Source organism: Spirochaetia bacterium, from assembly GCA_022482625.1.
Lineage (GTDB): Bacteria > Spirochaetota > Spirochaetia > Sphaerochaetales > Sphaerochaetaceae > Pleomorphochaeta.
On sequence record JAKVOU010000001.1, the window covers coordinates 2,652,381 to 2,767,723 of the forward strand.

A 115,343-nucleotide genomic window follows, 5' to 3' on the forward strand; every position below is an offset into this window, starting at 1 on the left:
GCTTCAGCTGCTCGGCAATATAGTCCTTGATTTGGCTGGTTGCTGCAGCCAGGGGAGGATCAAGATCTAACTGTTCGCATAGTTGTGCTGGTGGAGTATCTGGAAGCTTTAAATATGCTTCAAGCAGTTTTCTTCGTTCAGCTTGCATAACCTGACCTGATCTGTTCCAGCTGAAGCTTGCAGCCTTCAAGCTTTTTGTCTTCTGCTTCGATGGCAGAAGTAAGGTAAGCATAGGATTCTTTGCTGGTAAAGAAGTTCGGTTCCAGTTTGAGTTTGCGACATTGCTGCTGGGCTTCATTCAATGCAGCCTGCAGCGGTCGGTAGAAGCTGGTATCAAGTCTTTCTGTCAATTGCTGTAACTCTGCTTTGTCTGCAAAGAGACTTCGCTTCTTTGCATCCTGATGTAGTTTTTCCTTGGTTGCAACGGTAAACATAGCTGTTGTCCCGTCAGAAAAAACAGCTTTGACGTTTCCACCTATATCATCATACCTAAGCTGTTTTACGTCCATGTAGGTCCTGATACCGTAGGTCACTGAGCTGAGCTTTCGTTTCTTGTGGTCATATGTGCCTGTAGATGAAAGGAAGCTGGCTTTCTTAAGCAGACGATGATCTGTCGTATTGCCGATGATCCTGTAGCAGTCTTCATTTCCTATGCGGACCAGGATTGGATCTTTTCTTGTATCCCCCATGCAAGTTTTCTTTACCTTTGTCTGATAAGTTTCAAGTTCTTCTGCAAACTGTCTGGTGCCGAGCAAGGTTTCTTTGATGCAGGAGGCTACCAAGCTGAAGGACTGTTCCAGTTGTTTTCTGGTTGACCAGATGCAGTACTGGATCAGGAAACAATCCAAGAGGTCAACTTCTTTCCTTCCGTTGAGGAAGGCACTGGTACGTAGCAGATGGATGATCTTCTTCCATCTGCGGTCAGAGACATAGTAATCTGCAGCTTCGCTGTCTTTTTCGCTTTGGATGATCAACTGTTTCCTGATAGCTGTAATAGTATTGCGTACCGGTTGCGGCAAGATGATGCTGTCAGCTTCTTTGTGCCAGGCTTCAAGTTCTTCGACACTGAGTCTTGCTTGTGTGATGATGCAGGTATCAGGGATCATCTGGTCACCTGTCTGGGTAACCAGTGCAAAGAACCCTGTCTCGTCTTCTATCGGCTTGACTTGGAGTCTGACGAGGAACCTGTCCCAGAGTGCTTCCAGTCCTTTTCCTTCTGCAGGAAGTTCGTTGGAGGCAGCAACAATGAAGAGAAGTGGAACCTGCTCAACTTGATTGCCGTTGTTGTACTTTTTTTCGTTGATGATGGAGAGCAGTGTATTCTGGATGGCAGGCCCTGCCTTCCAGATTTCATCAAGGAAGGCTACGGTAGCTGTGGGTAGATAGCCGTCGGTAAGTCTCTTGTACTCATCTCTTTCGAGGCCTTTGAGTGAAATAGGGCCGAAGAGATCCTCTGGGGTACTGAATTGGTTCATCAGATATTCGAAGTAAGCCGTATGGTCTGTAAAGATGGTACTGAGTCTTCTGCTGATCATGCTTTTTGCTGTTCCAGGGGGGCCGTAGAAGAATAGACTTTCTCCTGCTATGGCACAAAGCAAGGAAAGTGTCACAGCTTCTTTTCTTTCTACCAAGCCTTCGTCCAAATATGAAATGAGTGTATGTATCCGCTGGTGCAATTCCATAGTAAATCCCTTTTATGGGCATGGTATCACATCAAGGGAAAAGGAGAAACCTCATGACTGTCTGCAAAGCAAACCGGTACACCATGAAAATGTGTATATAGTTTGTATATATTGTGTATTTTTCTTTGACTTGTCAGAAATTACATAATATAATAAAGTAGTACTTACTTGTATTGGGTAACACATAAAATACATATAAGTTGCTGTACTTTCGTAAAGTAACGTGATACGTTCTGAGTACAGATATATTTTTTTTCTTACACATTTTCCTGGGGGAAAACAGGAGAAGGTAACAGGCACATGGGCAGGTTCATTCCATATGGAGGCTTATGGACATGTCAGCTATATGTGCTTGATTATGTGGTTAGTAAGATCGGAGGCGCAGTATGAACGAAGATGATGCATTGGCTATCGGACTACAGATGAAAAAGATTGTCGTGGAACACGACAAGTATATTGACAGTGGCTTAGCTAGATTCAACTTATCGCATTCTCAGATCCGGGTTCTCGGGTTTGTGTTGCGTTGTGATGAGGAAGGAAAGACTGTCAATCAGAGGACAATTGAGAATGCACTCAATCTCTCAAACCCGACGGTATCCGGTATCCTGACCCGTCTGGAAGACAAGCACTACATCAACAGGACAGAGTGCACTTCCGATGCCAGGGTCAAGCTTATCACACCGACAGGGACCAGTAAGATGCTGAAGAACAGTCTGTTGGATTTCTTTGACAAGGAAAATGACCGTCTGACGAATGGCTTTACTGAGACTGAGTTGGCTGATCTCAAGCGTTTGCTGGATAAGGTTGCTGCAAACCTTGATATCAAGTCAAAGCGGAAGAGTTTGGTTTTCTAGTTCTCTGGACAATGTTCTAAATGGCAAAAAAAACTCAGTAATAGAAAAACTGAGTTTTTTTAGTAGTGAACCGGTTAAATGTTACATAGCAATAATTAGTGTCAAAGGTTTTCCTATGAATTCTGAGGTTTGAACCCAATTTGCTTTAGCCGTGTTTTGTCTTAGGGTATACGTATTTTTACCTTATTGAGACCATTTTTACAGTTTTGTATGAGTTACAAAATACTATGGGAAGCATATTCCATGGTTTTTGGGTTTCAAAGCACGATCAAAGGCAGGTTTGAGCATACCTATTGAAAGATACATCAAGTGCGGCTGTACTATCAGTCTTCCTTTACCAGCCATTTGTCTATGGTCCGTTTCTTTTTGTCGAAGCCCACGCCGACCTGCACGATCTTTCTTCCGTCGCTGCGGTACGGGGCAGCATAGTCCCGTTCCTCCAGCTGCCTCAGGGCATCCTCCGCACTGCCGTCAGCCTTGAACTCGAACACGTAGATGATGTCCTTCGTCCATACCACGCAGTCACTCCTGCCCAGTGCACTGTGTACTTCCGTCTGGGCAAACTGTCCCATCAGCTCGAAGATGAGGAAGCAACCCATCTGGAACGTCTGCTCGTTGGCTTGCCTTGCCTCTCCGTATACCGGGTAGGGTACGCTCGAGAGTATCGAGCCGAGCCTCTCCATGAAGGCGTCCAGGTTGCCGCCACGGATATCCTTGACGAACTGGCCTATGTAGAAGCTTCCTTCTTCCTCACCCAGCGAGGTTTCCTGGGGCAGGAAGAAGCTGAGGAACCCGTACTTCACTTCCTGGTTTGGAAACTTCAGCGTGTAGATGCCGAATTCCCTGTCATAGCCCTTGATCGTCAGGTAGCCGCCCTGGTAGAGCAGCGGTATGGGCGAGAGCCTTTCGAAGCGGTATTCGCAGAAGGCATTTTCCCCGGCTTCGACACCTTCCTCCATCGTCCGCAGGTCAAAGCCTGACCGTTCGATCAACCCCACGAGGAAGGTGGGGGTACCTGTCTGGAACCAGTAGAAGCTGAATTCTCCTTTTGCGAAGGTGCTCAGCAGGCTGAAGGGGTTGTACATGCCTTCTCCCTCAGGATGAAAGTGGTAACCGTCGTAACGTTTCTTCAGCTCTGCCATGCAACAGTCCCTGTCCATGTGCTGTGCATGGGCCAGGTCTTCTATCTCGGGGACGAACATTGTGGTAAGTTCTTCCTCGGTGATGCCGCAGATGCCGGCATAGGCACGTTCCATGCTGATGTCACGCAGCTGGTTGAGGTCGCTGAAGATGCTCATTGGGCTGGATTTCGTCACGCCGGTGAGGAATACGAACTTCAGGTTGGCATCCTCGCTCTTGAGCACGCCGTAGAATGCCTTCATGGTAGCCCTGTAGGCTTCCTGCAGTCTTCTGTTTTCTATGGTCTCCAGCAGTGGCTTGTCGTACTCGTCCACCAGCACCACCACCTGTTTGCCGCTTTGCCTGTGGGCTTCTCTGATGACTTTGATGAAACGCAGTTCTGGCGCTTCAAAATCTTGGCTGATGCTGTAGAGTTTTTCCCATCGGCTCAGATGCAGACTCAATATCTGTTCAAGGGAATTTTCTGTTTTGTAGTTTTCTGCATTGAAGTCCAGATGCAGTACTGGGTAGGTAATCCAGTCCTTTTCCTGGGTCGCAATGGAAAGGCCGTCGAACAGTTCCCTCTTACCTAGGAAGTATGCCTCAAGCGTGGAGAGCAGCAGGCTCTTGCCGAACCTTCTGGGCCGGGAAAGAAAATATGGGTTGTCATCTTGGATAAGTTTCCATATGTAGGAGGTCTTGTCCACATAGACGTAACCGTTTTTAATTAGATCTTCAAAACTCTGTATGCCGACGGGCATTTTCCTTTTTGATTGCATGGTCTGATGGTAACATGTTTGTTAACAACTGTCAGTATAAATGGCAATGGTGAAAGACTGAAATTACTATTGCATACAAAGTGAAAATTTCTCGACTTGCGATGAGTAATAAACGTGAGACAATGATGACAGAATAGCTTTATGTGTCTGTCAAATTACCTTGTACAACAAGGTGTGTTGCTGAGAAAATTGAGAGACTTTGTAACATAATGATTCAGAATACATAAAAAGTATTTTTGAGAGAAAGAAGTCAAAAGGTACTTATTATTGCAAGATTTCGCAAGAATACTTTTCAGCTGAATGTTTATCCATATAGTCCGGCTTGATAGAGATTTAAAATTTTTTTGCAGGTACCTGCAAAAAAAATAGTAGAAATTGAAAAGGTCATATGTGAAGATAAAAATATACTGTGATAGGAAATATATATGATTGGAAGAAATGATTTGGAACTGATGAGTCTTGGTGGAGAAAACTCCTTGGTTGAGTTTATGGAAGAGGCTGTTTGTAACGAAACCATTGCAAAAGAAATAGTTGCCTTTGCCAATAGCTCTGGAGGGCGGATTCTTATTGGTGTTGCTGATAATGGAGACATCAAAGGAGTTGTAGACAAACAACTACAAGAGAAAATTCTGAATATCTGCAGGGATTTTGTTGTCCCGAGCATTATACCTTTGTATGAAGAAGTGCCTATGGATGATGGCAAGCGGGAAGCAGTAATTACAATTTCTCAGGGAATCAACAAACCTTATTTACGAAAGTTCAATGGACGTGAAGAAATTTACATCCGAATGGGAAACCGCTGTGAAATTGCAACTCGTGAGCAGATGGCAAGATTGTTTGCAGTTGGTGGGATGTTACATATGGAAGTTTCTCCTGTTTCAGGAACTTCGATAGATAATTTGGATAAGACACGTCTTTCTTATTATCTAAATACTGTACTGGGTGAAGATATTTCGATTTATTCAGAACTAGATTGGATAAAACGCCTTTCAGGGTTAGGATTTTTGACGAAAAACAGTGTTGGCGATTATGTCTGTACCATTGTAGGTCTTGTATGTTTCTGCAAGACACCACATCGTTTTCTTCCCGCTGCGGGTATCCGGTTCATATCCTATGATTCATTTCAACAGAAATACCATGCTCAGATTGATACGTTGCTTGACAATGCCTTGGTTGGAGATTTCGTAAGCAGTGATACAGGCTCTTATCTATCATCAAGGGGTTTGATTGAAGATTTCCTTCTTGTTGTAAAACCTTTTATTTCAAAGGAATCAGACTCATTGGATGAAAACATGCGGAAAACTACTACCTATTACTATCCAAAGGAAGCCATTCGAGAATCTTTGATCAATGCACTGGTACACCGTGACTGGACGGCAAGTCTTGAAGTCTTGGTAGAAAATTACAATGACAGAATAGAGATTACTAGTCCTGGAAGGATGCAAAATTCCATGACTGTAGAAAAGATGATTGCTGGACAAAGGTCCCCTCGCAACAATTTGATTGTTGACATTATGCGTGATTACAACTATGTAGATGCACGTGGCATGGGTGTCAGGGCAAAGGTCATACCGTCTATGAAGAAATTCAATAATACTGAACCTATCTATGAGGTTTCTGAGGATAATTTCAAGGTTATCTTAAAAAGGTAAAGTAATAGGAATATATCTGTATTCCTGTCAGTGTGTCATCTGTAGCCAATCATACTATCTTGTTGAATCTATGATTGTCAGGATATTGTCCTGCCGGTGATCATGGTATTGAAGTCGGATGACCTGATACCAAGTGTGTAAGCATAAGCTGATGAAGGGGCATAGGCCAGAGATGTGATCTGGAGGCTTCGTAACAAGCCTATTGCTTGTCCTTTGCTTGATATTTCATAGTAACAATATTTGCATCCAAGGTTAAAAATCCTAAAAAGTACTGACTTTTATGGATTTTAATCCTAAAAAGTCAATACTAATATGGATATTTTGTAATAGAGATGATATAATCCTTATGAAATGATCGTAAACAACTATAAAGAATATTTCTTTGAGCATAGAAGGATTGGACCATGATACAGCGAATTTTGGAAGGCAAAATAACAGACCGTATTGCTTCATTCGTACCAGGAAGAGAAGGTAATCACAGAAAAGCCATTATTATTGTCGGAGCACGTCAGACAGGAAAGACATCTTTACTACACATGAAATATCCTGAGAACGATGCACGTGTCTTGTGGCTTAACGGTGATGAATTGGATGTGCAGCGTCTTTTTGAAGATATCACTGCTGATCGCTTACGTAGATACCTAGGCAAAAAAGATATATTGATCATTGATGAAGCTCAGCGTATTCGTGATGTAGGTCTACGTCTGAAACTCATTACGGACAATATGAAAGACATTCAGTTGATTGCCACGGGATCATCTTCTTTTGATTTGGCAAATAAAGTCAATGAACCTCTTACCGGAAGGAAACAGACCTACCAGTTGTTTCCGCTTTCGTTCGAAGAGTTGGTCAATGACCATGGTTTGCTTGAGGAAAAACGGATGATTCCAGAAAGACTGGTATTCGGATCGTATCCGGAAGTCGTAACTTCTCCTGGTCAGGAGAAGACTATACTTCGTGAACTTACAGACAGTTATCTGTACAAGGACATACTTTCTCTTGATGGTATCCAAAAACCGGAAAAACTGACCAAGCTGTTGCAAGCACTTGCACTGCAAGTCGGGGCACAAGTGTCTTTTAATGAACTTGCACAGCTTTGTTCGATGGATCCCAAGACTGTTGAAAGATATATTACAGTTTTGGAACAAGCCTATATTATTTTCCGTCTTTCGTCTTTCAGCCGTAATGCTCGCAATGAATTGAAAAACAGCAGGAAGGTCTATTTCTACGACAATGGAGTTCGTAATGCTATAATTGCAAATTTTTCTTCTGTTGAGTTACGTACTGACATAGGTGCCTTGTGGGAGAACTATCTGGTTTCCGAGCGGATGAAATATCTTGGTTATACGGACAGATGGGTGCATAGCTGGTTTTGGAGGACCAAGACACGGCAAGGAATAGATCTTGTAGAAGAGGAAGAGGGGACGTTACGTTCCTACGAGTTCAAATGGTCAACACACAAAAGGGCCAGGCAACCGACTTCGTTTTCGAATGCGTATCCTGATGTTGCTTTTGCCGTCATAACACCTGACAATGTTGAGGATTTCCTATTACCATAGCATTGATTATGATAACTACGGAGGCTTAGGTTGCTTGTTAAGGTAGTATCTGTAGATATGTTTTGGGCTAATCAGAAGTAATATGCCAATAAGTTATCTTATTTCTGCTATTTATTTTCAACACTATGAGTAATTTAGATAAAATTCATGCAAGAAGTTTGGGTTTGTGCAATGTTTCCTGTAGTTTAATGAAGAAACCAAAAAGCGCTGTTTATTTGATTGCATTTTGTAAAGAAAAGTGTAAAATTAACAAGAGGAGTACCTATGAAAAGCGACCAATTGAAATCAGCGCCATTAAAAACCTGTCTCATACAAGCTATTTTTTCTCCACTGTTGAACATAAAGAGTTTTATTCCAGAAATTCAGGAATCATTGAGGAGGAACGGTTTTCCTCAATTAAAAACTGGGAAAAACAAAACAGTAACTTTTAACAAATCAATTGATGATCCTGTTATCGAAGAGGATGACAACTGGTTTTTCATTTCTTTAGATAATAAAGATATGGTGATAATTAACAAGACACAATTTTCATTTCAAACTAATGCTTATACGACCTTTGAGGCGTTCATTACAAAATACCAGACTCTTCTAAGTATTTTTTTCCCGATAGTTGATGCATCCTCACTGGTTATGCAAAGATTAGGTTTACGCTATATCAACGTACTGAAAGGAGAGGGATGGAAAGACTATTTGAAATCTCCCTATCATGGAGTTTCCATTTCCGATTCATATCGATATCTTGATAAACCTTGGATGATCGGTTCTACGGCCCAGGGAGTCACAAGAATAGATGATTTCGGAAACACAGGATTGATTACTATACGAGTATATCAGAATAACAAGGGCAAAACGGTTCCATTGGATGTTTCTTATCCTGTCCCTCAGCAGTCTTGTGGAAAAGGACTGGTTACCTTTCTTGATATTGATCATATTGTTCAATTCAACAATTCAATGTCCGTCAAACCGGAAGAACTGGGGGCATATGGAAAGAAGCTGAATGATGTGTCAAGCAAGATTTTTTTTGATGCATTGACTGAAAAAGCATTGGAGGAATGGAAATGAATGCAAGTGCGACATTAAGTATACCATCTTTTTCCTCACAGACTTTTAGGAAAGACTTGTCTATATTTTTCTCAAAAGTTTCTTCTCTTTTCAATGATGCAGATACTGGCATGCAATTTGAAGATAGTATGGAATACCAAGAAATGATGTTTACGTTGCATACTGATCATGAAGATGAAATTCTTGATATTCCATTGGATTCCGAGGTACCTGCTATACGCTCTTGTGCTCAGATTCTGCAGGATGCAAGGAAGTACTTGGAATTTTCTGTTACGACATTATCTGCAATTTTGAAAGTAACACGTCCGACAGTCTATAGTTACTTGGAAGGGGGGTATCCTGCAAATACTGCTGTCGAGGATAAAATAAAGAAAATACAGGAAGTGCTTACTATTTTTACTAATCATTTGGGGACAAGATCTACTTATTTTGCACTTACAAGGAAATTTGATTCCCAAGGGAAGACCCTGATTGATTATCTTTCTGAAAACAGGGAAATCACGGAGTTTGCAAATAGACTTTGTGATATGGAATTGCAGAAGTCAAAGATTACTGTTTCGCACAAGCAAAGACAAATGAGCAATGCCTTCTACAGTGTGCCGGTATATTTGGATGAAGATAAGGGCGAATAATGGAACAGGGTGACTTCTTGGAAAAAGATGATGTGCTGTACCTTGTTATTTCACATTCATGTGATGTAGCAAGGCGAAAGGAACTTGAACCCTTTATGAAGTGATACCTTGTGAGCAAATATCAGAACTGAACGGTAACATGTGCTTTGGTAGAAACCCAAGGGAATTGCATATCAGCGTGATACAAGATAGTGAACCGCAATGCATGAATTTTTCGTTGAAAGCTGTTGAAAAAAAACAGATAGCAAAGGAAGAAATCAAGGCTTCATATACTACACGTGATGACTTGACAATGAAAGAACCTATTCGGATATTACAAGATTGGTTGTCTGCGAGATATCGGAGGCAGGCAATTCCTGATGACATTAATTCCTTACTCAAAGATACGTTGAAGTTACAGAGATATATCAAATCGCTCAAACAGGAATTGATTGGCATCTGGTTTGATATTGATGGACCAGAAGGGGAGAAACGTACCCTTACTTTGTATTTCATTGGAAATTCAGCCATCTTTAAGGCCGAAGCAAGGATTGAAGAAAAAATAAAAAAAATTGAAGAGAAAAACAGCAGTTCAAATACAACTGATATAGAAGTACTTTGCCGTTATCGTTCAGACCTTGATATTTCCTTTAATGAAATCAACGCTCTTTCGTGGTTAAACTTTGATTATCTGTGCACATAGAATTGTTGTCATGCATAGGCAGGATTTGATAAATAAAGAATGATGATTGGTGTTTATATTCATGTAAGGATAAAGGTCTGATCTATGATATTTGTCAGTTGTTATGCCATGTGCATCTTGGTTCTTGATGTTTTTATGAGGGCCAGTATCGGTTGGCGATGCTGGCCCCTGAAGAGAAAATAGTTGGTTAGGAGCTATAGTCTATGAAAATTGTAGTGCCTAAGTTCCGGATTGACTTTGATCACTTCCAAAGGAATGTCCTGCGATTCCTTGAACCCGATGAAATCGAAGGCTACGACACCTGCACGTGTCAGTTCGGTATGTTGCCGCAGGTAGTCAAGGACTTTTGGGTTGATGGCCAGGGACCATTGTCGGGGAGTTTTCTTAAAAAGATTCCAAGGTTTATTGACTCCGAAGCGTCCCAATAGCCCTTCTTTGTATGTATTCCGTGCCTGTACTGCTGATACGAACTGATCAAACCTGTCGCTTCCGGTGGCTCCATAAGGTTCTTGGAATGTCTGCGCCATAGTAAGTCCTTTCTCAGCTTTATAGGTTATTTTAGAACCATCACTCCTGTAGCGGATACGCCATGGGTCATTCCCATAACCACCGCTGAGGTTGCCCTTGTCAATAGGATCAGAAACGATGAATATCTTTCCTCTTATCTCTCCAAGAGTAGGGAGAAGGTTCCTATTGCCTCGATCCATGTTTTCCTCACCCCTGTCGATATAGATGTAATCGCGGTATTCCTTCAACATACTGTCGATTTCCTTTCTGTACTTGGAAGTTTGGGATTTGTCCAGGTCCTGTTCGACGGAGAGGATCATGATGATGAATTCGGTAGGATGTTGCTTCAGCTTGAGTACCAGACGGTTGAAGGCGTCTTTGAACAAGATGTTGCTGTAGGCCCCAATATATGAAGCTCCTACCTTCGTGCTGTGGGCCAGTGCCGTGGCATCCAGTGAATTTGACCAGTATACCCGAAGATCGAAGCTACGGACTCCGGCGTCAAACTGATTTTCCAGGTTCAGGTACTGTGTCTGTGCAGTACTGTCAGCGTCGTTGAAGGTAGTTTCCATGTTTGTGAGCCACATAGCCGAATCGTGTGTGCCTGGGATGCTGATATCAGCGATGGGCCTGTTGTCGCTGATCTGTCCCATCCAATCCCTCAGGTCGGTAGGCGGAAGCTTCTGATAATACTTGTAGCAAAGGTAGATGTACTCACCACCGGCGCCGCGGTTCAGATCCACCGACAGCCTGTCGTATCCTGCAGGGGCAAAGGCGTTCTGTCCGGTTACGAGTGTGATATCGGTTATACCATCGGTATCATATTCCCATTTCGTATCTTTTTTGTAAAAGAGATAGATATAATCTCCACCGGCTCCGGTATTCAAGTCTACGTTGATTTTTGTATAACCGAATTCTGTTGCAAAATCCTTGGTAAAGATGGTGGAAGCGGTTGCAATCTTCAGGTCGACGATCCTTCTTGGTCCAGGTCCTTTTTTATAGCAGATGTAGATATACCTTCCACCTGCCCCTTTGTTCACGTCAAGGGGGAGCTTGACATATCCCTGCGGTACGGGGACGTTTGCATGCCTTCCTTCGATTATCTTGATGTCGGTGATGTAGTCCATGATGTTTTCTCCCGTTTTCGGTGCTGGTTGCCCTGAAACCTTCGCCGTTACCCATGACTGATATAGGTTGGATGTTGCATCGGTGGCGGTACGTCATGGTTTCCATGGTGTGCAGGACTGATGTAGGGCAACGTTCTACCCTATGACTGACGGAATAGCACGTGTATCAGCGTACATATGATACACGTAGGTACAATGGTGATTAATTACATAGCTAATTATATATTAGCATAAGGGCTATGTCAATTAAAAACCTAGGTATGAATCAGGCAGAAAGGAAGGAGAGAATCCAGCATTTTGTGTACTTGGGACTGCGTTTCTTGATAACTTGCTCGTCCCGTTCCATGATGACAGCATTGAGTCTCTTGGCCTGCATCCAGGGACTATTGGCGTGTATGGATTTGATCCAAAAGACGTGCGTATGCTTTGTGTTACAAATCTTAGGAACCATCGGTAACAAGACATAGCATCATCTGCATCCAGAAGGAAGGAGGGCAGTCAAAAGAAACTGTCAGTCGGACGAAGTATCTTTGGCGGTATTCCAAAGGCTTTCCATCTCTGAGGCAATGGCATTGTTTTCAAATCTCATGCAGCAATCGTCTTCAGTCCAAGGACCTAGGATATTCGTGCTGCCATACCAGACGATGTGAGTATCTATGACGGCACACCGTTGGGAAAGACCCACGATTTGTCGTACTACTATTCCTGTTGAGCTAAGTCTGTCAACGAGAGCTTTCTTATGAGCGGGTATCTGGAGTTTGTCCGGATAACCGTAGGTAAGGACGAATATCCTGATGCCTTTTTCCATCAAAGGCATAGCTGATGTTATGAAACGTGTTACAGCTGTAGTGTCTAACTTTGGACTTGAAATGATAAGCTGGTTCTTTACCGTTTCCAGGTCTTCTTCAAAGTTTTTGACATACTGGTTACCCATGAACCACCTGGTATCAGAAGTACTTTCTGAAGTAGTACTGTCATGTGAAGATGAAATGGAATATCCCATTTGGACGTAACCCTTCAGACGCCTTTGATACATCCTCTCCAGTAGTGGAACATGGAAGTCTACGTAATCATAGATGCTGACTTCCTTTTTATGTTCAGAAGTACGATGCAGACGTCCGCAGTACTGGAACAGTACCCCCTTCCATGAAATCGGCATCGTAAGGAACAAGGTATCGAGCCGAGGACCATCAAAGCCTTCTCCGATGTATCTTCCTGTAGCAAGGACGATAAGCGAATGGCTAGGTGGAACTGATTCAAGACGTTCCAAAGCCATACGCTTTTCTTTTGCCGATCCTTTTCCTGTGATGCTGATGACAGCATCAGCATCATCCTTAAGCTGTTCAGCAAGCCATGAGATATGGGCAACCCGTTCTGACAGGACCAGCGGGGTCCTTCCCTGGGAAACCGCAAGCCTGACATCCTTCAGGATCAAATCATTGCGGTAGGTATGTACCGCCAGCTTTTGATAATATTCAGTAATGCTTGGCTGATGGTCAGGATGCTCTTCCAAGACATTGAACGACGTAAACCGAGGTACAAGATACCGGGTCAGGCCTTGCATATCTGCAAGTTTCTTTGCGTCAAACTGGTACCGTAGCGGGCCACATTCCATGAACAGGATGGGTTGGTGTCCATCCCTACGAATAGGAGTTGCCGTAAGACCGTAGATATAGCGGGCAGGAAGGGCCTTGATCAGGAGCTCAAAGCTGAAGGCTGATACATGGTGGCATTCATCTACCAGTACCATGCCATACTTTCTGACTAGATTTTTCGCTATTACTACATCTTCAGCATCCTTTTCGAGCAAAGACTGCCTGATAGCGATATCGATGAGTCCTTTGGAAGTGTCTTTGCCACCTCCAATCATTCCTGGTTTCAGGTTAAGAAAACGTTGTATTGCTTTTTCCCATTGCAGAAGCAAGGCCATGGTAGGTACGATGATAAGCGTGTTGACTTTTCGTTTTGCAATGAGAGCTGTAGCTGTTACTGTTTTCCCAAAGCCTGTACCAGCAGATAGTATCCCGTTTTCGAATGGAAGAAGGGCTTCTAAGGCCTCTTTCTGTTCTGGATGTAGATTTCCTGTGAAGTGGACATTGACCGTATGTCCAACTTGACGCTTGTCATCAATGTGATAAGGAACTTCTTTCTCTGTAAGATAGTCGGTAACCTTTCCCATGCATCCCCTGGGAAGCAGGAGCTCATCATCTGTTTCTTCAGAGCAATCAATGAAACGTGGTTTGTTCCGTACCGACATTCTCATCCTTTCTGCTCGATAGAATTCCGGGTTGGAGAACACTGCCGTACGTCTCAGCATGCTCAAGGCCCTTTCACTGATGCCGGACTTCGGAATATGGATTACGTTTGAAAATATCAAAGTGACTGATGAAGGAAAATCGGAAACAGGACAAGTATATTGTCCTGAGGCCTTTGGAGTAGAAGTTTGGAGCTTCTTTGGCATGGGATCGGTTTTTTCGATGCAGGTCTGTGTTGCTTGTTCGATTTTTTCAGCTGTTGATCTCTGTAAAGATGAAAGGAAGACCCATTGGTCTGGATAAGGAGTGAACGATGCATCTACGAATACGGAATGCCCTTGCTTGACTGCCTGTCCTTGCAGAGGTAGGGCAATCAGATTGCCATACCCGCCTTTGGGAACAGTGTTTTGGTTCGGGAACATGCGGTCAAAGGAAGCAAAGGAGATGGAATGATGCTGGCTCATGGCATAGCGAAGCAATGCCGAGCCAAAGCTCCTTGCTTTTTCAGCAGGAATTGGTTTATCAAAGAAGAACCAGATGTGGACACCGTTTCCGGAACGTGAGATTTCAAAACCTGCAGGAATATGCAGATCTTTACAGATGTTTCTTAGTATGGTACACGTATCTTTCCAGTCTTTTTCATCAAAGTCCAGTGCAAGGAACCAACAGGAAGCATCAGGAAGAAGTGGATAGAGACCGACGACATCACGGCAGAGAGGATCATCTCCTCGTAGATGATGATAGATGGAAAGATTATCCAATGGTACAGGCTCATGGTGAAGACATTTTGAGCATGGAACATGCTTCATATCGCATAGGCCAAAGGCCCATTTGTTCTTGCAGACAGGTGAGTAACCGCTTTTTCCAGACTTGTCATTTTTCCATTTGAGGGCAAATACGTCATTCCTACCACGGAATAGGGACTTATATAAGGCTATCTTACTTGCTGTGGAACTGGAATGGCACACGGCCTTTTCAGATACTTTTCCTTTCTCATGAAACTGTATATTATTGAGTGACACTTTGGATATTTGAGGCTGTATGATGGCTCTAAGCTTACTATGATATTGCTCATTGCTGAAGAGTTCATTTTCAATGAATTCGATGAGCCTTTTGTCTTGAATTGGCTTGAGTAACCTATGCAATTTCTGTTTTTCATCTTCAGAGAGCATTGGATCTTACTATTTCTTCCTTTCTGTATGTAGTGTGACATTGAACTGCAAGTATGACAAGCCTTAGAGAAAAAACGGTAATCATAATTGGCAAGTAATGAGAATGTATGGAAAAGAACACATGAGCAGTGAGGAATCGATTACTACATGTCTAGGGACAAGAGAAGTCGGAAATGCCTGTTTGTTGCATCGTTTCCTATGATTCTTATGCATTGCACAATGTTTTAAGGTCATTTCTTGCCTATACGTCAATGGACTGACGGGGCAACACAATTACCTGTTTTAACCTAAGGCTACGTCCAAGACCATCATCAGCGTAAAGCCTATGGCAAGTCCTATGGTGCCTACATCGCTGTTATCATCAGTCTGTGCTTCAGGTATAAGTTCTTCTGAAACGACGTAGATCATGGCTCCTGCTGCAAAGGCAAGCAGGTAGGGTAGCAGACCTGAGATGAGGTTTGTCAAGGCAATGGTAATCAGTCCTGCAATGGGCTCGACAATGCCTGAGAGCGTGCCATAAAGGAATGCCTTACCCCGAGAGGCGCCTTCGCCTCTCAGTGGCATGGAGATGATGGCACCTTCTGGGAAGTTCTGAATGGCAATACCGAGGGAAAGTACCATGGCAGCACTTGCGGTGACCAATGGGTTCTGGAGCATCAATCCTGCATAGACGACGCCTACGGCCATTCCTTCAGGGATATTATGCAAGGTGACGGCCAGTACCAGCATCGTAGTATGTTTCAGTTTGGTATGTGGGCCTTCAGGGCTTTCTTTGTCTGGATGTAGGTGTGGGATGATGTGGTCAAGCAGAAGCAGGAACCCTGTTCCAAGGAGAAAGCCGATGGCTGCTGGTAACCATGTCATGGAATAGCCTTGGTTTTCTGCCATGGAGAGGGCTGGTTCAAGCAATGACCAGATGGAGGCTGCGATCATAACGCCGGAGGCAAAGCCCAGCAGGGCTTTTGTAAGGCGGGTGGGAATGGTATCTTTTACCAGCAGTACCATGGCTGCTCCTAAGGTAGTTCCCAAGAACGGTATGAAAAGTCCAGCAAGTACGGTTTGGTTTAACATTCTGTTTTCTCCTGTTGATGGGAATATGATAGTATACCTTTGGAATACAGGCAAGAAGTATTATTCTGTTACCTTTTTGTTGGTTTCTTGTTATACTGCTAATGAGGTGCATATCGGACACCGATAAGTATGCAAAAAGATGCGTCTGTATGTCAAATATGTTGGCTGTTTCAACTTTACTTTTTGTCTGTTGGCTGGTATACTCCCACTTAGACAAAAAACTAGAGCTGTAATGTGTTATTATACATATGAAAGTGATAGTATGGAATGTGTAAAGTATTTGGGGAAAAACAGACTATACCTATTGTTTTGCCATGAAGGTCTGTTTATGCATGGGGGAGGAAGTATACGTTGATAGTATCATCAAGGGATATATTTTTCTTTTTTCTGCTTTACTCCATTTCCAGTACAGGTGATTTCATGATGCATCAGACAGTGTCTGTTTGCGGTAAGTGGCCTTCGATGGCCTGACAGGACCCCGGACAGACAGTACGTTGATTCGTCGCGGCTGGGTATGGATGGGAGACAGGTAGATAGCTGTAATTCAAGCAGGTGCTTGAAATGGTCTGTTATCCTGTACTCTTTTTCAATGCTGGGAAATATGACATATTTAATGTTTTGTCCATTATAGCCTTACGTATATAATGATATTTTTATATCTATTTTAGCTGATAGTATATCCTCGTCTGCAAAGGCGAGGATATATTATGTCAGTGATTCTTAATATGGAGTGCACCGTACATGAAGCAATCACAGTCAAACAAGGATTGTGCTGACAAAGTAGTACATAGACACCAGTCCCGAAGAGGGCGTATTGTCATTTTGATGCTGTTGGATATTGCGGTGTTCCTGTTTGTCTGGATAGCATCACAGTTTCTGGTATATGGGAATTTGGGTAAGATTACTGCAGGTTGTTGCTTGGTTATTGTACTGCAGATGCTTGCACAAGTGATATTCGGCCTGTATCGGGTACGGCTTATTGACAGTTCACTGGAACTTGCTGTACGGGCTCTTGGGCTTATGCTAGCTTCTTGTATTGGCTTTATCATTGCATTTTGGGGTCAACTGTTTGAACTGGCGAATTTCCGTTTGTTCGCTTGTTATACCATACTTTCTTATAGCGGTACGCTTGGTTACAGGGTGTTATATCGCTACTTGGTGTATCGTGTTCGCCAGAGAAACTGTGAAGGTTCTGGATTTGGTGATGAAGAAGGTGACCATCGAAGGCGTGTTGCGCTTGTCTATGGTGCTGGTGAAATTGGTAAGATGCTTGCTTCCCAAGCTACAAAGGGCAAGCTTAATTATAATATTGTCGGATTCATTGACGATGATGAGGTCAAAAGCCGTACATTGATTCTCAATCGTCCTGTACTTGGTACAGTTGACCAGATTGAAGACATCTTGGTCAGACGTAAGATAGATACCCTGATCATAGCTATTACTGAGCTTTCTGCAGAGCATCTGCAGCAGGCTGTAGCTGCTGCAAATGCGACAGGGGCTGAGGTCAAGATTGTACCAAGTCTCTTCGAGCTGGAAAACAACCAGAAACAAAAAAGTGTTGATCTCAGGACGATCAACTACCAGGATCTGTTGGGCAGGAAGCTGATTGAGATTGATAGGAAGCCGATCAGGGAGATGATCGAAGGCAAGGTGGTTCTGGTAACCGGTGCCTGTGGTTCCATTGGTTCCGAGATCTGCCGTCAGGTGAAGAGCTATGGTCCCAAGCAACTGCTATTGCTTGATATTGATGAGTCTGGACTTCATGACAGTGTATTGAGACTTTTGGATTACAAGCATGAATGGTCTGATGAAGTGTTTCCGATCCTGTGTGATATCAAGAACGGGGCGAAGGTACAGGCTATCATGGCCAAGTACCATCCTGATATTGTATTCCATGCTGCAGCTTACAAGCATGTACCGATGGTACAGCTCTACCCTGAGGAGGGTATCAGAACAAACATCGGAGGTTCCTACAATGTGCTGAAGGCTGCCAAGGACAACAGGGTCAAGAAGGTCGTAGTGATCAGTACGGACAAGGCTGTCAATCCTACGAATGTCATGGGAGCTACCAAAAGGGTGGTTGAGCTTGAGGCTGCCATGCTGAGTTCTCCTGAGACAGAGATGGTCTGTGTAAGATTTGGCAATGTCATTGGAAGCCGAGGTAGCATGTTGCCTCTTTTCCTTGAGGAGATTCGTGCTGGAGTGCCCATTACCGTAACAGATAAGAAGATTATCAGATACTTCATGGCCATTCCTGAAGCTGTAAGTCTTGTGTTCCTTGCTGGCTCTTTAGGTAAAGGTGGAGAGGTCATGGTCTTGGATATGGGGCAGCCTGTCAACATCTATGAATTTGCCAAGCGTCTGATTGCGATGTATGGTAATCCACAGGAAGACAAGATAGTCATTACAGGCCTCAGGCCTGGAGAAAAGATGTATGAGGAACTTCTGGCAAATAAAGACAATACTATTCCAACCCAGAACAAACTTATATTCAAAGCAAAAGTAAGTGGTAGCCTGAGCAAAGAAACCTTTATGGACAGACTCCATAAAATAGAAACCACAGATTCAGAAACTCTTAAGACTTGGGTGAAAGAAACAGTGCCGGAGTTTAGGGAAGGATAAGGTTGATCCAAGTTAGGGTTAGAATAATTCTGATTAGTTTTTAATTTTAATATATATATGTATATATTAGTGACAAAATATTTTTCTGTTTTTTTGATAGCAAGTTATGCCATTAAAAGGATTTTATATATAGTGTTAGAAGATTTGTATGAATAAAAATTAAATAATTTAGAGGAAAAAATTGAATTTAGGAATTGTTAATAAGTCAGTACTAATTGTTGGAGCAAGTAAAGGGATTGGTAGGGAAATTGCACTTGCTTTTGCAAAAGAAGGATGTAAAAAGCTTGTGGTATTGGCTCGGACAGAAAACTTATTAAAGACATTAGTAACTGAATGTTCTGAATTTCATCAGGATGCTTCTTTTTTTGCTGTTGACTTAATGAAAGAAGATTCTATCAAGATTGCTTCTAAACTAATTGATGACTACGGCGTTTTTGATATCATAATCCAAAATATTGGATCATCATTAACACCAACTCGAAATCCATTATCTCCTTTTTCTGATTGGAATTTTGCACTTAGATTAAATGCTGGAATTGCCATAGATTTAAATAGTGTTTTTATTCCACTGATGGTTAATAAAAACTGGGGTAGAATAATCCATGTTTCATCAATTTCTGCAAAAATGTTGAGAGGAAATCCCTTGTATGCATCAGCTAAATCCTTTCTAAATTCATATGTAATAACAACAGGAAGGTTTTTAGCATCTTCTGGAGTTGTGCTTTCTGCCGTCGAACCGGGGGCTATTTCTTTTCCTGATAGTTATTGGGATAAGGCAATGAAACAAAATGACCCAAAATGTAATGATTTCCTTCGTCATCATCAAGCTATAAATCGTTTTGGTACATGTAGTGAAATTGCTGATGTTGTTTTATTTATGTCATCTGCACAAAGTTCATTTATGCCTGGCGCTATAGTTCCTGTTGATGGCGCAAATATGTAGTGCCCTATGGTAAAAAGATTATTTGATATTATTTTGAGTGGAATAGGCCTTATTATACTTTCTCCTTTCTTGTTAGTTATTGCCTGCATTATAACTATAACTTCCCCTGGTGGTGTTTTTTTTCGAGGAGTTAGAGTTGGAAAGAATGGCAGATTGTTTCGAATTTTTAAATTTCGTTCTATGATACCTGATTGTGAAGGAAAAGGAAGATGGAATGTTGGGGATAAGGATCCTCGAATAACAAAAATTGGTCATTTTCTTCGAAAATCAAAATTAGATGAACTTCCTCAACTTATAAATGTTTTTATCGGTGATATGAGTTTAGTCGGGCCAAGGCCAGAATTGCAATACTATGTTGATATGTACACTGAAAAAGAAAAACGAATTTTATGTAGACGTCCTGGTATTACTGATTGGGCTTCTCTTGTAAATATTTCACAATATAAGGCATTTACTGAAGTTAATGATCCAGATAAATATTACTTAAATTATATTCGTCCAATAAAACTTAAGCTTCAACTTTATTATGTGGATCATCATTCCTTGTATGAAGATTTGGAAATTCTTATTTTAACTGTATGGAATATTATTTCACATTCACATAAATGTCCAAAACGGATTATCAATTTAGTTGATTCTGTGGCACAAGGAAAGAATAATGAATAGTAAAGACTTAGCATGGCTTATTAGGCGTCATGGCATTGAAATGACGCATCTTTCTAGAGGATCTCATATCGGTGCAATACTTTCAGTAGCTGATATTATTGCAGTATTATATGCCGATGTCGCACATGTTGATGCCAAAAATCCAAAATGGCCAGAACGTGACCGTATTATCTTGGGGAAAGGGCATGCCGGTGCGGCGATTTATGCTGCCTTAGCTGAATGTGGTTTTTTCCCTGTTGAAGAACTAAAAACTCATTATGCAAATGGTAGTCGCCTTTCTGGACATGTCTCTAGTGCTGTTCCTGGGGTAGAATTATCGACAGGGTCTCTTGGACATGGACTATCTGTTGGTGTGGGTATGGCTATGGCAGCAAAAATGGATCATAAGAAGCATAAAGTGTATGTTATCTGTGGTGATGGAGAATGTGATGAAGGTGCGATTTGGGAAGCTGCACTTGTAGCCAATCAATATAAACTCAGTGGCTTGATCGGAATCATTGACCATAATCGAATGCAGAGTCTTGATTTTTGTGAAAATACTTTATCTTTGGAATCTTTGGAAGCAAAATGGAGTTCGTTTGGTTGGAATGTTTTATCAATAGATGGTCATGACCATGACCAGTTGCATATGGCATTTTCTGAAATAGAGCGCTTTGATACTGGAAAGCCTTCAATGATTATTGCAAATACGGTGAAAGGTAAAGGTATTTCCTTTATGGAAAATGATATTCTTTGGCATTATAGGTTTCCTCATGAGGGATGGGAATATGACCAGGCAGTAAATGAATTACATTTAATAAAACCTGAAGGAGTAATTGATCCTTATACCCCCAATGGAATTGCTAATCCTCAACAACCAGATGAAACTGCTGAGTTTGGTAACAATCATGTTACAAGTAACGGTTGGCATCCGACTTGGGTAAATAATGTGGAGGAATTGGAGAAATAGTCTATGCGTGACACTTTTGTTAAAACTTTAATTGAGATTGCAAAGAAAGATAAAAATGTTATATTAATTACTGGTGATTTAGGTTTTGGTGTTTTAAAACCCTTTTGGGAACAACTACCAGATCAATTTATAAATGCTGGTATTGCTGAGCAGAACATGACTAGCATGGCGGCTGGTTTGGCACTTGAAGGAAAAATTGTTTTCACTTATTCAATTGGGAATTTTCCAACACTTCGTTGTCTTGAACAAATAAGAAATGATTGTGCATACCATAATGCAAATGTGAAAATCATTTGTGTTGGTGGTGGTTTTGCATATGGGTCGCTTGGAATGAGTCATCATGCTACGGAAGATATTGCTATTATGAGAGCATTGCCGAATGTTTCTGTGTTTTGTCCTGGTGATTTAGTTGAAGCGAGAGAAGCAACAAAAGCAATTTATAAACATTCTGGCACTTGCTATTTGCGACTAGGACGAGGAGGTGAAAGGCAGATACATCCAGATAATTTAAAAACTAAGGATAATAAGGCAATTTTAATAAGAGAATCAATGTTTGGAAAGGGAAAAATTGCAGTTTTTTCAACAGGAGCAATTCTTGCTGAGGCAACAGATGCTTGTGATGAACTTGAAAAACAAGGTATATCGCTTATGCAGTATAGTTTTCCTACAGTAAAGCCGATTGACAAAGACGTTATCAATAAATGTGCACAAAGTTGTAAATATATTGTTACAATTGAGGATCATAATATTGTTGGGGGTTTTGGATCTGCTGTTCTAGAAGTTCTTGCACCGATTAAAGATAAGATAAGATTAATGAGAATTGGCCTAGATGATGAATATTGTTACCAGGTAGGGACTCAAAAGTACTTACAAGAACAATATGGTATAAGTAAATACAATATTATTACTAAAATTAAAAGTGTTATTTTAGATTAAAAATCTTTTAAATAAATTGAGTTTTTTATGAATAAAAAAAATTATGTTGATGGATTAGTATCTGTCATAATTCCAGTTTATAAAAGTGAAAAATTTCTTAAACAAACTATTCAATCTGTACAATTGCAGTCTTATCAATATTTTGAAATTATTTTAATTGATGATTGTTCTCCAGATCAATCATTTGAAATTATATCTGAAATGAGACAATGTGATGATAGAATTTGTTTTATTAGAAATTCCAAAAATCTTGGTGCTGCAATTTCACGTAATAAAGCTTTAAATGAGGCAAGAGGTAGGTACATTGCTTTTTTAGATAGCGATGATTTATGGGTTTCTAATAAGCTTCAATTTCAACTAGATTTGTTAAAGAAAACAGATAGTTTTTTTATTTATGGAGCGATTGAGATAATTGATGAAAAAGGAAAAATGATAAAAAATTGTCGACATGTTCCAAAACATATTAACTATAATGAGTTACTTAGAAATACAGCAATTGCAACATCAACTGTTTTAATTGATAGAGACAGAATTGGTGATTTCCGAATGCCTTTAATTCGATCAGGCGAAGATTATGCAACATGGTTAATGCTTTTACACGGAAATAAAGTAGCTTATGGTGTACAAGAAACTGTTGTAAAATATAGAAAAACTAGGGGTTCTCTTTCTTCTAAAAAGGCTAGCAATTGGAAAAAAGTTTATAATATTCAAGTTAATAATGAACATATTAATCCTTTTTTTGCATTGATTAACTGTCTATTTTACATATGGCATGCAATTCTAAAATATTATTTTAAATAACTAATTTAAAATAAAATTGGTATGTGCTCACCCATAGGAGTTGATATAATGTTATTTTCTAATCCTATTAGTGTTGATATCCAGAAAGAGGGGGGACATAGAAAAAAACAAGCACCATCCTAGAACCGGAAACTAAGATGGACTAGATTGTCAAGACACTTTTCTCTTGGGGAATAAGCTTTTGCCTCCTTATGCAATCTGTATCTTCACTGGCCTGTCAGGCCAGTAATAGGCCTTCGGGCTCTTGTAGCCCAATGATTGGTGCGGCCTCTCATCATTGTAGTAGGCGATATACTTCCGCAGAGCCTTTCTCAAGTCCAGGGGACTTGCATAGGCATTGAAGTAAATCTCCTCATACTTTAGCATCCTGAAGAAACGTTCCACGAAGATGTTGTCCAGCGTCCTGCGCCTGCCGCCCATGCTGATCCTAATGCCGTTGCCTTCCAGCCGTGTTACTGAAAAAACTCCTTACTATGAACCGATAAAAACATCATACTGCGCACAAGCTTCCCGGAAACATCCCCGACTCCAGGACGCTGAGGCTATTGCTGGAGGAACTCAAGAGTGCGGGATTCAGTGACTACGGCCTCATCCTGGACAGGGCGTATCTCAGCAAGGAAAACCTGGATCTCCTCGTGCCGGAGGGGATCAGGGCCATATTCATGGCGAAAACCGGTGACGCCAAGGTCATGAAATGCATCGGAGAGGCCCTTTCCGAAAGCGGGAGCATCACGGCCAGGGGGGTGTTCCTCAGGGACCACGACTGCTATGCCAAGGATTACGAGTACCCCTATTGCTACAGGGAAACCGAAGGGAAGGGCCATGGGACATCGGTTCCGCAGAGGCTCTGCCTCTTCTTCGATCCCGAGGCCAGAGGCGCAGAGGACAAGGCGCTCACCGTGGAGCTGCTTGACGAGGAGGAGAGCCTCCTCGGTCACCTGAAGGGCGGCGGGGCGCCGGATGAAAGGCTCCTGAAGAAATTCCGCAGGCACTTTGCCGTCGAGACCGATGGTGACGGGACGGTCATCTCCTGCTCGAGGGACGAGGAGAAGATTGCGGGATGCAGGAAACGCTGCGGGTTCTTCGCAATCGTCTGCACGAACATGGATGCACGGGAGTATCCGCTTGACTGGATCCTCTCCAAATACCGGATGCGGGATTCCTAGGAAAAGGCCTTCATGTATCTGAAGGGCTGGCAGGGAGGAAGGAGGCTCCGGACCTGGACGGAGCCCAGTACCGACGGAAGGGTCTTCTTCCAGTTCGTCGCACTCATCCTCAACTGTTACCTCCATGCCCGCTATTTCTCCACGGGCGATGGTTTCAGGAAGCGATTCGCGACTCCGTGGGACGTACTTGACGAGATGCGGTCGGTCAGGTTTGTCCAGCTCAGGGGCAGGTCCCCGAAGGTCTCGGAGTTCGTCGGGAAGCAGGTGGACATCTTCGACGAGTTCGGGCTGGAGATTCCCAAGGGTTCAAGGCCTGGTTCCAGGAAGAAGCCGAAAAACGGTGGCAAAAAGAAGGCTTAGGGGATTTGTACTAAACCTGCATTGCAAAACTCTGATTTGTAGTGATAGCTAGATTTATTGTATTTGTTTTACCTCCTTGGGCTGGTAAAATGCTTAATAAATTTTTGGATTGGTTTATTTATATTATTATTAGTAAAGAAATGAAAAAAAATAGTTTAAAAAGAAAAATTTTATATATAGGGCCATTTGCGAAAAAGAGTATTATTGCAATTGGTGGTACCGTAAAAACAAATGAAATTTATAATGCGCTTCTATTTAATGTCACAACTCGAAGAAGACTTCGATATTTGGATGTTTTTCAATGGCGGCGACATAAAATTTTAATTTTTTTCAGGCTTTTATTGGGAGTTCTTTTTTATAAAAATTTTATTTTAGTAATTAGTTATAGCGCTCTAAAAAAATTATTTAACTTACCGATGCTATTTTCTAAAAATATTTTATTTATTCCCATTGGAAATATTTGCTGTAATGATTTAACTAATAAAGAAATTCAAAAAATAAATAATTGCATAAATGTTTTATTTGTTCAAACTGAGTCTTTAAAAGCCGATTTAATATGTAACAATATTAAATCAAAAATAATAGTAATGCACAATTTTAAAATTTACTCAAATTTTGTTTTTCACCATGAATATTTTCCTCTGAATGCAAATCTTTTTCGATTTTGTTTTTTGTCACGAGTAACTGAAACAAAAGGAATTTTTGATGCAATAGAGATAGTTGAAAAGTACAATTATAAGAATGACTTAAATAAAATTGAACTAGATATTTTTGGAATAATTGATCCAATTTACTCTAATGAATTTAATATTTTGCTTGAAACGAAGGATTTTATTAGGTATTGTGGAATAATTCCTTACAAAGATGTTCCTAAAGTAATTACAAAATATTTTATGCTTCTTTTTCCAACAAAATTCGATGGTGAAGGTTTTCCTGGTGCTATTTTAGATTCATTAGCAGCTGGACTTCCTGTTCTGTCATCAAATTTTAAATACTATCAAGATATATTAATTGATAATTATACTGGTTTATCCTTTAAGATTAATGACTTTGATGAATTTTATTCTAAAATTTGCTATGCAGTAGAAAATTATCATCTAATAAATACTTATCGTGAGAATTGTTTACAGCAATATCGCAAATATTCTTTTGAAAAAGAGATTGTAAAGTTACAAGATGAAATAATGCTAATTTAACCTGTAATTTTTGAAATGAGTAAAAGAAGCAAGGTTATTTATAATGTATTGGAAAAATGAGACAGATTCCCTGTGAGAAATAAGCTATACTGGAACCATGGAAAAACGAAACAGGTACACTTCGGAATTCAGGGCCAAGGTCGTGATGGAAGTGTTCAGGGAAGCCGAGACCGTCAACCAGATTGCGGCCCGCTACCAGCTCAACCCGCAGATGGTGAGCCTGTGGAAGCGAGAGTTCGTCAGTCATGCCCCTGACCTCTTCGGCCGCCGCAAGGACGGTGAAGCGAAGCTGAGGAAAGAGCTGCAGGAGAAGGAAGACCGGTACCAGAAGATCATCGGCCAACTCAACTACGAGCTGAACCCTCTGGGGGAAAAATCTGACTTCGGGAAGCAACACTGAGAAACGGCTGGCCCTGTATGATCCGGATGAAAAGAGAATTGTGCGCGGTATGATTTTTTATCGGTTGCCCTGATCCCCGGAACTTGGAGTAAAATAGAGTTTATGGAGGTAACAGATGAAATCCACAGAATTCAGGCTCAGGTGCATCAGACGGGTATTGGACAAGCATGAGGACCCCTGCCATGGTAGCCTTTTCGGAAGGCTGCTGTACACGGTCCATCAAGCTTTGGCTGAGGCAATATGAGGAGCATGGAGCCGGAGGACTGAAGCCTAAACTTAGGGAAGGCGCCCATGACAGGCAGTTCAAGACCGATGCCGTACGCCAGGCATGGGATGGTAAGCATACCATCAACGGTACGGCCCGCCAGCTTGGCATCAGCAAGCCCATGCTGTATACATCTCAAATTCCCGGTGCGTTTATATCTATGAATCGAACAACTCTATAAAATAGTTACAAATATCCGTGTTTATGAGGTAACAAAGCCAATATAACTAGATATAATTGTATCTATGAAAGATACAGGTCACAAGAAACCGAAGGTCATCCGTGTCACCAACAAGAAGAACGGCGTCACCTACCTCTATGAGGATTATGCCTTCTGGAACAAGGAGAAAAAGCGCGGGGAGCACAAGAGGAGATGCATCGGACACATCGGGGACGACGGCACGGTGCACTACAACGAGTATTACCGTGCCAGACGACGGGAAGCCGTATCTCCGTCCGTTTCCAAGACGACCCTGATGGGCCAGGACCTCATCCTCAATAAGATGATCGGGAATGTCGGCATCAAGGCCGTACTGGACAAGGCCCTGGGGGCCGATGACGCTGCGAAGGTCCTCCAGCTCGCCATGTACAGCATCTGCGAGGGCAAGGCCCTCAGCCGTGCTTGCGATTGGCTCGACGACAGGGGATACGACGGTGCCTCGCTTGGTTCCCAGAGGATCAGCGACCTGCTGGCCTCCCTTTCGGACGACCGTCGCAATGCCTTCTTCAGGCTCTGGCTTGCCAGGCAAACCGGGAAGAAGGCGCTGCTGTTCGACATAACCAGCACATCCAGCTATGCGAAGCACAACCCCTATGTGGAACGGGGCTACAACCGGGACCATGGGAAGCTGCCCCAGATAAACCTCGGGCTGTTGACCACCCATTCGTCGAACATCCCCCTATGGTATGCGGATCTGCCGGGGAGCATGGCCGACTCCGTTGTCCTGGATCATGTGCTGGACAGTCTGGGAAAACTGGGGGTCTCCGACATCAACCTGGTCGGCGACCGTGGCTTCTACAGCGAGCCAACCTCATGCATATCGTGGCCAAGGGACAGAAGTTCACCGTTCCGGTCCCTTCCGGCATCAGATGGCAGAAAGAACTGATCGACAAAGCGAGGTTCTCCATCCGCCGGCCGGGGAACATCATCCGCAATCCCGATGACGACAAGTCCTACATCTACGGACTCACCGACTACCGGATGGGGCCCTACGGGCGAACCTGGAGGGATGTCTATTTCGATCCGGCCAAGAGGGAGTGTGCGCGGTATGATGTTTTTATCGGTAAGGAATTTTTTCTCTCTGAAAAATCTTCTTGACATTCACAGAGGGAGCGAGACATCGCGTCGCTGATACTCACGCTGCGCACCTGCGAGGAAGAACTGTCCGACGGGAAGCCGGACGAGCGGCACCGGCGGCTCTACGATACCTATTTCACGGTACGGGAGACACCCAAGCGGGGCAGGAAGGTCATCCTTGACGAAGGGATGCATACATCAACTGCTACAGCGGCTTCTGGGTCATCCTCACCAATGCGGAGAAGGATGCATCCAAGGCTTTCTGCCACTACAGCCGCAGATGCGACATAGAGCTCCACTTCGACGACATGAAGAACCTGCTGGACTGCAACCGCCTCAACGTACATGGGCAGAAGACCATGAAGGGAAGGCTCTTCGTCGACTTCATCGCCCTGATCATCCTGAACGAGTTGCGGAGCCGGGTTTCGGCAATCAAGCCGAAGGAGCGGAATTACTGGGACCTTCTGTATTTTGTCAACAACTTATCCAATTCTCACGTGGAATTCCAAGAATTTCCAATTTGATGATTCTCGGATTTCATCCTGAGAATTCTTGGAAAACAACTTGATGATCATTGGAAATCATCATGGTTATTCTTGGAATTTCTGTTGATATTCTCTAGCAGCCTCCTTTCCGATGGACGGGAACGGCGGCCATGCAACGCATTACGGCAACCCGGTTCATCGGGCACCATCCTTCTCCACGAACAGCGTGTTGTCCTTCATGAGGGAATGCTCGAGACGCCAGTCCCTGTCCCCCGTGACGATCAGGTGGCCGTGGTGGACGATCCTGTCGATGATGGCGGCCGCCAGCTGCTCGTCGGTGAACAGGCGGCCCCATTGGCTGAACGGCAGGTTCGTGGTGATGATGACCGCCTTGCGTTCATAGCTCTCCGAGATGACCCTGAAGAGGAGCTGTGCACTCTCCCGGTCGACGGGAAGATAGCACAGTTCATCCAGCAGGAGCAGCTCGTCCCTCTCGATGTCCCGGAACAGCTTCTCCAGGCTTCCGTCAAGCTTTGCCTCTGCAAGCCTGGTCAGGAGCTTTGACACGGTGGTGAAGCGGGTCCTGTAGCCGCTGTTGCAGGCGAGGATGCCCAGCGCCGTCATGGCATGGGTCTTCCCGCTGCCGCACCCGCCATAGAACACGAGCGTCTTCTTCTCGGCGATGAAGTCCAGGCTGAGCATCTGTTCCCTGGTGAAGTTGCCGGGGAACTTGATCCCGGTGAAGTCATAGCCCTCGAAGGTCTTCACCACGGGAAAGGCGGCATGCTTCATCAGGCGCGCCTTCCTCGATGTCTCCCGGGTTGCCAGCTCCCTGGAGATGACGCCGTCCAGGAATGACAGCTGCCCGTAGGTTGCAGACCCGAGCACATAGTCTATCGTGCTCCTGCTGAGCATTATCTTCCTGCAGCCTTCGCAGAGGCTGGTGCGCAGTTCTTTCTTCCTGAGGAAGTCGCTTGTGCCGTTCGTGGGCGAGGTACGCATCATCTGGCCTCCTTTGCGTTGACGAGCATGTCATATTTGCTCAGGTCGACCCCTGTGGCATTCTCCGATTCCCCGAGGCCGAACGTGCTGATCCTCCTGGCGACGACCCTGACGTCCTCAGGGGACGGGGCCGCATTCTTGAGGAGGCATTGCTCGAAGGCGCTGAGGGCGACGGGATACGAGAACTGCCTGGCCGTGGTGCAGAGGGCCCTGAGGGTTTCCGAGACCTTCTTCCTCGATGCAAGGCCGTCGATGTAGCCACGTACGCTGTTGCTGGGCATCTGTTCGCGGAGTATGCTGTTCGGCCATGCCCCCGGCTTGGACTGGAGGCTCTGGAGCATGGTGAGGGCGTCGTAGGTGGAGGTCCTCTGGCTGCCGTATTCCCTCCGGAACGCATGGATGGGCCTGCCGGTCACGGTGTACACCTTGATTTCCCAGGCGGTCCTGTCGACGATGACGGTGGCGTGCCTGTATTTCGGCCCCAGCTTGTAGGTATGCTTCCCGTTGTCCAGGCTGAGGTTCCCATACGAGTCAGCCTCATGGGTATCCCTTGATGCTGCATAGAACGCCGACTGCGGGAGGGGGAGCAGGGCTTCCCTGTCCTCCACGAACATGCCGTCGACCGGCAGCCCGGCCTTGTAGCGGTCCTCCCCTTTCCTGATGTCGAAGCTGATGGAGAACATCCGGCTCCTGTTGAAGGCGGCGATGTCCCCGCCGGGGATCTCAAGCGGAGGTACGAAGGCATTCCTCCTTATGTAGCCGACGTTTGCCTCGACGTTCCCCTTCTCGTTCCCGGACCTCGGGTTGCAGAACCTCATGCGGAACCTGAAGTGCAGGCTGAAGTTCGTGAACAGCTTCGAGAGCTGCAGCACGTCGCCGATCCTCCTGCCGATGCCTGTGGCGTTGTCGAACACGATGAGCACCGGGACCCCGCCGATCCTGCCGAAGATGTCCATCAGTCCCTGGCAGACGCATTCGGCCGTCTCGCCCTTGAACAGCTGCACGAAGGGCTTGTTGCTGTAGGGGAACGAGAGCACGAGGTACTTGAGGATTACGATCCGGCCATCGATGAAGAAACCGGCCTCGCCGAAGTCACACTGGGCTTCCCCCTTGTGCCAGACGAGTTCCTCGAAGCCCCTGAGCTTCATCCCCGCGACCTCGGCCTTGTAGGAACGGACGAACCGGCACACGGTGTTGTACGAACAGGGGAAGGCTGCATGCTTCCCCCTGAGGATGACGAGGATCCTCTTGGCGGTGTATCTCTGCTTCTTGGGCCACTTCATGGATTGGTCGACCATCCTGCGGATTTCCTCCTTGTAGGGGTCGAGTACCGACGGCCTTTCCCTGCATATGGGTTCCGCCGGGATGCTGAAGTCTTCCTTCTCCACGTACTTCTTCGCCGTCTTGTAGTCGATTGACAGGGCCCTCGCGATTTCCGGGATGCTCTTTCCCTTGGCATCCATATCTTTTATTATTGCTGCTTGGGACACTTTTAACATCTCCTTGATGCCTCCTTGTTGTTGTTCAGTTTCTTACGCTGTTTTTCAACCAAGGTAGGTCTGGTAGGGACCTGTTTCAAGTGTCCCTATCTCATTTGATAATTCTTGGAATTCCAAATGATAATTGGAGTTTTAGACAATATGAAGTGACCTCCTAAGTTTGCAAAGACGTGAATTCTGCTGCATACTTAGGAAAAATCAATTTTACAGTATGGAGCGTGAGCACATACAAATTGGAGGTCACGATGGAAAGTATAATTTATGTAGGGGTGGATGTCCACAAGGCTACCAACAGCGTCTGCATGTTCGACAGGGAGCACAACCGCTACCTGGGAGAAGCCGCAAGGATGGAAGCAGGGGCACAGTTCCTCACGAAGTTCCTGAGGAAGGCGCGCAAGGATTTCGCCCTTGCCCCGTCAGTACGGTTCCTCATCGGCTATGAGGCCGGTCCCACGGGATTCGGGCTGTGCAGGGATGCACCTGCGTGATCATGGCGCCGACCACCATAGCGCGGGCATCGGGGCAGAAGGTGAAGACCGACAGGCGCGACGCGATGCTGCTTGCGGTGACGCTTGCCAACGGCACCTACAGGAAGGTGGTCCTCCCCGACAGCGAGGATGAGGCGGCGAAGGAATACACGAGGATGCGCAATACCTTTGCAAGGCATCTGAAGAAGGCGAAGCAGAACCTTCTCTCCTTCCTGCTGAGGGCCGGCTACTCCTATCCGTTCCCCGGTTCCTACTGGACCGGGAAGTTCACGCAGTGGCTGAAGTCCATACGGTTCGGGAACGGGCTGCTCCAGCTGGCGTTCGAGCAGTACCTGCAGGAGACGGAGGACCTCAGGGCCAAGCTGGAGCTCATAGACGCCAGGATAGAGGAGCTGGCGGATTCGGAGCGCTACAGGGAAAAGGTGGGCAGGCTCGTCTGCTTCACCGGCATACAGACGCACCTGGCCCTCTCGTTCTGCTGCGAGGTCGGCGACTTCAGCCGCTTCCCCGATGCACGGCGGTTCGCAAGCTTCCTGGGCATATGCCCGGGACAGGAATCGAGCGGGCAGAAGGTGAGGTACAACACGATAACGAAATGCGGCAACACCAGGCTCCGGCTGTTGCTGGTGGAAGCGGCGAAGGGCATCAAGAGGAGCAGCCCGTACGGCAAGTCGAAGCGGATACTCGCAAGGCAGCAGGGGCAGTGCCCGTCGGTCATAGCCTATGCGGACAGGGGTTCCAGGCGGGTGAGAGGCAAGATCGCACAGCTGGAGAAGAAGGGCAAGAACTGCAACGTGGCGACGGTGGCTGGGGCACGGGAGCTGGCCTGCTTCATCTGGGGCATGATGACCGACAACATCGGCTAGCACAGGCCTGGACAGGGCAAGGACGGAGGAGCATTTGCCATGGACAGGGACAAGGGAAAGGAGCAGTACATGATCCAGCCATCTTCGACTAAACTATGAGACTGAAACAGACTCTCGCTTGTAGACTGAAAGGGCTTTCGACGAACCATTGACCTGTAGGTACCCAATCCACGTATATCAGAATGGCCAAGTGTCGAAAAGACTGTAGCCTTTTCCTTATCCACGTCCATGACATCTGCAGAAACGGCTCAACCGATGAAAAAGGAGTAAAGATTGTTACAATAGTGCTTGACAAACGGTCACATCATATCAGTTTAGCATAGACAACCTTCGGGACATGCTCAACAAGGTGGCGACCTATGCAAGGATCCATTTCACCGGCACCAACAAAGACCTGTGGACCGTTCCCACCAAGGCCCAGAGGACGATCTTCGACCTCCTCGGGATCGAGTATTTCTGGAAGGGGAAGAGCTTCAACGAACAGGAGTCTGATATGCCCGAATGGGACATGTCCCCCGGTGTACAGCAGACCTAGTTATAATTGTGTTGGGAATTTGAGTATACATGGAGACAGGAACTGCATGAAGAAGGTACCAGGCAGGCCTCAGTTTCCATGGATTCAGCCGAGATGAAGCAACTGAGGAAGCTAAGAAAACTGGAAAGGGAGAACGAATTGTTGAGGACGGAGCTTGCCGTGCTAAAAAAAACTCAGCGCCTCAGTCCCCGAGAAAAAGTAACCCTACCCCCTGGCTGGTGCAGATTGTCACGGAACAGAGGCCTTTGTACAGGCTCGCAGACCTTCTCCGTCTTACGGGCTGAGTCCAAGCACCTACTACTATGACCTTGCCTGCCAGGACAGGCCTGACAGGGACAGGGTACTCAAGAATGAGATAAAGGCCTACCATGAGAACAACGGCCTGTATAGCTACAGAAGGATTCATCTCCAGCTGTGCAACAACGGATGGAGGGTAGACAGGAAGGTTATTATTGGCTCTGAGTTTGCTGACAATTTGCATTCCTATGCAAATAATACATATTTATAAATTAGGATAGACATTTTGGAATTAATTGTTTGGTTTTATTGTTTCTGTCTTTCAAGAGATTTAGAAAAATATCTTTTAGTTGGTTACGTAATAAAATTTAAGTAAAACATGTTTATATTAAAAATATTATGTTGTTTTTTAAGTTTACTGATTTTTATTTATCAAATAAAACAACTTAGAAAAATTAATGATTTTATACCCTTAGCCTTTGCTATTATATATATTTTTTCTTTTACTATTATTCCTCTTTATGGATTTTTTCCAAACTTAATCTTTACTTACAAATATATTAAATATTCATATTTTATCTATGATGATATTTTGTGGATGAAACTTTTCTTGTTTATTTTTTTATCTCATTGTTTTCTTTACTTATTTTGTAAGCATTTTATAGCAAGTTTTAAATATGAGAATAAAATAATAATAGTAAGGAAAACTACTCCTACTTCATTATTTTTTCATTTTTTATTTTACCTTTTTCTAGGTCTATTAATATTTATTGATATATATCTTTTTGTAATTAATTTTCATAAAATAAATTACTATTCAAAGAACAATGCTACTTTTTTACAACAAAATTCTTCAATTGCATTATGTTTATTCTTGTTTAAATACAGTGAAAATTTTCTTTTACTTTTTTTTGCATTAACTTTAAAAAATAAAAGAGTATTTATTAAATTTGTGTTCTTGGTTTTGCTGGTATTGGAACTGATTTTTATTTTTCTTTCTGGTGACCGATCAGGTTTTGTTGATATATTATTAGGAGTTTTTGGGATTTTATTTTATAAGAGAAAATTTTCTTATCGAAATATTTTCAAAATAGTTATTGTTGGAGTAATTGCAATAGGTGCATTATTATATATATCAAAATTAACTCGTAAAAATGTGGAAGATATGGGATTGTTTTCTTTGATAAAAGCTATTTCTAGTGGCCAATTGATTAATATTGCAGTGATAAAATTGAATTATATAAAACCTTTGGAATTTCTTAAATGTAATTTTATAAAAAGTTTTCCATTTACAAAATATCATTATCTTTATGCGCCTATAGAAGGAATTTTTAGTACTTCAGTGATTGATAATATTCATAGTTTTGGAACTTCCCTTTATTATGAAGGCTTTGTGTTTTGTGGTTTATTTGGCGTTTTTTTTAACGGTTTTTATTATTTTATATTACTTAAGATTTGGAATTATTTCATTCAGTTTAGGAATTCTGATGTTAATCGGCTTATGAACGGATTGTTGCTCTATAATATCTTTGCTGTTGCTAGGGGTACTGGAAGTGTATTAATGATTAGAACAATTTGGTTGGTGTTTATTCCAATTTTATTTTTTTATTTGGTTTTGACTAACCAGACAATTGAATTTAGAAATGCAAAAAAAAACAAATAAGTTGTTTTTGATTTTACCATTACTTGTTATAAGTGGTAAGCTGTTAGGTTTTGCTAAACAAATTGTACTTGCGAATTATCTCGGAACAAACCTTTTAGCTGATATTTATCAAATACTTGAAAATATTTATTCATTAATTTCTAATTCATATTCTATTGGATTTTCAACGATTTTACTTTCGTCTTATGTTTTTTATAAAAATAAAGAAAAGCATGAGGATTTAGAGTATATTTCTTGTTTTAATTCTGTTGGATTGATTATTTCTTTTGTGTTGTCTGGTATTTTCTTTTTTATCGCAATTTTTTTAAAACTGCATTTTGATTCATCTGAACAATTAAGATATTTTTTGTTTTATTCACTATTGTGTTATTCTGGTTGTTTTTTGATAACTTACTTAGCACGGATGGGGTATGGAGTATTAGAGATTAATAATGATTTTACTACAGAAAAGCTATCTGGAATTTTTGTAAGTTTATTTGTAATATTTTTTACTGTAGTATTTTTTAAGAAATTTGAAATTTTATCAATAATTTTCGGAGAATTATTTGCTTGGAGTGCATATTTTATATTTATTTTAGTCAGATTAAAAAATAATAGATATTTGTTAAGGTTTATTCAACCAAAGATTTCTATAAAGGTGCGGAAATCTATAAAGAATACACTGCCTTTAATTTTTTCCTATGCACTAAATAGTATAAATAATTTAATTGACAAGCTCTTTGCTGGACAAATTACAGTAGGTGGTCCTGCTGCAATTCAATATGCACATGTAGTATGTTTTGATTTAGTCCTTAATGTTTTTATTTCTTCTTTTGACTCCTTGTTTATTTCAGACTTTTCTCAGTGTTTTGCAGAATTAGATGGTGAAGAACAGGTGCAGAAAAAGTTATGTTTTCGAATTACTCTATTGACATGTATAATTATACCTCTTTCCATTTTTTATATGCTTTATTCTAAGCAAATTATTGGCTTATTACTTGGCCGAGGGGCATTTGACACAAATTCTATAAATTTGACTTCTAAGCTAGTTAGTGGTTATGCCCTTGGTATACTTTTTTTACCTCTTCAGCGATTACTTATGTTAGTTTTTTATGCAAAACAAGATACCCAACGTGTGACTATAAATAGTGTGATTGGAGTTTGTGCAAATATTGTTTTTAATTTTATTTTCTATAGGCGTTTGGGTTTGTTTGGTCTCGCAGTGGGAACCACATTATCAATTATAATTGTTGCATGGTTACATTTAATCTTTCTCAATAGAACTTATTTTAATTTTACTTTTATTTCTGTACTATTTAAATCTTCTTATTTAAAATTTTTTTTCTGTGGCCTTATTACCTTCGTAATAAATAAATTTTTTGTTTCCTTTTTTCTTTCATATGGTAGTTTGCTAGGAATGGTTTTTGGAATGATTTTAATCATTTGTTTATATAGCGGATGTTGTATTCTTTTTAAATGTAAGTTTTCTCAAAAAAATATAACATTAGCTTGTGTGTTAAAAAGAATAAAAAGTTTCTTACCTTTTTAAGTTTTATGCATTATGTCTTGACTGTAATATGTATCCATAGAAGTCGATATGATTCCCTAATGTGGACTGGATTGTCAAGACACTTTTCTTTTAGGAAATAAGCCTTTGTCTCCTTATGCAATCTGTATCTTCACTAGCCTGTCAGACCGATAATAGGCCTTCGGGCTCTTGTAGCCCAATGATTGGTGCGGTTTCTCATTATCGTAGTAGGCGATGTACTTCCGCAAAGCTTTCTTCAGGTCCCGGGGACCTGCATAGGCATTGAAGTAGATGGAATCGTTCACCATCTTACCGATGTAGTTCTGTTTGTGTTCGCCCCGGCTCTTCCCTGCATTCCAGAATACCTTGTCCTCATACACATATGTTGTGCCGTTGATTATCTGACTGCCCTTCGTTGCCATATCTGACTCTCTATAGATATAATTTATATCTATATCTTCTGCATGGTAATACTCGGACAGGCAAGACAGGCTGTTATTTCAACATCTTTATGGACTAGATATAAATTTTTGGGACTTCAGGTTGAAAACAATATTTTCTAATAAATATAGGATATAGAGAAAAATGATAATTATAAAACTATGGGGTGGATTAGGCAATCAATTCTTTCAATATGCATATGGCTATCAATTAGCCCAACGAACTCATGAGCCAATCATACTTGATATATCTTGGTTTTGTAAAAAACCAAATAAAAAGAATCATGTATATCGTATTCCGAAAATCCTTAAATATAAAATTGAGTATTATTCTATAATAGATTATAAATGCCAACCATTTCGCTTTAAATTGATGAATATGAAAATAGTAAATAAGATAGTAAGGATTCCATCATTTACTTTATATCATCTTGGAAAGATTGACTATTTAAAGGAAACAAGAGGTATTTATAGTTCAAAAATTGAATCTTTTTATTCACACAATTGTTATCTTGATGGTTATTGGCAATGTCCAAAATATTTTTCAAATTATCGGAATCAGATAAAGAACCTTTTTCAGATGAAGCAACCATATTCAGAAACTGTTATAAAACTTAAGCGTCTTATTGATCATACTAACGCAGTAGCAATACATATTCGTAGAACAGATTATGTAATAAATTACAAACACCGATTAATGTCCAAGTTATCAGGGGTTTTAGATTTTAGTTATTATGAGAAATGTATACAAGTTTTAATAAGTACTCAGCCTAAGTTTTTTATTTTTTCTGATGATCCTCAATGGTGTGAAGATAAATTTTCAAAATTAAATTTGGATTATTTGATTGTATCTAATGAAAAATTTTCTGATACAGATGAATTATATCTGATGTCACAGTTCAAAACTATGATAATAGCTAATAGTACTTTTAGTTGGTGGGGGGCATATTTAAACAATAATGAAAATTGTAAGATTTTTACTCCTAATAAAGGATTTGGAAATACTGATATTTTACCAAAAGAATGGATAGTAATCTCTTACTAATTTGTTGTTATAGTAAACATTATATTTTTTAAAATAAAATTCCCATTAGTAGAAAAAATTATATATATAAAAGGAGATAAGCAAATGCCAAATAGTCAAGAAACTTTTTTAGCCCAAACCTATAGTGATGCATGGTCAGATTATTTGTTTTCTCTCGAAAAAAAAACTTTTCCAACTTGGAATTGGATTATCATTACAGCAGCTAATAATAGACAAGCAGAATCGTATCGTATTCAAATGAACTATAATGAAGCTACAGGGTGTCTTCCAAAATCGGTGAAATGGGCTATTGTTCCCGATGTTAATGGCGAGCGCATTGGTTCTGGTGGTGCGACATTAAATGTGTTTAAGTATATTATTGAACACGATAATATCGATTCTTTATTAAAAGGAAAAATTTTAATTATTCACTCTGGGGGAGATAGTAAACGTATTCCCCAATATTCTGCATGTGGTAAATTGTTTGCTCCGGTTCCTCGAAAGTTACCTAATAACAAGCGTGCAACAATTTTTGATGAATTACTAATTGCCGTATCAGGTGTCCCTTCTAGAATGATTTCAGGAGTTTTAGTATTACCAGGTGACACTGATTTGCTTTTTAATCCTCTCCAACTTGATTTGCATGATTGTGATGCAGCAGCTTTCTCAATGAAAGCCAGCGTTGCTGAGGGAACAGAGCATGGTGTTTTTGTAAATGGCAAGAATGGCAATGTATTCAGTTTTCTGCATAAGCAGTCAGAAGAAATTTTAAAGGCAGAAGGTGCGGTGGATACATATAATCAAGTTGATATAGATACTGGTTGTATTTGGATGGGAAATAATTTGGTGAGAGCTCTTTTAGCATTAATTACTAAGAACAACAAAATTGATGATTATTTGTTTTCTACTTTTGTGAATTCTAAAGTTGTATTAAGTTATTATGCAGATTTCCTGTACCCTTTAGCGGAAAAGGCTACTCTATCTGCATATTACAAAGAAACCCCAGAAGGAATCTTTTGCGAAGAATTGCAGAAATGTCGTACTATAATTTGGAATATTTTGCATAAAAAATGCTTTTTAAAATTAATTCGATTAAATCCAGCAGGTTATATTCATTTTGGCATAACTCAAGAGATGTTTGATTTGTTTGTGAATAACATTAATCAATATAAGTTTCTTGGTTGGCAAAAACAAGTTATTTGTAATTTGCATTCTAATGCTATCGGTGCTGCAAATAATAGTTATATTGATCCTCTTGCTTGCATATCCTCAAATTCATATATTGAGGATTCAGTTATTGGTAAACAATGTATAATCGAAAATGGTAGTATAATTTCATGCCTCAAATTGGAAAATCAACACATACCAAGTAATATAGTGTTGCATTGTCTGAAATTAAAAAATGGAAAATTTGTATGCCGAATTTATGGTAGAGAGGATAATCCCAAAAGTTCTATGAGTGGAGTTTTTCTTGGACAATCGTTGCAGTCAATAATACATCAATATGCTCTACAACCTCAAGACATATGGAATGATGCTGTTCCCTCTATTTGGAATGCTTTACTTTATCCAGAAGCGGATAGCTCCAGAGAGGCTCTTTCATTATCACTGTTGCTTTATCATATGGCAAAGGGAACTGCTACATTTGAGGAAGTTGCTGTATGGAAAAAAAGGACTAGATATTCTTTAAAAACTAGTTTTGTTCAAGCTGATGTTGCAGCTATTTTGGGATGGAGGCGGAAAGTTGAAAATTATGTTCGTGCAACAGAATGTATCCAAGATATTTTGGTGGGTAAACAACAAAAAGATTGTATTAAATTTTTAAGTCAAGATGTTAGATTAAAAGAGCAAATTCTTATTCTGAAAAACCATGCAAAAATATCTCCTTTTCCATTGAATATGCGTCTTTATTTGGCAATATCTGAACTTGATAAAATGAAATTGAATTACATCGATGATGACTTTACAACGGAAGATTATGAAACTAAAGCATATGAGTGTATTAAAAAGGTTATTATACAAGATATAACTACTCGTTATCCCTTCATTTTCAAAAGAGAGAAACTAAGAAAGAAAGTAACCATTGAACTTCCTGTTAGGTTAAATTTTTGTGGTAGCCCAACTGATGCGGCTCCATATTGCCTTGAACATGGAGGAACAATGCTTGATAGTGCGATGCTTGTAAAAGGGAAAAAGCCAATAAAGGCAGTTGCTAGAATTACTAATGAAAAAGCTATTACATTCAAAAGCTTTGATCTTGGATTAGAGGAAGATTATACTAATATTGAAGAAATAAGAAATTGTGGTGATCCTTCTGATCCATTTGCTTTGCATAAAGCTGTGCTTATTTCAAGTGGTGTTATTTCTAAGGATTTCAATGATATTAATGACTTATACGAGCAATATGGCGGTGGAATATATTTATCTACATCGGCAAATCTTCCAAAAGGTTCAGGGTTGGGAACAAGCAGTATTCTTGCAGCGGCGGGGATAAAAGCAGTTCATCAGTTACTTAATCAAGATGATAGCAATGATTCTGTTTTTGCGCAGGTTTTTGCTGCTGAACAACTGATGGCGACTGGTGGTGGTTGGCAAGATCAAGCGGGCGGTGTAATTCCAGGTATTAAACTTATTCGCTCGTTGCCTGGTATAAACCAGAAGTTGTTTATTAATCCGGTGGTTTTGCCGAAATCTACAGTTCAGGATTTACAAGAGAGACTTGTTTTGATTTTTTCTGGGCAGCGACGTCTAGCAAGGAACGTTTTAAGAGAAGAAATGAATCAAACAATTAGGAATGACAAAAAATCATTACAGATTTTAGAAAAATTACAAGATATTTGTGCTTTGATGAAATTGCAACTTGAGCGTGGAAATGTAACAAGATTTGCACATTACCTAACAGAACAATTTAAATTAGTGAAAAAATTAGACAAAGGAGCATCAAATACTTGTATTGAATATATTTTTGCTGTATGTGATGACCTAATTGATGGAAAATCAATTTGTGGTGCTGGTGGTGGAGGGTTTTTAATGGTTATATTAAAAAATAAAATTACTAAAAAGGAAATAGAGAAGCGTATTAAAGATAATTTTCGAGATTGTGGTGTTGAAGTTTGGGACTGTTCGCTTTATTTTGGAGAAGAAGACCAATAAATTATGGATTCAAAAGAACTAACTATAGCTAAACAAGTATTCTCTACTGAAATAGCTGGGCTAAAGAAAATTAGAGACAATTTAGGTACTAGTTTTCTTGCTATTATCACTTTAATTTTAAACTGTCAAGGAAAGATAATTCTCATTGGAATGGGAAAAAGTGGGCATGTAGCCCGAAAAATAGCAGCAACGATGTCAAGTCTTGGAAGCTGTGCTATTAGTTTACATCCAGGGGAATGTATGCATGGCGATTTGGGGATGATTCAGAAGCAAGATTTAATCATTCTTATCAGTTATAGTGGCGAAAGCGAGGAAATAATACGTATTATACCTAATATTCGAATGATTGGATCAACAATAATTGGTATTACTAGTAATAAAAATTCTACTGTTGCCCAAAAGGTAGATGTTGTTCAAATATTTGAAGATGTTCATGAAGCTTGCCATTTAGGTCTTGCGCCGACAACAAGTACGACAATAGCAATGGTATATGGTGATGCATTGGCTGTGACAGTTTCTATTTTAAAGGGGTTTGATAAAAAAGATTTTGGACTTTTACACCCAGCTGGTTCTTTAGGAAAACGTTTAACAATTCGTGCTGTTGATTTAATGCATGCAGTACCTACTCAACAAATATTACATATGGATTCGTTCCTTTCTGATGCTTTGATGGTAATGATAGAAAGCGGAATGGAAATAATAACTATTTCCGATGAAAAAGAAAAAATAATTGGAATAATAGATGAAAAAACAATCAAGAGTGCTCTTATTTCAGGAATTGATATTTATTCACAAACAGTAAGTTGCTATATTAGGAAATTTCCTATTTTTATGGATGTTTCGGCAATGGCGATAGATGCTTTAACTATAATGAATGAAAACGACCTTACTTCGATACCTATTGTTAATGAAGAACGAGTAATAGGCATAATTAAAAAAACAGATATTTTAAAAGTTGGGATATGTCAATGATAAATAGCTTTAGATTATTAGCATTGGACTTAGATGGAACGTTAACGAACTCAGAAAAGCAAATAACTGCAAAAACATTTGAGGTCGTTACAAAAGTTCTACAATTGGGAGTTAATATTGTTCTTGCTTCTGGTAGACCTGTTTTAGGAATTAATCCTATAGCGAAACAATTACAATTATATCGTTTAGGTGGTTTTATTCTTGCTAATAATGGTGGATACGTACTCGATTGTAAAAAAAGGAAAATAGTATCAGAACAATTAATTTCTCAAATATATTATTCTGAAATATGCTCTATGGCAAGAGCTTATAATATTCAGCCTTTAACTTATAATGAAAAAGGTGTACTTGCTGAGTCCTTAGTTGATCCTTATATTCAAAAAGAAGCTTTTAACAATGGAACAATTATTCAAAAAGTAGATTGTCTTGAAAATTCTATTTCAAAAGAAGTTCCTAAATTTATGATTGTTGGAAACCCTAGATTAATAGAAAAAGCGCTGAATCCTATCAAAAAGCATTTTTCAGGTGTTTTAAATGTGTTTTTATCTGAGCCTTATTTCATTGAGATTGTACCTTTAGGTGTTGAAAAAGCTCATTCATTACATAAGTTATTAATTTATCTTGGCTTGAGAAGAGAAAATCTTATAGCAATCGGCGATGGTTTAAATGATTTACCTATGTTAAAATATGCAGGTTTTTCAATTGCTATGGGAAATGCTTGCGATACGGTAAAAGAGAATGTGAATGCTGTTACTCGTTCTAATGATGAAGATGGTGTTGCTTTTGCATTAGAGAAATTTATTTTATAAACCTTTCTTATTTTATAACTGTACTATATTAATTAATGGTTTCCCAAATCTCAACACTATATAGTGCCTCAGACAGGGAAACCGTCATAGTCTATTGGACTGGCGACGTAAGGTGGACTGGATTGTCAAGACACTTTTCTCTTGGGAAATAAGCTTTTGCCTCCTTATGCAATCTGTATCTTCACTAGCCTGTCAGGCCGGTAATAGGCCTTCGGGCTCTTGTAGCCCAGTGATTGGTGCGGCCTCTCATCGTTGTAGTAGGCGATGTACTTCCTCAGTGCCTTCCTCAGGTCCCTGGGACCTGCATAGGCATTGAGGTATATCTCCTCATACTTCAGCGTCCTGAAGAACCGTTCCACGAAGATGTTGTCCAGCGCCCTGCGCCTGCCGTCCATGCTGATCCTGATGCCGTTGCCTTCCAGCAGCGCGGTATAGTCGGCATTGGTGAAATGGGCACCCTGGTCGCTGTTCTGTATCTCTGGCACCCTCACCGCGTAGGCCCGTTCCAGGCAGGCCAGCACGAATTCCTTCTCCAGCGTGCTGGAGAGCTCCCAGCCGACCACATACCTGCTGTAGACGTCGATGATCACGAACAGGTACATGTAGCCCCTGCTCATGCGGATGTAGGTGATGTCCACCGCCCATACCTGGTCTGGCCTGGTCACCGCAAGCCCCTTCAGCAGGTAGGGCCGGGTATATTGCCGCTGGTACAGCCTGCTCAGGTTCCGTCCCGGGCAGACGGCACGTATGCCCATCCTGTGCATCAGGTGCAGCACATGCTCCCTGCCTATGGCAAAGCCTTCCGCTTTCAGCACGGCATGTATCCTGCGGCAGCCATAGTACGGATGGGCCGTGTAGATTTCGTCCATCCGGTTCATGGCTTCTATCTCCCGCAACTCACGCCTGCCTGGTTCCTTTGCCTTGCCTGTCCGATAAAGGCTTGTCCTGTTCACTTCCAGTAGTTGTGCCTGCCTGGAAACCGATATTCTTTTCTCATCCGGATCGTACAGGGCCAGCCGTTCCTCAGTGTTGCTTCCCGAGGCCAGATTTTCCCCCCAGAGGGTTCAGCTCGTAGTTGAGCCCTCCGATGATCTTCTGGTACCGGTCTTCCTTTTCCTGCAGCTCCTTCCTCAGCTTTGCCTCGCCGTCCTTGCGGCGGCCGAAGAGGTCAGGGGCATGCCTGGCGAACTCTCGCTTCCACAGGCTCACCATCTGCGGGTTGAGCTGGTAGCGGGCCGCAATCTGGTTGACGGTCTCGGTTTCCCTGAGCACTTCCATCACGATCTTGGCCTTGAATTCCGGAGTGTACCTGTTTCGTCTTTCCATGGTTTCAGTATAACTTATTTCTCACTGGAAATCTGTCTCATTTTCCCAGTACATTATACTTTTAGTTGGAATGATTAGGAAGAATGTCTGATAGATATAGTTATGTATGAATGATTTCTATTTTATTAGTTTGCGAATTTGTAGGAACATATGATGACAGAATCTTCAAACGTAAAAGATACATATACGATCGTAGTAGCCGGTATCGGCTACGTAGGACTGGCCAACGCCATACTGCTCAGCCAGCACAACAAGGTCTTTGCAGTGGATATCGTCCAGAAGAAGGTGGACATGATCAACAGGGGAGAAAGCCCCCTGGTCGATACTGAGATCATCGAGTACCTGCAGCACAAGAAGGAACATCGGCTTGATCTGAGTGCTACCACGGACGGTGCTTCTGTCTATCCCAAGGCAGATTTTGTCATGATATCAACACCGACCAACTATGATCCTGAGAGAAACTATTTCGATACCAGTTCCATTGATGCCGTGATGGAACTGATCATTTCATCCTGTGCACCGGACCGGCTTCCCGTGGTCGTCATCAAGTCTACGGTACCTGTAGGCTATACCAAGGAACTGCGGAAGAAGTACCGGTATGGGAAGATCATCTTCAGCCCTGAATTCCTGAGGGAATCGAAGGCCCTCTATGACGACCTGTATCCCAGCAGGATCATCGTGGGTGGGACAGAAGGACTGAGGGAAGAAGCTGCCGAGTTTGCCCGGTTGCTGAAAGAGGGTTCGCACAAGAGGGGAACCGGCTTCATTGATCCTGTGACAGGAAAACCAGAGGAAGATGCAGCTGTCCTGCTGATGAATTCGACTGAGGCCGAGGCCGTGAAGCTGTTTGCCAATACCTACCTTGCCCTGCGTGTCTCGTTCATGAACGAACTGGATACCTATGCGGAGGTGAGGGGACTGGATACGAAGTCGATCCTGGACGGAGTCTGCCTAGACCCGAGGATCGGCGGGCACTACAACAACCCGTCGTTCGGCTACGGCGGCTACTGTCTGCCCAAGGACAGCAAGCAGCTGCTTGCGAACTATGACAATGTGCCGCAGAACATCATGACGGCCATCGTCGATGCCAACCGTACGCGCAAGGACTTTGTCAGTGCTTCGATACTCAGGCTTGCCGGCAGGCTTTCCGGACATGATGTGCTGAACGGTGATGCAGATGCCGTGACGGTCGGCATATACCGGCTTACAATGAAGAGCAATTCGGACAACTTCAGGCATTCCTCCATCCAGGGAGTGATGAAGCGCATCAAGGCCAAGGGCGTGAAGGTAATCGTCTGGGAGCCGACCATGCATGACGGTCCGTTTTTCGGAAGCGAAGTGTATGATGGGGAAGACGGACATACGCTGGAAGCCTTCAAGCAGGCATGTACGGTGATCGTAGCCAACCGCTGGGATGACGAACTGAAGGACTGCAGTGACAAGGTCTACTGCAGGGATATCTTCAGGAGGGATTGAATGCTGGCTGTTGCCAGCCAGGCCTTGGCATGGTATCGTAAGCAGACGCATCGGCATGCCTGCCGGATTGCCAGAAGAGAACAAGAAGAATGAACAGGACTATACTTATCACCGGCGCTGCCGGTTTTATCGGATTCCATGTTGCAAAAGCATTGCTGGAACAAGACAAGGACATTGCTGTCATCGGTTATGACAACGTAAATGATTATTATGACCCGTCCCTGAAGGAAGACCGTCTCAGATTATTGGCACCTTATGCCAATTTTACCTTCATACGTGCAGACCTGGCTGACAAGGACAAGGTTGACGAGACGTTCAAGACTTATAGGCCTTCGATCGTATTGAACCTGGCAGCCCAGGCAGGTGTCAGGTATTCCATTACGAATCCTGATGCCTACATACAGTCGAACATCATCGGATTTTACAATATCCTGGAGGCCTGCAGGCATTCCCTGAAGGGTGAAGTGCCGGTAGAGCATCTCGTCTATGCCTCCAGCTCTTCTGTCTATGGGCTCAACAGCAAGGTGCCTTTCAGTACCGAGGATAAAGTCGACCAGCCTGTATCCTTATATGCTGCAACAAAGAAATCGAACGAACTGCTTGCCCATGCCTATACCCATCTCTATCACTTTCCGACTACCGGCCTGAGGTTCTTCACTGTCTATGGGCCATGGGGCAGGCCTGACATGGCTTACTTCAAGTTCACCAACAGGATTGTAAAAGGTGAACCTGTACAGATATACAACTATGGGGACATGTGGCGCGACTTTACCTACATAGATGACATCGTGAAGGGTATACTGTCCATCCTACCGCATCCGCCTGTTGCAAACAGCAACGGAGGCAGGTACAAGGTCTATAACATCGGCAACAACAAACCTGAGAAGATCATGGATTACTTCAAGGTGCTGGAGGATTCCCTGGAAATGAAGATGAAAGTCGAATTCCTGCCGATGCAGCCTGGGGATGTCTACAAGACCTATGCAGACGTGGATGACCTTATCAAGGATTTCGGTTTCAAGCCGAGTACTACCATTGAGGAAGGTCTTGCAAAGTTTGTGGCTTGGTACAAGGAATATTATCATTATCCTTGTAAATAGTGAAAATAGATAAATTGGTGTTTATATATACCGAATAGAAACCTATAAATGAAACTTTTTTCAAAGAACAGTTTCTAATACTTGATGCTTTGAGAACAAGTTAAAACTGATTTCAACAGAGAGTTTTCTTTTTTAACTGTTTCTACTGGAATTTTTGCTATAGATTTTGTTTTTCAAAAGAAAAATATCTTTCTGCTTTTAGTGTTAGTAGATTTTCAATAGAATGACATGGTTAGCTTATCTTTTAATTCGATAATGGGTTTTTGTCTAATATCACGAGGATTGACGCTATTTAATTGTATTTGAATACATATATTCTTACTATTTTGATTGCAAGGGTAGTAGAAAATGGAATCACCAGCACTTGACGAACTGAAACTGATCAGGAAGTCTCTTCATCATATTTCTGTGATTATTTTCTTAGGATTTCTACTTTTTATAGGACTAATCTTATACATGGTGTATGAGCAGGTTGAAACTAAGAAACAGGAAGTAGTAGAGTCAATTCCTAGCTCTGTTGACGTACAGATTACTGATGCCAAGAATACAACCTATCAGAATGGTTTGATATCTGTCATGGTCAACTCAGTTGATCCTTCAGCTACATGGGAGTTCTTCCCATCTGATAATGGGAGAGCTGTTGTTGAAGTAAATGGGAAATTTCCCACTACCAATGTAACTGAAGTCTTGGAAATTCTTTCTGATGAATTGCTCTTACGTACTGATGATAAATTAGCTGGCAAATTACAAAATGATGATACCGGAAAATGGGATGCTAAGAATGTAGGATCCATATCATTCAAAATGCAATTTGTCAAAGACTATGAACATGAACACAAAACAGCATATAACCGGTATGTTCTCAGTTATTCTGAAATCGTAATCCTACTTAATGACGGTACCACCCTTACATTGCCGACTTTGACAAAAATGCCTGCTGTACTGGATGACTACATCAGAAAGTGCATCTGGAAAACTACGTAAGTAACAGTGCCTACGGAGAGGACAAGTAGGAATATCTCTTTTGATTTGTATCTATTGTAAAAAGACAAGTCTATCAAAGAGTTTGTTTATAACAGGTAGCAAAAACAGGAAGGGGTATAAGAAACAAAGGAAAGCACCTTATCTGAGCAGGTGTTCCTCAGCCATGTGCGCACAGACCGTAAAGGTGGCATGATGCGACCGTTTTTCTTTCTCTTGCAACTATGCATCAATTATGAATATTCATTCAGGCAGCCGTGAGGTTTGCAAAAAACTCTTTAATATCAAGAATAAACATGTTTTTAGGTTGACAAATGCGTATTTTCTGAAGAATAATTGTTTGTATCCATATTTTTTATATTTATATACAATATTATGTGAGCTTTTTTTTCCCCGAAAGAAACTTTTCCAATAAAGCTGGAAAAATAGGAAAAAGCAAGTGGGATTTTTAGTTGCTGGTTGAACAGTCAATAAAAAAAGTCAAATACAAAAGGGGGAGCAATAAAAAGTAAATAGTTGATGATTACCTAGCTGATGGTGGCTTACCGGAAGATGAAAGCGACGAAAAGAATGGATAAGTCCATCATAGCTATGACATGCAAGCTGACGACGGTTATCTTTGCAATCTTGAACAGCAGGCGCCCATTCGATGAATCCCTAATGGTAAGGAAAGTCGAAAGATCACTGATACGGAGGAGGTCATAGGAACCCGAAAGTGGAGTACTCCTATGCAGGGAAAACAAGCAGAGTTTGATAGTTTCCGTAGAAACTATTGACTTTTTATAGGGGGAACAAAATGAATAAGAAATTGGTAGGTATCGGGCTGTTGCTTATCACTTTGACAGTCTTTATGAGTTGCGACTTATTTTTTGATTCTACTCGTCCTAAATCAGTAGTATCAATTAGCATAAAAAAACTTCCTGATAAAATTGAATACTTATCTTCAGAAAAATTTGGGGTCATGCATAAAGTTTGGGGGATTTTGAATAGCGTTTGGTATCCTTCCTGCTCGCATCCATGATCTTGAGGAAGAAGTACTCGTCATCCCTGTAGCCGTAGGCCTTCCTCCTTACTGTCTTGATCAGGTTGTTGGTACCTTCGACCTTCCCTGTCGAAATCCTGAAGGTCGCATGGGCGATGATGCCCTCGAAGTGGTTCGACAGCAGCCTCGAGAACCAGCGGAAATGCCTGTTGCCGGTAGCATCGCACAGGTCCATGATTTCCCACATCTCCCTTGCCATCAGGGCCTCGTCCGTAAGCGTATAGGCATGGGCAAGCTTCTCCTTGACGATGTCGGCGGTGAGCAGGAGCGCGTTGCTTTCCAGCAGCTGCCTGTATTTCTCCTGCCTGCCCCCCGCCAGCTTCACCCCGGTGCCGCCGAACAAGGTACCTGCCTTGCCCCGCATCTTGCCTTCCGCGGCCTCCCTGTCGCGCTTCTCCAGCGTGGCCCTTGATGCGGTAAGGATATATCTGGTCTTCTTGAGCATCCTCGCGCCTTCCTTGTCACCTTCGGCAAGCAGCCTCCGCTGCTCGTCCTTCCTGACCGCCGAGATGAGCTTGTCGGAAAGGTTCCTGCGGATGTGGAAATGGTCGAACACGACCTGTATGTGCCTGCATCTTTCCTCGAACACCTCCTGGAAGTCGGAGTTCATGTCGCATGCCACCGCCTCTACGCCGTCCATCCACTCCTCCCCGACGAAGTCGATGAAGTCATGCACCGTCTGCTTCTTCCTTCCCCTTGCGATGAAGAGCACATGCCCCGTGTCCAGGTCGATGAAGATGACCGCATACCGGTGCCCCGCATGGAGGAGGAACTCATCCACCCCCACATGCCGCGCCTGCCTTCCCGGCTTCCTGAGGCGGGTTCCCCCTTGGGTGTAGCGGTCCCTGAGGCGCTGCAGGTCTATGTCCTTGACCGTGTTGCGCCCGAGCCCGGTGAGCATGGCAACCTCGGTGTTCGTGAGGCCATGGGCAAGCAGGTCCCGCGCATACTGCTCCAGGGCCCTCGTCATCCGGTGCCGCTCCGACTTGAACGGGACCTGCTGCATGCTGTATGCATGGCATGCCGGACAGACATAGCGACGGCGGACGAAGCTGAGGGCGGTAAGGCTCCGCCCGAAGGCAAGGTGCCTGAGCCTCGTGGCATAGGCATCGTGGACATGCAGCCGTGCCCCGCATCGGGGGCATGCCGGGCTTTCCTCCCTGGCAAGGGTCCCCTCGATGAGGTACATGGGGCGGCCTGTGGCTGTCTGGACGGCTTTTGTCCCGGTATTGGAAAACCCTTCCAGTCCGGAAGGTATTCTGATATAGTCATTCATGAGAGGGTTCCTTTTCTTGTGGTTGTAGATAACCGAACAATACAAGGAATTCCTCTCATTTTTCAATTCCCTGTATGCTTATCCCCCAAAAAAAGTGAATGAGCCAAAATTTGACTCAAGTGGAATGGCAGTATTACTTACTTATTCAGATAATTCAACGGAAGTGTCCGACTCATTCATAACCAGTCCTGCTGATAATTCATCATTGAGTTCATATGATGATGGAGTCGTACCTATAAAGGTTTACACGCCTGATATGAAAGTGTCTACTTCATTTAATATTCTGATTACCGATACCACGTCATATGATAGTGAAAATTTACTTTATGCCACAGCAGTTGAGAACACAGACTATAAAAAAAGCATGATATCTGGTGGCGATAACAGATTTTCATACTACATATTCAAGATTGGGAGCATAAAAAACTTATTGCTTGATGATCCCCAATTTTTTTATCACGGAGGAGGCTCACAGTCTCTGACCGATATATCAAGCATTACATCTTCAGAGGCCATTGAAACAACCACCGAGCAAGCTATCCAAAAGACATTGTCCTGGGAAAATGAAAGTTCACATTCAGTTTCACTTGATACAAAAATCAAGTATCCGGAGGTTGCTGAAATTGGAATTGATTTGTGTTGGGAGAATTCTCAGAAAACAGGAGTAGAAAAAGTAACGTCTTGGAGTGAATCATTTACAAGTAGTTATGAATACTCCGTTACAAAATCACAATCTAAAACAAACGGCTTCACTGACTCATCGGCGACAGGATGGTGGCTTGTGGGCTTTAGAGGAAATGTAGATGTATATGCAGTCGTTGTCATGGATAATGAAACTGAAGAAAAATATGTATCAACTTACTCTGCTGTTAAAGACACTTTCTATACTCAGGAATTCTTAGGTGATAAAACTGATGTTCTGATATCTGACAATTTTGATACAGATACAAGTCTATCATTTGATTTGAGCATACTGGACTCGCTGAAGCCGATAGACTCTGATCCTACATCAATCGGATCTGATATTATCGTTTTCTATGAAGATACGGGAGCTCTGGTCGTAGATTTATCAGAGACAGGATCTGATTTGGATGAGCTTGATTCTAATGAATTTAAAGATGGTGTCCTTTCTATCAATCCTGACTATTGGGGACTGGATTGTCATTCTATTGAAATAATTGGCAACAACACGACTGAAAATCAGTCAACACTAAGTGATTTGGCTATTCAATTTGCTGGAGAATGGGATTCTGGTATCAAGATTATCTTAACTGATTTCGCAGCTACAGCTCCTGATGGGAAATCAGAATTTGATTTTTCAAAGTTGACAAATTGTACAGATCCCATAGATATCTATACGTATAGCGAAGTTTATCTTGGAGGAGGAGATGGAAATAGTTCTCAATTTCCTGGAAAGGGAATAAATGCCGAAGGAAAAGATGTTGTATTGATTGCAACAGGAGAAAATGATTCTCTTACCCTACAAGGGGGGAATGGATTGGATGGTTCTATAGACTCCGACGGTCAAGATGGTCAAATCTCAATTGTTGCTGACTCACTGACCTTGGAAGGTAGTATATCTCTATATGGTGGCGATGGCGGCAATGGAGGTAATGGAGCAAATGGGAAAAAGGGAGTTTCTTCTCCGGATAACGGCACAAGGACAGATGGAAAACATGGTCATGATGGAGGGGACGGAGGAGCCGGTGCCCGTCCTGTGAACATTGAAAATACTTATCTGGACAATGCCAGTTTGATTTTGAAATCAGGCGATGGCGGTACCGGCGGCAATGGCGGTACCGGTGGTGCTGGTGGCGATAATTCTTGGTCTTTTGCTTTTGCTTTGGGATCAAGTGGCGGCAATGGAGGCGATGGCGGTAACGGTGGTGATACCTATTTTGCTGATTCTGGTTTGAACATTACACAGAAAATCAGTAGTACTATTACCCGTAACAATGGTAAAGTTGGCAATGGTGGTACTGGTGGCGCTGGTGGGACGAAAGGTAAGGTAAGTGCTCCTGTTGTAACAAATAATCCTCATAATGGTGCATCGGGAAAGGCCGGAACATCAGAAGTGATTTTAAGAAAATAAGATACAAATATTTGATTTGCTGCATACTATCTCTGGCCGTCAATTCTGGCTAGGGACAGTATCGTATAAAAAAGAAAAGACAATTTCAGAGGACAACAGAAGTCATGCATTGGACAACATATCGAGCGATTTTTTCGATTGATCAAGTATGAAGAGACATACTCCAATACATATTCGAGGCAAAAATTTGAAACAAAACTCTGACGAAGTATATCAAGTTTTATGGCACAAGAGATTTCAGATCTAAGAATACAAAGCATCTGCTGTTTCCTTTGATTGTAGCAAGAGCAGATGCCAATAGGGACACTGCCCTCCAGCAGAGGAGAAAGCGATGACTTGCGCTTTTCAAGAATGTGGCTTGATGGCTGAATTCCTTATACCTTCCTTCTCTACCTTCCCAGAATTATAGCGTACCGGCTATCCATCAAAGACAGGGGAATGTAATAAAAGCGTGTATCAGAAAGTAAAATAGTTACAACTAAAAATTAGTACAGAATGACACCAGTGTTTTCAGTGAAAACACCAATGCCATTTTTAACTGCAGTAATATCAATATGAGTTTATTCTCAGTTAGCCATTACTTATTATGTTTTCTCAATGAGCACTGACGTTGATTAGAGTTATTCCTAGCTACACTTCTGAGGCTCATTGCATGGAATATTCAAGAACCCTCTGTTTTGTTTATTACTCAGAAAGCATTACGCTTTGCTATTTCACCCAAATGGTAAGCACTTTTCTTCGGCGTCCGTACAAAAGTCTTCCTATTTACGGCAACAAGGCCAAAACGCATACGATAGCCACTGTTCCATTCAAAGTTGTCAATCAGACTCCAGTGGATATATCCCCTCAAGTCAATGCCGTCCTTGATGCAAGAAGCAAGCCCACTGACAACTTCATCAATAAATTCTATCCGTTCACTGTCATCAAAAGTACCGACTCCATTCTCAGTGACAATGACAGGAAGTCCGGTCTTGCTGACGGTTCTTCTTACACAATCTGCTACAGCAAACGGAGCAAACTCATATCCCATAGCAGTCAGCTTCTTGCCAGGAGGACAAGGGAAATCATGCTTGCTGACCGGTGCATCAGGATTATGTCCGGCAGGAATATAATTGGTCGTATACGCCTGTACACCTACGTAATCATCACCCTTTGTCAATGCAAAGTAATGCCCTTCACAATTCTTTACGATACGTTGCTGGCATAGTTCTTCTTCAGTTCCATCAAATACCCAGTCAGTGACAGCGAGGCCAAGTCCGACCTTTACGTCCGGAATATTTTTTCTGATTGCTTCCCTTGCAAGTATATGAGCCTGGGACATGTGGGGCTCGACAATAGCTGCCACTTTGTCAGGTTCCATTGTCTTGATCGCCATGAAACCAGGATAGGTACGTCCATAACGATAACCAAGATTTGTATCCAGATCCGGCTGGTTGATCGTCATGGCATATGGGATAAGATCACCCAGTTCTGCTGTAACCAGATCACAATACTGACTGAACCGCTTAGGTGCATCTTTCCAAATCCAACCACCCTTACGGCTTACCCAGATAGGAAGCGTATGATGGCAGAATGTTACGATCGGCGTGACATTGTTGGCCTTGCAACATTCAAGCACCCTTCTGTAATGCTGTAGTTCTGCATAGCTGATCTCCCCGTCTTCCGGTTCAATGCGTGCCCATTCGATACCGAAACGGAACGTGTTGAGCCCAAAAGAGGCGAGCATGGCAATATCTGCTGCATATCGATGATAATGATCAGTGGAATCTCCACACTTATCTTCACATGGGCTATCATAACGACGTTCAAATTCCCACCAGTCAGAAAAACGGTTACCTCCTTCTACTTGATATGCAGAGGTGGCAGCACCCCAAAGAAAACCTTTTGGAAAGTCCATGTTATACTCCTGTATTATTTTTCAGCCTTTGACAGCACCGGCAATGGCGCCGCTTTCAAAAGCTCTTTGAGTGCATAAGAAAAAAATCAACGGAGGCAGCAACAGCAACATTGCTCCTGCAGCCTGCACCGTGATATGCTCACCATAGCCGCCTCCGGCATTTGCAAGAACAGCCGTAAGGGGACGGTATTGTGAATCCGGGATGACGATAAGTGCTCTGAGCAGATCGTTCCAGACCCAAAGAAAATCGAATATTGCAAGCGAGACCATACTTGAGGCAGACAGAGGAAGTACAATCCTCAGATAAGTCTTGAATATACCAGCTCCATCAATCTTTGCAGCATATATCAATTCCTTGGGAATGCTTGACATGAAAGCACCTAGCAGGAAAATTCCGAACGGGAGTGTAGCTGCAGTATGACTCATCCATATCCCTGGAAAGGTATTTTGTAAATGTACGCTTTTCAGAATGATGAGCGTCGGTGCAAGCGTAATCTCTGCAGGTATGATGATCAGGGCAGCAATGTATTCATATAGTTTCTTCCTATGTGGTACGGAAGTGAAGAACAGTGCATATGCAGCAATGGAAGAAAAGAAGAGCACAAAGAAAACAGTCGGGAAGGTGATGAAAACGCTGTTCTTGAAACCTTGCAGGAATTTTCTTTGGCTGACCATTGCCCTATAGTTATCCATGGTGAATTTGTGCTCTGACAATGCATGCCACCAACCGGAACTGGCTGCATTGCTGAAAGGACGGAATGAATTCACAAATACTCCGCAGAGAGGAAGTACCCAGATCAGAATGAGCGAAACAATGACTACTGCCTTAACTATAGCAGAAACAGAGTATTTCTTATCCATTATGCTTCCTCTCTTGTGGCGACTCGGCTGATGTAGTAAATCATCACGATGAAAAAAGCCATAATGGAAACAACTGCAGCTCCGTAATGCGGAGACGAGAAAATAAACGTCTGTTTGTAGAAAAGCAATGCCAGTGTCTGGCTTTTATTGGCCGGCCCTCCATCTGTGAGTACGAAGACGATATCAAAAACCTTCAGGACCTGTACCAGTTCAGTCACGACAAGAAATGAAAACTGCGGCCTTATGGCAGGAAGTGTGATATGCCAGAAACTCTGTCTGTTGTTGGCACCATCTATGCTTGCTGCTTCCAGAAGTTCTGTGGGGACATGTTCCAACGCTGCTGCCAGAATAATGAGCGCCATGCCCATTTGGCTCCATATCCAGATGAAAACCAAAGCGATATTGACAGTCTTGGGGTTCCCCAACCATGAAACGGATGCGTGCAACAGGGCGGCAAGCAATCCTACGTTCGGGTTCGGAGTAAACACAAACATCCAGATGATTGCAGTAGAAGTACCTGAAATGACAAGAGGAATAAAGAAAATGCCTCTAAACAACTTCCGGTGCTTGTACTGTTGTGTAAGGAGGGCTACACAGAATCCTAGGCAGATAACTACAGGAACACCAAGTAGCAGCCATTGTAACGATGTAATGATTGCTCCCTCACTTGAAAACCCTTTCCATGAGAAGAAGTTTTTATCATGGAAAAGCCTGCTATAGTTTGCAAGTCCGACAAAAGAGCCTATGTTGAATCCCTTCCCGTCACTCAGACTCAATATGATGGTCATGCATGCGGGAAGGAGGAGAAAGAAAAAAATAAGCAGAAGAGCAGGTAGCAGCAAGAGCAAGCCCGATATGCTTTCGTTCTGTCTGTGATGATGCCGAATCTGTCTGCTTTTCATGCTTATACCTTCTTTCAATTTTTTCCGAAATTTTTCTGCATATCATCAAGCAGGGAAGGAATATCTTCCGGGTTGAGAATTGCAGCCTGCAAGGCACTTACCAAAGCAGCATTTTCTTCATTGCCGATAGATGCAGTAATAGCAGGTATGATGGCTGAAGAAGCAAGCATGTCCATGGTTTTCTTTGTCAGAAAAGCACTGTACAGGTCACTGCTTACATGTCTGTTCGGTACCACATATCCTGACGGTGCAAACTGAGCTTGCCCGTCCTCACTGGCTAGGAATGAAATCAGCTGCAGTGTTTCTGCATCATCTGTCAAAGCGAGTGCCACATCGGCATTTGCAATGGCAAGACCTTTTCCTGCATCGGTACCTGGGAACAAGGTGTAGTCTATATCCTTACCCTCGACAAGGCTGTCATTTACAGCGCTTTCTGCAATCCCTGCTACCCAGCTGCCGCTTGAAATAACAGTTGCTGATGCATTTGTTCCGAATACGTTGGCAATTCCGTCGACGAGATCGGTTCCGAGACCTGCCATTTTTCCGCCGGCAATATAGTTGTCACCGTAGAAAACAGCAACTTTCCGGAATGCGTCCACAACCGTAGGATCGTTCCATGCAATATCCTTTGCAAGGAAACCAAGATACTTGTCATGCCCGTTGGTTGCTGCATAGATAGAAGTGAAAAGTTGAGGAATGGTCCATGAAGCTTTGCCTATCGCACTTACGATATAATTTTTCTTTGCAGCTTCGCTGTCGGCATAGGAAATGAAAGAGTCCCATGAAGAGAAGTCACTTTCTTGTGCCTTTTTAGGATTGAACCAGAGCAGATTGAGTACGTTTGTCCTGACAGGAACTGCATAAATATTGCCATTTGAACTGAACTGACTTGTCCAATCAGTTCCAAAATCAGTTTCAAGCTCGTCTCCAATTGAATTAAGGCTTACTGCATTACCTTCCTTGACTAGGTCTGTATACCCAGTTGCACCTCCGAGAATGACAATGTTCGGTGGATCTCCTGCAGCTAACCTCGGTCCAAGGATAGGCATCGGGTCCGCAACACCTTCGTAAAGAACTTCAATACCTGTAGTTGTCCTGAACTTGTCAAGCACTTTCTCAAATGCCTGTTCCTCACTGGCACTCCAAGGTCCGAGAATCTTGAGAGTTTTTGTCTCTGTGGCATCTTCGGTCGTACCATTGGCAAAGACCATACCACAGTTCAGCATAACAAGCATGGCACATATTGCAACCATTTTTGTCTTGTATCCCTTCATTTCTTTCGTAGCCTCCATGATGCAAGTATTTATAAAGATAATCTTTATATAGCTTTTGAACTTCCTCTTATAACCAATCTTGTGGGTAAGATGACGTGGGGTTGGTCAAGTGCTGTGTTTTCAACACGTTTTACCAGCATTTCAACAGCTTTCGTTGCTATTTCATCTATGGGCTGATGAACTGTCGTCAGCGGAGGAATGATCATGGATGCGGCATGGTTGTCATCAAATCCGATAACCGAAATATCATCAGGTACTCTGAATCCCAATTGCAGGAGTGCATTGATGGTGCCGAGGGCAGTTTCATCACTTTCACAGAAAAAAGCGGTAAGCTTTTTATTTTTCTTCAAGATTTCTTTTGTGTTCTTGTATCCTGAAAAAAAGGCACTTTCTCCTTCCTGCATGGAAAATAATCCAGACTGTACTTCAAGATTTGCTTCCTGCAGGGCAGTCTTATAACCATTGAATCGATCTATACCTTCCTGATAGGTATTGCCGATGATACATCCGATCTTTTTGTGTCCAAGCGATATAAGGTATGAGACAGCTGTCTTTGCACCTTGAAAATCATCAATAGTAACATAGTCATGATTGGCATGGGCTGTGAGATCGTGAGGATGTACGATGACAAATGGAGTTTCATGTTTTGTAAGTTTTTCGATAAATTTGCTGTTTATGCCAGATATCGTATCAAGTACCAAGCCATTGATGATGCCTCCGGCACAAGCTGTCAGTATACGGTTCTGGGCTTCTGTGGCGTCAGTAGCAGTTGAGAACACATTCAGGTTGTAGCCACGCATGGTACAAGCCTTGAACGTTTCGTTTATCAGCTGGGATGTGTAGAATGAATCGATTGGCCATCCTACCACAATGCCAAGGTTCATTATACGTTTGCTGTTCAGTGAACGTGCAATGAGATTAGGGGTAAAGTGAAGTTTCTCGATTGCCTTTTCAACTTTTTCACGGGTCCCTGCAGAAACATTTGGTTCGTCATTGATTACCCGGGACACTGTCTTGAATGCGACGCCGGCTTCTTTTGCGACATCTCTCATGGTTGTACTCATAGGAAGACTCCTTATCCACATATGACACCGTTGTCAATCTGACAATTTGCATATTATTATAAAATGACACCGTTGTCAATAGGATTTTATGCATAAATTCCTACAGATAGTAATGGATGATGATTTATGAACCTTCAGACGAAAAGCTTCATTTATTTGTAGTATGATGAGGATTGACACTATTTCTATTTCTGCTATGATACCTTCATGAATGAAAAGATAGATGAAGATTTGCTCTCTGCCGTATGCAAATCATACCGCAATACAGCATCTCTTACAGAAACAGGAAGGCAATTGGGACTATCCTATGTAAAAGTAAGGAAGATTCTCATTACAGCAGGTGTATACCATTCTGACACCTGTGATGCCGTACTACGACTGTATGAAGAAGGCATACCACCTTCTCAGATTGCTTTTGCACTTTCTATGACAATGAAGCAGGTAAATGCCTTTATTCCATATGAAAGAACTGCGTATAATAGAAACACAGCAAGCAAGGACGCAAGTAAATGTGAGCTCTACAGGAAGAGGATCAAACAGGCCAAGGAACAAAGCATAGGAAAGAAGAAAGGAGGAAGAAAAGTGACCAAGCTTACCAGTACATTTGATAATAGTGAGTTTGAACCAGTACGATTACATCTTGAACTCTCAAACAGGATGACAGCCGATGAAATCGGCATCTTGCACCAGTATGGCAATGTAAAACATGGCAAAACCATTTCCAGGGATATCCTAGTCCCCTCTGATATCACCCTGCATGCCTTACATTTCATAATACAGAAACTCTTTGGTTGGCAGAATTCTCATCTACGGGAATTTTCTCTTCCCGATAAACTGTATGATTCCTTGACCAAGGGAACCATGGAAGGCTTTACCAGATACGCAGGAATTCTATTCCAATACTTTGCTGATGTCGATAGACCGAACCAATACTGGGATGATATCTTCGATGAAAGGACCAGTTACCAGACATGGCTCAGAAGAAAGTATCGGGGACCATATACTTGGTACTGTGATGAAGAACGATACGATACTGTTCAAAAAGCTTTGCAGGAACTTTTTGACAAATTTCTCTCTGCCAACGTAAGGGAATCCTGGAGTTCCGATAAGATCGTAAAGACTTCGCTACTTAAAAAACTGACTATAAAAGAAGCTGGGAAAAGCATTGCATTCTATACTGATTTCAAAGGCTTGCTGGAACGCCTTGAAGTATGTGCTCTTCTGACTTCTCCGACAGAAAAGCTCCATGACATAGAAGCCTGCCGGGGCCGCTATGACAGGAAAGGGGATCCAATCGTATGCCCATGTACCAGAAAATTGGACTATGCCTACGATTTCGGAGATGATTGGCATGTAGCCATCACCAGACCTGATGACTACAGTGATTTGCTCAAGGCAGGTATAGTTACCGAAGAAGCCATACAGGAAGCAACAGATACGGTCCGTACCAAGCATCTTCCAGTCTGCATAGCCTATGACGGCTATCGTCTTGTCGATGATGTTGGCGGTATAGGTGGTTTCTTGGATCTTCTGCAGCAGAATGTCTTTTTGCATGGTACACCTTATAGTGATGACCCTGACGAAGACCTGCGAGGCTGGGCAAGGGATATGGGGTGGTCTACCCGTATGGGAAAAGCAAAGAACCTGCTCTAACAACTTGTTTATTTCTTAAGTACTATATTCCTTGGATAGCCACATGAAGTGTCTTATCTCTTAGGCTCTTCATGTGGCTATCCAGTTTCTGGTGTTTTTATCTGATTTTTCCTACTTGTTCTATCCTTCCTGCATTTTTCCCTGATAATTGCTGCTACAGCTTCTACTGTGTATCTATCGCAGATAGCATTGATCCACTTGTTCTTTTCATCTTCATCATCCATAAAGGACTTGATCGGTTTCGGTATTATTTCCAACCCTTTGAGCGATATCACAGGGACTCCTCTTTGCTTACCTTCTTCTTTGACCATGAAGTCCTGTTCCATGCAGTTTGTTCCGTTGATCCAGACCCAACGCGTCTTTGGATTTTCTCTGAGTGTCATATCAAGGAATACGATATTTCTTTGCACAATATCTTCATGGGCGTAACCCTTGCCTGTAATGACTAGAAGAAGTTTTTCTTTGTTTTCTTGTAAAAGGATGCTTTTCCCTTTGAGAAACAAACTGCAGTACTCAGGAGTCGAGTAAATCCCTTCGGGAGTAACATCACGATAGTCTTTGTTTTTGAACAGCCGATGGATTTCGTTCATCATCCTGCTGGTGTAATCCTTGTCAATCTGTCGGACTGTAATGATCATACTACCGGCAGATGCCTTTTCCTGTCTTGGTACAGGAGTTACCTGTAATTGTTCAAGTTTCATATTTGCTACCTTTGCCTATAGGTGTTTCCTTCTTTGTCTGATGTGCTTTTATCTCTTTTCCCTTTATGGTCGAATAGCATGCCGAAAGAATTTTTTCTCTTTCAGCATGCTGTTCTCATGCAATCAAATAACCTTCCTGCCGTTATTCTTCAGCTGACTTGGCAAACTGGGTAAAGGTTTGACTCCCTAAAGCAGTGGCTTTGAGGTGGTTGGTTGCCTCATCGTAGGCGAGGGTAAAGGAAGCATCACTTTCACTGGTTCCTTGGTAGTACAGACTACCGGAAACAACAGTCAGGTCATACGTACTGTCCAAGATCACTCCACCGGCATCGTTATATGCATACATCAGCCAACTGTCATCGGTACAAGTAAGCACAATCCTTCCAAAACCATCTAGGATACCTCCATCCTGTGTACCAGTTTGCAACCAAGTCCCGACATATAGGCTCTGAGCTCTGGCCTGTTCTGCTTCTTGGTCGACCAGCGAATCAATGTTATCCGGTAGTTTGATCTCTGGATCATCCAGACATCCTTGATTCAACACACAGCATGCCAGCAATACTGCACACACTCCGATACCATGTCTTAACTTCATGGTAGACCTCCTTATATTGTTCACTTGCTTTGATTTTTCGGGATATAGAACACTCTGAGGTTATCTTTTCCGACGAGAGACAATGTTTCACTCAGGCCGTTCCTACTTGCAGCATGAAGCAGCTTCATCTTGTTGCCATTGGGTAAGTAGGCAACAAGGCACTTGGTTTCCTTGTCGTAAGTAGCAGATCCAGCAAAAGGCAAGGCAAGCGTATCGTCTATGAGATAAAAGTACAGTGGAAACAGCCTGAGGCCTTGGACTTCTCCATGCTTGTCTGGCAGGCCGGAGAATACCAATCGCTGGAACTCAATCCCTTCAAATTCAGCAGGTAGTTCAGCACCTGCCATCCTGTCATATTCCCAACTGCTTCCTAAGAAAGAGAGCAACAATGTCGTAGCTTCATCTTCTTCAATTTCCGGAACCGGACTCTTCCGTACACTGCAGAACAGGACATAGACGAGAAGTGTGAGAGCAGCAAGGAACAGTATGCACATGGCTATCCGCCCACGGGTCCAGAACTCCTTCTTTGAAGGGGTATTTGACCCTTCATCTTCTGTTTGTTTCATTATCAGTTACCTCTGTTGTTATCAGCTTGCACTGGATTTGCGAAGAAATCCATCTACTTTGGCCGAAGTAGAAAAATGGCAATTAGAGTACTCTATTTGCTATTTTTTCATGCCCAGCTGGATAAAACGCCTTTTCTCGAAGTAACTGATAAGGCAAAAAAAAACTCATAGTACGGATGTTTTCTAATCCGAAGTAACAGAACAAAAGCAACGGGAGGTTACTGTCCCTTATGCTGTAACAAGTGTGAGCGAAGTACCCAATGTGTACGATTCATACTTCAAGCAGAATTCCTCAATGGAAGTATCCAAGGCTGTGACCCATAGGATGAGGGTGATCATGGGAAGTTCATCTATGGAATCACGTTGTTCGTTGCGATAGATTGTCTGTGGGCTCAGACAGGCTTTCTTAGCAAGGGCAGATTGGGACAATCCTTTCTTTTTCCTTTGTTGCCGGACAAAGGTTCCGAACCTGTGTATTTCGGGATTTTTCTGGGCAAGATACTGTAACCGTTCCTGTTCCAGATTTACTGCCTTGCCGCCGGCCAGTGCGAAGAATGCATGTGGCAGTATCTGGACAGCTCGGCAGAGCTTGCGGATTGTCAGGAACTTTGGGTTCCAATTGTCTTCTGCGTAGAGAAGCGTCGTCTGTCCGATTTTTGCAAGGGCTGCAAGGTTACTGGGAGACATGGATGCAAAAGTAGACAATTCTTCGATTGCCTTGGCATAGGAAAGGGTGCCATTTTCTTGATGATGCATGATAGTTCCTTTTTGAGCTAGTAAGCTATATAGCAAACTATTGTAATATGGAATTTCTATTTACGCAATAACTTTTTACCATGTCACAAATTAATGACATTGCTACACATATGTAATGTTATTTTTATATCTAAAAATGGCTTTTATTTGTTGCTATCAGATGTCAGAAGTATATATCTTTTTCACTATAGGTTCGGATTTACATTATTGAAAATACGATAATTTATGTGTTATATATCAATCTATTTCTTTACTATTATTGAAGAAAAGTCCTCTGTAACTTGACTTGGCAATACTTACAGACAGGAGACATGGCAAGAATCTTTTTGCTTTTGCAGAGACCTTTTTTTCGGGATTACCATATTTCAAAAATGAGTTTTTCTTTGAACAAGTTCCGAGGTATCAGTTGATACTTTTTCATAGCGTCAAGAAGGATTACACATACTTACTGTGTGTTGTTACAGCTTGCAATATAGACAACAAGAAGTAAGGATACTGTACTTCATCACAATTGCCTTGTAAGGGAATGCAACGGTTTTCTGAACATCGGTATGGGCCATATGTAAGGCTAAGAGAATATTCAATATCGGGAGGTGCGTATGGAAACATACGGCGTGTTTGCATTGTTGCCGCCACTTGTAGCTCTGTTGCTTTGCTTCTTGACGAAGGAAGTCATTGCATCATTGTTCTGCGGTGTACTTGTGGGAGGTCTGATGATCTGCCATGGGAACATTTTTGCTGCGGTAGCTCAGAGCTGGGATTGGTCTTCCCAGCAGTTGATGGACAAGTGGCAGGCAGAGTACTTTCTGTTCTTGTTTGTCATCGGCGGCGCTATCGGCATCATGTACAAGCTTGGCGGTGGCTATGCGCTGGTCAAGAAACTTGAGAAGCATATCAATACCAGCAAAAGGTCTGAATTCCTCATAGCTATCCTTGGCATAGTCATATTTTTTAACGAATATGCCAATACTGCCATCGTCGGTACGGCGACCAAGTCACTTTCCGATGGAAAGCGTCTGTCCCGTGAGAAATTTGCCTACCTGCTTGATTCCACTGCTGCTCCGGTATCGGGACTGTCCCCGATTTCTGACTGGGCTGGGTTCCAGACAAATACCATTGCAGTTTCTTTGGCTGGTATTGGTACGATCGGAGCAAGTGCGTATGCCATCTGGTTGCGTTCCATTCCGTATATGTACTATTGCTGGTTTGCCATTGCCTTGGTATTTATCATTGCGCTTACCCAGAGGAACTTCGGTCCGATGCATCTGGCTGAGTACCGTGCAAGGACAACAGGCCAGTTGCTTCGTGATGGTGCCGAACCTGCCGGAAATGTCGAGGCTGAGGTAGGCGAGATAAAAACTGACCATCTTTCAATTTGGACTTTCATCCTGCCGATAGTCGTGTTGGTTTTTCTTGCACTTTTCGGTATGTGGTGGACAGGTGGCGGTCCCAAGGCTGATTCCTTCTCTGTTGCCCTGGGAGACTCCGATACTGCCTGCGCCCTGCTGTGGGGTGCCTTCGGTATGGTTATCGTCAGTATGATCATGGGGCTTGTGCTGAAGATCATGAGCTTCAAGGAGATCATGGATACCTTCATGAGCGGAGCCAAGACAATGTTCGTCGCATTCCTGCTGATGGTATTTGCATGGGCCCTGAAGGCTTCCTGTGATGCCGTAGGAACTGCAGACTTCTGTATCAAGACCATTCTGCCTTTGGTGGATAATCTTCCTGCCATTCTTCCTGTTGCCGTCTTCATCGTCTGCATGATCCTGTCCTTCGGACTGGGTACTTCTTGGGGAACGATGGCAATCATCACACCTATTGCCCTTCCTCTTGCTCTCGCTGCTACCGGCAACCAGCTCAACTGGATTGTCTATGCGACCGTAGGTTCTGTACTCAGCGGTTCGATATTCGGTGACCATTGTTCTCCGATATCGGATACTACGATCATATCCTCTACCTTTGCAGGCTCTGACCATATGGACCACGTAACCACACAGATTCCATATGCTTTGTTTGCTGCAGTTATTGCAATCATAGGCTACTTCCTGATGCTCATCGGACTACATTGGGCTATCATCCTGCCGCTTGGCATCGTAGCCTTGTATTTTGGTACTATCTGGTTCAACAAGAGATCTGCCAAGAAGTATGGGATACCTGAAATCATGCCGGATTTCAAGGAATGACAACGTCTTTTGCCATTTGATTGGTGTTTGTTTTGCTATGTGCAGTGGCATCGGAAGAGTCCGGTGCCACTGTCGCTTTATGTCATTTTTTTCTTTGATGCTAAGACTTCTGCTTATGAATGAAAATTAGAGTTGCCACTCTGAAGGCAAAGGTTCCTGCCTAGCTTGCCGTGCTTGATGGCAGTTCGATACCAGGTACATTCAGTGACGATTTTTCCCATTGTAAGCGAAGCGGAAGGTGTCGTTCATATGCTCTTTTCTTCACCAGTCTTGAGGCTTTCAGGAAGAAATTCACGGTAGCCTATGGAAAAACAACAAGAATAAGGGATATTTTTTTCAGCATCCTCCATCCTTGTTGATAGTTCTCAATCCGAAAAACCGTTCTGTCAAGAATCCAATTTCCGGCAGGAGGCCCTTTCCACAAGCTTGACAGGCAGAATCTTATTATCTATAGGCTTTCCCTGCAGCTGATTGATGACTATCTGTGCGGCACAGCGTCCCATCGTAGAGAAATCCTGTACGACGGACGTAATGGGGACCCGTTGATACTGGGAAAAGGGTAAACCATCAAAACCGATGAGGGAAAAGTCTCCGGGGATGTGATAACCGAGCAAGCCACAGGCCCGCAGTATGAATGAGGCCACGATATCATTGATTGCAAATATTGCCGAGACCCCCTGTTCATGAAGATTGGAGATCAACCCACTGTAATAGGCTTCATCATAGCTCCGCATGCTTTCCCTTCCACCCTTCTTGAAACTGACATATCGGGGGCAGTACGGCAAGTTGTATTTCTTGAGTGCCTGGCAGTATCCAAGGTAACGGTCTCGGATCGAGGATGCATCCTCGAGAGGCAGATCCGAGATGAAAGCTACCTTTCGGTGACCCAACTCGAGAAGATAGGAGGTAGCCAAGTATCCCCCGTAATGGTTGTCGCTGCAGACATATGGTACATTTAGTGCAAAGAGATACTTATCGAACGTGGCAAACGGAATCCCGTCATAGAGGAACCTATTGACTATCTCATAATCGAAGCTCCCTGAACGGGGATAGTAGATGATTCCTTTCGTTCCATCTTCTTTGAGTGAAACCAGCAGTTCCTCGACGGCTTCCGTAGTATCGAACCGCGTATAGAGATGAGTTACCAAGCCATTTTCTTCGATTACCGAGGATGCTCCGTCAAGAGAAGCAGCAAAACCACCGAAATCCGAATCAGAGGGATAAATCAAGGCTATGGCATTCGTAAGCCCATCGGTGACATGGAGGGTGCTTTCCTGCCGAAGGAAAGTTCCCTTGCCCCTGACCCTTTCGACATAGCCTTGTTTTTCCAATTCCTCCAAAGCCCGTTTGGAGGTAATGCGACTGACATGGTACTGTGCTGACAGTTCCTTTTCCGTAGGCAGTCGGTCTCCGACCTTATATATGCTGTAGTTGATCTTCTGCAGCAATTCATTGTAAATCATCTTGTATAGCGTTGCCATTGATGTGGGTCCCTCTTCCTTCTTCAAATTGTATGGGATAAACAAGGCAGATGCAATAGAAGCCACAGCAATCGCCCTTGAGGACATCGTTTGTTTCCCGAAGGTTCCGGCCAGCCTGAAAAAAAAGGAGGGGCAATTCCGATCCCCTCCTCTTTCAAATTGGACTATCGGCACAGCCGGCATGCTAAGTGAACTGTACCCGGAATGTCTTGATTTCATAAGGCAGTATGGTGAAGCTTGCGCTCGTCTCCGACAAAAGGGAAACCGGTTCAAAGCCTTGTTCAATCATGTTGCATTCTACAATCGATGCAATCGGACAAGCGAAATTCAATGTGACTGGACAACGTCTGTTGTAGCATTCGTACAGCCGGATGATCATTCCCTTGCCATCTTCCGCTTCCTTGACTACTTCAATCACGACATTCTCACAGTCAACTGAAACGAAGGACAATGACAGGGGGAGCTTGCCACCGACTGTCTGCTTCATCCTGACTTCCAGGGGATTGTTCAGCCCATAGGCCTGACCGACCGTGTCGGCATCCCTCCAGTTCCCGACATGGGGATAGATTGCATAGGTGAACTCATGCAGTTCCTTGTCAGCTTCCGGATTGGGGTAGATTGCCGACTTGAGCATCGACAATCCGACCTTGCCATCCTTGACGCTGCATCCATACTTGCAGTCATTGAGGAAGCTGACACCGAATCCATCCTCGCTAATGTCCAGCCACTTGTGGACACAGACTTCGAACTTGGCGAAGTCCCATGAGGTATTGCTGTGGGTTGTCCGTCTGACGTTCCCATACTGTATGTCAAAGGTTGCTTCCTGTGCATGCACATCGACAGGGAACCAATCCTTAAGGAATATCTGATGTTCCTTCCAATTGATGACGTTCCTTATGTCAATCCTGTCCAATCCGGCATATATGTAGATATACTGGGTAATGGTGGAATCCAGATACTTCCGTTCGATCCTGATGCATGCCCTGACCGGGCCTTCCTCCACCACATCCCAGCCTGAGACGTCATCAACCTCCCATGACTTCTCAGTATAGTAGTTGTTTACATCCCAGGCATCGAAGTTATGGGGACGGTCCTCATAGCTGACGATCCTGTTTGCACAGCTGCCTTCAGGAACGATTTCCCGTGAAGCCCGTTTGTCATAGATACTCCGGAGCTGGCCCTTGGCATTGAAGTCCAATGAAAAAAAGTTGTTTTCCAGATGGTCTTTCTTTACGATCAGCTTTGAAGAAGCCGTCCATTTCTGTTCCGTTTCCGTTTCGAGGGTAAGGTAACCCTTGGACGGAATCTTCGGAGCAAGGCAAATCAGTGTCCCGTCGGCAAGCCTCTGCACCGGCAGATGGTCGGTACCATCGGTCAAACCCTTGACCTCATTCCCGGCAGTGAAGGCAAAGCATTCACGTGTGCTCTTGCTGTTGGGGTTGAACAGGATCAGCGAACCTTTCTGGGCCCCGATTGCATCTGTAAGCTGGGAAAGCGAAACATTCCTGAGCTTTTGACTTTTCATGGAAAGGTACTCGTAGTCGGCCGTGGAATCATCATAGACTTCTTTGATCGAAGATCCGGGAAGAATGTCATGGAACTGGTTGCTCAGGATGAGTTCCCATGCCTGATACAATTCCTTTCCTGGATAGGCACAGCCCAGCAGTTCGGTGGAAAGAGTTGCATAACATTCATTGTTCTCATAGGCAAATTCACTCTTTCGGTTGTACTTTTTGTTTTTGGCCATACTGGTGTAGGTCCCACGATGGTACTCAAGATAGAGTTCACCGACCCATTTCGGTAGATACTTGCTGCCCTTGACTTCAGCTTCAAGCTTACGGAAGAAATCTCCCGCACGGCTCATCACCGTCTGGGGGCAGCCAGGAATACCTTGGGCCAGCCTCCGTTGATTCTCGAGCATGTCTCTCGTCGGTCCACCGCCGCCGTCTCCATAGCCGAAGCAGCAGAGAGTCTCATTGTTCAGGTCTTTCTGGCTGTAGCGTTCCCAGCTGCCCTTCATCTGGCTCGGGTTGATGTAGCCGTTGTAGGACGTGAAGTGTTCGGTTTCGACGCTACCTTCCACCGCGGCCCGGTGATAGTCCCGCGTTGGAATGAAGTGCGTCAGGACCTTCGATCCGTCGATGCCCTCCCATTCGAAGGTGTCATAGGGCATCTTGTTGAATTCATTCCAGCTGATCTTGGTCGTCATGAAGTAAGAAAGCCCGCATTTCTTCATGATTTGGGGCAGTGCGGCAGAATAGCCGAAGACATCAGGAAGCCAGAGGATACTGTTGTCCTTGCCGAATTCTTCCTTGAAGAAGGAGAGCCCATGCTGGAATTGCCTGACCAAGGATTCTCCGCTGGCAAGGTTGCAATCTGCTTCGACGTACATGCCGCCTTCGACTTCCCACCGGCCTTCCTTGACCCGTTGCTTGATCTGTGCATATATATCGGGTGCATTCTTCTTGACATACTGGTAGAGCAGAGGCTGGCTTGACATGAACACGTACTCGGGATATTCCCTCATCAGTTCCAGTACCGTTGAGAAACTTCTGACAGCCTTGTCTTGTGTAACCCGATGTGTCCACAGCCATGCACAGTCAATGTGGGTATGTCCGATACAATACACCTTGACCGGCCGGGGACCGCAGAGATTCCCGTAGAGCGTCTGCTTGAGATAGGCATGGGCACGGCCCAGGCTTTCCCTGAATGCAGGAGAATCTTCCTTCCTCATATCCAGCAGGTTGAGGGATTCATTGAGTGCCTTGATGATGGCAATATAATCCGTGTCATCGGATGGCAACAGCCTGGCGACATCGTAGGGAACCTTCAGGTCATACCAATAGAGGTCGACTTCCTTGTCCAAGGGTTTGATGGACCCGTCAAGCTTCAGGGAGAAATTCTGGTCTCCGGTGAAGGCTGAAAGCGTAATGCGGTACGAAGTACCCGGCACGGCGTCTTTGCACAGTAGGGCAAGGCGATGGTTGACATCCATCCCTTGGGTGAGCTTTCCGTCAACATAGAAGGAAAACTGCGGATTCGTCGCATCCCACTGGTTTTCCTTTCCCGTACGTAGTTCGAAGAACACCGGCATCCCTGCAAAATCCTCCGGAATGACTACGGAGGTATCGAACCAGTAGTAGACCCTGTGACCTCCCCATATCTGGGAATGGTCGAACTCCTTCCACGTCGAAGTGTCCAGCTTAGCGACATCCGTAAATCTTTCGTTGCTTTGAAGCATCCTGTAGTGTTCTATCGGCTGAGTCATTGGGTATCTGAGCTTTCCCAGATATTCGATCAGCTTCCCTATTCTTTCTTTGATCAAGACCATTTGATTTGTCTCCCAATCGGATTATATCGATGCAGCAAAGCTGCAAGTATGTCATATCAGCCCTTTGAGGCTCCTGCGAGAGTGAAGCCTTTGGACATGTAGTTCTGTGAGAGTATGTACAGCAGGATCGACGGCAGGGCATAGATGATTGAGAATGCTGCCAATGGTCCGTAGGCAATGGTGCCATGCTGACCGAAGTATTGGTACAGCAACACCGATGCGGGTAGCTTGTCCTGCGAACTGAGCAGGATATAGGGAACGAAGAAGTTTCCCCAGCTGCCTGAGAACGTGTAGATGAAGGTGACGCAGATTCCGGGGAACATCAGCGGAGCTATGACATCCTTCAGTGTGGCCAAGGTCCCCGCTCCTTCTATCTTGGCGGCTTCTTCGAGTTCAAAGGGTACGCCGTCCATGAAGTTCTTCATCAGCCATATACCGTAGGGCAGTGAAGACGCAGACAGGTAGAGGATTACTCCCGTGATGCTGTCCAGCAGATGGACGCTCAGGAACATCTTGTATACCGGGACAATGACGGCGATCATCGGCAGGGCCGTCATGAACAGGATCGAGTACATGAAGGTCTTCTTGTAGCTAAGGTGGTAGCGGGACAGGGGATAGGCCGCCAACCCTGACACTACGACTACGATAGAAGACTGAACCAGCGATATCACCAGTCCTACTCCGAAGCCTGAAAGGTTGCGGGCATTGGAAAGTACGTCGGTAAAGTTGCCGAGCGTCCAATGCCGTGGCAAGTGGAGCGCTTGGCTTGCATTGGTATCCAAGGAAGCCAACACCAGCCAGACATGCGGCATGAGAAAGGCTAGGGCGATGATTGTCAGGACCACATACTGTGTTGCATTTACTTTTCGTTCACTCATACTATCCTCCGCTTTCCTAGTCTTCGTTCTTGAGTATCATCGTATAGACGATGCTGCAGAGAGTACCGACGAACAGCAACACCATGCCGATTGCAGTTCCCTGCCCCAGCTGGAAGTTCTTCAACCCCTGATAATACATGTAGATCGGGAGCGTCGTCGTTGCATTCCCAGGTCCGCCTCCAGTCATTGCCCAGATGAGACCGAACACACCGAGTGTCGAAAGCGTGTTGAGCATGGTGTTGGTACCGATGGTATCCTTGATGCAGGGCAGGATGATCCTGAACAGCGTCTGGAGCCTTGTTGCTCCGTCCACTCGGGCTGCTTCCTCAATCGAGGACGAGACATTGCCGAGTGCCGACTGATAGTTCAGCATGGAAAAGGCTGTGCCATGCCAGATGTTTGCAAGGATGATGGTAAGCATCGGATGTCCGTAGATCCATTTGACGCCGGGAAGGTGGAGGGCCCTGAGCAAGGTGTTCATTGTTCCTGAGGTGTCGAAGAATGCAAAGCAGCATAAGGCAACGACGATTTCCGGCATGACCCATCCGGCCAGGATGCACGGTCCGACAAAGCTTCTGAATGCCTGGTTCTTCCGTTGCATGAGATAGGCTACGAGGAAACCGATCACGGATTGTCCGACCAGGCTCCCCACAAGGAACAGCAACGTGACGCGGATACTGGCCCACATCCTGGGATCGGTGAACATCGTCGTATAGTTTTCGAAACCGATGAAATGAAAGTTCTTGGCATTCGATCCTGTCAACGCCAGATTGGTAAATGAATAGTATACGGTAAGCAGGATCGGGATGATAAAGAATGCCACCATCAGTACAATTGCAGGAATCAGCAATACTGATTTCTTCAGGTCATACCTTATCTTGGCTTTTCTGTCTATGCTGTCAGCAGCCATGTTTCCTCCAATTGCATCGGGACGGCCATTGCATGGCAGCAGCCGCACCGATTGAATCCAGATATTCGTGTATCTACAGTTCTATGACATTTTCCTTGCCGACGGTCCGTGTGACGTCCTTCCCGTACTGGGAGATGGCATCGTCGATGGATGTCCCGCTCACGACTGATTCGACCATTGTCTGGATACAGGTCGACACTGCTGAATACTGGTCGTTCTGCGGACGGAAGTCAGCAGTCTGCAACAGATCTGTGGCCTGTCTGAAGAACGGCTGGTCAGCATAGGCCTTGACCGTGCTTACGTCAGTCCGTGTGCAGATGTTGCCTTGTTCGATGATTGAAGCCGTGTAGCATGGCTCCGGATCCATCAGATGCTTGATGAAGTCGAACGTCAATTCCTTCGCATCGGAATTCTCAGGAATGGAGAACGCCCAGCCTCCGGAAAGCGTGATTGTCTTGGGAGCTTGTCCGTGATCGGTCGGCATGGCCGCCAATCCGAACTTGGTGGCATAGTCTGAAACTGGGGAAGGTCCCGTTTCCTTCCAGTTGCCCGTGATCCAGATGCCGTCAAGCGTCATGGCAAGCTTGTCATTGGGGAAATATTCCCGTGCCGAGGTATTGGAGGCCTGACCGTTGAGTACGAGGTCCAATGACGGCCCATACCCCTTCGTATAGATGTCCTGGAGGAACTTGAGGGACTTTTCGATTCCCTGGCTCTTGATGACCCATTTGCCGTCTGGCGTGATGAGCCTGTCACCGGTTCCGTAAAGCAGCATCTCATAGGTCTGCATTGAAGTGGCTTCGCCGGTAGCTACGCCGGAATTGCACCAGAAGGGAATCACACCTGGGCAGTTTGCCTTGACCTTGGCACAGAGGCATCCATGATGTCATCCCATGTAGCAGGCTTCCAGTCTTCACCTTCGGTGATGACTCCGGCTTTTGTCAGCAGGGCCCTGTTGTACCATAGTCCCCTGGTGTCGGTACAGTACGGGATGCCATAGACGGAACCGGAGGCATCACTCACAGCTTTCTTCATGGCACCATAGTATTGTCCGTCGTTCCAGGCCTTGTAATTTTTCACAAAGGGATCGAGATTCGTCAGGTAACCGGCACTGACATCATTTGGAAGCTGAAAGGTATCTTCCGTTACCAAGTCAGGACAGGTCGAAGGGTCGGACAACTGAAGGGCTATCTTGGTGAAGTAGTCACCTTCGGAAGCTGTGATGGGAGCAATCTTCAGATTGACTTGATCTTTCTTGTCCCAAGTATTATAACCTTTGGAAATCCACTGCCAAAGCTGTTGGTTCTCTCCTCTGCCGTCGTCGCGGAAGCAATAGGTGATCATAGGTTTCCCGTTGTCCGTCGTTTCCTTGTTCCCCTGTGCAAATGTTGCTCCTGTCGTTATCATGGACAGGATAGACAGCACTACCATGATTTTTTTCATACGCTTCTCCTTTTTTAGTTTTTTTGAATATGCATATATCATTTATGGTATTTTCGTTAAATTATAATGCATATACAGGCTAAATTTGATATAATTCTAAGTCTGTTTATATCATATGTCAACTAAAAAAATAATGAAACATTTAACAGTCTTTGTTATAATAATACTTATTGCCTTGAAATAAGTAATTATGGTAACTGATTAACACGTTTTTGTACAAAACTTGGATAGCAGTTGTATATATCATTTAATGAATTAGAATGATATAGATTTCTCGGTGGGGTCACTGAGAGAAATGCCGCTTTTCTTCTCTGAGGGACTCTTTTGAATCCGAAGTCAAGCTGGTTCCGTGTTCAAGACCACCGATAGCTTCCCTAATTATTTGTCGGACAATGGAACGATACGTTGGCGTCTTTCACTGAGATTTTCAGCAGACGATTTTCTTTTACCAGACAATCAGACAGAAGGTTCAGTTGTCAGTCTGTCGATACCAAGTCAGACATCCGGGTCTTGTTCCATAGCAGATCTACAGGCTTGTCCTTTCTTATCAAACACCATCACAGATGCTGCAGATCAGTCTTGAAAGCCTCCAGTCTGTATAAGATATCCGCTGGAATGCAGTTTTCAGCAAGATCGTAGTATTTTTACGTTTCTTTCTTATGATAGGTTGTTAACGTGTATATGATAACCGCTTGATCAATTCCTTCGGGAAGACCGGTTCCGGCATCAGCAGATACAGATGCCGGGGAAAATGCGGCAGGATGTTTACACTTCTCTTCAATACTATGTTTGACCGCAGGAAGATTCCATTGTCGCAATGGCTCGACTTTCTCCTTTTACTTTTCAGACTGATACATCTGGTTGAGTACCATGTAAGAACGACAAGGAAGTTGTTTCGTGACAGTACCGAACCTGCCGTCAAGTCGAGGCCGAAGTAGGTGAGATGAAAATTGGTCGTCTTTCAAGCTGAATTTTCATTCTGCCACTTTGCAAAGATTTGGGTGGACTTTGTATCTATGTGTAGGCTTTTGTAATGTTTTTTCCCTATGATTATTTTTCCAAGGTTGTCTTCGTCATCGATTGCCCATTGGATTTTTTTCTTATTCCTCATCTATGGGATTTGTTTGTTGCCATACGAATTGTTCAACCTATTGTGTTGGGAAATATGAGGGACAAAAGCTATTGCTTGGAGTGGGATCTGCTTTGAGGTATTACAGACTCTCCCTTTACCCTGGTCGTGTTGATTACCAATTGGATTGAAGAGGATTTTTCGCCTTGGATCCGTCTCATCAGTATTTCTACGGCAAATTCACATATCTTTTTCTTGTTTGAATTAATCGAATCCATTGAAAAAGGAATAGCAATTCGGCTTTGGATGTTATCAAAACCAATTATGGAAATATCATGTGGAATCTTTTTACCACTGTTCTTCAGGTATCGCCATGCATTCCATGCCAGCACATCATTGAAAGCAAACAAAGCCGTAAAGTCCTTTTTTGTAATTGATGAAAGAATTTCATTGAAGTCACTGTCCTTGACCAAGGGGACTTCAACAATCAAGTCCTTGTCTATTGGCAAGTTTGCTTCCTTGACAGCTTTCAGATAACCATTTTTCCTTTCGATTGCGCTGGAAATGTAATGGGGACCATTCAACAGCAATATTCGTCTGTGGTTATTCTCAATCAAGTACTTTGTAGCCTGGTAACCCCCAAGTTCATCACTGCAGATAACATAGTCGGTATCAAGTTGATAGAATCTCCTTCCAAGTAATACGAAAGGAATGTCCGTAGTTTTCAGGTATTCAATGTTTCTGGTGGTTTTTTGTGTCGGACATATGATAATTCCTTCAACCCTGTTGTTTATAGCTGATTGGATAGCAGCAAATTCACAGTTTTCATCTTCATTGGTATTAAGGAGAAAAGAACTGAACCCGTTTTTTGAAGCAGCATATTCGATTTCCTTCATCTGTATGGCAAACAGGGGATTTGACACATCACCTAGAATTACTGCAATTGTCTTGGTCGAACCTGTGCGTAATGAAGAAGCAATATTATTGCCGATCAATCCCATTCTCTGTGCTGTTTTCTGTATCTTCTTCCTTGTCTGGACTGCAATATCATCCTTTTCCCGTAATGCCCGGGAAACAGTGTTGATGCTATAACCGGTCTCTTGAGCAATATCCTTTAAGGTAACCCTTTTTTTCATTATGCAGAATTTTCCTCATTGCATTTCACTTCTGTACATTATAAACAACATTAACGAAAATAGCAATAATCATACGTAATATTCATGACAATGACAGATATGCCGGATTATGAATATCCGTATTATTTTATGATGTTGTTTAGAAAAACAATTGCTTAAGGAAATGACGGCCCAATTGTCGGCAATCACTTGAAATCAAGGGTTGCTTGATTCTGTTCTGTGGTTTGCCGGTTATATTTTCCCTTGAAATTTAATGTTATCCTTGTATTATGTCGATAATTCAATACGTTGGATTATATGGTCTTGGTAGCACTTGTCCAATTCTACGAAATAGCCGCTCCATCCCCATACACGTACAATGAGGTTGCGATATTTCTCAGGATGTTTCTGTGCATCAAGAAGCGTATCTCTGTCAACGGCATTCAGCTGTAGTTGATGTCCCCCGAGGTCAAAGAAAGATTTTACGAATGTAGCAACTTTTTCGATGCTTTCGGAATTACGGAACATCGTATCATGCAGTTCCAATGTCAGCGGACCACCGTTGACGCATTTTGAAAGATCACTTTTTGTAAAACTTTTTATGATTGACACAGGCCCGATATTCTTGCAGAACAGTGACGGTGAATAATTTGCAGGAATTCCTTCTCCTTTGTGCCTGCCGTCAGCAGTGGCCATAAGGTCTTTTGAATGCCAGATATAGTACATGGCAGAACCTGTTCCTGCCCGGAAGATACCTCCACGGTCATTTCTATGTCCTTTCAATGCATTGCTGAAAGTATCCAGCAGATGAGCGGCTATGGCATCCACTTCGTCATCATTGTTTCCCATTTTCTCAGATTCATAACGAAAGATATTGCATATTCTGTTTTCATTCTTGAAATCATCATTCAGGGTCATCAGCAATGCTTCCTTCGTCATTGTTTTCTGTTCATAGATGTATTTTCTGATGTTTATCAGTGAATCGGCTGCTGTAGCAAGTCCTGTCCCATGGAAACCATAGTTATTGTATATACAACCTAAAGAAACATCTTTTCCTTTTTCGACACAACCATCCATCATCAACGACAGAAAAGGGGCGGGAAACAGAAATACGTTCTTTGTGCTGTCCATCAGGTCATTGCATGCTCCCCGGATATTTGCATCTATGGCATCTTGGAAATCCTGATACGTTTCGCACTCAAGAAGATGTGCCGTCGTGGCATCTGCAACTGCCCCTGCGAAGGACAAAGCTCCGATATTCGGGATATCCATTCCCTTTCCCGGTACAATGAATTCCCAGCAGGCAGCGACGACATAGTTATATGCATCTTCCTTACTATATCCTAACTTGATCAGGCCTGGGATGATGATGTCATCACTGCTATATTGGGGAAAACCAAGACCCTTTTTTGTGAGGTTCGTTCCAAGGATATATGTAGAAAGGGGCGTGTGCCTGTGTACCCGTACGTTGATCTTCGGATCGATGACATGAAGGTCATAGGCAGCTTTCAGACAAAGTTCTGAAAGGCTGTTGAACTGATCATGTCCTTCTTCATCCATGCCTCCCAGCACCATGCTTTGTCCGTTGTCACCTTGCTGCATTCCCGGATACATGTCACTGTCACGGTTGAACGTAAGGAAAAATTCCTCAATAAGTTCCAGTGCAGTCTCTTCTGTATATATGCCGTTGTCCATATCTTTTTTGAAATATGGATACATGAACTGGTCAAAACGGCCGATGGTATTATGATAATTCCTGCCACACCACATGCAGAAATGAATGATCCGGAACATCTGCAGTGCTTCGAGAAAATTCCTTGGAGCAGCTTGCGGTACCTGTGACAATGTCCGTGCAAGAAATGGATTTTTGTTTTCTTTTGCAGCTTCCTTATATTTTTCTGCCAGAGCCTCAATTCCATTTAGGATCCGGATTTGCTGTTTTTCAAGATGGGCTTCGTCGAGGCATCCTCTTTTTTCGAAATCAACGATATTCTTTTCCAATTCAGTTTTTTTTGCCTCAAAGCCGACTGACAGCAGTTTTGCATAGTCAACATTGATATTGCATACATCGCCTTTTTCATGGATATGATAGTTATTGGAGAGTTTGGTCATTTCAGAGTCAGTGTAGATCTCGGGGATGACTGGTATCGTCCTTGTAAAACCGATACGTTCATTTTGGAAAACAACGGCTTTTTCATGCGCAAGTACGTAGAGCAGCCTTTCAGTGGCACGGTCCAGGGGAGAGGTATCATTTTCCTGGAATTGTTCGGCTAGAATAAAAGGATTCACAGGAGATTGTCTGAAGGCTTTTTGTCCTTTTTCTTCTATGAAGAATTTCCTTAGTTTCTTTATATGGTCTGTCATCATAGTATCTTGCTCCTTATTCCATATTTGGAAAATATCTTTGTATCGAGAAACACTTTTTGGTTTTCATCGAACGGCGGCATATATTTTTCCCCTATCATCTGGTACTTGGCGCCGGCAGCTTTCTGATAGGGGAGTAATTCTACTTCCTGCAGGTTCTTGGCGCCGCTGAGAAAACGCGCAGTTTCCTCAAAATTTCCCTGATTGTCATTTATACCCGGTATGCAGGGAATACGGATGGTGAAAGGTTTGTTACCTTCGAGAAGGAACGAAGCATTTTTCAGAATGGACATGTTGCTTTTTCCGGTGTATTTCCGGTGCAGTGCATCGTCCATCATCTTGATATCCATGATGATGAAGTCAACGTTCCTATAAATTTCCCTGAACAGGTTTTCGTTTGCATAGCCACTTGTTTCGATGGCTCTGTGGTATTGCTTGATCTGGCTGAGGACATCCAGGAGGAATTCGCCTTGTAGCAACGGTTCCCCGCCGCTGAAAGTGATTCCTCCTCCATACCTTGCATAGTAATCGGCATCTTTGCCTAAGCGTTTTGCCAATGCTGTACTTGAAATGACTTCACCGCAGATATGACGGAGATGCAAGGGACATTCATCGATACACTTGCCGCAAAGAATACAATTTTCGGGGGAAGGACAGGCTGCATGGCATTTACCGCAATGAGTACAGGAAGCGACGCTTACCATCAGTTGTGGCTTAGGAGAAATGCCCTCGGGGTTATGGCACCATAGGCAGTGAAGGGGACAGCCTTTCAGAAAAACTGTCTGCCGGATTCCTGGTCCGTCGAAAATGGCCAATTGCTTGATATCAAAAATAATTCCGCTGAACATGATACTGTCCTTATGATTTGAGTAGTTTATTGTACATGGATAGGCAAGAATACATTATCGATAATGTACAAAACGTAGCAAACAGATCTATGCTGAAGGCTGTAGTATCTCTTATCCGACCCTTGTGAAAAACAAAGGGTCGGACAAAGATTCATCAAGACATTCTGAAAGCAAAAAAGTTGTTTTTTGCTTTCAGGGAGTTGCCTATTTCAGTTCCTCATCAAAACAGACGGCTACCTTCCCGCAGTTCCCGCTTGCCATCAGCTGATAAGCATCTGAAGCTTTCTGCAGGGGGAAACGGTCAGTAATGAGGGTATCCGGATGGATATGCCACCGGACAAGGTGTTCTACAAGGTCTTCCATTTTCCAAATGGAAGTGACCCAGCTTCCGATCAGGGTCTTCTGTCCATGCAGCATGTCGGGCGATGGATTGAAATGAAGGCTCTTACCTTCCCCGATCATGACGATTTTTCCCCAGTTTCTCGTTGCCCTTATTGCCGTTTGCCTTCCAGGATCCGAGGCTGAGCAATCAAAAGCTCGCTCTGCACCATGGCCTCCTGTACATTTACGTATGTCTTCGACAGTAGTTTCGCAGGGGGTAAATACCTCATCTACCAACCCGAGTGATTTTGCTACGGCAATCCTTTCCTGATTCATTTCCACCCCGATTAGTTTGTTTGCACCTAAGGCCTTGCATAGCATCAGGCAGGCAAGACCGACAGGTCCCAATCCCACCACAAGTACTGCATCGTCACCGGATACACCGGCTTTTTCTATTCCTTCGTAGACAGTACCGAAACCGCAGGCTACTTGTGCTCCGTCCGCATAACTCAATGCATCAGGCAGGGCAATAAGATCCTTTTCGTCTGCAAGGAGATATTCTGCCATTCCTCCGTCACGTTGCCATCCGTAGGCGGCCCGTCTTGGTGAAGTACAGCTTACCATATATCCCATTCTGCAATCATGGCAGACTCCGCAGCCTGAGATATGATAGACGATGACCCTGTCACCTTTCTTGAATCTCTTCAGTCCAGGACCTTCTTCGACGATCAGGCCACACGGTTCATGTCCGGCAATGACACCTTGATATCTTTCCGGACCGATACCTATGTGTTCGCGGTAAATGCAGCGTATATCGCTTCCGCAGATCGTAGAACACTTCATTTTGAGCAGGACCTGCCCAAAACCAGGGGTAGGAATATCGTATTCACGCAGTTCCACCGTACTGTTTCCAGGCAATACGGCACCAATCATTTTTCCTTTCATGACAAACTCCTTAAGTTATCCTTTTACGGCTCCGAAACTTAATCCCCTGACTAGGGATTTTTGAATGAAAACAAACATAATTATCAACGGAATTACCAGGATGGTACCGGCAGCTGCCATACAGTTCCATTCAATACCGGTATCGGTGACAAATGATGAAATAGCTACAGGAAGTGTCTTTGTATGCATGCTGGTGAGGATAAGAGCAAAGATGAATTCACTCCATGAGAGGATGAAGATGAATATACCTGTGGCGATGATACCCGGTTTTGCAATTGGATAGATTATCTTTGTCAGTATCTGCAGCTTGTTGCAGCCATCCAACATGGCAGATTCATCTTCTTCAACCGGAACATCATCAATGAAGCTTTTGATCATCCAGACTGAGTAGGGAAGATTGACGACTGTATAGATAAGGATTATGCCTGTATATGTATCAAGCAGACGGATTTTTGACAGTATCAGGTATATGGGAATCAGGATGGCAATCGGGGGCAGCATCTTTTGGCTCAATATCCAGAATGCAAGATTGTCGGTGAAGTCATTTTTGATTCTTGAAAGTACATAGGAGGCCAAAGAGGCAACTATGACTGAAAAGACAGTAGAAATAACACAGATGATCAAGCTGTTTTTGAAGTATCTGAAATAACTCAATGTTGAAAATACCTGGATATAATTTTCAAATGTAGGATGCAGGAACGAATAGAAGAAGGATTTGTTTCCTTCTATGTAGTTTTTTGATTGGAATGATACTGAGACAAAGTATAGGAACGGAACCAGCACAAACAGAAGTGCTGCAATCAGGATTATCCTTCGCAGAAGAGTACCTGCAAATCTTTCAATTTTGATTTTTTTTACCATGATATGCTATGTCCTTTCAATCATTTTTTTTGTATTTGTTTATTGCAATCTGTGAAATCAGGATCGTAAATACCAGTAGCAGCAGGGATGTCGCGCATGCATAGGAAGTATCAAATAGTTCAAATCCTTGCCGATAGATGAAGTAGCTTACGGTTTCCGTATTCGTACCTGGTCCACCGTGTGTCATTGTGAAGATCTTATCGTATTCACGGATAGCATCCATTCCGCGGATCAGCATGGTAATGAAGATGGTCTTCTTCAGTGATGGCAAGGTGATATACCATAGGATCTGATGAGATTTTGCTCCGTCAATTTTTGCAGCTTCAAAGAATTCCACGGGCAGTGCCTGCAGGCCGCTGTAGAGAAAGAGAATGACGAAAGGTGTCCATTGCCAGATATCCGTTACTATGATTGACGGCAGTGCAGATTCTTTTCTGCCAAGGAACGGATATCGGTTTAATCCCATTCTTTCAAATAAGTTGTTGAGCATTCCTATGTCGTAGTTGTACATGAAACGCCATAATAAACCGACGATGATAGGTGTCAGCATCATCGGAAGAAGGAAGAAAACCAACAATCGTCTTCCGAATACTTCTTCCTTGTTCAGAAGCAGGGAAAGAAAGAGACCAAGGCCTAATTCAAACAAAAGACTGAAAAATACAAAAATGATGGTCCTGGAAAATGACAGCAGGAAGCTTTTTTCCATAAAAGCCTTTTTGTAGTTTGCAAACCCTACGAACGTGGTTTTGTTGAATGGTCTTGCCAGTGAAAAGTTTGTACAGCTGACAACTACGGAATAAATCAAGGGGTAAATGTTGATCAATAAAAAAAGTACAATAGTCGGAAGCAGCAATGTATAGCAGGATCTGTCTTGTTTTTCTTTTATGTCAAGCTTGTTTCTTTTAAATTCCATGATGTGTTCCCTCTGGCTTTTCATACCCAAGGATATCTTGGGTATGAAAGGTCGTAAGACAATTTCAGATTCTACTTTTTTGTTAATGGCAAGATATCTTCTTCTGCTTTTTCCAAAGCTGCCTTAGGTGACAATTCACCTGAGATTGCCTGTGCTATCCTTACGTTCAACAGTTCATTGATTTGAGCTCCGCTGATTCCATGGTAGAAAATCACCGATTTTTCAAGGATGTCTACGATTGTCTTTACATGTGGGTTTACAGCGAGCAGTTCTGGATTACTTGCTTGGGATAACCTGGCTGCATGCTGGCGTCCATGGATTTCCATGTCAGTTGAGTTTGCTTTGTCTGTCAACCATAGTACCGTGTACGCAGCGGCGGCCTTATGCTTTGAATAACTTGAGACTCCCAGAGCCCATCCTCCAAGGCAAGCTCTGTATTTTACTGTAGTATTTTCGGATTGTACCGGAAATACAGTACATGAAATCTTGCCCTTGACCGGGACATCAGAGCTTTCTACTTCAGGTGTAATTGCAGAAGCACTGACCCCCATGGCAATTGATCCCTCTTTTGCACTTTTGTTCAGCTCATATTCACCGTAGGTGTCAATGTCGGGTGGACAATATTTCTTCAGTTCCCTCAAGAGATTGATTGCATCTATTCCTGCCTGACTGTTGAATGCCGGCTGATTGTCTTCATCAAACAGTTCACCGCCCGCACTGAACAGGAACGGTACCCATGCCAGTGTCAGGTTGTTTCCTCTTCTGGCGGGGAATCCGAAGCCATATTGATCGATTTTGCCATCATTGTCAGTATCTTTTGTGAGTGCCTTTGCCACACTTAGCAGCTCATTCCATGTCTTTGGTGCCTCAAGTCCTGCTTGCTTAAGCAGATCTTTCCTGTAGAAGAAGACCCTGGTATCAGGCTGATATGGGAACCAATATGTGTTCTTGCTGCCATTGAATTCTTTCCAGACATAAGGGATGATGTCGTCAATTTCCGGATCAGGGTAGTCGGCTTTACCGATATACTGGTTGAGAGGTTCTGCAAACTGAGCATATTCAAAGGACCACTCGGTACAGGGATTTATTATGTCATATCGCTTTGCACCGGTAACATCTGCCAATTGCTTGGCCCGGATGTTGTCGTAGGGAACTTGGTCTATCTGTAGATTTATACCAGTTTCTTCCTTCAGCTTGGGGGCAAGCACATTGATCATGTAGTCAGTGTCACTTGAAGTAAAAATCAACGCATTGACTGTTTCCCCTTCAAACATCTTCTTGTTGCCGCTGTCGTCTTCTTGAGCTCCATTGGCAAAGACAGCCAATGAGGCAAAAAACAGGACGGCAAAACCTGCCATAACCTTCTTTTTCATAAAATACCTCCTTTGTATCGTTACGAAAACATTAACGTTAACATTATTAATATCACTGATATCTGTATCCGTCAAGAAAAAAATGTTCTCAGACAAGGGTTATATGATGAGAAAGTATCAGGGAAAAAGAAAATTGGAGATGTCGAAACAGGATTCTTTTTTCCTTGTAAGCGGATAATAAGTGACATAGAGTTGAAATACGCGGAAAAGGCTGATGTTCATTTCGTAGAATAATCATAGATAGTCGTATATCCAAGGATGTGGGTGGATTACCATAGAAAATACTGCATGGGAAAACAAGAGAAAATACGTATGGATGCTATCAGGTTGTCATCGGTGGTCCATGGGAAGGCCAGAAGATACTCTCTGCAAGACTAGGCAGGAGATTGAAGAGTACTTCAAGCACTAGACATCCTCGGGCTTGATGCAAGCCACATACAGGATGCCGACGCCTTACTGCAGCTGCTCTACGGAGCACTTGCCCACATCGCCCAAAATAATCTCACCGGCAGATACTCGTTCAGGGATGTCATGCATACCCTTGGAAACATACAGGACAACAGAGGCAAGGAGACATAATACCACATGTGTTGTTTACCCGCAGAATACGGGGAAGTGCTATCAGAACCTGGGAATCAGGATAGATGATTCCCTGAAAGCATAGGGAAAACTAAAACTGAAGGCTACAGCCTGCTACTATTGAATATGACTATTGTTTCCTTCCTTTACATATGTATCATAGTAATCAAGATATTTGCTATAATGTTTCATATATAGATCATGATGAGAGGTGATTGGATAGACCGCTTTTCTATCTTGTTGTATATATTCTTTTTCTTGTATGTCAAGTATATCCATTGACAAAGCAATTCCACCGACCAATGATCCATGCGTGCTACGATCAATTTCAATAGGACGGTTGAATATATCGGTACACATCTGTACCCAGCTTGGGGAATGCAGGATACCACCTGAAAGCTGTATTGAATGAGGTTCGTAATTGATGGAGACCAATGAGTTATAACATTGATAGATATTGAAAAGGATACCTTCTTGGATTGCTGTATACAAATCGTATATGGATGTATCCGGCTTAAGATTCATGAATATGCCGGAAGCAGTATCCTGCCAGCCCGGGCAACGTTCACCAAATATAAAGGGAAGAAAAACGGGTATGTCGGTCTTTACAGTATATGGTAACTCAAATTCACTGTATTTCCAATTGGCCATAGGGCTTAGTAGATTCTTATACCAGTCAATGCAGTTGCAGGCTCCTGAGGTTGCAGCTCCAGATAACCATGTTTTGGGAGAGTAATAGCACCATGTACTGTGACTTTTTGATAATGCAGGCTTATCTACCGACAGACGGATTGCAGCACTTGTCCCGATTGAAAAGGTCATTGTGCCTTTTCCAAGGGCATCGGTTCCTATTTGGTTGAGTCCACCATCGGAATTGGTTAAGATTACCGGAGTACCCGACTGTATGCCCAAATAACTGGCAATTTCTTTAAGTAACCCTCTTGTTTCAGTGGATTTGATGATTTCGGGCAAAGGACCTTCGTCGATTTTTGATTCCTCCAGTAACATAGGATGATATGTCAGTTTCCGTATATCGAGGAATCCGCTTCCTGATGCTTCACATTCTGTTACGGCATACCGGCCGGTGAAACGGTAATTATTATAAGTTCCTTGTCCTCCGATACGGCAGTTGCTCAGGTCTTTGATTTGTTTCTTTTTGTTTGCCAATTTTAATTTGAAGAAAGGATAGCTGGCATTTACCATACAACCGGTCATGTTGTAGTAATTATCTGTATATGCTTTGTCTTTCCGTAATTGCAGGCATAGGTCGGATGCCCAGGTACAGTTCCATGGCATCATAGGAATAAGAGGATGCATCTTTTTGTCAAATATACCAAAAGAATGCCACGTTCCACCCAATGATATCATATCAATTCGGGACTCGGTATCAAGGACAGTCCTTGCGACGTCCAACATTGTTTTGAATATGGTTTCTGCATCTTGTAATGTAATATCGTCATACATATGGGGAAAAGCTTTTGTTTCCAAAAGGGTCTTCCTTGCAGCTGTATCGAAAAGCATGGCTTTTGCTGCCGATGTAGAAGATTCAAGTGCTAGGATTTTCATGATATTTCCTTGATTTATGATTTATTTCCAAGTTGCGGCTTGATTGGGGAAAATACAAACGATTTCTATTGCTCGGTTTCTGTGGGTTTGTCTCCATATCAGAAATAACTGTCCTTTCCTAAAAACACAAACTTAACTCCAGAACAGATATCCATCAGCTTTAGGAACTGTGCCGGTTGTATCCTGCTATCCGATCAATTAATGTTTCATTGAAAATGACATTGTTTCATTTCTTGCTCATGCCTCTACATGTTGTCAGCAGTTATGTATGCCTCGTAAAATTTGCGTTATGCTTTTTTATGCTTCAGCATGACAAAAATGATACTGGCAATTGATGCCAAAATGAAAAAGAGCGAAATCGGAGAAGTAAAAAAAGGAATCAGACTATTGTCACTGTATGAAAGACCCCGTCGCAGATACAATTCTGCCAAAGGTCCGATAATATACCCGATAATAAAAGGCTGGGTACTAAAATGCCATTTCTTCATAAAAAATCCTAAGATTCCAAACAAAAATATTGTAAATACATCAAAAATCCTATAATTCAAACCATAGGCACCGATGATACATAATAAGCTGATAAAAGGTAACAATATATGTTTTGGCAATGAAAGTACGTGTACGAATCCTCTGATTGCAAAAAATTCTACGACAATCATAAAAATATTTGCAGTTATCAAAATTGCGAATATCAGATAAATCAACGAAGTGTTGTTTCGGAAAAGCAAAGGTCCCGGTGTCAGTCCTTGCATAGTCATTGCACCAAGTAATAAGGCTGTAACAGCATCTCCAGGGATTCCCAAGGACAAAAGGGGAATCATTGCTCCTCCTATTGCTGCGTTGTTTGCGGTTTCAGAGGCAACAATGCCCTGATTACATCCTGTACCGAAAATTTCTGGAGTCTTTGAACTTCTTCTGGCAATATCATAGGACATCATGCTGGCAAGTGCTCCTCCGATTCCAGGAAGAATACCTATCAAAACTCCTATAGCCGATGAACGGAAGATGTTTCCTGTTTCTTGTTTCCATTCCTTGAAAGAAAAACCAAATCCTTTGAAAGATAACTTTTTTACTATCTTTTTGACCAGATGTTCACTTTTTTCATCTACATAGAGGAAAAGTTCGGATACTGCAAAGATACCGATCAAGACTGCAACAAGATTGAAACCATTTGAGAGAGAAGTAATGCCGAATGTCAGTCGTGGAATTCCATCAATCGGAGCACCCCCGATCATGGCAAGCAATATACCTAGGAAACCCGATATGATTCCTCGGATGATGTTCTTGGATGACATGGTAATTATCATTGTCAGGGCAAACAGCATCAATGAGAAATATTCAAAGCTACCGAATCTGATGGCAATTTTTGCCAAGGCAGGCGAAATGAAAATCAAGGCACAGATGCTCAGCATGCCTCCTACGAATGACGAACAGATACCTAATCCAAGAGCCTTGCCAGCATATCCTTTCTTTGCCATCGGATAGCCATCGATCGTCGTAGCTATGGAAGCCGCTGTACCGGGTACATTCAATAATATTGCGGCAACAAGACCTCCTGAAAAACCACCGATATATAACCCCAGCAGCAATGATATGCCCATATTGGTATTCATTGAGAATGTCAAAGGTAAGCAAAGGGCAATTGCCATGGTTGTTGAAAGTCCTGGGATTGCACCAAAGAAGATCCCGATACCGACTCCGAGCAATACCAAGAACAGTATACTAGGATGCAATACCGTCGAAAAGGCACTTAGAAAAAGATGTAGCATCCTTACCTCCTAACGTAGGAATAAAATTCCAATAGGGACATTTATCTTGAAAAGGAAATCAAAGATAAAATATACACAGACTGTAAAAATCACCGAAAGCATCAGGTAACGTAGTATTTTATTTTTTGTTACTGCTTCTTGATCCAGCAAGCACATTTCTCCGAATAAAAAGAAACTACCACAGAGAATCAAACCAAAGATTTGAAGACCCAGACCACAACAACCGAACAAAACGACGGATAGGATGATTTTTTTACTGATGGAAATCTTTTCCTCTCCTGGTTTCTTCGTTTTGACATAAAGCACTTGATTGACAATAGCCAAGGAGAACAGTACCAAGATTACGAAACGAGGTAATGCTGCAGGTCCTACTGAAAGCATCTTATTCCTTTTTACAATGTAAAAAGAATCAATAAAGAAAGATAATGATAAAATTATAAGAAAAAGTGAAGAAGGCAATATACAAGATTTTTTTCTCACCGTATTCCTCTCTGTAATTTCATATCCCGTCCACGGAACAATTTGTTGTTGTCTTTTAGTGAAGATATGAATTGATAGTCTTTGCTTGGCAAGCCGACGAATTTTCCATTCTTGATCCAATCAGAATCTTTTCCATGTAACTTAGCTTTTAATTGGTCCTTTAATTCCAGAATTATCTGTCGGTAGGCTGGTTCTGCGATAAGGTCGTGCATTTCATTCGGGTCATTGATCCTATCAAAGAATTGGAATTGGTTTCCGACAGCATAATAAATCAATTTGTACTTTTGGGTAAGTATCATCCTTGTTGCTCTGTCATCTTCCCATAGTTCACAATAACTATAAGTCCTCTTTTTCTGATCCAACATTGAAATACCATCAACATCATCAGGAATTTCCAATCCAGTCAATTTCAGTAGGGTTGGCATGATGTCCTTGAGTTCAACAAGTCTGTCATCCACAACGCCGCATTGGCAGTCCGAATCATAGGTCGGAATCAGAATCATCGGAATGTTTACAGAGTTTTCATACATGAGGAACTTGCCCCATAGGTTATGGTTACCGAGCATTTCTCCATGATCAGCGGTAAACAATAGTATGGTATCTTCCAGGATTCCTTCTTCCCGCAATGTACCTATTACTAGTCTGATCTGATGATCAATATGGGTGCAAGTGGCATAATAGGCTTTTTTGGCATTCGCCAATTTTCGTTTGGTATCGATATGATACATTTTGGAATAGTACTGGTAGGCAAATGGCAAAGTATCTGTTTTCATTACCCAATCTCCGATATAGGGTTCACGGAATTCTATATCTTCATACATATCCATATAGTCCTTCGGTGGTACTAGCGGCGGATGAGGTGCACTATAGGAAAGGTACCAAAACGCAGGTCTTGTCGGATCTCTTCTTTTGATTGTTTCACACATGTCCCTGGTTGCCCATGTGGTTGGATGAAAAGCTTCATCCAGGTGAAAAGGGCGTGCGAAGTAATCATTATTGCACATACCATGGGCAAATTCCAATCCTGGAAAGCCATTTTTCATCAAGAACCTTTCATAATCATCTTGCTGAAGTCCTTCAAAATGTCTTCCTTCTTCACAGAGATGCACATCATCGAATCCTATTCTGTTCCGTTGCGGAAATACATGTAGCTTACCCGTTGCATAGGCTTGGTATCCATTGTTCCGAAATACTTGGGCCAACGTTGGCAAAGTGGAAGGCATTTCAAGCTTGGTGTTGAAAATCCTATCGCCATGCTTGACATCGCCGACACCAAGCATCAGCTCCCTTCTGGCAGGGATACTGACAGGTGTCGTTGAAATAGCGTTGGTATATCGGATGCCATAATTTGCCAGTTCATCCAAAGATGGCGTAAGGATTTCATTTTCTCCTGCACAGCCCAAATACTTGCCTGACCATTGGTCGACAGTAATCAATAGTACATTTTTCCGTTTCATTTTAAAGCCCATGTGTCCTTCTAAAACTGATTTTTATTTATGATAAATGAATAAAAGACTTGTTATTTCAGTTTGAAATTTCTTGGCCCAAGATACTGGTTGATATGATTATGTTTTCTCTGCATTATATGGATTCTTATGCTTGTAAGTGGCATAGGACCCGTTCATTGCACAGTTGTATGATTTTTCCAATTACTTTCCTACTTCCATAGTTTTTGATTATGGAAGTAGAAAATAAAACGCTTAAATCAACTTGTCTGCATAGCGTTGATAAAGTTGTTCTTTTTGCTGGATTATATCCAAAGCTTCTGATGGAGTCGTATAGTTGACAATGACTTTGAACTTGCTTATTGCATTCAGCATATCCTTGTTGTCACATGTCTTTTTCAATGCTTCACTTAATTTATTGACTACAGTGTCCGGTGTCTTCGGAGGAAGTGCAATATAGAAGATCTTTGGGATGACAATATCATATCCCTGTTCTTTCAATGTCGGCACGTCAGAAAAAGCTGGGTTCCGTTTGTCTGCCATAATTCCTAAGGAAACAAAATCACCATTTTGTACATACTGTTGCATTATTCCATATTGTGAAAAGAATAGATCAATCCTTCCGGCCAGCATATCTGCAATTCTATCAGAAGCACTTGTTGAATCGACATATTTGAAATTTGCATGTAGCTTTTCCTGAAGAATGACAGGACATAGCTGTGCAAGCGAACCAGCTGCTGCACTCACGATGACCTGTTCACCTGAAGATGCCCGTGTGAAAAAGTCCTTTGCATTTTTATATTTCTTTGCGTTTACTACAAATGTTGAATTCGGATCTTGGATGCAGACACTGACGATTTTGTAATCAGACAATTTGATGTCAGTCAATCCACAAATTTGTGCAATTACTGCAGCATCATGAAAAAATAAGAGGGTATATCCGTCAGGTCTTGCATTGTAAACTTGTCTGCCTCCGATTGTTCCAGTTGCTCCATCAATATTTTCGACCGCTATGTTGGTATCAAGTTCTTGTCCCATATATTGGGCAAGTATACGTCCATAGGTATCAGTGTCACCGCCAGCTTTGACAGGAATGACCATGGTAATATCCCTATTAGGATATTCTTCTTCCTGAGTACCATTGGCCATTGCAAAGCCAGTACATAACAATAGCAGGACTCCACAAATAAAAATTTTTTTCATATAGGTTTCTCCTTTTGCAATTTATGATAAGGCTGTATATTGCTATTCGCAATGGAAACTTTGAACTCAGTTTTTTGAATAAATTCGAACTTTTCTTAATTTGCTTCATTACAGATGCTAAGGTGTTTTTACGGGGATATCTGTTCTTTCTATATGGAAGAATGATTCTGTCTACTGTAAATGGATAGCTTGGAGTTCTTTGTAAATACCTTGACAGTTTAGTTTGCTTTTGAAAAAAATACTTTATAGACAAAATAGTTATTTCTTTTATTAAAAAGAAATCGGAGGGAGAAAAATGATTATCAGTTGTTTGAAGAAGGTTGAGGACAGTGGTCCGACTTGCAGCTATTCAGAACGTTTGATTCAGAAATATATATTGGAAAATTCAAAAAGTGTCATAGAAATGTCAGTGTATGAATTGAGTAGGGTGGTAAAAGTTGCTCCTTCAACAATTGTACGTTATATGAAAAAAATGGGATTTTCTGGTTATCGGGATTTCAGGATAAGCTTGCATTCTGAATATCTTTCTACTTCGCAGCAAAAATGGAATATGATGCCGGTTACCAGCAATGTTTTTCAGAATGTTGTAGAGACCAATTGCAAGTCTTTAGGAAATGCATTCAAGGAAACTGATATACGTTGCCTGGATGCTGCGGCTTCTCTTTTGGTTTCTGCTAGGCGAATAGTATTTTTTGGAATCGGTACCTCAGCAATAATTGCGAGCGATGCCCACGATTTATTACTGAAGTTAGGTTTGAATTGTTCAATAGATAACAATTTGCATCACCAACTCTTGACAGCAGCCTTGATGGACAAGGATGATGTTGCATTTATTATTTCACAGTCCGGTGTAAACAAGACTATCTTGAAAATTGCTGAAATATTGATAACGAGAAAAATCAATTCTGTCGGAATCTGTAATTATGAAAAAACACCCTTTCCCAAAATGGTAACCATACCTATTTGTCCATTTGTACAGGAAGAAGATTCGTTTCCCAGTAGGTATCTTTTCCAAATTCCAATTCTGTGCATCATAGAAACCTTATACTATATGGTCGAAGAACGTTTGGGTACAACTGTAAATGAAGTGTTGGGAAAAACCCGGCAGATCATAGAATCCGAATCAATTTAGGATGTGCATCATTTTGATTGCCTACGACATGTAGTACGATTCTGCTACTGGAGTTAGGATATTTATATTCAATCGGCTCTTTTGCGGGACAAGACCCTTTTCTTGCTGATAAGTCCGGTAGGGGGTCTAAGACATATGAAAACCTTGAAGGAAAATTACACTGGGAATTAACAAAAGGACCTATGGAACTGAAGTCTTGCAGATAGAATTGCAGGTTTTTGTTCCAAGCCTTCGATTCCATCTGCAAAACTTCGGTTCTGAAAAGATCTTATGCAAGCCGTTTGACAGATGTCTAGACATTTGTGAAATAAAAGAAGGAAGACATGATTTCTGGGCAGAGAACCAAATGGCCGAGAAATCATGTGTATTTTTATGTCCAGAGCAATAGGACCATGGCTCTGGTTACTGTACCTAGAGTTTGTAAGAAACAGAACATAGTGATTACTTGTACTTGATCAGTACATCAAATCATATTCATCTTAGGCATTATAAGTACTTGATGTAGTCGTTCCTCCGTGTCCTGTCCAATTTGTATGGAAAAATTGTCCGCGTTGCCTGTCTGTCCGTTCATATGTATGGGCACCAAAATAATCCCGTTGGGCCTGCAATAGATTGATTGGCAATGTTACGCACCGGTAACTATCAAACCAAGAAAGCGCTGCACTGAAGGCAGGGAGAGGGATTCCTGACATAGCTGCCTGTGCAACTATATGTCGTAACCCTTTTTGTTTTTGTTCTATTGCCTGCTGGAAAAAAGGATCGAAGATCAAATTCGTCAATTTGTCATTCTTTTCAAAAGCCTGCGCTATTTTTCCTAAGAACACTGAACGAATAATACATCCTCCACGCCAAATAAGCGCAATAGACTCTGGTTGCAGGCTCCAGTTATATTTTTCCTTTGCTTTTTGGATTAAATCAAATCCCTGGGCATATGAAATGATTCTCGCAACATACAGGGCATCCTTAAGATCTTTGATGGAATCTTCTGTATTTTCTTTACAAGGCATTTCATCATAAGGAAAAATTTTGTTTGCCTGTTCTCTTTCTTCGCGCAAATCACTTAGGTAACGCATAAATACAGCAGAAGCAATCAAATCCAATGGAACACCTTGCTGAAGTGCTTCAATGACGGTCCATTTCCCTGTTCCCTTTTGGCCTGCAACATCAAGGATTTTTTCAACCAGCGGAAGACCATCTTCATCTTTGAATTCTAGGATGTCTGCCGTAATCTTGATGAGATATGATGATAGTACACCCTTGTCCCATTCTCTGAAAACAAGCTGGATCTGATTGTTGTCCAGGTGAAGTATCTTGCGCATGATATCATATGTTTCACAGATAAGTTCCATATCACCATATTCAATACCATTATGGACCATTTTTACAAAATGTCCTGAGCCGCCTTCACCGATCCAAGTGCAACAGGGGACGCCTTCTACCTTTGCGGCTATGGCTTGCAAAAAGGGTTTTACTGCAGGCCAAGCCTGAAAACTTCCTCCTGGCATAAGAGCTGGTCCGTGCAAAGCTCCTTCCTCTCCTCCAGAAACGCCTGTACCTACATAGTACATTCCTTTTTTTTCAACTTCATGGACTCTTCGGTCGGTATCCAGATAATTTGAGTTTCCTCCGTCGATGATGATATCACCAGGTGCAAGAAGCGGTAACAGAAGATCAATCATCTGGTCAATTGGTTTTCCTGCTTTTACCATAAGGAATATTTTCCTAGGCTTTTCGAGGGAATTGACAAACTCCGGCAAGCTATGTGTTGCAATAAAATTCTTTCCTTTCCCTTTACCGGCCATAAAAATATCGACTTTTGTCATGGTCCGGTTACATATGGCTACGGTAAAACCGTTGTGTTCTAAATTCAATGCTAGGTTTTCGCCCATTACGGCAAGACCGAACAGACCTATTGAAGCTTTCATTTTTTCCTACCTTTTTTATATAATTATTGTCTGCAGAATATTCTGTCAGCTTTTTCTCTTGGCTATGGCTTCTCTCATTTTGTTTAGATTATTCATACCTCTTTTACCCAATATCTGCATTATTTCAACATATAATATGTTTACTATAGTGGAGTAAGCGATATTTGAAGTAAAAGCTTCAGCTACGATATTGCTATGGAACAGACTGTCCGTGAAAGAAATATCAGCCATTTTTGCAAGGGGAGAGGATGGATAACTTGTAAAGGCTATGATGTAACAACCGTGTGATTTTAATTCTTCCGAAAGTGAAAGTATATCATAATTTGAACCTGTATGGCTGAACACCAGTCCTACATCATCAGTTCCGGCCTGTGATGCAAGCATTAATTGCATATGGAAGTCCTCCGCAAATTGGCAGGGAATTCCACTTCGTATGAATTTATGAAATGCGTCTCTGGCAGCAATATTGGAACCTCCCAATCCAAACAGGAATACTGATTTGCTTTGTGCAATTCGCTGTGCAACTTTTTTGATAGCCTGAGGATCTATCAACTTGTAGGTTTCCTCAAGTATTTTTATAGTATGGTTGAACACAAGGTTGGAAACACTTTGCTTGCCTGTTATTTCTATTTCAAAAAGTTGCTGGGAATCTGTTGTGGATTCTTTTGCCAATGCAATACGGAAAGCCTGGTAACCAGGAAATCCGAGTTTTTTCACAAAACGTACCAGGGTTGTTTGACTGATGCCGATATTTCTTGCTAACTCTTCAATGCTTGGATTAACCGAGTCTTGAGGATGCATAAGAATATAATCGGCGACTTGCCTTTCTTTTTTAGTGAAATTAGGTAAATTACTTTTTATTGCATAGATGGCACTGATCATTTTTGAGCTCCTTTGTCAGTATGCAATAAAAGAAAAATTTATTCAATAAAAAAAATTTTCTTTTATAAATAAAATGAAAATGTCACTACCTATCATTTCCATGCCGGAAACTTCCATCAGAAGACAATCATAGCAAAGACGTAAAATGGAAAGGAGAGGCATACAGCTATCGGAAAGATTTGGTACCTTGTTTTTGTTATGAATTTAATCTTTTTATATAAAAGAAATTATGGTATAATTAGCCATCTCTAAGGTACTGAATCAGTAAAACAGTTGCTGTTTTTCCTGAGTATGCACAAAAGGCTCCGGATATGAAGGATCTGCCGTTTTCTATTTGTTCAACTGGGTGATAATGTCCAAATTATGGCCGATATTTTGCAAATGTATGGTGGCATTTCCTTTTGCTTTTTCAGGCTCTTTATTCTTGATTGCATCATAGATGGCCTGGTGATCCTTATAGGTTTCCCATGCATTGGCAATTGGAAGGAAATGTTTTACCAGATGTTTCAGACAGATAGCAGTCTGGTTATACAATATCTCATTATGGGTACTTCTTGCTATGAGCTTATGGAAACGTAAATCTTCAAGTTGATATTGTTTTGTGTCTTCTTTGTCTAGCAGTTCTTTTTGGATTCGCAAGGAATTCTCAAGTAAATCAAGATCATCCGAAGTCGCCCTGAGCGCTGCCAGGTAAGCTACATCGGCTTCACAGATCTTACGGCACTCGTATGCCTTCTGGTAGTCGATGCTGTTGATTACCACATACAAGTTATACTTTGCAATGAATTCATTGAGAAGTTTTGTATCACTGGTCAAGTATGTTCCATATCCCGGATGTATTTCAACAATTTTTACAAAAGCCAAGGATTTCAAGGCTTCACGGAGAGAAGTCCTGCTGATGCCAAGTTGCAGGGCAAGCTCACGTTCACTTGTAAGTTTATCACCTGGGGACAGAATCCTTTCATCTACCATACGAATGATGACAGATATAATTTCATCTACAAGTGTTGTTTTCTTGACAGTATTAAACTTCATATGTCCATGCTCCCCTTAGTCAGTGCACAATCGGAAAACCAGCGTAAGTAATTAGTATCACGATATTCTAGGTATGATAACCATACCGCCATATGTATAGTAGATGTTTTGACTGCAGAGGACAAGGGAGAGAATAAAAATATGTCAAAAAAAAGTTGACAAGATGATAAAAAAGCTTATTATGGACACATGGTATGGCCATCATACCAGTAAAGGAGTGAGTATGAAAAAGCTTTTTACTTGTTTTTTGATTGCGCTGTTAGGAATGTCTGTCGTAGTTGCACAAGGTAAAACCGAATCTACGAAAAACATTTCCTCTTCACAGAGAAGGGTAATAAAGATTGCCCATGCAAATGGAACGACATGGCCTGGGCATAAGGGACTTGTGAAAATGAAAGAGGTGCTCGATTCAGATCCAAATTGTGACATTACCATTGAAATCCTTCCGAATGGAGTTCTTGGCGGTGAAAATGAAGTGCTCCAACAAGTAATCCTTGGAACAACTGATGCTTCTCTTCTTACAGGATTAGGTTTCTGGCAAGGAATGGATGAGAGGACTGCGGTTGATGAAATGCCTTTCTTTTTTACGACAAAGGAGCAAGCCAGAAACGCCTATGATGGTAGATTCGGTAATCGAATAAAGGCGATACTCGATGCAACAGGTGTAAAAACCATTAATTTCTGGGAATCAGGGTTCAGACATTTTACAAACAATATAAGACCGATAGTGAAGCCTGAAGATATGAAGGGCATCAAATTCAGATCATATCAAGGGGAATATCGTATGGCTATGTTCAAAGCTTTAGGAGCTACGGCCGTACCTATGGCTTTGACTGAAGTTTTTGCTGCACTTCAGCAAGGGACTGTTGACGGGCAGGAGAATCCACTTCCGATGATTGAGGCCAACAAATTCTATGAGGTCCAAAAATATCTTTCTCTGTCAGGGCATATCTATAATACCTCTACGCTGATTATCAATCCAAAATTATGGAATTCTCTTTCTGACGAAGACAAGAAAGCTTTCAATACAGCTGCTCAGGCCGGTTGCAAGGAATGCAGAAACCTGATGGATGAAGAAGACAGGACTATCATCGAAAAATTCAAGGCTGCAGGAATGCAGGTCAATGAAGTAGATAAGGCTGCTTTTGCAAAAGCAATGCAACCCATATATGACAAGTACATCAATGCCTGCGGTGATGAACTTATAAAATTAGGTCAGGAATATACCAAATAATCAAAAGAAGATCAGGAAAAAGAAAAATGAGGAAGTTCATCGAGTATTCCAAAAGGCTATTGGAAATTGTCTGCGGTATCCTGCTGATTGCATTGACAATTGTAATCTTTGCCCAGGTATTCAGCAGATTTGTCTTACATCATTCTTTTGCATGGGCAGAAGAAGCTTCCATTTACATGATGATTTGGATGGTCTTCCTGGGAACTTCAGTAAATGTCCTAAAAGAATCAAATATCCGTATTGATTTCTTCATTCGACTTTTTCCTGAAAGTGTCCAGAAAATCATTGGCATCGTATCAGATCTGATTTGTATCGGCTTCATTGCAATACTGTGCCGACAATCATTTTTGATTGTAAAATTGAATCTGCATAATTTGGCAGCAGGAATCAAGATACCAATTGCGGTCATGTATGCAGGATTCTCAGTAAGTGCAATCATAATGGTTTTGTATTTTCTGATTCGAATAGGTGTCTGTCTCAAACATTTCCCAAAAGCCAAGTGTAAAGGTCAGGTAGAAATAAATGATTAGTGTACTTTTTATAACTTTGTTGGTCATGTTGATCATTGGAGTCCCTGTCGGATTTTCCGTCATGATCTGTTGCATGAGCTTTTTGATGGCTGATGGAACGACTCCGTTGGTAATTGTTGCCCAAAAAATGGTTGATGGTATCGGTTCCTTTACTTATCTTGCAATGCCGTTGTTTATTTTTTCAGGAAATCTGATGATTTATGGAAGTACGCCCCGATTGATGAAATTTGCCAATTTGCTTCTTCATCGTGTTCCTGGTGGTTTGGGCGCAGCAGGAATCGGTGCATGTGGATTGTTCGGATGTGTTTCAGGTTCCGGAGTTGCTACGACAGCAGCAATTGGTTCAGTTGTCGGGCCGGAGATGATCAGTAAAGGCTATGATAAAGGATATACGGCTTCCATTATTGCTGCATCAGGCACACTTGGAGGTATCATACCTCCTAGTATTACGCTGGTACTGTATGCAGTTGCCACAAATCTGTCAATTGGAAACATGTTGCTCTGTGGATTTGTTCCGAGCATGCTGTGTGTGGTCGGTTTCATTTTCCTCAATGTGATAATCTCGAAACGAAGAGGATACGGGGTTGGCTCTGAGGGTGATTACAATTATACGGGCAAAGAAAAACTTAAGATCATCGGAGACGCCGTTTTACCTTTGTTTACGCCATTGATTATTCTTGGGAGCGTATTGTTTGGAATTGCTACTGCTACTGAATCAGCAGTCGTGGCAACTGTCTATGCAGCAATCCTTTCAATATGTGTATACAAGGAACTGGGACTTAAACAATTCTTCAAAGCTGCAGAGGAGAGTGCTATATCTGCAGCATCCATCATGATTATCATTTCTGCTGCTTCACCTTTCGGTTGGATTATGACTTCAAAGAATGTAACTTCAGCAATGGCACAGTTCATTATGAAGATAAGTTCTGAACCTTTGGTGGTGTATAGCCTGATAATTGTACTGTTGATTTTTTTGGGTACGTTCATGGAAGGTCTGAGTACCATTGCAGTCCTTTCTCCGATGTTGCTTCCGATCGTGCAGAATTATGGTATGAATCCTTATCATTTTGGTATCCTCATTGCAATCGCTACTTGCATTGGTTCCTGTACGCCACCCATGGCTACCTGTTTGTTTACTTCTTGTAGAACGCTGAAACTGGAAGTGTCAGATACCTTCCCTGATATTTTTATAGTCTGCGGATATTTCATCATTATGGAATTCATTCTTCTATTGGTACCGCAGATTACGACATTTATCCTGAATTTCGTTTGATTGTCAATTTTACTTTGGAGAAAATACTATGAAAAAAATCAGAACTGCCATTATTGGCTGTGGTAAGGTCGCGGCTTCCCATGCCCAGGCATACCAGGACATTCCTGCTTCTGAATTCACTGCTGTATGCGATGTGGACGAAAGAAGAGTACATGGATTTGCCCAGGGCCATGGGGTAAAAGGCTATACAAGCATTACCAAGATGATTGAAGACGAAGGAATTGAAGCCGTCAGTGTCTGTACTCCGCATCCTATACATGTCAAAGCATGTGTTGAAGCTGCAAGTTGTGGTTGCAACGTAATAGTCGAAAAACCTTTTGCAGTGAACAAGGCTGATTGTGATGCGATGATTGAAGCAGGCGAAAAAAACAATGTTCTTATCGGAACTGTTTTCCAAAGAAGGTTTTATGCCCCATGTCAAAGGATAAAAAAGGCAATTGTGGATGGAAAGATCGGCAAACCGGTCCTGGGAAATGTAACAATGCTGGGATGGCGGGATAAAAGATATTATGCATCTGACCCATGGCGTGGTACGTGGAAAGGAGAAGCTGGAGGAGTTCTGCCGACACAGGCCTGCCATCAATTGGATTTGCTTCTTTGGTTCATGGATTCCGATATTGCTGAAGTATACGGGACATGGAGGAATTTCAACCATCCGTATATTGAAGTAGAGGATACTGCCATAGCTGTCATAAAATTCAAGAATGGAGCGGTTGCAACAGTGACGGCAAGCAACTCACAGAATCCTGCACTGTTTGGGAAAGTCCGGATAAGTGGTGATAATGGTGCAACGGTAGGTGTCCAGACAGATGGTGGCGCTATGTTCATTGCTGGTATGACTCCAATTACTGAATCTCCTTACAATGATATCTGGACCGTAGATGGTGAAGAAGGTTGCCTTGATTTATGGAAAAAAGAAGACCATGACAGGTTTTTCAAAAATGATCCTACAGAGCATTATCACAGGTTGCAAATTGAAGATTTTATCCATGCAGTGATTGAAAAACGTAGTCCGCTGGTAAGTGGTATTGATGGAAGGAAGTCTGCAGAACTGATGCAGGCAATTTATCAGAGTTCAAAATTAGATAGACCAGTGAAATTTCCTCTGGAATTTTGAAAGATGAAGCTTGGTTTCAATGAAGCGACAGGAATGGGCTGTTCGGACTTGGAGACAGATATTCGCTTATGCTGGAAAGCTGGATTCGATTATCTTGAAATCCGTTTGGATATGCTGCATGACTATTTGCTTACTGGTACATTTGATGATTTACGGTCTTTATTGGAAAAATATCCGATCAAGCCCCATGCGTTGAATGCTGTATATATTGACTCTGGTTTGATCACGTCATACCAAGACTCTCAGTTGCAGCTCAATGAGTTGTTGGCACAGTTTCAACATGTTTGTTCCGAAGCAAAGGAAATAGGCTCAAACTATGTAATTGTCGTGCCTCCCTTGGAAAAGACAGATTTTTCTACGCTTTTTAGGATTGATTGGAAAACTGTTTGTAAGAAATGTACCGACATACTCAAATGGATGTCAGATATAGCTTGCAGATATTCGGTGAATATTTGCTTTGAACCTGTCGGAGCGCCTAAAAGCAGCGTTCGGTCAATTGCCCAGGCGAATATGATCATCAACTTGGTAAACAGGCTTAATGTCGGTTTTGTACTGGATGCATATAACCTCTATATGTACCACATGTCGAGTGACTATGGTGATATCGCAACGTTGCCGCCGGAAAAAATCTTTGCTGTCCATATCAACAATGCAGATGCAGTCAAGCCAAGCCTTGAAGCTAGACGCTTTTGTGATTCAGGAGTAATTGATTTGGGCTTTTTCTTGTCTGAAATCAAGAAGAAAAACTATCAGGGTATGGTTTCTATTGAAACATTCAGGCCGGAATACTGGGAAATGACACCAGAAATCGTCATCAACAGAGCCTATCAGACGACCCATGAGATTTTGGAACATTACCAATGTATGTAGTGGCAGGAGAAAAAATATGTCAATTTATGATCAACTGTTAAAATCTGTAAAAATTCCGAAATTTGTAAAGGTCCATTATAATATTCAGCAATCTTGCATCAGAGAACCCGCTGAAGAAACACAAAAGGTCATTGATGCCAGCAAGGTTATGGATGTCATCAATCCTGGAGCTTCTGTATGTATCGCTTGTGGAAGCAGGGAAATTGCGAATCTGAAGACGATTGTAAAAAATGTTGTAGCAAAGGTAAAGGGAAAAGGGGGGATACCCTTTATTATACCGGCAATGGGTAGCCATGGTGGAGCGACAGCTGCAGGGCAACGAGAAATATTGGTTACCTATGGACTTGGAGATGCTGATGTCGGTGCACCGATTAAAGCCACAATGGAAACGACAAAACTCGGAGAAACTGAGAGTGGACTAGAAGCCAGGATTGATCAGTTTGCAGCGGAAGCAGATGTCATCATTCTCGTAGCCCGAATAAAACCTCATACGGATTTCCGAGGCAAAGTAGAAAGTGGACTTATGAAAATGATCAGCATAGGCATGGGAAAACAATATGGAGCTAGCATCTGTCACTCGAAGGGTTTTGAGAATATGGCTCGGAATGTTCATGATATTGCAAGTGTCGTAATAGAAAAACATCCAAATATAATAGGAATCGGAATTATTGAAAATACATTCCATGAGACATATAGAATTGTTGCATTACCTGGGGAAAGGTTCGACGACGAAGAACCTAGGCTTCTGGAACAGGCCAAGATGCTGATGCCTAAGATTCCTTTCAAGAAATGTGATACGTTGTTTGTCGATGAAATTGGAAAGAATATAAGTGGCCCGGGAATGGACCCCAATATTACAGGGCGTTCTGTTTTCCTAGGTAGGTCTGAACCTTTCTTTGACGGTATTGCTGTCTTCGATCTGACCGATGAATCTCATCATAATGGCAACGGTATCGGAAATGCCGATGTGACTACAAGACGTTTTTTCAATAAGTTCAGCATGGAAGTGACATATCCCAATTCAATTACCTGTCTTGATCCTTCAGGAGTCAAGCTTCCTGCGATAATGCCGAATGATTACCTAGCCATGAAGTTTGCTTTGAATCTGGCATACCTTGCTGATGCAAAAACGGGACCAAGAGTCGTTTGGCTGCATAATACCCTGTGTATGTACAGTTTCCTGATTTCTGAAAACCTAATTCCATCGGCATTGAAGATAAAAGGGATATCTATTGAGACAAAACCACAGGAAGCCAGATTTGATGACAATCAAAATCTTATACCTGTTGACTGGTCATAGTTTCGGAATGGATCACAAGTAAGGTAAATATCATGAAAATTCTAGCAATTGAATCCTCAACATCAGCAGCAAAGGCTATGCTATTTGATACGAAGACAAGGAAAACATCCATGCAGACAAAAACTTTTCCGCGAATGTACGAAGATATTACCCTACATGACCCGAAAGTTGTTTTCATGACGATGCTTGATGTTGCAAAGACCGTTCTTTGTGCCGAGTCTCGGGTCGACATCGTGTCATTGGGCGGAACATGGCATTCCTTCGGACTGTTTGACAAAAAAATGCATCCTCTGGGTCCTGTGATGCCATGGAACTGTACCATGGCGTCTGAATTATGCATGAAACTACGGAAAGACGGAAAATATGTAGATGATTACTACAACATAACCGGCTGTATGGTAAATGCCATCTACCCGTTTTTTAAATTGAAATTGGTGAAGGACGATGTAACTGACATCCATGCATGCTATATAGGGGGGCAGGGAACTTTCAACAACTATCGTTTTACCGGTCGACATATCGTAACGGAATGTGAGGCATCAGGAAGCGGTTTTCTGGACATACGAAGATTGTCATACCATCCTGCGTTGCTGGCAGAGTCGGAAATAGACGAAAGTTCTTTGCCAGAGATTGTAAAATCTACTTCAACATATGGATTGCAGAAGGAGGTTGCTGATTATCTGGGCATATTGCCGGGTACTCCGGTGATTCCAACGAATTCCGACGGTGGACTCAATCAGATCGGTACAGGTGCCATCGAAAAAGGAATAATGACTTTTTCAGTCGGTACAAGTGCTGCAATCAGATTGTCGGTTGATAAGCCGATCTTGCCAGCAAATCACAGTGTGTGGTGCTATTATTCCCCAAAAGGCTGGTTATCTGGGGCTGCAATATCTGGAGCATGTAATTGTATCGATTGGTACAGGCAATTGCTGAGTCCCTTGGCTTCTTGGAATTATGACAGATTTGAATTGCCATATACCAGCAAGGCTGATATTCCCATTTTTCTTCCTTTCATATTCGGCGAACGCTGCCCTGGCTGGCAAGATACAGCATCTGGCAGATTAATGGATCTTAAACCAAATACATCCATCTATGACTTATATATTGCAATCCAAGAGGGAATCCTTTTCAACATCTACCAATGCTACAGTTCTTTGGTCCGCATCGATTCCGAACCTCAGCTGATAAAACTTTCCGGTGGTATCCTGCATTCTTCTGGGTGGACTCAAATGTGTGCGGACATATTCAATCGCCCAATTGAAGTTGACCGGAGTATGCAGGGGTCGTTGACTGGAGGAGTTGCTCTTTCAATGGACGTACTCAACATGCAAGAAGCCAAGAGTGAATATGTGCACCAAGATGGGAAAATCATTTATCCAATTGCCTCTCGCCATGAGTTGTATATGAAGCATTATGGAAAATACCTTGAATACTATAGTGAACTTGCAAATGAAGAGAATAAGGAGTCAGGATGTCAAAATATTTTGTGATAATTACTGCACGGTCTTTTGGGTTAAGTGATGATCTTGCTTACCGATGTTTAGAGAATGCAGGCTGTGAATGGATAAAAATTGATGAAAAAGATGGACCGATCGGGAAACAGCTTGAGAGGATGATTCCTAGAGCCGATGCCGTTATTGCCGGTCTGGAACCAATTGACAGAAATCTGATCAGTAAGGCTTGCAGGCTCAAAGTAATTTCCAGATATGGCGTTGGGTATGATAATATTGACTATGAAGCCGCCAAGGGTAGACATATTCAGATAACGATTACCCCGGGTACAAACGGAGATTCTGTTGCCGACTTGGCTTTTGGTCTGTTGTTGGCAGTTGCGAGGAATATTCCTTTGATGGATGCATCAATAAAAAATTTGCATGCTTTACGACCACAGGGACTTGAATTGTATGGGAAGACCTTGGGGGTAGTAGGAACCGGGAGAATCGGACAGAGTATGGCAGAGAGAGGAAAAGGCTTCAATATGAAAGTACTTGCCTATGATATTTATCCAAATAAGATGTTGGAACAAACTCTCGGATTACAATATGTTGATTTTGATTCTTTACTTCGTAATGCAGATTGCATTTCTGTCCATGCTCCGTTGACACCGGAAACAGAAAACATGTTTTCCTTGGAGCAGTTCCAAAAGATGAAGAGTTCCACAATCTTTGTGAATACTGCACGGGCTGAGATCGTAAATGAAATGGATTTGGCCAAGGCTTTGAGCAAGAAAATCATTTATGGTGCAGGGCTTGATGTTGTCCGTGAAAGAAATATAAGCGAAAGTCCTTTTGTCTCTTGCCCTAACTGTATATTGACTCCTCACGCGGGAGCTGCAACACGTGAGGCTTCTTCAAAGATGAGCCTGTTGGCGGTTCAAAACGCCATCGAAGTGTTGGAGGGAAAGGTATGCAAATACAGTGTGTGATCCTCCTTTTGAGATGATTTCTGATGAAGTCCTGCAGTTGATTTCAGGTTCTCTCCGACGGCATCGGGAAGGTGTTTCAGGGAGATTTCCAGCAGTCTGGTACGGTCTGGTTCAGAAAGAAGGGATGACACCTTGATGTCATCAAAGATAGTCCTGAAGATGAGCGCCAAAGCTGTCTTTGCAGAGATGTCTGCAAGCAGGTTGCACATGCAGAAGAACAGCTAGCCGGTCGTCGTGAGATAAGTTCTCCTGCATGGTTTGTTTGTCAATTGAATGATCGGTAAAGGACTTATATCAGGATAAAACAATAAAACAGATGATATTTTGAATCGAGCTTATGGCCTTTTGAAGTTTTGTTTCAGACCGCTGATTTTATCTGCAAAACTTTAGATACCAATTTGGTTTGGAGTACAACAGGTGATTTTTGGTATTTTCCTTTGATATCGGACCGATATCCCTTCGGTGATCCGGCAGATTTCTGTCCGGTTAGGATAGGCGATTCCTGTTGGTCCTGTGCCAGCTGTATACGTATGCAATCAAGAGCAAAGGCAATCACTTGTCGGTATCAGACAGCTTCTGTACCATGTCATGCAGAATATGTTTTTTCAGCAATTCCTTGGCTTCTTGTTTTTTGTTATCCTTGAGCAGCTGCATGAGTGTACCATGTTGTCCTATGTACATGGATAGCTCCTCGTCTGGTTCATCTTGTTCGATTCTCAGTTGCTGGACCTTTGCGTCCAACCGGTTGTAGAGATCCATCAAGGCGTTATTGCCTGTTGTCTTGATTAGTGCCGAATGGAAAAGGGAATCATATTCAAAGGCCTCTGCACGTTTCCCTGTGGAGAAAGCAAAAAAACAGTCTGCGGCATGCCGTGAAAGTGTGGGGAAGTTCAGTTCCAATATCTTCTGATCGATGTTATCGATTGCAAAGCACTCCAATGCGATGCGTACCTTGGCTATATCAAGTGCCTCCCTGTCATTTATCTTGTTCACCTCGGCATGTGTCCGTGGGTTCAAGGTTACCAAACCATATTCACTCAGTCGCCTGATGGCTTCCCTTATGGGGGTACGAGATACCCCGAACTGGCGGGCCAGTTCTTCTTCCTGTATTTTTTCTCCTCCTTTGATTTCCTTGCTCAGGATCTTTTCCTTGAGTACTTCATATACTTGATCCGCGAGACTTGTCTGTTTGATTAATGACATTTGTTTCCTTTGATTTATTGTTTTGTGTATACAATAAACATAATGCCTTATTTCGTCAAGTTTAATTCATTTTGAAAAGAATTCAATAATTTACATTTTATTCCAGGAGAAAAATTTCAACTGTTTTTCTTGACAAAAGAACGAAACAATGATAGGTGTATTGTATACTGTATACTGTATACAATAGTAACAGCAAGGAGATGAGATGGACAAAGGAATATCAGAATTGCTGGCAGATCCTTCCAGAAAGATGAATGCCGAGGAACTGGCTGTCCTTGCGGCAGTGTTTCGGGGAAAAATGTTTGAAATCCTGCATCAGAGGGGAACAGGTCATTGGGGAGGAGCTTCTTCCTGTGCAGAACTGATTACCTCGCTTTATTTCAACAGGCTGAACATAAAGGCCGATTGTCCGGAATGGGAAGATCGTGATCGTTTCATACTGAGCAAAGGACATGCTTCCGTGAATCTATATACCGTCATGGCATACAGGGGATTCTTTTCTACAGGCATGCTCCCTGAGTTCAGGACGTTGGGCTCCTGCCTGCAGGGACATCCCTGCATGACGAAACTGAAAGGTGTGGATATGTCTACGGGGGCTTTGGGACATGGTATTTCCGTAGGATTGGGTATGGCCTTGGCCGCACGGATTGCCCATAGGAACTATTGGACGTATGTACTGACCGGAGAAGGTTGTCTGGATGAAGGTTCGAGCTGGGAAGCACTGATGGCGGCATCCAAGTATAAGCCTGAGCACTTGGTACTGATGATTGATTACAATAAAGTCCAGTTGGACGGTACTGAGGATGAAATAATGCCGTTGGAACCTTTGGATGACAAACTGAGGGCCTTTGGATGGAATGTCTGTCCCTATGGACTTGACGGCAACAATACGTCTGATATCCTGCGGTCCTTTGAATGGATGGATGAAGAAGGCTCATGGCCGAAGGCTGTTATCTACAATACCGTCAAAGGGAAAGGCGTGTCTTTTACTGAAGGAGACCATAAGTGGCATGGGGCTGTCATTACGGATGATGCCTTCGAGAAAGGCATCGTTGAACTGAATGCGGATATCGTTTCAAAGGAGGCGGCATTATGAGTGAAGCAATGAGGGATGCATGGGGTATGGCACTTGTCTCCTATGGAGAAGAGCACCCGGAGCTTGTCGTACTTGATGCTGATGTTTCTTCTTCGACCAAGAGTCGGCTCTTCGGTGAAAGATATCCCGAACGTTTCTTTAATCTCGGAGTAGCAGAAGGCAATATGGTCGGTACCGCAGCAGGCCTTGCAACGGCGGGTTTCCATCCTGTGGTCAATGCTTTCGCAATTTTCCTGGCATTGAAAGCCAGCGATCAGATTCGCAATGATATCTGTTACAACAGCTTGCCGGTAGTCATAGCAGGGGCTTATGGAGGACTTTCCGATTCCTTTGATGGTGCAAGTCATCAATCAATTGCCGATATAGCTATCATGAGGGCTTTTCCCAACATGCAGGTGATCGTTCCTGCCGATGCCGGGCAAGCGGAAGCTGCTCTTGCATATGCCATGGTCCAGCATGGACCGGTGTATGTGCGGTTGAACCGGAATGCGATGCCTGACCTTCCTTTTTCGGCTGATTTCGCCAAGGGCAAGGCCATATGTTGCCGAAAGGGCAGTGATGTGACCATTGCTGCCAACGGCATTACGGCTTCCCTTGCCATGGAAGCTGCTGAAAAGCTTTCAAAGGATGGTATCGAGGCTGAAGTCCTTTCCGTTCCCTTTGTGAAACCTTTGGATGTCGATGGCCTTGCCGGAAGTGTTGTGAAGACTGGTCGGATTCTGACCGTCGAGGAACATAACCTCATCGGAGGTTTTTCAGGAGCGGTAAGCGAGGCTTTCATGAAGAAAGATATCTGCTGCCGTTTTGACAGCATCGGAATCGAGGATAGATTTACAGAAACAGGTCCATATCTGCCGTTGTTGGCGGCCTATGGAATCAGCAGTGAACATATCGCAAAACGTGCAACCGCACTTTGCAAATAGGAGAGGATATCATGGATTATAGAAAGAAAGCTTATGATTTGCTGAAGGCTTGGAAAGGTGAGAGCTATGTCTTCGGTATGGGAGTACTTGACCAAGTAGGAAGTATAGCAGCGGGGTATGGGAAAAGAGCTTTGGTGGTATGCAATGATACCTATATGAAACCAGTGCTTGACAGGATTCTCCAGTATCTGGATGCTGCTGGTGTCGAACTGGTCGGAGGGCGTGTGGCTCCGGATGCAAAGCCGAATGCACCGAGGGAAGATGTCTACCGGCTCGTCACCTATATCCTTGACTATAAGCCTGATTCAATCATTGCCGTCGGCGGTGGTTCCACCATTGATGCCTGCAAATGTGCCGGTGTCCTCGTGACGCTCGGTGGAAAGGTAACGCCGGAAGTCGACCATTACTTCGGAACCGGGATTGTCAGCGAGGAACTGGCAAAGACAGACAGCAGGTTGCTTCCTGTCATTGCCGTGGAGACTTCTGCTTCCAGTGGAGCCCATCTTACCAAGTATTCCAATATTACGGATCCTGTGGTTGGACAGAAGAAACTCATCGTGGACGAAGCTGTCATACCTGCTACCAGTATCTTTGACTATGAAGTGACAGCTACGATGCCCGTACGTGTGACGATTGACGGCGCTTTGGATGCCATTGCACATACCTTTGAGGTCTATTGCGGGGCGAAGGATGAGAAACTGGAGCTGTGCAGGCAACTAGCGGAAACTGCTATCAACCTATGTGCAGAGAATGCGCACAAGTTGGTCGATGACCCGACAGATCTGAAAGCACGCGAGGCCATAGGTCTGGCAACTGACCTTGGTGGTTATGCAATCATGGTCGGTGGAACCAGCGGTGCCCATCTGACGAGCTTCTCCTTGGTCGATATCGTGGGGCATGGAACGGCCTGTGGCATCATGAACCCATACTATGCCATATTCTATTCCAAGGCCATCCAACCTCAACTTAGAGTCGTAGGTAATATCTTTGCAACCCATGGATATGCCGATACAGACATCGGGCATCTGGAAGGCCGTGCCTTGGCTGAGGCTGTCGCACGGGCGATGATTGCCTACGGGAAGAGCATCAATGCACCTACGACACTGGGCGAGCTCAGGGGCTTTACCGAACAGCATATCCAGCGGGCACTGAAAGCTGCAAAAGATCCTCAGCTGAAGATGAAGTTACAGAATATGCCGGTACCGATGCGTGCAGAGGATGTCGATACCTATATGGAACCGATACTCCGGGCTGCTGTAGCAGGTGATTTCAGTCTCATCAAGGAGATGTGACGATTGTCGCAGTATCCGCTGGACAGGCGGATGCTGTTCTTGAAAACTGAAAAGGAGGTGACCAATGAAGATTTCAGTTGCAATTGCTGGCAGCGAAGCGATGCCGGATGCCTTTGTCGTGTTCCGTGGTCTTGAGACTTCGATTGAAAAAGCTGCCCGGTTGGGATATGACGGCGTTGAACTTGCGTTGAAGCGTCCGGATGAAATCGGGAGGAAAGACCTGAAGGCTTTGCTGGATAAGTACGGTATGGAAGTGTCCGCAATATCCAGCGGTCAGGTATGGGCAGCACGGGGATTGAGTTTTATGGAAGAAGATCCATGCAAGCGGGAGGAGTTGTCCAGGACGTTCAAGGGATTCATTGACCTTGCTGCAGACTTCGGTGGCTTTGTGAATATCGGCCGTACAAGAGGAAGCATTGGTGAAAGAGATCGCGGCCATTGTATTCAGCTGTTCCTTGATATGGCTGGAGAGCTGAGTGTGTATGCACAGGCGAAGGGCGTCGGGCTTATATTGGAGCCTGTAAATCGATATGAGATTGATTTTGTCAACACCCTTGATGAGGGCGCAGAACTGGTACGTATGGTCAATCAACCGAACTTTTGTATGATGCCCGATGTATTTCATATGAACATCGAGGACAGGGATTTGCATGGAGCATTGCTGGAAAATCAAGAAATGATACGTTACATACATTTTGCTGATTCAAACAGACATGCACCGGGGGATGGGCACCTTGACTGGAATCAGATATTCGAAGCTCTCTCAGAGATGGCATACAATGGGTGGACGACCGTAGAAATATTGCCTTGGCCTGATCCTGAAACCGCTGCCCGGCGTTCGATTGAATTCCTTCGTGGCACATACGGCAGGTTTTATACATAAATATGTCGGAACTGGTAGCATGTGTTGTAATTTCCATCATAGGAGGATTTGTAGCCCGAAAGCTTCATATACCGGCACCTTTCCTTGTCGGAGGCATCCTTGCTGTCGGTGGCTATAGCATCCTGCTTCGGCTTCATTGCCATTTTCCAGTGGTCAAGTTCTGGGTACAGGTCATAAGCGGGACATATATCGGCAGTACCATTGACAGACATTACCTTGCGCAGAGTCGCAAATTGCTTTTTCCCATTGTATTCCTGGTGAGTGGGATGTTGGTCGTGAACCTAGGAATGGGAAGCTTGATTCACTTTATGTCTGGCTATGATCTGCTGACGTGCCTGATGGGGACGATACCTGGGGGTGTGACCGAGACTGCTGTCATTGCCGAGCAATTCGGTGCTGATGTGTCGGTTGTCGCATTGCTTCAGCTGTGCAGATCGGTATTTTCCATCATGCTGTTCCCTTTCGTGATAAAGTGGTTGCTTCGTAAGCACCGCCACGGTCTTGAAGAACAGCTCCATGAGTTGCCTGCTCCTGCTGGAAAGGTAGGATCTGACGAGAGTGTTCGAACGAAGCTGCCACGGTTGTTGGCATCATTGTCCATCGGGACCATCGGTGGTTTCCTTGGACAGTATGTCCAGTCAATTCCTGCATCGGTCCTCGTGTGCTCCCTTCTTTGTGTCGGAGTTTACAACCTGAGTGTCCACAAGGCCTACTTGCCCATGCAGGTGAAACGGGCAGGACAGGTCCTTACCGGTGTGTTCGTCGGTACGAAAATGACTTATGAGACGATTCTCAACCTAAGGTCGATCTTGCTTCCCGTGGTCATGCTGTTGACCGGATTCCTTGTCTTCCATACGCTCTTGGCTTTGCTGGCTTCCCGTGTATTCCGAATGGATTTAGGGACTATGCTTTTTTCCTGCATTCCTGCCGGAGCCAGTGATGTAGCCTTGATTGCAGGAGACTTGGGTTGTGACGATCCCGGTATTACCCTGTTCCAGCTATCACGTTTGATCTCCTGCATTCTTCTTTTCCCTGTGGTGCTTCTTCGCTTTGCGTCTCTGTTTTCCTAGAAACGGCTTTGATGATATTTTCTTCTGGGTCAGCATTGAAAAAGGTTTACTTCCAGAGTGTTCGTGTTAGAATGGCATGCATATGAAAGAAGGCCTATCTCCGATTGAATGGAACGTGATGGCTGCCAGGTGGTATGCACTGGCATATCTACTGCAGGTGAAGGTCCCATATGGATGTTCCTTTCTGATGATGGCAGGATTACATGCTTTGTAGGATATAACAGATGACGAAGATATTCTTTATTGTACCATATGAGGAACTTGAGGTGCTATTCCGTGAGGAAGCCTCCGTATACAATGTATCGAACATTGTGTGTGAATTCAAACATATCTATGGAAGTGACTATACAAAGCTTTCTTCCATAGATGCCGACATCATCGTGGCTCGTGGAATTACTGCCCGAGCTGTGGAGGCTTGCCATCCTGATGCCAATGTAATACCCATACCGATGGGTACGAATGACTTGCTGGAGGCATTGTACAAAAGCCGGGAACATTCGGCCAAGTGCATTGGTCTCCTTGCAGAAAGCAGAGAAGTATGCGATGCTGCCCATGTTTCACGGATGATAGGCAAAAAGGTAATCATGTACATTGCCAATGATCAGGAAGAAGTCAGGGCAGGAATCGACCTGTTGCGTTTTAAGGGTTGCTCTCTGTTCGTCGGAGGATTGACCATGGCACGCATCTGTGAAGAGAAGGGCTATGACTATATTTCCATCCAGACAGGACGACATGCGGTCAAACGTGTGGTAAGGGATGCCATAGCTTCTGCCCGTTCCTTGGAGAAGGCAAAGGTCAGGACCAATCTGCTGGTTTCTTTGCTCAACAAGGGAGATGATGCGATCGTGGCAATCGATAGCAAGGGTATGGTCATGGAAAGCAACCTGCTTGCTGACAATCTGTTTGGGAAAAAACTGACGGGAACTATTCTTGAGAAAGTATATTGCAATCAGGCTGTCAATCTGGCAATGGAGCTCGGTACAGAGAATGAGTTCATTGACGATATCGGCAAGGATCCGATGTTCATCACTTGCCAGCCCATCGGTAAGGATCCTATAGGATATAAGGTCCTGTTGATTTTCCATAGGATCGAAGCGATACGGAATGAAGAGAGCAAGATTCGCCGTGAATTGAGTAAGAAGGGACTCATTGCTCATTATACCTTTGGGAACATCATCACGGACAATGCACAGATGAAATTGCTGATTCTCAAGGCCAAGAGATATGCGTCGGTCGAAGGGTCAATCCTGCTTGTCGGCGAAACTGGAACAGGTAAGGAAATGTTCGCCCAGAGTATCCACAATGCTTCATCAAGACGTAACGGCCCGTTCGTTGCTCTCAACTGTGCTGCTTTGTCAGAACAGTTGTTGGAAAGTGAACTGTTCGGATATGCTCCAGGAGCCTTTACCGGTGCACGGAAAGAAGGCAAGGTCGGTTTGTTCGAACTGGCACATACGGGTACGATTTTCCTTGATGAGATAGGAGAGATGCCGATACAGTTACAGGCCAAGCTGCTGCGGGTACTGCAGGAACATGAGATAATGCGTGTAGGTGGGGATTCGGTGATTCCGGTTGATGTCCGGGTCATCAGTGCGACGAATGTCGATATCAGTGAGCGGATCAAACACAATACGTTCAGACTTGATCTGTTCTATCGGCTGGGGCTGTTCATACTAAGTCTTCCTCCCTTACGGTCAAGGGAATCTGATATACCCTTGCTGTTTACATATTTTCTCAGGCAGTATTGCATTGCGGCCAAGCGTGAAGTCCCCCGGCTTACAACTTCTGCCTGTCGATTGCTAGAGGAGTATGCATGGCCCGGCAACATTAGGGAGCTGAAGAATGGAGCACAGCGGTTGGCTGTGTTGAATCGTTCCTCGATTGTCGATGAAACTGCTGTCCGTGACTTGGATATCAATACATCGATGTTCCAGAAGCAGGCCGTCGAACAGAAATCCACTCGGAAAATGAGTGCATGTGAGATTGCCATGCTATACAAGGAAAGCGGCTTGAGCAAGGAAGAATTTGCTGAGGAATTCGACATGAGTAGGACAACGCTATGGCGGAAACTGTCTGAAGCAAAGAAATAATTCAGCATAGGACACGTTTTTGGCATGCTGCGTCAGAAGTCATTTACTTCTGTATGCCGATGGGTCGTATGACCTTTCCTTATCTTTCTGTGTGGCTATGTTTTATCTGACTGTTCAGAACGTGTTTCATAGGTATTGAATGAAACATTCCATTGGTCCCAAGAGAAAAGTTGACAAATATGTCTAAGTAAATTTTTATATTTAATTTATTCTTGTATTTGTAAATAATCAAATATTTTCAATGATTTTCAAGAGAAGGCCAACATGCGTATGTGCAGTTGGCATGTGTCTTGCTGTAGTACTCCTTGAAAACAAAAGGGAGGAGTGTCTATGGAAGTATCCGGACCAATCCTAAGGATTTGACTGGGAAATACAACCGAAGTCAAACCGGAAGTAATTGTAAAATTATCGAATAGCAGCCTTCTTGTGAAGTATTGTCGTCCGTTGGCTACCGACGATTACAGGAGCCTTGACAGGATCCCGATGCTTACTGGAAAAACTTGCCTTATATATGGCGTCTAAGCTTTTATGTTTGGATATATAGTAGGATTCTGCTTTGTACCGTTGCACAGGATGGTTTTCAGACAATATGGCTGCAGATTTTAAGTGAAGAACAGATTGACGGAAAAGGATGCAAAATATGAGTAAGCTCGGCAGATTAAAGACGAAGATCATCATTCCGATTGTTGCTTTTGTCTTCGGTGCTGTTTTTTCTTTTCTTGGGATAACCAAGTATGGCTTTTACCATGCAACAAAGGGGCCATTGCCCGGCTTTTTCCCGTCGATTGTCGGCATTTGCCTCATGATTGTCAGCGTGATGACATTGTTGCAGGTCAGATCGGATGATGATCAACACAGCAGGAAGGAAAACTGGTATCCGGTTCTTGGTACCTTAGCCATCTTGCTAGGATGCTTGGTTTTTGGCATGTATCTGTCACTTGGGATATTCCTGTTCTGGTGGGTACGTATCTATGAAAGGGCCAGCTGGAAGGCCACCATAATATGTTTCGTCATCATGGGAAGTATTGTGATCGGGGTCTTTGGCTGTTGGCTCAACATAGCTTTTCCCAAAGGTCTGCTGTTTAGCTGGATGTAAAGGGGGTAGGTGAATGCATAATCTCATGTTGCTGGGCAATGGTCTGCTCAATGTCCTGTCGATACAGAATCTATTGGTTACCGGCCTAGGGGCAATCCTTGGCTTGATGGTCGGAGCCATGCCTGGGATAGGTTCCTTGGCAGGTGTCGCATTGTTGCTTCCGCTTACCTATAAGTTCAATCCGACGACGGCAATCATCATGCTGGGGGCACTATATTATTCGAATATGTACGGAGGTTCATTCAGTGCCATTCTGTTGAATATTCCCGGGGACAGTCCTGCAGTTATGACGACATTGGACGGCTACCCTATGGCTACAGTAAAGAAACGACCTGGGCAAGCCTTGTATACATCCAATCTATCCTCATTCATCGGTGGATTCATCGGTATTGGAATTCTCATATTCATGGGACCTGCATTGGCCGAGTTCGGATTGAAGTTTGGTCCTGTTGAAATGACAGCCCTGCTCTTGGTCGCTATGACCAGCATCGGATGGTTGGTGGGTGACAACCCTACGAAAGGTATTGTCCTTACACTTGCCGGAATATTGGTTGCGACTGTAGGCATGGATACGCTGACGGGGTCACCGAGATATGATTTTGGCAACGTGTTCCTGCTGGGTGGTATACCTTTTATCCCGTTTGTTATCGGTACTGTCGGTTTTGCCCAGGTCATGAAGTTGATTGATGAAAAGGATGTCGGTACAAAAACCATGGTCGAGGGAAAGATGTCCCTGAAGGGTTCCCTGCTGTCTCTACATGAGCTGCGCAGGCTGTTGCCTCCTGCCATCAGAAGCGGTTTCATGGGAACGTTCGTAGGAGTGTTACCCGGAGCCGGAGCTACGACGGGTTCATTCCTTGGCTATGCCATGCAGAAGGGTTTCAAGAGCGAAGAACCTTTGGGGACCGGTGCCATCGAAGGCATTGCTGCATGCGAAGCTGCGAACAATGCCGCAGCTGCCGGTTCTTTTGCACCTTTGCTTGCCCTTGGAATCCCTGGCTCGGGTACAGGAGCTGTTCTTCTCGGTGGCTTGATGATGTGGGGGTTGAATCCCGGGCCTCTTCTGTTTTCCTCCCAACCCGAATTCTGTTGGAGTCTGATTGCTTCCTTGGTGTTGGCAAATCTGCTGACGCTGGCTATTGCCTTGGGAATCATTCCATGGATAACCCGGATTCTATCAGTTCCGATCAAGTTGATGGTTCCCTGTATCACGATCGTCTGTATCGTAGGTTCCTACAGCAGTACCAATTCTCTGTACGGTGTCATCGTCATGTTGATATCCGGAGTCATCGGTTATCTCTGTGAGAAGAACGGGTATACTACGGCCCCTATGCTGCTTTCATTTGTACTTGCGCCTCTGCTGGAATCAAACATGAGGAAATCCTTCATCATAAGTCACGGAAGCATCTCTATATTCTTTACAGAACCGATTGCTTGCTGTTTTATGGTTGTCTTGTTTGCAATCATTGCTACCCCAATCATCAGAGGGATACTATCAAGGGAAAAACGATAACCTGAAAATTGAGGTTATCTTATTTACATAAAAGGAGTTGATTATGTATAAAAAAATCTTGACAGTCGTTGCTGTCGCCTTATTGGCTTTTCCTGTCTTTGCAAACGGAGATAGTGAACAGAAAGCTGGAGGTACCTTTGTCCCGACGCAGAACATCGAGTGGTACTGTACTTCGTCACCTGGAGGCGGAAGTGACATCTTTACCAGGACCCTTCAGGATATCATGACATCTGAAAAGCTAGTGAACGGCCAGAATATCATTATCCAGTATAAGACCGATGGGGCAGGAGAAGTCGGCAGGGCATTGGTCTCGACAGTAAAGGGTGTCAAGGCCGACCACACCTTGCTGACATTCAACAGCGGAGATCTGATGCCGATGGATAAAAATACTGACCGCCGATTCTCTGATTTCCAGCCTATTGCCCATATGGCAGTCGACAACCATTTGATTTTTGTTACTCCTGATTCCCGGTTCAAGGACTTCAAGGAAGTCCTTGAAGCTCTGCAGAAGGGAGAAGATGTCGTGATGGCTGGTTCCAAGGGAGATGACATTGCCTGTCACGCTGCTTTGGTCAAGGAACTGGGTGTTTCTGCCGATCAGTTTGCTTTCATTGTGAATGATTCTTCAGGTACTGCCATTACCTCAATCCTAGGGAACCATGTGGATCTTCTTATCTGCAAACCTGCAGCTGCTTCCCAATATGTAGAAGCAGGACGTTTGATACCGATACTTGCACTTGCTTCGAAACGGTTCCCTGGCAATCTGCAATCTGCACCGGTCCTTTCAGAGTTGGGATATCATGATGTTGAGGTGCCGAACTGGAGATCCGTCGTCGGTTCGAAGAACATGAGCCCTGAAGCAGTTGCCTATTGGAGTGACGTGTTCAAGAAAGTATCCCAGTCCTCTGCTTGGCAGGAGGGATATATCAACAAACAGAAACTGGTTGCCGATTATATGGACTGTGTAACTTTCAAAGCATATGGAAGCAAGTTTGAAGCAGATTATCTGACTTCAATCGGGAAATGAATCATGGGTTCATCAATGATTTTGATATCAACTGCAGTACCTATACTGCAGGTCGATGTCAGTAAGGAGCGATCGATATGAAAAGTATCGGACTTATCTATACGGTACGGCCAGTCCTGGACAGTTTTGTTCCACAATTGTCCAGGTTGGTCAAAGGACAGGTTACCTATCACAACCTGCTTGACGATTTCCTGGCTTCTGATCCTGGTCTGCGAGGATGTTTCAGCATAGACAACAAACTTCGTCTGTTCAACGATATCAGGAATATGGAAATGACAGGAGCTGGACTGATTGTAGTCACTTGCTCTACCTTGACTCCGGCCGTGGAAGAAATACGGCCATTCATAA

98 protein-coding genes and 2 pseudogenes (2 of these 100 cut by a window edge) are annotated in these 115,343 nt (G+C 43.2%); 55 read left to right on the forward strand and 45 right to left on the reverse strand.

Annotation, left to right across the window (positions count from 1 at the left end):
- A protein-coding gene (locus LKE40_12050) for a VWA domain-containing protein (protein MCH3918162.1) crosses the window boundary here: on the reverse strand, positions 1-148 show its start. Its footprint begins 1,574 nt before the window's first position; 148 of the gene's 1,722 nt are visible here — the first part of the coding sequence; it begins with the start codon at positions 146-148; the stop codon falls past the left edge of the window.
- On the reverse strand, positions 138-1,682 hold the full coding sequence (locus LKE40_12055) for an AAA family ATPase (GenBank protein ID MCH3918163.1): 1,545 nt from the start codon (positions 1,680-1,682) through the stop codon (positions 138-140). The genes LKE40_12050 and LKE40_12055 overlap by 11 nt, the downstream gene beginning before the upstream one ends.
- 386 nt (positions 1,683-2,068) lie before the next feature.
- On the opposite strand from LKE40_12055, the gene LKE40_12060 reads away from it, so the two are divergent.
- Positions 2,069-2,536, forward strand: a complete 468-nt coding sequence (locus LKE40_12060; protein MCH3918164.1) for a MarR family transcriptional regulator — start codon at positions 2,069-2,071, stop codon at positions 2,534-2,536.
- Positions 2,537-2,859: 323 nt separating this feature from the next.
- Here LKE40_12060 and LKE40_12065 read toward each other — a convergent pair whose 3' ends face one another.
- Positions 2,860-4,434 (reverse strand): ATP-binding protein, encoded by a 1,575-nt coding sequence (locus LKE40_12065; GenBank protein MCH3918165.1) that lies wholly within the window; start codon positions 4,432-4,434, stop codon positions 2,860-2,862.
- Positions 4,435-4,859: 425 nt separating this feature from the next.
- Between LKE40_12065 and LKE40_12070 the strand changes: the two genes are divergently transcribed.
- From LKE40_12070 to LKE40_12090, 5 genes are all read left to right on the forward strand, one after another.
- On the forward strand, positions 4,860-6,086 hold the full coding sequence (locus LKE40_12070) for a putative DNA binding domain-containing protein (protein MCH3918166.1): 1,227 nt from the start codon (positions 4,860-4,862) through the stop codon (positions 6,084-6,086).
- Between the two features lie 404 nt (positions 6,087-6,490).
- A complete protein-coding gene (locus LKE40_12075; protein ID MCH3918167.1) occupies positions 6,491-7,645 on the forward strand; it encodes an ATP-binding protein in 1,155 nt (384 codons plus the stop codon).
- Positions 7,646-7,909: 264 nt separating this feature from the next.
- Positions 7,910-8,707 (forward strand): TIGR04255 family protein, encoded by a 798-nt coding sequence (locus LKE40_12080; GenBank protein MCH3918168.1) that lies wholly within the window; start codon positions 7,910-7,912, stop codon positions 8,705-8,707.
- Positions 8,704-9,339 (forward strand): hypothetical protein, encoded by a 636-nt coding sequence (locus LKE40_12085; protein ID MCH3918169.1) that lies wholly within the window; start codon positions 8,704-8,706, stop codon positions 9,337-9,339. The genes LKE40_12080 and LKE40_12085 overlap by 4 nt, the downstream gene beginning before the upstream one ends.
- A 205-nt stretch (positions 9,340-9,544) precedes the next feature.
- Positions 9,545-10,021 (forward strand): hypothetical protein, encoded by a 477-nt coding sequence (locus LKE40_12090; GenBank protein MCH3918170.1) that lies wholly within the window; start codon positions 9,545-9,547, stop codon positions 10,019-10,021.
- A gap of 194 nt (positions 10,022-10,215) precedes the next feature.
- Here the strand turns inward: LKE40_12090 and LKE40_12095 are convergent, their stop codons facing one another.
- The 3 genes from LKE40_12095 to LKE40_12105 form a co-directional block, all read right to left on the reverse strand.
- Positions 10,216-11,655, reverse strand: coding sequence for a hypothetical protein (locus LKE40_12095; protein ID MCH3918171.1), 1,440 nt, complete (start codon positions 11,653-11,655; stop codon positions 10,216-10,218).
- A gap of 511 nt (positions 11,656-12,166) precedes the next feature.
- Complete coding sequence (locus LKE40_12100) at positions 12,167-15,082, reverse strand: DEAD/DEAH box helicase family protein (protein MCH3918172.1); 2,916 nt, start codon at positions 15,080-15,082, stop codon at positions 12,167-12,169.
- Between the two features lie 282 nt (positions 15,083-15,364).
- Positions 15,365-16,153, reverse strand: coding sequence for a ZIP family metal transporter (locus LKE40_12105; GenBank protein ID MCH3918173.1), 789 nt, complete (start codon positions 16,151-16,153; stop codon positions 15,365-15,367).
- Positions 16,154-16,894: 741 nt separating this feature from the next.
- Here LKE40_12105 and LKE40_12110 point away from each other — a divergent pair.
- The 6 genes from LKE40_12110 (at position 16,895) to LKE40_12135 (ending at position 23,070) form a co-directional block, all read left to right on the forward strand.
- Entirely contained in the window at positions 16,895-18,775 is a 1,881-nt protein-coding gene (locus LKE40_12110; GenBank protein ID MCH3918174.1) for a polysaccharide biosynthesis protein, read from the forward strand.
- Between the two features lie 181 nt (positions 18,776-18,956).
- Positions 18,957-19,718, forward strand: coding sequence for an SDR family oxidoreductase (locus LKE40_12115; protein MCH3918175.1), 762 nt, complete (start codon positions 18,957-18,959; stop codon positions 19,716-19,718).
- A 6-nt stretch (positions 19,719-19,724) separates the two neighbouring features.
- Positions 19,725-20,384, forward strand: coding sequence for a sugar transferase (locus LKE40_12120; protein ID MCH3918176.1), 660 nt, complete (start codon positions 19,725-19,727; stop codon positions 20,382-20,384).
- Positions 20,377-21,333 carry a transketolase gene (locus LKE40_12125; GenBank protein ID MCH3918177.1) on the forward strand — a complete coding sequence of 319 codons (957 nt, stop codon included), beginning with the start codon at positions 20,377-20,379 and terminating at the stop codon, positions 21,331-21,333. The genes LKE40_12120 and LKE40_12125 overlap by 8 nt, the downstream gene beginning before the upstream one ends.
- A gap of 3 nt (positions 21,334-21,336) precedes the next feature.
- Positions 21,337-22,269 carry a transketolase gene (locus LKE40_12130; GenBank protein ID MCH3918178.1) on the forward strand — a complete coding sequence of 311 codons (933 nt, stop codon included), beginning with the start codon at positions 21,337-21,339 and terminating at the stop codon, positions 22,267-22,269.
- A 27-nt stretch (positions 22,270-22,296) separates the two neighbouring features.
- A complete protein-coding gene (locus LKE40_12135) occupies positions 22,297-23,070 on the forward strand; it encodes a glycosyltransferase (protein ID MCH3918179.1) in 774 nt (257 codons plus the stop codon).
- Between the two features lie 237 nt (positions 23,071-23,307).
- Here the strand turns inward: LKE40_12135 and LKE40_12140 are convergent.
- Positions 23,308-23,505: pseudogene (locus LKE40_12140) on the reverse strand (integrase core domain-containing protein).
- Between the two features lie 110 nt (positions 23,506-23,615).
- On the opposite strand from LKE40_12140, the gene LKE40_12145 reads away from it, so the two are divergent.
- The 6 genes from LKE40_12145 (at position 23,616) to LKE40_12170 (ending at position 27,563) form a co-directional block, all read left to right on the forward strand.
- A complete protein-coding gene (locus LKE40_12145; GenBank protein MCH3918180.1) occupies positions 23,616-24,236 on the forward strand; it encodes a hypothetical protein in 621 nt (206 codons plus the stop codon).
- 12 nt (positions 24,237-24,248) lie between these two features.
- Positions 24,249-24,596: a hypothetical protein gene (locus tag LKE40_12150; protein ID MCH3918181.1), complete on the forward strand. Its 348-nt coding sequence runs from the start codon at positions 24,249-24,251 to the stop codon at positions 24,594-24,596.
- A 41-nt stretch (positions 24,597-24,637) separates the two neighbouring features.
- On the forward strand, positions 24,638-25,792 hold the full coding sequence (locus LKE40_12155; protein ID MCH3918182.1) for a glycosyltransferase family 4 protein: 1,155 nt from the start codon (positions 24,638-24,640) through the stop codon (positions 25,790-25,792).
- A 97-nt stretch (positions 25,793-25,889) separates the two neighbouring features.
- Positions 25,890-26,192, forward strand: coding sequence for a transposase (locus tag LKE40_12160; protein ID MCH3918183.1), 303 nt, complete (start codon positions 25,890-25,892; stop codon positions 26,190-26,192).
- A 182-nt stretch (positions 26,193-26,374) separates the two neighbouring features.
- Positions 26,375-26,638: a hypothetical protein gene (locus LKE40_12165; protein MCH3918184.1), complete on the forward strand. Its 264-nt coding sequence runs from the start codon at positions 26,375-26,377 to the stop codon at positions 26,636-26,638.
- Positions 26,639-26,702: 64 nt separating this feature from the next.
- Positions 26,703-27,563, forward strand: coding sequence for a hypothetical protein (locus tag LKE40_12170; GenBank protein MCH3918185.1), 861 nt, complete (start codon positions 26,703-26,705; stop codon positions 27,561-27,563).
- A gap of 322 nt (positions 27,564-27,885) precedes the next feature.
- Here LKE40_12170 and LKE40_12175 read toward each other — a convergent pair whose 3' ends face one another.
- Positions 27,886-28,101 (reverse strand): hypothetical protein, encoded by a 216-nt coding sequence (locus LKE40_12175; protein ID MCH3918186.1) that lies wholly within the window; start codon positions 28,099-28,101, stop codon positions 27,886-27,888.
- A 12-nt stretch (positions 28,102-28,113) separates the two neighbouring features.
- Between LKE40_12175 and LKE40_12180 the strand changes: the two genes are divergently transcribed.
- Positions 28,114-28,278 carry a hypothetical protein gene (locus LKE40_12180; protein MCH3918187.1) on the forward strand — a complete coding sequence of 55 codons (165 nt, stop codon included), beginning with the start codon at positions 28,114-28,116 and terminating at the stop codon, positions 28,276-28,278.
- A 156-nt stretch (positions 28,279-28,434) separates the two neighbouring features.
- Here the strand turns inward: LKE40_12180 and istB are convergent, their stop codons facing one another.
- On the reverse strand, positions 28,435-29,244 hold the full coding sequence (gene istB / locus LKE40_12185) for an IS21-like element helper ATPase IstB (protein ID MCH3918188.1): 810 nt from the start codon (positions 29,242-29,244) through the stop codon (positions 28,435-28,437).
- On the reverse strand, positions 29,241-30,704 hold the full coding sequence (gene istA, locus LKE40_12190) for an IS21 family transposase (protein ID MCH3918189.1): 1,464 nt from the start codon (positions 30,702-30,704) through the stop codon (positions 29,241-29,243). The genes istB and istA overlap by 4 nt, the downstream gene beginning before the upstream one ends.
- A gap of 281 nt (positions 30,705-30,985) precedes the next feature.
- On the opposite strand from istA, the gene LKE40_12195 reads away from it, so the two are divergent.
- From LKE40_12195 to LKE40_12205, 3 genes are all read left to right on the forward strand, one after another.
- Entirely contained in the window at positions 30,986-31,228 is a 243-nt protein-coding gene (locus tag LKE40_12195) for a hypothetical protein (protein MCH3918190.1), read from the forward strand.
- A 2-nt stretch (positions 31,229-31,230) separates the two neighbouring features.
- A complete protein-coding gene (locus LKE40_12200) occupies positions 31,231-32,094 on the forward strand; it encodes an IS110 family transposase (protein MCH3918191.1) in 864 nt (287 codons plus the stop codon).
- A 337-nt stretch (positions 32,095-32,431) separates the two neighbouring features.
- Positions 32,432-32,629 (forward strand): hypothetical protein, encoded by a 198-nt coding sequence (locus LKE40_12205; protein ID MCH3918192.1) that lies wholly within the window; start codon positions 32,432-32,434, stop codon positions 32,627-32,629.
- A 181-nt stretch (positions 32,630-32,810) separates the two neighbouring features.
- Here the strand turns inward: LKE40_12205 and LKE40_12210 are convergent, their stop codons facing one another.
- Entirely contained in the window at positions 32,811-33,110 is a 300-nt protein-coding gene (locus LKE40_12210; GenBank protein MCH3918193.1) for a hypothetical protein, read from the reverse strand.
- Between the two features lie 135 nt (positions 33,111-33,245).
- Here LKE40_12210 and LKE40_12215 point away from each other — a divergent pair, with 135 nt between their 5' ends.
- Both LKE40_12215 and LKE40_12220 read left to right on the forward strand, forming a co-directional pair.
- Complete coding sequence (locus tag LKE40_12215) at positions 33,246-34,529, forward strand: oligosaccharide repeat unit polymerase (protein MCH3918194.1); 1,284 nt, start codon at positions 33,246-33,248, stop codon at positions 34,527-34,529.
- Positions 34,510-36,057, forward strand: a complete 1,548-nt coding sequence (locus LKE40_12220) for a polysaccharide biosynthesis C-terminal domain-containing protein (protein ID MCH3918195.1) — start codon at positions 34,510-34,512, stop codon at positions 36,055-36,057. The genes LKE40_12215 and LKE40_12220 overlap by 20 nt, the downstream gene beginning before the upstream one ends.
- A gap of 113 nt (positions 36,058-36,170) precedes the next feature.
- On the opposite strand, the gene LKE40_12225 is transcribed toward LKE40_12220, so the two are convergent.
- The gene (locus tag LKE40_12225) at positions 36,171-36,458 is read right to left on the reverse strand and encodes an integrase core domain-containing protein (protein ID MCH3918196.1); all 288 of its coding nucleotides are present in this window, start codon (positions 36,456-36,458) and stop codon (positions 36,171-36,173) included.
- Between the two features lie 163 nt (positions 36,459-36,621).
- Between LKE40_12225 and LKE40_12230 the strand changes: the two genes are divergently transcribed.
- The 4 genes from LKE40_12230 to LKE40_12245 all read left to right on the forward strand — a co-directional run bounded on the left by LKE40_12230 (position 36,622) and on the right by LKE40_12245 (position 42,434).
- On the forward strand, positions 36,622-37,521 hold the full coding sequence (locus LKE40_12230) for an alpha-1,2-fucosyltransferase (GenBank protein ID MCH3918197.1): 900 nt from the start codon (positions 36,622-36,624) through the stop codon (positions 37,519-37,521).
- 84 nt (positions 37,522-37,605) lie between these two features.
- Entirely contained in the window at positions 37,606-40,653 is a 3,048-nt protein-coding gene (locus tag LKE40_12235) for a bifunctional fucokinase/L-fucose-1-P-guanylyltransferase (protein ID MCH3918198.1), read from the forward strand.
- A 3-nt stretch (positions 40,654-40,656) separates the two neighbouring features.
- Positions 40,657-41,625: a KpsF/GutQ family sugar-phosphate isomerase gene (locus tag LKE40_12240; GenBank protein MCH3918199.1), complete on the forward strand. Its 969-nt coding sequence runs from the start codon at positions 40,657-40,659 to the stop codon at positions 41,623-41,625.
- On the forward strand, positions 41,622-42,434 hold the full coding sequence (locus tag LKE40_12245; GenBank protein ID MCH3918200.1) for a Cof-type HAD-IIB family hydrolase: 813 nt from the start codon (positions 41,622-41,624) through the stop codon (positions 42,432-42,434). The genes LKE40_12240 and LKE40_12245 overlap by 4 nt, the downstream gene beginning before the upstream one ends.
- Before the next feature lie 164 nt (positions 42,435-42,598).
- On the opposite strand, the gene LKE40_12250 is transcribed toward LKE40_12245, so the two are convergent.
- Positions 42,599-43,760, reverse strand: a protein-coding gene (locus tag LKE40_12250; protein ID MCH3918201.1) for an IS3 family transposase whose coding sequence is annotated in 2 segments (ribosomal slippage) — positions 42,599-43,496 and positions 43,495-43,760 — 1,164 coding nt in all. Because the reading frame shifts where the segments join, the coding sequence is not laid out codon by codon here.
- A gap of 153 nt (positions 43,761-43,913) precedes the next feature.
- On the opposite strand from LKE40_12250, the gene LKE40_12255 reads away from it, so the two are divergent.
- The 4 genes from LKE40_12255 to LKE40_12270 all read left to right on the forward strand — a co-directional run bounded on the left by LKE40_12255 (position 43,914) and on the right by LKE40_12270 (position 48,022).
- Complete coding sequence (locus LKE40_12255) at positions 43,914-45,236, forward strand: nucleotide sugar dehydrogenase (GenBank protein ID MCH3918202.1); 1,323 nt, start codon at positions 43,914-43,916, stop codon at positions 45,234-45,236.
- Between the two features lie 89 nt (positions 45,237-45,325).
- Positions 45,326-46,336, forward strand: coding sequence for an NAD-dependent epimerase/dehydratase family protein (locus LKE40_12260; protein ID MCH3918203.1), 1,011 nt, complete (start codon positions 45,326-45,328; stop codon positions 46,334-46,336).
- A gap of 348 nt (positions 46,337-46,684) precedes the next feature.
- Positions 46,685-47,320, forward strand: a complete 636-nt coding sequence (locus LKE40_12265) for a hypothetical protein (protein ID MCH3918204.1) — start codon at positions 46,685-46,687, stop codon at positions 47,318-47,320.
- A 549-nt stretch (positions 47,321-47,869) separates the two neighbouring features.
- On the forward strand, positions 47,870-48,022 hold the full coding sequence (locus tag LKE40_12270; GenBank protein MCH3918205.1) for a hypothetical protein: 153 nt from the start codon (positions 47,870-47,872) through the stop codon (positions 48,020-48,022).
- A gap of 254 nt (positions 48,023-48,276) precedes the next feature.
- Here LKE40_12270 and LKE40_12275 read toward each other — a convergent pair whose 3' ends face one another.
- Positions 48,277-49,635, reverse strand: a complete 1,359-nt coding sequence (locus tag LKE40_12275; GenBank protein MCH3918206.1) for an ISL3 family transposase — start codon at positions 49,633-49,635, stop codon at positions 48,277-48,279.
- A 124-nt stretch (positions 49,636-49,759) separates the two neighbouring features.
- On the opposite strand from LKE40_12275, the gene LKE40_12280 reads away from it, so the two are divergent.
- Positions 49,760-51,727, forward strand: a complete 1,968-nt coding sequence (locus LKE40_12280; protein ID MCH3918207.1) for a hypothetical protein — start codon at positions 49,760-49,762, stop codon at positions 51,725-51,727.
- A gap of 688 nt (positions 51,728-52,415) precedes the next feature.
- Here LKE40_12280 and LKE40_12285 read toward each other — a convergent pair.
- Genes LKE40_12285 through LKE40_12305 form a run of 5 tightly spaced genes read right to left on the reverse strand, consistent with a single transcriptional unit; the run spans position 52,416 to position 57,725 of the window.
- Positions 52,416-53,624: a family 1 glycosylhydrolase gene (locus LKE40_12285; GenBank protein ID MCH3918208.1), complete on the reverse strand. Its 1,209-nt coding sequence runs from the start codon at positions 53,622-53,624 to the stop codon at positions 52,416-52,418.
- Between the two features lie 21 nt (positions 53,625-53,645).
- Positions 53,646-54,485 carry a carbohydrate ABC transporter permease gene (locus tag LKE40_12290; GenBank protein ID MCH3918209.1) on the reverse strand — a complete coding sequence of 280 codons (840 nt, stop codon included), beginning with the start codon at positions 54,483-54,485 and terminating at the stop codon, positions 53,646-53,648.
- On the reverse strand, positions 54,485-55,387 hold the full coding sequence (locus LKE40_12295; protein ID MCH3918210.1) for a sugar ABC transporter permease: 903 nt from the start codon (positions 55,385-55,387) through the stop codon (positions 54,485-54,487). Before LKE40_12295 ends, LKE40_12290 begins: the two co-directional genes overlap by 1 nt.
- 14 nt (positions 55,388-55,401) lie before the next feature.
- Positions 55,402-56,679: an ABC transporter substrate-binding protein gene (locus LKE40_12300; GenBank protein ID MCH3918211.1), complete on the reverse strand. Its 1,278-nt coding sequence runs from the start codon at positions 56,677-56,679 to the stop codon at positions 55,402-55,404.
- A gap of 26 nt (positions 56,680-56,705) precedes the next feature.
- Positions 56,706-57,725, reverse strand: a complete 1,020-nt coding sequence (locus tag LKE40_12305; protein MCH3918212.1) for a LacI family transcriptional regulator — start codon at positions 57,723-57,725, stop codon at positions 56,706-56,708.
- 207 nt (positions 57,726-57,932) lie between these two features.
- Between LKE40_12305 and LKE40_12310 the strand changes: the two genes are divergently transcribed.
- Positions 57,933-59,378, forward strand: a complete 1,446-nt coding sequence (locus tag LKE40_12310) for a plasmid pRiA4b ORF-3 family protein (protein MCH3918213.1) — start codon at positions 57,933-57,935, stop codon at positions 59,376-59,378.
- 77 nt (positions 59,379-59,455) lie between these two features.
- On the opposite strand, the gene LKE40_12315 is transcribed toward LKE40_12310, so the two are convergent.
- From LKE40_12315 to LKE40_12330, 4 genes are all read right to left on the reverse strand, one after another.
- Positions 59,456-60,079, reverse strand: coding sequence for a hypothetical protein (locus tag LKE40_12315; protein MCH3918214.1), 624 nt, complete (start codon positions 60,077-60,079; stop codon positions 59,456-59,458).
- A 142-nt stretch (positions 60,080-60,221) separates the two neighbouring features.
- Positions 60,222-60,674 carry a hypothetical protein gene (locus tag LKE40_12320; GenBank protein ID MCH3918215.1) on the reverse strand — a complete coding sequence of 151 codons (453 nt, stop codon included), beginning with the start codon at positions 60,672-60,674 and terminating at the stop codon, positions 60,222-60,224.
- Between the two features lie 20 nt (positions 60,675-60,694).
- Positions 60,695-61,240 carry a hypothetical protein gene (locus LKE40_12325; protein ID MCH3918216.1) on the reverse strand — a complete coding sequence of 182 codons (546 nt, stop codon included), beginning with the start codon at positions 61,238-61,240 and terminating at the stop codon, positions 60,695-60,697.
- Positions 61,241-61,468: 228 nt separating this feature from the next.
- Positions 61,469-61,996 carry a helix-turn-helix transcriptional regulator gene (locus tag LKE40_12330; protein ID MCH3918217.1) on the reverse strand — a complete coding sequence of 176 codons (528 nt, stop codon included), beginning with the start codon at positions 61,994-61,996 and terminating at the stop codon, positions 61,469-61,471.
- Positions 61,997-62,595: 599 nt separating this feature from the next.
- Here LKE40_12330 and LKE40_12335 point away from each other — a divergent pair.
- Positions 62,596-64,182, forward strand: coding sequence for a Na+/H+ antiporter NhaC family protein (locus LKE40_12335; GenBank protein MCH3918218.1), 1,587 nt, complete (start codon positions 62,596-62,598; stop codon positions 64,180-64,182).
- A 386-nt stretch (positions 64,183-64,568) separates the two neighbouring features.
- Here LKE40_12335 and LKE40_12340 read toward each other — a convergent pair whose 3' ends face one another.
- From LKE40_12340 to LKE40_12360, 5 genes and pseudogenes are all read right to left on the reverse strand, one after another.
- The gene (locus tag LKE40_12340) at positions 64,569-65,750 is read right to left on the reverse strand and encodes a GntR family transcriptional regulator (GenBank protein ID MCH3918219.1); all 1,182 of its coding nucleotides are present in this window, start codon (positions 65,748-65,750) and stop codon (positions 64,569-64,571) included.
- 97 nt (positions 65,751-65,847) lie between these two features.
- Complete coding sequence (locus tag LKE40_12345) at positions 65,848-68,994, reverse strand: glycosyl hydrolase-related protein (GenBank protein ID MCH3918220.1); 3,147 nt, start codon at positions 68,992-68,994, stop codon at positions 65,848-65,850.
- Between the two features lie 56 nt (positions 68,995-69,050).
- Positions 69,051-69,872 (reverse strand): carbohydrate ABC transporter permease, encoded by an 822-nt coding sequence (locus tag LKE40_12350; protein ID MCH3918221.1) that lies wholly within the window; start codon positions 69,870-69,872, stop codon positions 69,051-69,053.
- A 16-nt stretch (positions 69,873-69,888) separates the two neighbouring features.
- Complete coding sequence (locus tag LKE40_12355; GenBank protein MCH3918222.1) at positions 69,889-70,782, reverse strand: sugar ABC transporter permease; 894 nt, start codon at positions 70,780-70,782, stop codon at positions 69,889-69,891.
- A gap of 73 nt (positions 70,783-70,855) precedes the next feature.
- Positions 70,856-72,126: pseudogene (locus tag LKE40_12360) on the reverse strand (extracellular solute-binding protein).
- A 791-nt stretch (positions 72,127-72,917) separates the two neighbouring features.
- Here LKE40_12360 and LKE40_12365 point away from each other — a divergent pair.
- Entirely contained in the window at positions 72,918-73,163 is a 246-nt protein-coding gene (locus LKE40_12365) for a hypothetical protein (GenBank protein ID MCH3918223.1), read from the forward strand.
- Positions 73,164-73,186: 23 nt separating this feature from the next.
- Here the strand turns inward: LKE40_12365 and LKE40_12370 are convergent, their stop codons facing one another.
- The 13 genes from LKE40_12370 to LKE40_12430 all read right to left on the reverse strand — a co-directional run bounded on the left by LKE40_12370 (position 73,187) and on the right by LKE40_12430 (position 89,076).
- Entirely contained in the window at positions 73,187-73,336 is a 150-nt protein-coding gene (locus tag LKE40_12370; protein ID MCH3918224.1) for a hypothetical protein, read from the reverse strand.
- Between the two features lie 68 nt (positions 73,337-73,404).
- Positions 73,405-74,430 carry a LacI family transcriptional regulator gene (locus LKE40_12375; GenBank protein ID MCH3918225.1) on the reverse strand — a complete coding sequence of 342 codons (1,026 nt, stop codon included), beginning with the start codon at positions 74,428-74,430 and terminating at the stop codon, positions 73,405-73,407.
- Positions 74,431-74,697: 267 nt separating this feature from the next.
- Positions 74,698-76,776, reverse strand: a complete 2,079-nt coding sequence (locus LKE40_12380; GenBank protein ID MCH3918226.1) for a pyruvate formate-lyase — start codon at positions 76,774-76,776, stop codon at positions 74,698-74,700.
- Positions 76,773-77,621, reverse strand: a complete 849-nt coding sequence (locus tag LKE40_12385) for a glycyl-radical enzyme activating protein (protein MCH3918227.1) — start codon at positions 77,619-77,621, stop codon at positions 76,773-76,775. Before LKE40_12385 ends, LKE40_12380 begins: the two co-directional genes overlap by 4 nt.
- A 204-nt stretch (positions 77,622-77,825) precedes the next feature.
- Positions 77,826-78,887, reverse strand: coding sequence for a zinc-binding dehydrogenase (locus LKE40_12390; protein ID MCH3918228.1), 1,062 nt, complete (start codon positions 78,885-78,887; stop codon positions 77,826-77,828).
- Positions 78,888-78,902: 15 nt separating this feature from the next.
- Complete coding sequence (locus LKE40_12395) at positions 78,903-79,748, reverse strand: carbohydrate ABC transporter permease (GenBank protein ID MCH3918229.1); 846 nt, start codon at positions 79,746-79,748, stop codon at positions 78,903-78,905.
- Positions 79,749-79,764: 16 nt separating this feature from the next.
- Positions 79,765-80,661 (reverse strand): sugar ABC transporter permease, encoded by an 897-nt coding sequence (locus tag LKE40_12400; protein MCH3918230.1) that lies wholly within the window; start codon positions 80,659-80,661, stop codon positions 79,765-79,767.
- Positions 80,662-80,732: 71 nt separating this feature from the next.
- Positions 80,733-82,034, reverse strand: coding sequence for a sugar ABC transporter substrate-binding protein (locus LKE40_12405; GenBank protein ID MCH3918231.1), 1,302 nt, complete (start codon positions 82,032-82,034; stop codon positions 80,733-80,735).
- Between the two features lie 696 nt (positions 82,035-82,730).
- Positions 82,731-84,179, reverse strand: coding sequence for a hypothetical protein (locus LKE40_12410; protein ID MCH3918232.1), 1,449 nt, complete (start codon positions 84,177-84,179; stop codon positions 82,731-82,733).
- A gap of 287 nt (positions 84,180-84,466) precedes the next feature.
- Complete coding sequence (locus tag LKE40_12415) at positions 84,467-85,948, reverse strand: tripartite tricarboxylate transporter permease (protein MCH3918233.1); 1,482 nt, start codon at positions 85,946-85,948, stop codon at positions 84,467-84,469.
- A gap of 9 nt (positions 85,949-85,957) precedes the next feature.
- The gene (locus tag LKE40_12420; GenBank protein ID MCH3918234.1) at positions 85,958-86,428 is read right to left on the reverse strand and encodes a tripartite tricarboxylate transporter TctB family protein; all 471 of its coding nucleotides are present in this window, start codon (positions 86,426-86,428) and stop codon (positions 85,958-85,960) included.
- A complete protein-coding gene (locus LKE40_12425; GenBank protein MCH3918235.1) occupies positions 86,425-87,885 on the reverse strand; it encodes a sulfatase-like hydrolase/transferase in 1,461 nt (486 codons plus the stop codon). The genes LKE40_12420 and LKE40_12425 overlap by 4 nt, the downstream gene beginning before the upstream one ends.
- Positions 87,886-88,128: 243 nt before the next feature.
- The gene (locus LKE40_12430; GenBank protein MCH3918236.1) at positions 88,129-89,076 is read right to left on the reverse strand and encodes a tripartite tricarboxylate transporter substrate binding protein; all 948 of its coding nucleotides are present in this window, start codon (positions 89,074-89,076) and stop codon (positions 88,129-88,131) included.
- Between the two features lie 295 nt (positions 89,077-89,371).
- Between LKE40_12430 and LKE40_12435 the strand changes: the two genes are divergently transcribed.
- Positions 89,372-90,208: a MurR/RpiR family transcriptional regulator gene (locus LKE40_12435; GenBank protein MCH3918237.1), complete on the forward strand. Its 837-nt coding sequence runs from the start codon at positions 89,372-89,374 to the stop codon at positions 90,206-90,208.
- Between the two features lie 479 nt (positions 90,209-90,687).
- Here LKE40_12435 and gnd read toward each other — a convergent pair whose 3' ends face one another.
- The 3 genes from gnd to LKE40_12450 form a co-directional block, all read right to left on the reverse strand.
- Positions 90,688-92,133 carry a decarboxylating NADP(+)-dependent phosphogluconate dehydrogenase gene (gene gnd, locus LKE40_12440; protein MCH3918238.1) on the reverse strand — a complete coding sequence of 482 codons (1,446 nt, stop codon included), beginning with the start codon at positions 92,131-92,133 and terminating at the stop codon, positions 90,688-90,690.
- 45 nt (positions 92,134-92,178) lie between these two features.
- Positions 92,179-93,015 carry a MurR/RpiR family transcriptional regulator gene (locus LKE40_12445; GenBank protein ID MCH3918239.1) on the reverse strand — a complete coding sequence of 279 codons (837 nt, stop codon included), beginning with the start codon at positions 93,013-93,015 and terminating at the stop codon, positions 92,179-92,181.
- A 330-nt stretch (positions 93,016-93,345) separates the two neighbouring features.
- Positions 93,346-94,050 carry a FadR family transcriptional regulator gene (locus tag LKE40_12450; GenBank protein ID MCH3918240.1) on the reverse strand — a complete coding sequence of 235 codons (705 nt, stop codon included), beginning with the start codon at positions 94,048-94,050 and terminating at the stop codon, positions 93,346-93,348.
- Positions 94,051-94,273: 223 nt separating this feature from the next.
- On the opposite strand from LKE40_12450, the gene dctP reads away from it, so the two are divergent.
- Genes dctP through LKE40_12490 form a run of 8 tightly spaced genes read left to right on the forward strand, consistent with a single transcriptional unit; the run spans position 94,274 to position 102,802 of the window.
- Positions 94,274-95,284, forward strand: coding sequence for a TRAP transporter substrate-binding protein DctP (dctP, locus tag LKE40_12455; protein MCH3918241.1), 1,011 nt, complete (start codon positions 94,274-94,276; stop codon positions 95,282-95,284).
- 26 nt (positions 95,285-95,310) lie between these two features.
- Positions 95,311-95,814, forward strand: a complete 504-nt coding sequence (locus tag LKE40_12460) for a TRAP transporter small permease (GenBank protein MCH3918242.1) — start codon at positions 95,311-95,313, stop codon at positions 95,812-95,814.
- Entirely contained in the window at positions 95,807-97,087 is a 1,281-nt protein-coding gene (locus LKE40_12465; GenBank protein ID MCH3918243.1) for a TRAP transporter large permease, read from the forward strand. The genes LKE40_12460 and LKE40_12465 overlap by 8 nt, the downstream gene beginning before the upstream one ends.
- A gap of 28 nt (positions 97,088-97,115) precedes the next feature.
- Positions 97,116-98,204 carry a Gfo/Idh/MocA family oxidoreductase gene (locus LKE40_12470; GenBank protein ID MCH3918244.1) on the forward strand — a complete coding sequence of 363 codons (1,089 nt, stop codon included), beginning with the start codon at positions 97,116-97,118 and terminating at the stop codon, positions 98,202-98,204.
- Between the two features lie 3 nt (positions 98,205-98,207).
- Positions 98,208-99,074 carry a sugar phosphate isomerase/epimerase gene (locus LKE40_12475; GenBank protein MCH3918245.1) on the forward strand — a complete coding sequence of 289 codons (867 nt, stop codon included), beginning with the start codon at positions 98,208-98,210 and terminating at the stop codon, positions 99,072-99,074.
- A 16-nt stretch (positions 99,075-99,090) separates the two neighbouring features.
- Positions 99,091-100,374, forward strand: a complete 1,284-nt coding sequence (locus tag LKE40_12480) for a nickel-dependent lactate racemase (GenBank protein MCH3918246.1) — start codon at positions 99,091-99,093, stop codon at positions 100,372-100,374.
- Between the two features lie 32 nt (positions 100,375-100,406).
- Entirely contained in the window at positions 100,407-101,867 is a 1,461-nt protein-coding gene (locus tag LKE40_12485; GenBank protein ID MCH3918247.1) for a hypothetical protein, read from the forward strand.
- Positions 101,849-102,802: a phosphoglycerate dehydrogenase gene (locus LKE40_12490; protein MCH3918248.1), complete on the forward strand. Its 954-nt coding sequence runs from the start codon at positions 101,849-101,851 to the stop codon at positions 102,800-102,802. Before LKE40_12485 ends, LKE40_12490 begins: the two co-directional genes overlap by 19 nt.
- 552 nt (positions 102,803-103,354) lie before the next feature.
- Here the strand turns inward: LKE40_12490 and LKE40_12495 are convergent.
- Positions 103,355-104,005 (reverse strand): GntR family transcriptional regulator, encoded by a 651-nt coding sequence (locus tag LKE40_12495; protein MCH3918249.1) that lies wholly within the window; start codon positions 104,003-104,005, stop codon positions 103,355-103,357.
- 205 nt (positions 104,006-104,210) lie between these two features.
- Here LKE40_12495 and LKE40_12500 point away from each other — a divergent pair, with 205 nt between their 5' ends.
- The 10 genes from LKE40_12500 to LKE40_12545 form a co-directional block, all read left to right on the forward strand.
- Complete coding sequence (locus tag LKE40_12500; protein MCH3918250.1) at positions 104,211-105,101, forward strand: transketolase; 891 nt, start codon at positions 104,211-104,213, stop codon at positions 105,099-105,101.
- Positions 105,098-106,024 (forward strand): 1-deoxy-D-xylulose-5-phosphate synthase, encoded by a 927-nt coding sequence (locus LKE40_12505; GenBank protein ID MCH3918251.1) that lies wholly within the window; start codon positions 105,098-105,100, stop codon positions 106,022-106,024. The genes LKE40_12500 and LKE40_12505 overlap by 4 nt, the downstream gene beginning before the upstream one ends.
- A gap of 11 nt (positions 106,025-106,035) precedes the next feature.
- A complete protein-coding gene (locus LKE40_12510; GenBank protein MCH3918252.1) occupies positions 106,036-107,316 on the forward strand; it encodes an iron-containing alcohol dehydrogenase in 1,281 nt (426 codons plus the stop codon).
- A gap of 64 nt (positions 107,317-107,380) precedes the next feature.
- Positions 107,381-108,199, forward strand: coding sequence for a sugar phosphate isomerase/epimerase (locus LKE40_12515; GenBank protein MCH3918253.1), 819 nt, complete (start codon positions 107,381-107,383; stop codon positions 108,197-108,199).
- A 2-nt stretch (positions 108,200-108,201) separates the two neighbouring features.
- The gene (locus LKE40_12520) at positions 108,202-109,269 is read left to right on the forward strand and encodes an AbrB family transcriptional regulator (protein MCH3918254.1); all 1,068 of its coding nucleotides are present in this window, start codon (positions 108,202-108,204) and stop codon (positions 109,267-109,269) included.
- Between the two features lie 224 nt (positions 109,270-109,493).
- Entirely contained in the window at positions 109,494-111,359 is a 1,866-nt protein-coding gene (locus LKE40_12525; protein MCH3918255.1) for a sigma 54-interacting transcriptional regulator, read from the forward strand.
- A 640-nt stretch (positions 111,360-111,999) separates the two neighbouring features.
- Entirely contained in the window at positions 112,000-112,455 is a 456-nt protein-coding gene (locus LKE40_12530) for a tripartite tricarboxylate transporter TctB family protein (protein MCH3918256.1), read from the forward strand.
- A 13-nt stretch (positions 112,456-112,468) separates the two neighbouring features.
- On the forward strand, positions 112,469-113,968 hold the full coding sequence (locus LKE40_12535; GenBank protein MCH3918257.1) for a tripartite tricarboxylate transporter permease: 1,500 nt from the start codon (positions 112,469-112,471) through the stop codon (positions 113,966-113,968).
- Between the two features lie 43 nt (positions 113,969-114,011).
- Positions 114,012-114,995, forward strand: a complete 984-nt coding sequence (locus LKE40_12540; GenBank protein MCH3918258.1) for a tripartite tricarboxylate transporter substrate binding protein — start codon at positions 114,012-114,014, stop codon at positions 114,993-114,995.
- 77 nt (positions 114,996-115,072) lie between these two features.
- Positions 115,073-115,343 carry the 5' portion of an aspartate/glutamate racemase family protein gene (locus tag LKE40_12545; protein ID MCH3918259.1) on the forward strand. 398 nt of this gene lie beyond the right edge of the window, so only the first 271 of its 669 coding nucleotides appear in the window; its start codon is at positions 115,073-115,075; the stop codon falls past the right edge of the window.

Excerpts from the sequence above, each read along its gene's own strand:
- LKE40_12055 (MCH3918163.1), bottom strand. The coding sequence starts at position 1,682 with ATGGAATTGCACCAGCGGATACATACACTCATTTCATATTTGGACGAA.
- LKE40_12060 (MCH3918164.1), top strand. The coding sequence starts at position 2,069 with ATGAACGAAGATGATGCATTGGCTATCGGACTACAGATGAAAAAGATT.
- LKE40_12065 (MCH3918165.1), bottom strand. The coding sequence starts at position 4,434 with ATGCAATCAAAAAGGAAAATGCCCGTCGGCATACAGAGTTTTGAAGAT.
- LKE40_12070 (MCH3918166.1), top strand. The coding sequence starts at position 4,860 with ATGATTGGAAGAAATGATTTGGAACTGATGAGTCTTGGTGGAGAAAAC.
- LKE40_12075 (MCH3918167.1), top strand. The coding sequence starts at position 6,491 with ATGATACAGCGAATTTTGGAAGGCAAAATAACAGACCGTATTGCTTCA.
- LKE40_12080 (MCH3918168.1), top strand. The coding sequence starts at position 7,910 with ATGAAAAGCGACCAATTGAAATCAGCGCCATTAAAAACCTGTCTCATA.
- LKE40_12085 (MCH3918169.1), top strand. The coding sequence starts at position 8,704 with ATGAATGCAAGTGCGACATTAAGTATACCATCTTTTTCCTCACAGACT.
- LKE40_12090 (MCH3918170.1), top strand. The coding sequence starts at position 9,545 with ATGAATTTTTCGTTGAAAGCTGTTGAAAAAAAACAGATAGCAAAGGAA.
- LKE40_12095 (MCH3918171.1), bottom strand. The coding sequence starts at position 11,655 with ATGGACTACATCACCGACATCAAGATAATCGAAGGAAGGCATGCAAAC.
- LKE40_12100 (MCH3918172.1), bottom strand. The coding sequence starts at position 15,082 with ATGCTCTCTGAAGATGAAAAACAGAAATTGCATAGGTTACTCAAGCCA.
- LKE40_12105 (MCH3918173.1), bottom strand. The coding sequence starts at position 16,153 with ATGTTAAACCAAACCGTACTTGCTGGACTTTTCATACCGTTCTTGGGA.
- LKE40_12110 (MCH3918174.1), top strand. The coding sequence starts at position 16,895 with ATGAAGCAATCACAGTCAAACAAGGATTGTGCTGACAAAGTAGTACAT.
- LKE40_12120 (MCH3918176.1), top strand. The coding sequence starts at position 19,725 with ATGGTAAAAAGATTATTTGATATTATTTTGAGTGGAATAGGCCTTATT.
- LKE40_12125 (MCH3918177.1), top strand. The coding sequence starts at position 20,377 with ATGAATAGTAAAGACTTAGCATGGCTTATTAGGCGTCATGGCATTGAA.
- LKE40_12130 (MCH3918178.1), top strand. The coding sequence starts at position 21,337 with ATGCGTGACACTTTTGTTAAAACTTTAATTGAGATTGCAAAGAAAGAT.
- LKE40_12135 (MCH3918179.1), top strand. The coding sequence starts at position 22,297 with ATGAATAAAAAAAATTATGTTGATGGATTAGTATCTGTCATAATTCCA.
- LKE40_12150 (MCH3918181.1), top strand. The coding sequence starts at position 24,249 with ATGTATCTGAAGGGCTGGCAGGGAGGAAGGAGGCTCCGGACCTGGACG.
- LKE40_12160 (MCH3918183.1), top strand. The coding sequence starts at position 25,890 with ATGGAAAAACGAAACAGGTACACTTCGGAATTCAGGGCCAAGGTCGTG.
- LKE40_12165 (MCH3918184.1), top strand. The coding sequence starts at position 26,375 with ATGGTAGCCTTTTCGGAAGGCTGCTGTACACGGTCCATCAAGCTTTGG.
- LKE40_12170 (MCH3918185.1), top strand. The coding sequence starts at position 26,703 with ATGAAAGATACAGGTCACAAGAAACCGAAGGTCATCCGTGTCACCAAC.
- LKE40_12175 (MCH3918186.1), bottom strand. The coding sequence starts at position 28,101 with ATGTACGTTGAGGCGGTTGCAGTCCAGCAGGTTCTTCATGTCGTCGAA.
- LKE40_12180 (MCH3918187.1), top strand. The coding sequence starts at position 28,114 with ATGAAGGGAAGGCTCTTCGTCGACTTCATCGCCCTGATCATCCTGAAC.
- istB (MCH3918188.1), bottom strand. The coding sequence starts at position 29,244 with ATGATGCGTACCTCGCCCACGAACGGCACAAGCGACTTCCTCAGGAAG.
- istA (MCH3918189.1), bottom strand. The coding sequence starts at position 30,704 with ATGGATGCCAAGGGAAAGAGCATCCCGGAAATCGCGAGGGCCCTGTCA.
- LKE40_12195 (MCH3918190.1), top strand. The coding sequence starts at position 30,986 with ATGGAAAGTATAATTTATGTAGGGGTGGATGTCCACAAGGCTACCAAC.
- LKE40_12200 (MCH3918191.1), top strand. The coding sequence starts at position 31,231 with ATGGCGCCGACCACCATAGCGCGGGCATCGGGGCAGAAGGTGAAGACC.
- LKE40_12205 (MCH3918192.1), top strand. The coding sequence starts at position 32,432 with ATGCTCAACAAGGTGGCGACCTATGCAAGGATCCATTTCACCGGCACC.
- LKE40_12210 (MCH3918193.1), bottom strand. The coding sequence starts at position 33,110 with ATGCAAATTGTCAGCAAACTCAGAGCCAATAATAACCTTCCTGTCTAC.
- LKE40_12215 (MCH3918194.1), top strand. The coding sequence starts at position 33,246 with ATGTTTATATTAAAAATATTATGTTGTTTTTTAAGTTTACTGATTTTT.
- LKE40_12220 (MCH3918195.1), top strand. The coding sequence starts at position 34,510 with ATGCAAAAAAAAACAAATAAGTTGTTTTTGATTTTACCATTACTTGTT.
- LKE40_12225 (MCH3918196.1), bottom strand. The coding sequence starts at position 36,458 with ATGGCAACGAAGGGCAGTCAGATAATCAACGGCACAACATATGTGTAT.
- LKE40_12230 (MCH3918197.1), top strand. The coding sequence starts at position 36,622 with ATGATAATTATAAAACTATGGGGTGGATTAGGCAATCAATTCTTTCAA.
- LKE40_12235 (MCH3918198.1), top strand. The coding sequence starts at position 37,606 with ATGCCAAATAGTCAAGAAACTTTTTTAGCCCAAACCTATAGTGATGCA.
- LKE40_12240 (MCH3918199.1), top strand. The coding sequence starts at position 40,657 with ATGGATTCAAAAGAACTAACTATAGCTAAACAAGTATTCTCTACTGAA.
- LKE40_12245 (MCH3918200.1), top strand. The coding sequence starts at position 41,622 with ATGATAAATAGCTTTAGATTATTAGCATTGGACTTAGATGGAACGTTA.
- LKE40_12255 (MCH3918202.1), top strand. The coding sequence starts at position 43,914 with ATGACAGAATCTTCAAACGTAAAAGATACATATACGATCGTAGTAGCC.
- LKE40_12260 (MCH3918203.1), top strand. The coding sequence starts at position 45,326 with ATGAACAGGACTATACTTATCACCGGCGCTGCCGGTTTTATCGGATTC.
- LKE40_12265 (MCH3918204.1), top strand. The coding sequence starts at position 46,685 with ATGGAATCACCAGCACTTGACGAACTGAAACTGATCAGGAAGTCTCTT.
- LKE40_12270 (MCH3918205.1), top strand. The coding sequence starts at position 47,870 with ATGAAAGCGACGAAAAGAATGGATAAGTCCATCATAGCTATGACATGC.
- LKE40_12275 (MCH3918206.1), bottom strand. The coding sequence starts at position 49,635 with ATGAATGACTATATCAGAATACCTTCCGGACTGGAAGGGTTTTCCAAT.
- LKE40_12280 (MCH3918207.1), top strand. The coding sequence starts at position 49,760 with ATGGCAGTATTACTTACTTATTCAGATAATTCAACGGAAGTGTCCGAC.
- LKE40_12285 (MCH3918208.1), bottom strand. The coding sequence starts at position 53,624 with ATGGACTTTCCAAAAGGTTTTCTTTGGGGTGCTGCCACCTCTGCATAT.
- LKE40_12290 (MCH3918209.1), bottom strand. The coding sequence starts at position 54,485 with ATGGATAAGAAATACTCTGTTTCTGCTATAGTTAAGGCAGTAGTCATT.
- LKE40_12295 (MCH3918210.1), bottom strand. The coding sequence starts at position 55,387 with ATGAAAAGCAGACAGATTCGGCATCATCACAGACAGAACGAAAGCATA.
- LKE40_12300 (MCH3918211.1), bottom strand. The coding sequence starts at position 56,679 with ATGGAGGCTACGAAAGAAATGAAGGGATACAAGACAAAAATGGTTGCA.
- LKE40_12305 (MCH3918212.1), bottom strand. The coding sequence starts at position 57,725 with ATGAGTACAACCATGAGAGATGTCGCAAAAGAAGCCGGCGTCGCATTC.
- LKE40_12310 (MCH3918213.1), top strand. The coding sequence starts at position 57,933 with ATGAATGAAAAGATAGATGAAGATTTGCTCTCTGCCGTATGCAAATCA.
- LKE40_12315 (MCH3918214.1), bottom strand. The coding sequence starts at position 60,079 with ATGAAACTTGAACAATTACAGGTAACTCCTGTACCAAGACAGGAAAAG.
- LKE40_12320 (MCH3918215.1), bottom strand. The coding sequence starts at position 60,674 with ATGAAGTTAAGACATGGTATCGGAGTGTGTGCAGTATTGCTGGCATGC.
- LKE40_12325 (MCH3918216.1), bottom strand. The coding sequence starts at position 61,240 with ATGAAACAAACAGAAGATGAAGGGTCAAATACCCCTTCAAAGAAGGAG.
- LKE40_12330 (MCH3918217.1), bottom strand. The coding sequence starts at position 61,996 with ATGCATCATCAAGAAAATGGCACCCTTTCCTATGCCAAGGCAATCGAA.
- LKE40_12335 (MCH3918218.1), top strand. The coding sequence starts at position 62,596 with ATGGAAACATACGGCGTGTTTGCATTGTTGCCGCCACTTGTAGCTCTG.
- LKE40_12340 (MCH3918219.1), bottom strand. The coding sequence starts at position 65,750 with ATGTCCTCAAGGGCGATTGCTGTGGCTTCTATTGCATCTGCCTTGTTT.
- LKE40_12345 (MCH3918220.1), bottom strand. The coding sequence starts at position 68,994 with ATGGTCTTGATCAAAGAAAGAATAGGGAAGCTGATCGAATATCTGGGA.
- LKE40_12350 (MCH3918221.1), bottom strand. The coding sequence starts at position 69,872 with ATGAGTGAACGAAAAGTAAATGCAACACAGTATGTGGTCCTGACAATC.
- LKE40_12355 (MCH3918222.1), bottom strand. The coding sequence starts at position 70,782 with ATGGCTGCTGACAGCATAGACAGAAAAGCCAAGATAAGGTATGACCTG.
- LKE40_12370 (MCH3918224.1), bottom strand. The coding sequence starts at position 73,336 with ATGAGGAATAAGAAAAAAATCCAATGGGCAATCGATGACGAAGACAAC.
- LKE40_12375 (MCH3918225.1), bottom strand. The coding sequence starts at position 74,430 with ATGAAAAAAAGGGTTACCTTAAAGGATATTGCTCAAGAGACCGGTTAT.
- LKE40_12380 (MCH3918226.1), bottom strand. The coding sequence starts at position 76,776 with ATGATGACAGACCATATAAAGAAACTAAGGAAATTCTTCATAGAAGAA.
- LKE40_12385 (MCH3918227.1), bottom strand. The coding sequence starts at position 77,621 with ATGTTCAGCGGAATTATTTTTGATATCAAGCAATTGGCCATTTTCGAC.
- LKE40_12390 (MCH3918228.1), bottom strand. The coding sequence starts at position 78,887 with ATGAAAGGAAAAATGATTGGTGCCGTATTGCCTGGAAACAGTACGGTG.
- LKE40_12395 (MCH3918229.1), bottom strand. The coding sequence starts at position 79,748 with ATGGTAAAAAAAATCAAAATTGAAAGATTTGCAGGTACTCTTCTGCGA.
- LKE40_12400 (MCH3918230.1), bottom strand. The coding sequence starts at position 80,661 with ATGGAATTTAAAAGAAACAAGCTTGACATAAAAGAAAAACAAGACAGA.
- LKE40_12405 (MCH3918231.1), bottom strand. The coding sequence starts at position 82,034 with ATGAAAAAGAAGGTTATGGCAGGTTTTGCCGTCCTGTTTTTTGCCTCA.
- LKE40_12410 (MCH3918232.1), bottom strand. The coding sequence starts at position 84,179 with ATGAAAATCCTAGCACTTGAATCTTCTACATCGGCAGCAAAAGCCATG.
- LKE40_12415 (MCH3918233.1), bottom strand. The coding sequence starts at position 85,948 with ATGCTACATCTTTTTCTAAGTGCCTTTTCGACGGTATTGCATCCTAGT.
- LKE40_12425 (MCH3918235.1), bottom strand. The coding sequence starts at position 87,885 with ATGAAACGGAAAAATGTACTATTGATTACTGTCGACCAATGGTCAGGC.
- LKE40_12430 (MCH3918236.1), bottom strand. The coding sequence starts at position 89,076 with ATGAAAAAAATTTTTATTTGTGGAGTCCTGCTATTGTTATGTACTGGC.
- LKE40_12435 (MCH3918237.1), top strand. The coding sequence starts at position 89,372 with ATGATTATCAGTTGTTTGAAGAAGGTTGAGGACAGTGGTCCGACTTGC.
- gnd (MCH3918238.1), bottom strand. The coding sequence starts at position 92,133 with ATGAAAGCTTCAATAGGTCTGTTCGGTCTTGCCGTAATGGGCGAAAAC.
- LKE40_12445 (MCH3918239.1), bottom strand. The coding sequence starts at position 93,015 with ATGATCAGTGCCATCTATGCAATAAAAAGTAATTTACCTAATTTCACT.
- LKE40_12450 (MCH3918240.1), bottom strand. The coding sequence starts at position 94,050 with ATGAAGTTTAATACTGTCAAGAAAACAACACTTGTAGATGAAATTATA.
- dctP (MCH3918241.1), top strand. The coding sequence starts at position 94,274 with ATGAAAAAGCTTTTTACTTGTTTTTTGATTGCGCTGTTAGGAATGTCT.
- LKE40_12460 (MCH3918242.1), top strand. The coding sequence starts at position 95,311 with ATGAGGAAGTTCATCGAGTATTCCAAAAGGCTATTGGAAATTGTCTGC.
- LKE40_12465 (MCH3918243.1), top strand. The coding sequence starts at position 95,807 with ATGATTAGTGTACTTTTTATAACTTTGTTGGTCATGTTGATCATTGGA.
- LKE40_12470 (MCH3918244.1), top strand. The coding sequence starts at position 97,116 with ATGAAAAAAATCAGAACTGCCATTATTGGCTGTGGTAAGGTCGCGGCT.
- LKE40_12475 (MCH3918245.1), top strand. The coding sequence starts at position 98,208 with ATGAAGCTTGGTTTCAATGAAGCGACAGGAATGGGCTGTTCGGACTTG.
- LKE40_12480 (MCH3918246.1), top strand. The coding sequence starts at position 99,091 with ATGTCAATTTATGATCAACTGTTAAAATCTGTAAAAATTCCGAAATTT.
- LKE40_12485 (MCH3918247.1), top strand. The coding sequence starts at position 100,407 with ATGAAAATTCTAGCAATTGAATCCTCAACATCAGCAGCAAAGGCTATG.
- LKE40_12490 (MCH3918248.1), top strand. The coding sequence starts at position 101,849 with ATGTCAAAATATTTTGTGATAATTACTGCACGGTCTTTTGGGTTAAGT.
- LKE40_12495 (MCH3918249.1), bottom strand. The coding sequence starts at position 104,005 with ATGTCATTAATCAAACAGACAAGTCTCGCGGATCAAGTATATGAAGTA.
- LKE40_12500 (MCH3918250.1), top strand. The coding sequence starts at position 104,211 with ATGGACAAAGGAATATCAGAATTGCTGGCAGATCCTTCCAGAAAGATG.
- LKE40_12505 (MCH3918251.1), top strand. The coding sequence starts at position 105,098 with ATGAGTGAAGCAATGAGGGATGCATGGGGTATGGCACTTGTCTCCTAT.
- LKE40_12510 (MCH3918252.1), top strand. The coding sequence starts at position 106,036 with ATGGATTATAGAAAGAAAGCTTATGATTTGCTGAAGGCTTGGAAAGGT.
- LKE40_12515 (MCH3918253.1), top strand. The coding sequence starts at position 107,381 with ATGAAGATTTCAGTTGCAATTGCTGGCAGCGAAGCGATGCCGGATGCC.
- LKE40_12520 (MCH3918254.1), top strand. The coding sequence starts at position 108,202 with ATGTCGGAACTGGTAGCATGTGTTGTAATTTCCATCATAGGAGGATTT.
- LKE40_12525 (MCH3918255.1), top strand. The coding sequence starts at position 109,494 with ATGACGAAGATATTCTTTATTGTACCATATGAGGAACTTGAGGTGCTA.
- LKE40_12530 (MCH3918256.1), top strand. The coding sequence starts at position 112,000 with ATGAGTAAGCTCGGCAGATTAAAGACGAAGATCATCATTCCGATTGTT.
- LKE40_12535 (MCH3918257.1), top strand. The coding sequence starts at position 112,469 with ATGCATAATCTCATGTTGCTGGGCAATGGTCTGCTCAATGTCCTGTCG.
- LKE40_12540 (MCH3918258.1), top strand. The coding sequence starts at position 114,012 with ATGTATAAAAAAATCTTGACAGTCGTTGCTGTCGCCTTATTGGCTTTT.